Origin of the sequence: Nocardia yamanashiensis NBRC 100130, assembly GCF_001613325.1 — a bacterium.
Lineage (GTDB): Bacteria > Actinomycetota > Actinomycetes > Mycobacteriales > Mycobacteriaceae > Nocardia > Nocardia yamanashiensis.
In genome coordinates this window covers 56557-169577 of the sequence record NZ_BDCD01000011.1, presented here as the reverse complement: position 1 = coordinate 169577, position 113021 = coordinate 56557, and the positions used below count along the sequence as shown (strand labels likewise).

Genomic DNA, 113021 nt, shown 5'->3' with positions numbered 1-113021 from the left:
AGCGACCGTGTCCGATATCGCCACGGCGCTCGGGGTCGATCAGCCGCGCGCCAGCCGGCTGGTGGCCAAGGCGGTCGCGGACGGATTGCTGGAACGGCATGCCGATCAATCGGATGCGCGGCGGGTGCTGCTGCGGCTGACGCGGCGCGCTCGCGGGGTGCTCGAGCACGCGCATGCCACCCGGCAGGCGGTGTTCGCACGCACCACCGCGCACTGGAGCGCCCGCGATCGCGACGAATTCGCCCGGCTGCTCACCAGATTCGTGGCCGACTTCGAGACGACCGTGGGGACGCCCGCCGACGACTAGTCGGGGCGCTGCGCCTCGTAGACGGCGGTGGCGCGGGCGAGCAGGTCGACCAGGGTCGCGAATTCCGCCGCGGTGAACTCGGCGGCGACGGCGCGTTCTACGCGGGTGCCCGCGCGGTCGGCTTCGCGCAGGACCTTCGCGCCCTCGTCGGTGAGCCGGGTTTCCAGCACGTTCTTGTGCCAGGCGTGCTGGGTGCGCTCGATCAGGCCGCGGTCGCGCAGATTGGCGAGCACGGTGTTCATGGTGGGCGGGGTGACGCCGCATTGACGCGCCAGGGCGGCGGCGGAAATGCCGGGGTTGTCGCTGAGCACGAGCAGGGCCGCGTACTGGGGGACCGTCACCCCGGCCGGTTTGAGCACCGCCGTCTTCGTCGCCTGCAAAGCCTGCTCGGCGCGCTTGATGTGGGAGCCCAGGCGCTCTTCGGCAGGCATCGTCATACGCGCATCCTATTCGACCCTCACGATGGTTCGTACATTGACAATCATTAGAACTCTAATCTACGTTAGCCATCGTTCGATGATGTCGCCTCACATGAGGCGCTACCGAGAGGTCCGAGATGTTCTCCGCCAACCGCCGTTTCGCCGGGCTGTTCGCCGCGGCCACCGCGCTCGCCCTCGCGGCCTGCGGCAATACCGATGCCACCGGCGGCAGCCCGTCGGCCACCGCCACCGCGCCCACGATCGGCACGGCGTTCGAACTGCCCGAGGAACGCGCCTATCCCGAGGGCATCGCGGTCGACGCCCGCACCGGGGACACCTATGTCGGTTCGTTCACCAACGGCGCGGTCTATCGCGCGGCCGCCGGGCAGCAGCGCGCGGAGGTCTTCCTGCCCGCCGGAACCGACGGGAGGCAGACCGCCAACGGCTTGCGGGTGGATGCGGCCGGGCGGCTCTGGGTCACCGACCACACCGCCGGGGTCGCGGTGTACGACACCGGGACTCGCAAGCTGATCGCGCGGTTCGACGCACCCGCCGGGGCGCAGCCGTTCATCAACGATCTCGCCGAAACCCCGGACGGCAGCATGTATCTCACCGACAGCGTGCGGCCGGTGGTGTATCGGGTGACCGCGCAGCAGGTCACCGAGGCCGCCGCGCAGGGCGGCCGGGGCGTATTGACCCAGTACGCGGATCTGAGCGCCGCGAACGGGGCCGGTGCGCCGAGTCCCAAGCTGCTCAACGGCATCGTGGCCGATCCCTCCGGCCGCTTCCTGCTGGTGGTGGATATGGGCCCGGGCGAGCTGTACCGGATCGGATTGGGCGAGCAGCCCGCGATCGGCAAGGTGAGCTTGCGCGGCGCGAACATGGTCGACGGCGACGGCCTGGAACTGCGCGGCGACACCCTCTGGGTGGTGCACAACAGGTCGAACGCGGTGAGCCGCTGGAAGATCGACGCCGACGGGACCGCCGCCGAACAGCAGCAGCGGGTCACCGACGAAGCCCTGCGCATTCCGACCACCATGGCGCACAACGGGAATCGCCTGCTGGTGGTGGTCTCCCAGTTCGACCGCGGCGGGCCGATGGGCGAAGGCGCCCCGAGCAATCCGTTCCGCGTGGTCGAAGTCTCGGGCATCTGACCCGCGAAACAAGCCGACAGTTCAGAAAGTTGCAGACGAAATGACCGACGCAGTGATTCCCGACAGCCACACCGACCTGCTCACCCGTCCCCTGTTCGCGCATCTGGCCACGCTCAATCCCGATGGCACGCCGCAGGTTACACCGATCTGGCAGGTGTACGACGGCGAGTTCATCCGGTTCACCACGACCACGAACCGGGCCAAGCACCGCAATACGGCGGCCGATCCGAATGTCGCGGTGAGCATCAACGATCCGGACGCCCCGTACCGCTATCTGGAGGTACGCGGCGTCATCGAACGGATCGAACCGGATCCGGAGGGCGACTTCTTCGACCTACTGGCGCGGCGCTACGGCCTGCCGTACGACCGGCCGGTCCCCGACCATCCGCGCCGGGTCGTGCTCGTCATGCGCCCCACGCACGCCACCTACCAGTAGGCCGCGCGCTCGCCGCCATCAGCCGGCGGACGGCGTGGCGCAGAGGAAAACCGTTGCCGTGCGGCCGATTCGGGTGATGACCAGGGTATGCGGGGTCGCGCCCTTCGGCTTCAGTTTCGCGCGCAGTGCGTCCGGGTCGAGATCGACTCCGCGCGTGAGGATTTCCAGCGGACCGCAGTCACGGCGATGCAGTTCGGCACGCAGCGGCTTCTCCCGGAATTCCATCCGGTCGAGAATGCGGAAGCCGCGCACGCCCTCCGGGACCGTGTCGCCGGTCAGATAGGCGATCCGGGGATCCAACTGCCACAGGCCGTGTTTCGCGGCGTAGTGGCGCACCAGGCCCGCGCGCACGACCGCCCCGTCCGGGTCCACGATCCACTCCCCCGGCTCCCGTTCCGGGATGTCGTCGGGATCGGCATCGGTGAGGTGCCAAGGCTTTCCGGTGGACGACAGCACGCTCGCCCGGCGGGTGACGCCCGGCTCCGCCAATCCCGGTGACCACAGGCAGGCTTCGCGGACCGCGCCGTCCAGGGAGACGATCTCGACTTCTCCCGCCCAGGCGAGTTTGTCGAAATCCAGTCCGGGAGCGCATTTCACGGCCAGATCCCGGCCCGCGTACGCGTCCAGGAGGTCCGGCAGCGGGGGTTGCAGCTTCGCCGGGTCATGCGTGCGGCGGCCGTCGGCGCGGCGGGCCGGATCGGCGATCACCACCTCGGCGGTGCTGCACGGCACGAGCGCATCCGCCTTCGCCAGCATGACCGCACCCCTCGCCATCCCGGCCTGCTGCCAGCCGGGATCCACTGCCGCCGTGTGGATTCCGGATCCCGCGCCGAAAGGCGGTACGCCGAGGTTGTGAGCAGCCATGGCCAGGCGGATTTCATCGAGGTCACTGCCGATCACGGCGGGGCAGGTGCGGGACAACTCCGCCAGTTCCGCGCCGATCGAGCAGGTGACGTCGTGGACGGTGCGGCCGGCCAGTCGTTCGGCGCGATGCCGGGCGACGGCGCTCGGCGTCGCCTGCTGGAGCGCGTCGTCGGTGAACAACCACTCCCCGGCCCCGGCGAGTTTGGCGGCGGCACGGCGGCGCAGGCGGACGGTTTCCACCAGGGCGGCCGCGTGCTCGGCGTGGGTGCGGCGGATCTGCTCGAGATCGCGCAGCAGCGACGCCGGGGTGAGCGCGAATCCGTCGAGCTCGGTCAGCGCGGCCGAACCGGCCGCGCTGCCGAGGAAGGCGACGTCGTCGCGAGAGAAGGCGTAGCCCAAGGGAATTCGCCGGTGCTCGGACTACTTCGCGGAAGCGCCGGGCTTCACGCCGGTGATCATGGCGTTGTAGAAGAACTGGCGCGGCACCACGTGGCGCAGCACCTTCTCGTCCAGCTTCGACAGCGCCAGCCAAGCCTTGTACTGCGCCATGCGGTAACCGATGGTCAGCTTCTCCTCCGGCACGGCGGCCTCGAAGGTGCGCACCGGCCAGCCCCACAGCGCGGCGGCGAACTCTTCGGTCTCGGCGTGCACGTCGACCGCGCCCGCGCTGGTCGCCATGCGCTCCAGGTCGGCCGGATCGAAGGTGTGCAGGTCGACCACGGCCTCCAGGGCGGCGGCGCGGGAGGACTCGTCCAATTCCTCCTGCGGGCGACGCCAGCCGGACAGGAACGGCAGCTTGGTGACGTTGGTGGTGATCTTCCAGGTGACCTGGCCGAGGCGACGGGCGTAGATATTGCCGATGGTGGTCGGCTCGCCCGCGAACACGAACCGGCCGCCGGGCTTGAGCACCCGCAGGCATTCCTTGAGCGCCAGCTCGACGTCCGGAATGTGGTGCAGCACAGCGTGACCCACGACGAGGTCGAAGGTGTCGTCCTCGTAGGGGATGGTCTCGGCGTCGGCGACGCGGCCGTCGACGTCCAGGCCCAGGTTCTGGGCGTTGCGGGTGGCGACCTTGACCATGCCCGGGGACAGGTCGGTGACCGATCCGGTCTTGGCCACGCCGCCCTGCATGAGGTTCAGCAGGAAGAAGCCGGTGCCGCAACCGAGTTCGAGAGCCCGCTCGTAGGGCAGGTTGGCATCGGGCGCGACGGCGTCGAAACGGCCGCGCGCGTACTCGATGCAACGCTCGTCATAGGAGATGGACCACTTGTCGTCGTAGGTCTCCGCCTCCCAGTCGTGATACAGCACCTGGGCGAGCTTGTTGTCGGAATACGCGGCCTGGACCTCCGCCTCGGTGGCGTGCGGGTTCGGCGCGGGGTCTTCAGGACGAGCTGTCATAACAGGGCAGCCTAATGAACGCCCCGGTAGGCAGTGTTATCGGGCCGGTTATCGGCCGGTGAAGCGGGCCACTCCCGGGCCATTGTCCAAATAGGAACGTGTTCCAACCTGCTGATCTTCGGTGCCGAACAGCCGCACCCACTCGGTGCGGGCCCGGTCGTGGCCGTGCGTACCGGCCTCGAAGACGCGTTTCGCGGCGGCCAGCGCGAGGGTCGGGGCGCCGGTGAATTGCCTGGCCCAGCGCAGTGCGGCCTGGAAAACGTCGTCCGGTGCGACGACCTCGTCGACCAGGCCGATGCGCTCGGCTTCCTTCGGGTCGACGAAGCGGCCGGAGTAGACCAGATCCTTGGCCTTGGACGGGCCGACGAGCAGGCTCAGGCGGCGGATGCCGGAGAGGGGGATCAGTCCGGCCTTGATCTGCGGCAGGCCCAGTTTCACGTTGTCGCCGATGATGCGATGGTCGGCGCCGAGGGCCAGCTCGAGGCCCGCGCCCAGGGCGTAGCCGGAGATGGCGGCGACGGTCGGCTGCGGGAGCTTGGCGAGGGCGCCCAGCGCCTGCTGAAAATCCTTCACGATGGCTTCGGCCTGTTCGGGGGTGAGGTCGGCCAGCTCGGCCATCTCGTCTCCCGCGGAGAACACCCGCTCGTCCCCGTACACGATCACGGCCGAGACCCCCGGATCGTTGCCGATCTCCTCCGCCGCGGCGGCGACTTCCAGCGCCACCTGCAAGTCGATGAGGTTCAACGGCGGGCGTGCGATGCGCAGGACGGCGATCCCTTGCTCGACACTCCGGTCCACGGTCACGAATTCGGCCACAGCTGAACACAGTAAGGGAAGGGAATGTGGGGGCTTCGCCCCCACACCCCCAAAGGGAGGGAGGTTACGGGGGCGCTGCCCCCGAACCCCCGATGAGTGGGCCGGGGGCGCCCCGCCTTGTCATACGCGGTCGGACCCGGCACCACTGCAACTAGGGCAAGCGGGCGGCGGCCGCGCGGCCACCCGCATGCCACGCGGCCACCCGCATGCCGCGGGGCTGACCCGCACACCGCAGGGTTGATCGCCGCGCCGGTACCCGCGTGCCGCAGGGTGCTACTCCGGGCGCTGGGAGCCGCGGAGGCGGGCTTCCTTCGGGAGGTCGGCGAAGTACTGTTCGGCGTTCGGGAAGGCGAGGGCGGGGCCGTCGGCTTCCGGGTCGTAGATGGGCATGATGGGGGAGATTTCGCGGGTGGCGGCGAGAATCTCTGTGGTGGAGGGGAATTCGGCGATGGCGACCAGCTGGGTCCAGGTGGGCGGGAGCAGGACGTCGAGGCCGTCGCGCCAGCGGGTGATGGCTTCCTCGGGGGTGGACCAGGTGACGACTTCGGCTTCCGACGTCGCGCCGTCGGCCAGCTGGCCTTCTGGGAGCACCGCGACGAAGAAGCGGGTGTCGTAGCGGCGGGGCTCGACTTCGGGGGTGATCCAGTGATCCCAGGGGCGCAGCAGGTCGGCGCGCAGGACCAGATGCTCGCGCTGGAGGAAGTCGGCGAACGAGAGCTCGCGGCGTTCCAGCTGGCCGCGGGCCGCGGCGTAGACCGAGGTATCGGAGACGACCGTTTCGGCGGTGGGGCCGGCGAGCAGGACGCCGCATTCTTCGAAGGTTTCGCGGACGGCCGCGCAGACCAGTGCCTGGGCGCGGCCCGCATCGGTACCGAAACGCGCTGCCCACCAGGCGGGTTCGGGGCCGGCCCAGTCCAGGGTGGCCGCCGCGTCGGACGGATCGACGCCGCCGCCGGGGAAGACGGTCATGCCGGCGGCGAACGCCATCGCATTGACGCGCCGCTGCAGGAAAACTTCGGGTCCGCGCGCTCCGTCGCGCACCAGCACGACCGTGGAGGCGTCCTTGATGGGCGCGACAGCGGGCTGGGAAACGGTCTCACTCACGCTTCGCACCATAACCGGTGCCACCGCGCAGGGACAGAACCTGGTTCGGTCAGCACCGACCACGGTTCGCGCGGCGGGTCAGGCGGGGACGGCGGCGAGGTCGGCGCGGCGGGCGGCGGAGCGCGCGAAGCCGGCCCACAGCGCGGCGGCCACCAGCATTGCGGCGCAACCGATTCCGCACACCAGGCCCCAGCCGCCGGCCTGGTAGGCGACGCCTGCGGTGACCGAGCCCGCGACTCCGCCCAGGAAGTAGGTGACCATGTACGCGGTGGTCAGGCGGCTGCGGGCGGCCGGATCTAGGGCGTAGATGGCGCTTTGATTGGTGAGATGCGTGGCCTGGATGCCGAAGTCGAACACCACCAGGGCCAGGATCAGCACGATCACCTGGTGCGCGCCCGCGGCGAGCAGCACCCAGCCGAGCAGCACGGTCGCCAGCGCACCGGAGGTCACCGCGCGCAGGTAACCGCGATCGGCGAGCCGGCCCACCAGCGGCGCGCCCAGGGCTCCGGCGACGCCCGCGAGCCCGAACAATCCGATGGCGAATTCCGAATAGCCGTAAGTGCTCCCGTGCTCACCGCTGAGCAGGAACGCGATGGCCGTCCACACACCCGAGAAGCTCGCCATCAGGAAGAACCCGAGCAGCATGCGCTGCCGCAGCACCGGATGCACGCGAATCAGCCCGAGGATCGAGGCCAGCACCTCGGGATACCGCTCCTCGGCGGCGGCCCGTCCCGTCGTGGGCACGAGCAGGTACACGCTCACCGACATGAGCAGCTGGATGCCCGCCGCGACCACCAGCACCGCCCGCCAGCCGCCCAGTTCCGCGACCGCCCCGGACAGCACCCGCGACAGCAGAATGCCCAGCAGCAGCCCGCTCATCACGGTGCCGACGATCTGCCCGCGATGCTCGGGCGCGGCCAGCGCCGCCGACCACGGCACCACGATCTGCGCCGCCGACGCGCTCACCCCGGTCACGAACACGGCCGCCAGCAGCAGCGGCAGATTCGGCGCGGCGGCGGAAACGGCAAGCGCCGCAACCGAAACCGCGAGCAGTGCGGGCACCAGCCGGCGGCGCTCCAGGAAATCCCCGAGCGGCACCAGCAGCGCCAGCCCGCTCAGATAGCCGATCTGCGCGGCGCTCACCAGCAGCGCGGCGGTCGCGGAGGAGACGCCCAGGTCGCTCGCGACCTGCGGCAGCAGCGGTTGCAGGTAGTAGAGGCAGGCGGCGGACGAGCCCGCGGTGACGGCGAAGACCAGCACCGTGAGCCGGGACAGGTGGACGCTGGGGGCGGCGGAAACACTCACGTCATCCATGGTCCGACGGCGGCGGAATCAATGGAAGCGATGAGTTTCGATACACCCATCTACAGCTCAGATAGTGCCAGCTAGGCTCGATGCCATGGAGATTCGCCAGATCGAATGCTTCCTGGCCTGCGAGGACAACCGCTCCTTCACCGCCGCCGCCCGCGCCCTGAACCTGGTGCAGTCGGCGGTCTCGACGAGCGTGGCGAAACTCGAGCACGAACTCGGCGCGCGCCTGTTCGACCGCACCCCCGGCGGCCTGGAGCTGACCGAGGCGGGGCAGGCCGCGCTGGGTCCGGCGCGCGATATGCTGCGCGCCCGCCACGACATCGTCGACGGAATCGAGTTGTCGCGGGGCCGGATTCGCGGCGAGGTGGTCGTCGGCAATCTGCTCCATGCCCACACCGTCGACCTGGCGGCCGCCATCGCGGAGTTGCGGCGGCGGTATCCGGAGGTGACCTTGCGGATGCGGCAGAGCATGACCGGCATGGCGGGCAATATCGCCGGATTGCGGGACGGCAGCCTGGAAATCGCGCTGCTGGCCGGTATGACCACGGAGCTGGCTGGGCTCACCCAGCACGCGATCAGCGCGGAATCGCTGGTGCTGTGCACCGCCCCGGAGCATCCGCTGGCCGGGCGGGCGTTCACGTCCGCGGACCTCGCGGGCATGCGCTTCATCGACTATGCGCCGGGCTGGGGCATTCGCGCGATCGCCGACGAGCTGTTCCCCGACCGGAATCCGGTGATCGAAGTGGCGGACCAGGTATTCGCACTGGAATTGGCGGCCAAGGACTTCGGCGTCACCCTGGCCCAGCGTTCGGTCGCGGAGCGCGCCGCGGGCATCGCGTTCGCCGAGCGCGCCGATGCGCCGATCCCCTGGCTGGTGACCGTCGGCCACGATGCCCGGCGCACCCCCTCCAATGCCGCCCGCACCGTCATCGCGATCCTGCGCGCATACGGCGCCCGGGTCAGTCGGTGAGCCGCACCGACCCCAGCCGCGAGTCGATCACGAAGGGCGCGTTGGCATCCGAGCGCCGCGTCCAGGTGCTCCGCACCTTCCCGGTCCGATAGTCCTGCACCTGACTCACCACCGTCCCAGTGTCGTCGTCCGCCCAGGTAACCAGGAAAATGCCGGCTTCGATGGGTTCGATCACCACCGCGGCCGTGGTCTTGCGCCCGGTATCGGCGGCCACGTACGTGAGATGGCGGCCGTCCTCGGCGAAAACGGCGGTGCCCCCCGGACCACTGTCATAGGTGAGCTGCACCGTCCTGCCGCGTAGATCCGGCGGAATCGCGGCCGGACTCATGCCCTCCGCGGACTCGGAAGCCGAAACCCGGTGCGGCGGTGCCGGATCCGCGGAGCAGGCCGTCGTGACGAGTGCGACGGCCATGAGTAGCACCGCGCCGACCATGCGTCCCAACCCCTGCTCCCTCCACCCATCGCCCATTTGCCGACAGTTTGCCCGCCGCGCGCCACAGATGCAATGGCGCACGCCGCAACAAACCCGCGAACCGATGCGAGCAAGCGGAATCCCAACCTGTCCGGGGTTTCAGGGGCTTGCCCCTGAGGACCCCAGGAGTGGGACCTACTCAGCGGGTGCGGTGCCGTCCGAAACGCTGTGAGCGGCGGGCGAAATAGCGGCCGTCGATGCGGTCGAGGGTGATCGACTGGTGGAATGCCTCGCTCAGGTTCTCGGCGGTGAGGACGTCCTCGAGCAGGCCCTGCGCAACCACGTTGCCCTCTTTGAGGAGCATGCCGTGGGTGAAGCCGGGCGGAATCTCCTCGACGTGATGGGTGACCAGGACGGTGGCGGGCGCGTCCGGGTCGGCCGCCAGATCACCGAGGCGTTCGACCAGTTCCTCCCGGCCGCCGAGGTCGAGCCCCGCGGCGGGTTCGTCGAGCAGGAGCAGTTCCGGATCGGTCATCAGCGCCCGGGCGATGAGCACCCGCTTGCGCTCCCCCTCCGACAGCGTCCCGTAGGCGCGATCGGAAAGATGTTCCGCCCCCAGGCTTTCCAGAATATCCACGGCCCGGTCGTTGTCGATCTCGTCGTAGCGTTCCCGCCAGCGCCCCATCACGCCGTATCCGGCCGACACCACCAGATCGCCGACCTTCTCGTCCACCGGCACCCGGCTGGCGATGGCGGCGGAGGACAGTCCGATGCGCGGGCGTAGCTCGTTCATATCCACTTTGCCGAGCGTCTCGCCGAGCAGGTTGGCGTTCCCCGAGGTCGGGAACATCTCGGCCGCGGCCATGCGCAGCAGTGACGTCTTCCCGGCGCCGTTGGGGCCGAGCACAACCCAGCGTTCGTCGAGCTCCACCTGCCAGGTGACCGGCCCGACCAGGGTATGGCCGGAGCGTCGGACGGTGACGTCACTGAAATCGATGAGCAGATCTGGATCCGGTTGCGGCACGGGGTCCATCTTGGCTCACCGTCCCCGGCGATCGTCAACGTGGTGGGAAAACTTGCGATAGATCGTCGCTGCGGTCTTGTTTGCCGCGAGCATCCGAGCTCGTGGACCGGAACATTCGAGCCAAGAGCAAGGCCGCCGGGATGGAGAGCAGCACCCACACGATGAGTATCACGATCAATGTAGTCATTTCCGTGTTTCCTCCGTCGGAAACTCGTGGCTCCGATCCTGGACCTGTCACTGCTACAAGTCGATACCCACAGCGCACATAAGCCAACCGCCCAACCGAACGGTCTGTCTCATGGACACCGGCTCAGCTCACCGCGGGCACCGCTATCACCGTCATGGATCCCGGAGCCACCTCGGTGAATCCGGCATCGCGCACCGCCACCGCCGTCCCGTCCTGCACCCGGCGGACCAGACCGGCCCAGTGCTCGGGACCGGATTCGGCGACGGTGCACCGGAAGCCCTGCGCGGCCCAGGAATACGCCTGCCCCACCGGCATGGCGCCGGCCAGCAGCATGCTCGCGTGCCCGACCTGCGCAGCGGCCTTACCCACAGTCATACCCAATTCGGCCTGTACCCACAGGACCGGATACCGCGTGTCGATCGAATCGAGTTCATCCGGCGGCAATTCGGTGCCGCCGATCTGCAACCGCCGAATGCGCGGATCGATGGCGCCCACCGGTCCCGGCACGAACGCACGGGCTTGCGCGCCTTCGTGTTCCACCGTGATGCCGTCCACCTCCTGGGCGGTCAGCCAGTGCGCGCCGCGCGCCCGCCGGGCCACCTTGCGAATCCGGGAGCGTTTCCAGGCCAGGTAGCGCTGCTCCCATTCGCCGTCCGGTCCCACCCGCGGATCCAGGCAGACCGCGACCGCGGCGGACGCGGCGGCGGCCAGCAGCGCGCTGCGGCGCGGCGGATCCTGTTTGGGTATGTGCAGCACCATCTGCATGGCCTGCACCAGGTCCGGATCGTCCGGATCGCCGCTGCCGCCGTAGCCGCGTGCCAATTCCGCGTGCCGGGCCGCGAATCCGGGATCGACGAGGGATTCGATGCTCGACACGCGTTGCTCCTTACTACTTCACGTTCACCGTCACCTGGAAGCGCTGGGCCGGTTCGACGCCTTGCTCCCAGGCCCGACGGTACTCGAGGGTGAGCCGGGTGGCACCCGGCCCGGCGGCCACGAAGTTCCAGATGGCCTTGCCGCCGACGCCGACCATGCCGTCCGGGCTTGGGTCCTGCTGATATTCGGGGCTGCCGTTGCGTTTGAGGATGTTCTGGTCGAGTTCGGTGAGTTCCCAGGCGAATCCGGTGGAGGGGTTGGCGTCCAGGGTGACGATCAGGCCTTGGCCGGGGACCAGGTCCACGTCCTTGCCGTTCGCGTCCTTGCCGATCTTCACCGCCTCGTGCTCGGCGGAGGTGGTGGTCAGCGGCGGGTTCGAAGTGGTCGGAATCGGTCCGGCGGTGCTGGAGCCGGCGGTGACCGTGACGGTCTCCGGGGTCGAGTTGTCCGAATCTTTGCCGCAGGCGGTCAGCGCCAAGCCGACCATGAGTACCGCCACTGGCGTCCGCACCCGCACGAACCGTCTCCTCTCGTCGGCAATCGCTGTCCGGACCACGGTACCGACCGGCTGGTTACGGTCGGTGCAGGTGAATCGGACGCGTCGCGCGGAGGGCTCAGTGCGGCAACGGCACTCGGCGCACACCACCGTCGCGGGCGTCGGCCGCCTCGACCTCGTCGCGGGTGACGCCGAGGATGAACAGGATGGCGTCCAGGTAGGGGTGCGAGAGGGCGGCGTCGGCGACCTCGCGCAGCGCGGGCTTGGCATTGAAGGCGATGCCCAGGCCGGCCGCGTTCAGCATGTCGATATCGTTCGCGCCGTCACCGACCGCCACGGTCTGCTCCATCGGCACACCGGTCTCGGCGGCGAAGCGGCGCAGCATGACGGCCTTGGCCTCGCGATCCACGATCTCGCCGACCACCTTGCCGGTGAGCTTGCCGTTGACGATCTCGAGCGTATTGGCCTGCACGAAGTCCAGTTCCAGCTCTTCGGCGAGCGGTTCGATGACCTGCCGGAAGCCGCCGGAGACCACGCCGCAGCGGAAACCGAGGCGGCGCAGGGTGCGGATGGTGGTGCGCGCGCCCGGGGTCAGCTCGATCTGATCGGCGACCTCGTCGATGACGGAGGCGTCCAGCCCGGCCAGGGTGGCGACGCGCTGCCGCAGCGATTCGGCGAAGTCGAGCTCGCCGCGCATGGCGGCCTCGGTGACCTGCCGGACTTCCTCTTCCACGCCCGCGTGCGCGGCCAGCATCTCGATGACCTCGCCCTGGATCAGGGTGGAGTCCACGTCGAACACGATGAGCCGCTTGGACCGCCGGGCCAGGCCCGCGCGCTCGACGGCCACATCGACGCTCTCCTTGGCGGCGACGGCGGACAGCGCGGTGCGCAGCTGGGTCTCGGTCTCGGCGTCGAGCGACGGAATCGTCACCGTCAGCTCCAGACCGGTGACCGGGTAGTCGGCGATGCCGCGAATGGCATCGATGTTCACGCCCTGCTCGGCGAGCTTGCGCGAGATGGCGGAGAAGGCGCGGGCGGTGACGGGGGAACCGAGCACCACGACCGCATGGGTCGAAAGCTTCGCCCCGGAGACCGAATTCGCGCCGATCTCGACATCGACATCCATGCCGACGGTGGCCATCGCGTCTTCCAGCTGATCCTGGAGGGCTTCCGGATCGGTCGGACAGGAAACCAGCACACCCAGGGTCAACCGCCCCCGAATGACCACCTGCTCCACATCCAGCAGACTCACCGCGTTATTGCTGAGTGCCGCCAGTAGCACCGACGTCACGCCCGGCTTGTCGGGTCCGGTGACCGTAACCAGAACCGTCGTCTCAGACGTGCTCAATCGATAACTCCGTTCTCGGGACTGGCGGCCCGGATGTCGGCGGGCAGCCCGCTCATTCTGTCAGGTCGGGCCCTGGGAGCCCGCGCCGACCACCGACGTGGTGGTCGGTATCACCCGGCACAAACGACCGCGGCGGCCGTCGTCAGACGGCCGCCGCGAATCCTTGCCTGCGTCAGGCTACTTCGAGAGCTTCTCGAGTTCCTTGACGGTGTGGGACTTGGAGCCCCAGCCCACGTGGGCCTCGGCGCGCATGCGCTCGACCATGTGCGGGTAGTGCAGCTCGAACGCGGGACGCTCGGAGCGGATGCGCGGCAGTTCGTAGAAGTTGTGCCGCGGCGGCGGGCAGGAGGTCGCCCATTCCAGGGAGTTGCCGTAGCCCCACGGATCGTCCACGGTCACGACCTCGCCGTAGCGGTAGCTCTTGAAGACGTTCCAGATGAACGGCAGCATCGACGAACCCAGGATGAAGGCACCGATCGTGGAGATGGTGTTCAGGGTGGTGAAGCCGTCCGAGGGCAGGTAGTCGGCGTAGCGACGCGGCATGCCTTCGTTGCCCAGCCAGTGCTGGACCAGGAAGGTGGTGTGGAAGCCCACGAAGGTGGCCCAGAAGTGCCACTTGCCGAGGCGCTCGTCCATCATGCGGCCGGTCATCTTCGGGAACCAGAAGTAGATGCCCGCGAAGGTCGCGAACACGATGGTGCCGAAGAGCACGTAGTGGAAGTGCGCCACCACGAAGTAGGTGTCCGACACGTGGAAGTCGATCGGCGGCGCGGCCAGGATGACGCCCGAGAGACCACCGAAGAGGAAGGTCACCAGGAAGCCGATGGACCACAGCATCGGGGTTTCGAAGGTCAGCTGACCCCGCCACATGGTGCCGATCCAGTTGAAGAACTTCACACCGGTCGGAACCGCGATGAGGAAGGTCATGAACGAGAAGTACGGCAGCAGCACGGCGCCGGTGGCGTACATGTGGTGCGCCCACACCGCGATGGACAGCGCCGCGATACCCAGCGTCGCGTACACCAGCGTGGTGTAACCGAAGATCGGCTTGCGCGAGAAGACCGGGAAGATCTCCGACACGATGCCGAAGAACGGCAGCGCGATGATGTACACCTCGGGGTGACCGAAGAACCAGAACAGGTGCTGGAACAGCATCACGCCGCCCGAAGCCGGGTCGTAGATGTGCCCGCCGAGATGCCGGTCGTAGGCCAGCGCCATCAGCGCCGCGGTGAGCAGCGGGAAGGCCAGCAGCACCAGCACCGAGGTGACGGCGATGTTCCAGGTGAAGATCGGCATCCGGAACATGGTCATACCGGGGCAGCGCAGGCAGACCACGGTGGTGAGCATGTTGACGCCACCGAGGATGGTGCCCAGACCGGACACGGCCAGACCCAGGATCCACAGGTCCGCGCCGACGCCGGGCGAGTGCACGATGTCGGTCAGCGGGGTGTAGGCGGTCCAGCCGAAGTCGGCCGCGCCACCCGGGGTGATGAAGCCGGCGGTCGCCATGGTGCCGCCGAACAGGTACAGCCAGTAGCTGAACGCGTTCAGACGGGGGAACGCCACGTCGGGGGCGCCGATCTGCAGCGGCAGGATGATGTTGGCGAAGCCGAACACGATCGCGGTCGCATAGAACAGCAGCATGATCGTGCCGTGCATGGTGAACAGCTGGTTGAACTGCTCGGGCGACAGGAACTGCATGCCCGGGCGCGCCAGCTCGGCGCGCATGAGCAGCGCCATCAGGCCACCGACGAGGAAGAAGGACATGGCCGTCACGAGGTACATGACGCCGAGCACCTTCGGGTCAGTCGTGGTGACCATCTTGTAGATGAAAGAACCCTTCGGACCCGTCCGTTGCGGGTAGGGCCGAGCCGCCTCCACTTGGCGGACTGGCCTCGGTTCTACGGCAGTCACGAAACCTCCACAGGTATGCCATCGTTCGTACGCTGCTTACCGCGTCCGGTTCGGCACTTTGACGAACGACGGTGGCTTGCGCTTCAGGCATCGTAAACGTTGTCCCGACGGGCGACGCGCCTAGGTCCTACTCTGTGTCGTAATTGGGCGCGGGGGTGCCCGAAGGTACGCTGCCAGCCATGCCGGTGCGCGAGTCCGCTTCCACCCGAATCCAGTTCGCTTCCAGCCCGTCCCGTTTGCGACGTTTGCGCACCTGGGGAGTGGTGCCGGGGGTCGCCGCGGCCCTCGCGGCAAGTCTGCTGTCGGGTTGCGGAGCCCCCAGTGATGACGCGCTCTCCTCGATTGTGCGCACCACCACGAATATCGCCGGGGCGGGCGTGGTGGGTATCGAACGCGATACCCGATCCGCTTGCGCGCTCCCGGGTTCGGCCGATCCGGCCTCCGGTGCCACCCGCACCGTCTCCGGCGTCGCCGGGACCGCGGAGGTGCCCAGCGATCCCAAGCGCATCGTGGTGCTGTCCACCGCGGCCCTGGACGCGGCCTGCGGGGTCGGGGTGTGGGAGCGGGTGGTCGGCGCGGCAACGGTTTCCGGGCTCACCGACGATGCGGGCAAGGCCACGCCGCAGCCCTCCTACCTGGGCACCGGCATCGCCGCCATCCCGTCGGTGGGTCTGGTCGGCGCGCCGGATCCGGCGAAAATCGCTGAGCTGAAACCGGATCTGATCATCGGCGGCGCGGGCGAGGGCGCGGCCTACGAATCCTTGAAGGCGATCGCGCCGACCGTGCTGTTCGGCACGGACGGCGGCTGGCAGGCCCAGTTCACCGGTATCGCGGAGGCCATGGGCCGCAAGACCCTGGCCGCCAAGGCCCTCGACGACTACCGCACCGCCGCGAAAGACGCCGGGATCGCCGCCAATTCGAGCCTGACCCAGGCATCGGTGGTGCGCTTCGGCGCCGACGACATCCAGGTGCAGGGCGGCAACAGCTTCGCCGGCCAGGTGCTCGGCGACGCCGGCGTGCAGCGCCCGGCGGCGCAGCGGGTCGATTCCTACGACGTCGGTTCGAATCTCGGCGCCCAGGCCACCCGCAACAAGCTCGAGGGCGACATTCTCTACGTCATGTTCGACGGCCCGGACGGCCTGAAGTTCGGCAAGTCCACCCTGAAGAGCGACGACTGGAAGGAACTCGGCGCGGTCGGCGACCATCGCATGTTCGCGGTGGACGACAGCATCTGGCACGGATCGGGTGTGATCGCCGCCCGTGCCCTGCTGGTCGATATGAGCAAATCGCTCAATGCCTACGTGGGCGACTGACGCTCAGTCCTTCAGGTACAGATTCCAGGTGTCGTCGATGCCCTGGCGGCAGTCGAAGGCGGTCCAGCCGGGATGCGCCTGGGTGTTCTTGCCGTCCGCCTCGCAGGCGGCGCGGGTGCGGTAGTTGCCGTAGAAGATCTCGTCGGCGTGCGCGATCGGCGCGACGGCGGCGGTGATGCCCGCGGCGAGAGCGGAACCGATGAGCAGAGACTTGAACTTCACGATGGAACTCCTTCGTACCCAGCACTTTTCATCCGAACAATCACCAGTACCACGCTGGGCATAAGGTTTTCGTCAATGAAACGGCCCCCGGCGCGAATGCGCCGGGGGCCGGATCTTTTCGGGCCGGGAAGCCGGGAAATTCCCTAGAACTCCCAGTCCTCGTCTTCGGTGTTCACGGCCTTGCCGATGACGTAGCTGGAGCCGGAGCCGGAGAAGAAGTCGTGGTTCTCGTCGGCGTTGGGCGAGAGGGCCGACAGGATCGCCGGGTTCACCTCGCACTCGTCCTTCGGGAACAGGCCCTCGTAGCCGAGGTTCATCAGCGCCTTGTTGGCGTTGTAGCGCAGGAACTTCTTGACGTCCTCGGTCAGGCCGACCTCGTCGTAGAGATCCTGGGTGTACTCGACCTCGTTCTCGTACAGCTCGAACAGCAGCTCGAAGGTGTAGCTCTTGAGCTCTTCGCGCTCGGCCTCGGAGACCAGCTCCAGGCCCTTCTGGTACTTGTAGCCGATGTAGTACCCGTGCACGGCCTCGTCGCGAATGATCAGGCGGATCATGTCGGCGGTATTGGTGAGCTTGGCCCGCGAGGACCAGTGCATGGGCAGGTAGAAGCCGGAGTAGAACAGGAACGACTCCAGCAGGGTGGAGGCCACCTTGCGCTTGAGCGGGTCCTCGCCGTTGTAGTACTCGAGCACGATCTCGGCCTTGCGCTGCAGGTTCCGGTTCTCCTCGGACCAGCGGAAGGCCTCGTCGATCTCGCGCGAGGAGCACAGCGTGGAGAAGATCTGGCTGTAGCTCTTGGCGTGCACCGACTCCATGAAGGCGATATTGGTGAGCACCGCCTCCTCGTGCGGGGTGAGCGCGTCCGGGATCAGGCTGACCGCGCCGACGGTGCCCTGGATGGTGTCCAGCAGCGTCAAGCCGGTGAAAACCCGCATGGTGAGCTGCTTTTCGCTGGGGGTCAGCGTGGCCCACGACGGGATGTCATTGGAGACCGGCACCTTTTCGGGCAACCAGAAGTTGCCGGTGAGCCGATCCCAGACCTCGGCATCCTTGTCGTCCAGCACTCGGTTCCAGTTGATCGCCGATACCCGACTGATCAGTTTCACGCCCGCTCACTCACCCTTCCCAACTCACCGGCCCGTTGCGGATTTCCCTATCAAGAACACTACTACTTGGGGCCTGAAACGCACTCATGCACAAGATGTCGTGTCTCCGCGTCGTGCTCGCGCTGTGCTGCGCGAATTCCGGCGCGGGGTGCCCCGGACCGAAAAATTACAGCCGTGCAATCTGTCACAACGAGGCGGGGCGGCCACTCGGACCGCCCCGCCAGATGTTTGCCGATCAGAAGCTGAATCAGATGCCGAGCACCAGTTTCGCGGTCATGAAGTAGATGATCAGACCCGTGGCGTCCACCAGCGTGGTCACCATGGGCGCGGAGATCACCGCCGGATCGATGCGCAGCTTCTTGGCCAGCAGCGGCATGGTGCCGCCGATGGTGGCCGCCCAGCCGCAGATGACCACCAGCGTAATCGCCACCACCACCGCGATTTTGGCCTCCACGAACACCGCGCCGATGACCAGGCCGACCACCGCCAGCATGGCGCCGAGCAGCAACCCCACCCGGCATTCGCGCCAGATCACCTTGAACAGATCGGAGACTCGCACCTCCCCCACCGCCAGCGCGCGCACGCACGAGGTGGCCGCCTGCGCGCCGGCATTGCCGCCCGCGCCGATCAGCAGCGGAATGAACAGCGCCAGATGCGCCGCCTGTTCCAGGGTGGGTTCGAAGTAGTCGGTGACGGTGACCGTGAGGGTGGCCGCGACCAGCAGCAGCATCAGCCACAGCGCCCGGTAACGGGCCAGCTGGAATACGCCCGCGGCCATGTAGTGACCGGCCCACGGGGTGGTGCCGGCCTGCCGCGCCACGTCCTCGGAGTCGGCCGCCTCGATGACCTCGACGGCGTCGTCGATGGTGAGCAGCCCGACCAGTCGGTCCTCGCTGTCCACCACCGGCAGGTTGATCAGGTTGGCGCCCTGCATGAGCCGGGCCGCCTTCTCCGCGGAATCGGTGGCGCGGGCGCGCATCGGTTCCGCCTCGACCAGATCCGCGATCATGGCGTCGGGCGAGCTGAGCACCAGATCCCGCAGTTCCACCACGCCGATCAGCCGCCGGCCCGCGTCCACCACCGGCAGGGTGTAGACGGTTTCGGCCTTGCCGCCCTCGGTGCGCACCATCTGCAGGGCCTGCGCGATGGGCAGATTCCGCGGCAGCGCAATCACTTCCGGCGTCATGTAGAAACCGACCGAGCCCTCCGGGTAGCCGAGCAGGATGGCCGTCATGCGGCGCTCCTCGGCGCTCAGCCCGGCGAGCACCTTCTTGGCGACCTTGGCCGGGGCCTCGCGCAGCATGCGGGCGCGATCGTCGGGATCCATCTCCTCGACCAGATCGCGGAAGCTCTGATCGCGCAGCCCGGTCAGGATCTGCTGCTGGTCGATGGGCTCCAGCTCCTCGAACACGTCGAGGGCGCGGTCCTTGTCCAGCAACCGGAAGGCCATCCCCGCCGAGACGGCGTCCATGCGCGCGAGTTCGTCGGCGATGACGTGCGGCGGATGGTTGTCCAGCCATTCGGTGGTAGCGGCCAGGTGATGACAGTCGACGATATCGCGCAGCGAATCACCTTGCGGGCGAGCGGAATCGCCCGCGGCGTCACGCGGGTCGAAGTCGTCGGGCAACACGGCCGCCTCGGTCAGGGGTGCGACGGGCAGCGGCCGGAGCGCGGGCAGCGTCGAGACAACGGTCAGATCGGTCTGCGTCATGGCGGAACCTCAGCCGGAATTCCTCAGCCGGAACGGCGAGTGTGGGGGTGAACGGATGGAAACACCAGGTCACACCGCGGGGCACCGCCCCTACCGCGACAGCGGAGACTATCGGCAGGAGGAGGGGGCGGCGCCGCGCGGCCTTCGACTGGGGGGTTCGCTACGCATGCAACCCACCTCCTCGAAGCCGTCGCGCACCGTATAGGACACCCGTCGGTCGACGGGCGGAGGTCGTGCCCGGGATCATCCCGTGGAACGACGCAAAGCATCCTCGTGCAGGATACCCTTATCTGCGAAACCACGCTCGCACCGGGGGTTATTCCGGGAAGGTTCCCGGCGGAATCATTTTCCGATCATTTCCGGGTAACGGCCGGTCCGTACCAGTTGGGCGGCGGTCCAGCGGCGTCTAATCTCTGCCTCTGTGCGTGTTTTGGTGATAGAGGACGATCCACAGCTCAATCGCGAGGTAGCCGACGGGTTGCGCGCGGCGGGCTTCGCGGTCGACCTCGCCTTCGATATCGCCGACGGCGATTTCAAGATCGCTATCAATCGGTACGACTGCCTGGTGGTCGATCGCGGCCTGCCCGACGGCGACGGCCTGCACCTGGTCGCGAAGGTCCGCCAGAACGGCCACACCGTGCCCGCGCTCATGCTCACCGGGCGCGACGGGCTCGACGACCGGCTCGCCGGATTCGAGCACGGGGCCGACGACTATCTCACCAAGCCCTTCGCGCTACCGGAGCTGGTCATGCGGGTGCGGGCGCTGTGCCGCCGCCGGCAGCAGCCGACCGCCTCGCGAATGAGCCTGGGCGACATCGATATCGACCTGATGCGGCGGCGGGTGACGCGCGGCGGGGTGATGCTCATGCTCACCCCGAAGGAGTTCGCGGTGCTGGAACTGATGGCCGCCCGGCGCGGCAGCGTGGTGACCCGCACCGAGCTCATCGAATGCTGCTGGGACGAAATGGCCGAGCCCGCTTCGAATGTGGTGGACGCGGTGGTCGCGAAGCTGCGCCGCAAGCTCGGGGAACCGTGCGTGATCGAGACGGTGCGCGGCACCGGATTCGTGGTGCCGGCTTGAGTTCGCACAGGTCCCCCGCCGTGGCGCGGCTGCGCCGGGCGCGCTGGATGATGACCGGGCTGGTCGCGCTGATCACCCTGTCGGCGGTGCTGGTACTGGGGTGGGTGGCGGCGACCATCGACGCGCGGGCGCGCACGACCGACGCGGACCGGCGAGTGGAATTGGTGGCCGGGTCGCTGGCGCGGGCCATTCAGCACGACGGGACGCAGCTCGATTTGTCCACGGTCACCGAGGATCCGGCGTCGTCCGGTGATATCGCGGTGGTGGTGGCGGTGCGCAAACCGGGTGAGCAGTGGCGGCAGGCGCATATCTATCAGCGCTCGTACATGCCCAGCGATACCGATATCTCGACCCTGGCCACCCAGACCGAGGACCATGCCGATCAGCAGATGTACACCACGCTGCTGACCACCACCACCGACATCACCGGACGCTCGGTCCGGGTCGCCGGGACGCCGATCTTCTGGACCGATTGGGACGCGGTGGTGGTGATCCTCGCCAGCACCGACACCATGACCGGGGCGGGCGATCACCGGAATCTGGTGTGGGCGTTGACGATCGGCGGGGCGGCGCTGGTCGCGCTGGCCACCGCGGCCGCCTATCTGCTGTCCGGGCGCAGTGTGCGCGCGGCGCTGCGCATGCTCGACGAGCACGAACAGTTCCTGGGTGACGCCGCGCACGAATTGCGTACGCCGCTCACCACTTTGAAGCTGCTCACCGAATCGCGGCCGAAGAATCCGCAGGAGGTGGCGCAGACCCTGGGCGAGGCCCGGCGGCTGGCGGACCGGATGGCCCGCCTGGTCACCGGCCTGCTGGCGCGGGCGCGGGCGCAATCGGGCATCGCCGCCCCGGAGCGGACCATGCTGCGGCTGGATCAGCTGGCGGAGGCGGTGGCCGAGGAGGCCGGGGATCCGCGCATCACCGTCGCCGCGCATCCGACCGTGGTGGTCGGCGATCCGGAACTGCTGACGCTGGCCATCAAGAACATGCTGGAGAACGGGCTGACGCACGGTGCGGTGAATCGCGCCGCGCCGGTGGAAGTGCATGTGGCCGAAGGGCGGGTCAGCGTGCGCGACCACGGGCCGGGCGTGGATCCGGTGATGTCGGCGAATCCGTTCGATCGCGGGGCGGCCGGGCGGTCCGGGCGCAATGGGATCGGGCTGGCGCTGGTGGCGTGGGTGGCGCAGGTGCACGGCGGCAATGCGTCCATCGAACCGGCCGTCGGGGGCGGGACCATCGCCACCTTGTGGCTGCCGCCCGCCGATATCACCGCCGGCGCGCCGTCGGGGGCTCGCCGGTAGCGGTCACCGGCGCGCCGCACCCGGCACACATGCCCGGCTGCGCATATTTACATCCGGATATTCAGGTCGAGATGCGCTTGATATCGCTGATCAGCCAACGGCCGTCGGGCTGCTCCTCCGCTGTCACCGCCGCGGCCGTCAGGGAGATCTCCGCGCCCGCGGTGAGGTCGCTGGCGGTGGACTGTTTGACGTAGCCGATGCCGAGCGCGGTCCCGCCGGTGATCGCCCGCAGGCCGCAATTGAATTCGAGCACCTCGCTGCGGCTGTTGGTGGCGAGAAAGTACTGACGGGTCGCGTTCTGGGTGTCGATCAATTGCTGGCGATATGTCCCGGTTGTCGAATCTATAGCGCCCGCGAAATACGCGTCCAGCGAATTCGGGTCGTAACTCGACATATGGTTCAGGAAATTGTGAATGGCGTGCAGAGCCGCGATGTGCCGACTACCGATCTTGGAAATCTCGGGGGCGAGACCCGGCGCCGGTTCGCTCTGCGTCGGGAGCCCGCCGGTGCCGGTCTGGCTCGCCGCCTTGGTGGCCGGCACGCCGGCTTGCTGGGCGTCTCCGCCGTTCTGGGTGGCGTAGACGGCGCCGGCCGCGGCGGCGCCGAGCAGCGGCAGGCCCGCGAGCGCCGCGAGTTTCCGCCGGGAAATGCCCTTGCCCTCGGACTGCGAGCCGGGAAAAGCCGGCGGTTCCGCCGGCGGGAAGGACAGCGCTACTTTTTCTGTATCGGTCACATTCTTCCTCCCTGTCGTGCGGCCCTGCGAGACGTTACCCGCTGTCACAGTTCCGGGCGGGGGATTGCCGCGAATTCGAGGCCCCGAACCGAATAGTTGCCGGAATTAGGCGAATTGCGAATTCACGCGGGCGGTGGCGCGGCCCGCCGATGCGTGCTGGGCTGATTCCATGGGACTGGAATCGCTGATCATGGTGCGGCACGGGGAAAGTACGGGCAATGCGGCGAAAGCGGCCGACGATGCCGCCGGACGGGAGCGCTTCGACGAGCACGGACGCGACGCCGACGTACCGCTGTCCGACCTGGGACGCAGTCAGGCGCGAGCACTCGGGGCTCGACTGGCCGCCGATGGCCACACCTTCGACACGGTGCTGTCCTCCCCCTTCGTCCGCGCCCGCACCACCGCCGAGATCGCACTGAGTTCTCTTCCAGCCCAGCGCATCCGGCAGGACGAACGCCTGCGTGACCGCGACGTCGGCATCCTGTGGGGCCACACCGAACTGGGCATCCGCCGCCTGCACCCGGAGCAGTACCGGGAACGAGAACGCCAGGGCCGCTTCTACTATCGCCCGCCCGGCGGCGAATCCTGGACCGACGTCGCCCTGCGCCTGCGCACCCTGCTCCGCGAACTCGACGGCCACGTCCTGATCTTCACCCACGACGTGGTGATCGTCATGGCCCGCTACATCCTCGGCGACCTCGACGAAGCCACCATCCTCGACATCGAGAGCACCCAGATCGGCAACGCCTCGCTCTCACACTGGCAGCGCACCGAATCCGGCTTCCAGCTGCTCACCTACGGCGACACCACCCACCTGACCTGAGCCCGCGGGCGGCTCCGTCCGACGCCTCGCACCAGCCGATTCGAACGTCTTAGACATTTGTCTTGCACATTTGTCTTACTTCGGGTTAGAGTCGTGTCACACACTCGGAAGGGATGAAAAATGGTTACTCGCAAGAACTTCGACATCGACGGCCGCACCCTGTCCTACCTGGACTTCGGGGGTGACGGGCAGCCGGTGCTGGCGCTGCACGGGCACATGTCGGAGGCGGCGAGCTTCACCGGGTTCGCCGCGAGCCTCTCCCCTGAATGGCGGCTCATCGCGCTCGATCAGCGCGGGCACGGCCACTCCGATCGGGCCGCGGACTACAGCCGGCGCGGGTACGTCGACGATATCGTCGCATTGCTCGACCACCTGGGCCTGGAAAGCGCTGTGGTGGTGGGGCATTCGCTGGGCGGCATCAATGCCTACCAACTGGCGGCCTGGTTCCCGGAGCGGGTGCGGGCGTTCGTCGACGCCGATGGCGCGGCCGCGCTCGGCCTCGACGGCAGCAATCCACTGGAGTTCGTGCTCGGCCTGCCGCACGAGGGGCCGAGCCGCGAGCAGTTGGTCACCGAAATGGGGCCGTTCGCAGGGCATTTCGGCGCGCTGGTGCGGGAGCGGGCGGACGGGAGCTGGGGTCTGCCGTTCCATCCGGCCGATATGGTCGAGTCGGAGCATCACGTGCACGGGGACCACTGGGCCGAATGGCTGGGCAGCTCCTGCCCGGCGCTGCTCATCCGGGCGACCGACGGGGTGATTCCGGCCGAGCAAGCGGCGGACATGGTGGCGCGGCGACCGCATACCCGCATGGTGGAGCTGAACACCGATCACTTCGTCTATGTCGCCGACCCCGACGGTTTCGCCAAGGCGGTGGCGGAATTCCTGGACGAGCTGGTGTAAATCAGGGTTGCAGGCACTGTGGGGAATCACGATCGGCGGGGTCGTGGCCGGTGGCGTGGGATTCCGGGCCGCTGGCTATCGGCGAGCGCCTTGTGACGCCTCACAATCGGGCCGCCGCAAGGCTGCGCGCGATCACAGCAGCTGATCAACCGGGCACCCGCCTCCGGCGCATGGGTTAGCGTTCTTCAGTCCCCGGGGCGGTCCTGCCCGGGGCGGAAGGAGTCGCCGATGTCCGTCGATATGCCGGGGCGCGGAGGGCTCACCGTATCGGGCTCGCCGATGTCCTCACCGCTCAAGGATGTGCGCGGCATCGCCCAGCACATGGTCGGGCATTTCGTGGAGACCGTCGCGCCGTGCGGGACGCTGCCGGGGGACGCCATCCACGGGGATGTCACCACCATCACCCGCATGTGCCTGGAGCTGGCGGTGGGCATGCTGGACGGACGCGATATCCCCGAGAAGACCAAGCGGCTGGAACAGGCGGCGGCGCAGTGGGCGCGCGAGGGGATCCCCATCGACACCATTCACCACGCCATCCACGAAGGGTTCAAGATCGGGTCGAATCTGGTGATCACCGGTGCGCTGTCCCGGCATCGCAGCCCGGACGGGCCCGAGGGCACGCTCGTGATCGCCGCCGCCGATATGGAGAACATCCTGGACGGCTCGAAACTGGTGGTGGAACTGCTGGACCGGATGACCTCCGCGGTGTCGCTGGCCTACGTGCGCGAGATGCGGGCCGTGGTCGCCGAACACCACACCGCCGTGCACACCCTCACCTCGGCGCTACTGGGCGGGCACAGCACCTCCACCATGGCGCGCGAATGCGGGATCGAGATCGCCGAGTCGTATCACGTGCTCGCGGTGTCGATTCCGGAACATCCGGAGGAGCACTCCCCCACCGTGGACGGCGCGGTGGTGGCGCGGCGCAAACTGCGACGCGTACAGGCCGAGCTGGCCACCCACTACACCGACAAGGCGCTGTCGCTGCTGAGCGTGGACGGCGGCACCATTCTGCTTCCGGCGCAGGAGATTCCGGACGAGCAGCTGGACGAACTGGTCGAGGAGCTGTCCCGGGCGGCGCGGGTGCCGATCACCGCCACCTTGATTTCGGCCACGCCGCAACAGATTCCGGACGCCGCCGACCAGGCGCACGAACTCCTCGACATCGTGCACCGGCTGCGGCTGGTGCGCGGGCTGTTCCGATTCGACGAACTCGCCCTGGAATACCAGCTGACCCGGCCGGGACCGGGCCGCGACCATCTCGGATCGGTGCTGGATCCGCTCGACGAACATCCGGAACTGCTCGAGACCCTGCAGACCCACATCAGCAACAATCTCAATCGCCAGCGCACCGCCCGGCTGCTGCACGTGCACACCAATACCGTGGACTACCGGCTCAAACGCATCGGGCAACTGACCGGATTCGATCCCGCGCAGGCCTCCGGATTGTGGTACCTGCGTTCGGCATTGGTGGCGCGCACCTATCGCGCCGGCTGACAGTTGCTCGGCGCGGGCTCACCGCGCAACCGGGCATCGAGCCAGGCCAGGGCGGCGGGCAGCCCGAGCACCGCGGCGGTGAGATGGTCGGGCACCGGTATCTGCTCCGACCACACATTGGTGCCCGCCGCGCAATAGCGGGCCACGGTGTGCACCACGGCGTCGATCGGAATCAGGCCGTCGATCGGCGAATGCCATTCGAAGACCGGGATATTCGGCACGCCCGGATACAGCTCCAGGCTGTTCTCCTCCACCACCGCGCGCGCCACCGGATCACCCGTCATCACCGTCGTCTTGGCCACATCCATCACGCCCTGCCCCGCGGCGGCGGTGAGAATGTCGTTGGTGCAGCTGTTGGCCAGCTTGGCGCGCACCGCCAGCCCGCGATCGTTGAGCTGATCGCTGAGCGGGAAACGGTCCCGGTACTCGCGTTCCAGGCCCAGCCCGGCCGCCAGCGCCAGGCCGAACACCGGATGCCGGCCGTAGCCCAGGCCCTCCAGCATGCTCACCAGATTCATCGGCACCCCGCCCATGGCGGCGCCCGCCAGCCGCAGTTCGGGGGCATAGCTGGAAGCGAGCGCGGCGGCCCAGGCGGTGGCCATCCCGCCGCCGGAGTAGCCGACCATGGCGACCTGGCTGTGCTCGACCTTCAGCGCGGGCAGCCGCTGGGCGGCGCGGATACCGTCCAGGGTGATCTGGCCGCCGAGTTTGGCCGCGCCGTAGGCGAATCGGGGTCCGAGATGGTCCGGCAGCGCCAGGCTCCAGCCGTGCTGCAACAGCGCGTTCCAGGCCGGGGCCTCGCGGACCATGAGATTGGGGTCGCTGGTGTAGAGGACGTGCGAGACGGCGCACTGCGCACCCAGGCCGTTGATGATCTGCTGCAACGACAGCAGCGGGGCGTCGGCGCTGCGATTGCGGGGCGAGAGCACGGTGGTGGTGGCCGCGATCGGGTCGCCGGTGGATCCGGTGGAGCGGAACTTGATGAGGGTGATGTCGGTATCGGGGAAGGTCGCCAGTGCGGGCAGGGCGCGTACGTCGAGCACATCCCCCGGGGCGTGGTCGGCGATATCGGCCGGTGCCGCGTAGAACGGATCCGGGTCCGGGGTCGGGTCCAGGGGTTGCGCGCTGACCACCCCCGGCGCGCTCGCGATCAGCAACGCTCCGAACAGTGCCGTCAACCGCGCATGTCGTAATCGAATCCGCATGGGGCCGTATTCCTTCCGCCGCCTGCCGCCGACTCCGCTGCGGGCAGGTACTCTCGGGCAGCGTAGAAATTCGGCCGGGGTGCGGGTAAGGCGCGGGGAAAAGCTTGCGATAGTTCACAACGGCGGGGACGAGATCTTGTGAATACGAGGTTTTTCCGTTCCCTCGGGTAACAATAATCGCGATACATCCCTTGTGACTTGTCCAGTCAGGCCGTTGGAACACGTTCCTGCACAACCGGTTCCGCTTAGCGTCCGAGGTGAGATCAGCCCGGACGAGGAGCGCGAAATGACCGGCACCATCGACAGCGAAGCTCTGACCCACCGGATCACCGTGTACGCGGGCGGTCCCCACGACAATGCCGAACTGGTGATGGAGTACGCGGCCACCTGGTCGGAGGCGTCGGCGTTCACGGTCGCGGCGGTGCAGGCCGGACTGGTGGTGACCGTGGACAATCGCATCCGCCCCGGCCTGCGGCGGCTGCCCCGATACGGCTTGCGGCACTGAGCTTTTCGGTCACCCCGATTTCCGGGCGAACGCGCCCGCGATGGTCTGCCACGCGGCGTCCAGCTGCGTCCCGAAGTCCTCCCAGGTGTGCAGGCCCGCGGCTTCGTAGTGCACGGTGGCGGGAATTCCCAGCTCGCTCAATCGTTTCGCGAACCGTTCGGTGCAGGCGCGGGCGCCCGCTTCCAGGGCCGCCCCGCCGCCGGCCAGTTGCAGCGCCGCCGCCACGTCCGGGGCGCGCGCCACGTTCAGCAGATCCGCCACGGTCGGGATCCCGGTCGCCGCGGACAGGTGAATCACGGTGCCCCGCAAGGCTTCCGCCGCCACCGTGCTGTCATGCGCGGCCCACTCGCCGGTGCCCGGCGGGCCCCACAGGTTCAGGACGTTCCCGCCCCGAGAGGCCACCGTGATGGTGGTGACCGCGCTGCCGGTGCCGTCGACCGTCGAATAGCATCCGCTGATGCCGGCCACCGCGCGATAGAACCCCGGATGCCGGTGCGCGAGCATCATCGCCCCTTGCGCACCCATCGACACCCCCGCCACGGCGCGCTCGCCTGTGCCTCCCAGCCGGTTCTCGATGACGCCGGGCAGTTCCCGGGTCAGGAACGTCTCCCAGCGATTCCAGCCGAGCGCCGCGTCCGGCCGCTCCCAATCGCTGTACATGCTGCCCGTACCGCCCGAGGGCAGCACCACGTCCACCGCTTTCCCGGCGAAGAACTCGGCGGCTCCCCCTTTCGTCAGCCAGTCCGAAACCCCTTCGGCGTCAACGCCGTCCAGGAGATACAGGGTCGGCCGGGGCCCGGTGCCGCGGCCGCGCAGCACGTCCACGCCGACCGCCCGGCCCATCGACTCGGACGTCACGTACATCCGCTCCCACCCGGCAGTCTCCGCCCGCGCCCCCGCCGGCATACCCACCACTCCCACCACCAACGCCACCACGGCCACCATCCAGCGCACGGCCACGGCCTGCCTCCCATCGATCCGAGATTCGCGACCGAAGCTAGGTCCGCACCCCCGCGCGCCCACCCCGTTTCCCCGACCACTGGACCGTTCACCGCCGCACCGCCGTTCCCACTGTTCCCCGTCACAACCGCCGTCACCTGCCCGAACGCCGAAAGGCCCACCGGGCGGACACGATTCGTCCATCCGGTGGGCCGGTCTTTCGTCGCAGGAAAACGAAGGCTGAACATCACCTCCAAAACCACTGTGGGCTATCGGTTCTCGTCCCGGCGACCGTGCCGCGCATCTCGGTTCCACCGCCGGGACTCCCCGACCCTAACCATGCCCGCGCGCCGAATCCCCGGTCCGCGGCGGCTTCTGGAGACTTCACAACCTCCGCCCCGGCCGTCCTTGGATCGGTCACACCGCCCCCGGATACGCCGAAGGCGCCCCCGGGGATCGGGAGCGCCTTCGCGTCGGTGCGGGTGCGCCGCGTCAGAGCATGCAGCTCACGCAGCCCTCGACCTCGGTGCCTTCCAGGGCCATCTGGCGGATGCGGATGTAGTACAGCGTCTTGATGCCCTTGCGCCAGGCGTAGATCTGGGCGCGGTTGACATCGCGGGTGGTGGCGCTGTCCTTGAAGAACAGGGTCAGCGACAGGCCCTGATCGACGTGCTGGGTGGCCGCCGCATAGGTGTCGATGATCTTCTCGAAGCCGATGTCGTAGGCGTCCTCGAAGTATTCGAGGTTGTCGTTGGTCAGGTAGGGGGCCGGGTAGTAGACGCGGCCGATCTTGCCTTCCTTGCGGATCTCGATCTTCGACGCGACCGGGTGGATGGAGCTGGTCGAGTGGTTGATGTAGGAGATCGAACCGGTCGGCGGGACCGCCTGCAGGTTCTGGTTGTAGATGCCGTGCTCCATGACCGAGGCCTTGAGCTCGCGCCAGTCGTCCTGGGTCGGGATGTGCACGTTCGCATCGGCGAAGATCTGGCGCACGCGCTCGGTCGCCGGCTCCCACACCTGCTCGGTGTACTTGTCGAAGAACTCGCCCGAGGCGTACTTGGACTCGGGGAAGCCGCCGAAGTAGCTGCCGCGCTCCTGGGCGATCAGGTTCGAGGCCCGGATGGCGTGGTAGGCCACGGTGTAGAAGTAGATGTTGGTGAAGTCCACGCCCTCTTCGGAGCCGTAGTGGACCCGCTCGCGCGCCAGGTAACCGTGCAGGTTCATCTGCCCCAGGCCGATGGCGTGGGATTCGTTGTTGCCCTGCTCGATCGACGGCACCGAGTAGATGTGGGTCTGGTCCGACACCGCGGTGAGCGCGCGGATGGCGGTCTCCACGGTCTTTCCGAAGTCCGGCGAATCCATCGACTTGGCGATGTTCAGCGAACCCAGGTTGCAGGAGATGTCCTTGCCGACCTTGGAGTAGGACAGATCGTCGTTGAACTCCGACGGGGTGGAGACCTGCAGGATCTCCGAGCACAGGTTGGAGTGGGTGATCTTGCCCTTGATCGGGTTCGCCCGGTTCACGGTGTCCTCGTACATGATGTACGGGTAACCGGACTCGAACTGCAGCTCGGCGATGGTCTGGAAGAACTCGCGCGCCTTGATCTTCGACTTGCGGATGCGCTTGTCGTCGACCATCTCGTAGTACTTCTCGGTCACGTTGATGTCCGCGAACGGCACGCCGTAGATGCGCTCCACGTCGTACGGCGAGAAGAGGTACATGTCCTCGTTCTTCTTCGCCAGCTCGAACGTGATGTCCGGGATCACGACGCCGAGGGACAGCGTCTTGATGCGGATCTTCTCGTCCGCGTTCTCGCGCTTGGTGTCGAGGAAGCGGTAGATGTCGGGGTGGTGGGCGTGCAGGTAGACCGCGCCCGCGCCCTGGCGCGCACCCAGCTGGTTGGCGTAGGAGAAGGAGTCCTCCAGCAGCTTCATGATCGGGATGACGCCCGAGGACTGGTTCTCGATCTTCTTGATCGGGGCGCCGGTCTCACGAATATTGCTGAGCAGCAAGGCCACGCCGCCGCCGCGCTTGGACAGCTGCAGGGCGGAGTTGATGGAGCGGCCGATCGACTCCATATTGTCTTCGATGCGCAGCAGGAAGCAGGACACCGGCTCGCCGCGCTGCTTCTTGCCGGAGTTCAGGAAGGTCGGGGTGGCGGGCTGGAAGCGGCCGTCCATGATCTCTTCGACCAGTTCGGAGGCCAGCTGCTCGTCACCCGCGGCGAGGGTCAGCGCGACCATGCAGACGCGGTCCTCGAACCGCTCCAGGTAGCGCTTGCCGTCGAAGGTCTTCAGCGTGTACGAGGTGTAGTACTTGAACGCGCCGAGGAAGGTGGGGAACCGGAACTTCTTGCCGTAAGCCTGCTTGAACAGCTTCTTGGTGAAGTCGAAGCTGTACTTGTCGAGCACCTCGGTCTCGTAATAGTTCTCTTTGACGAGGTAGTCGAGCTTCTCCCGCAGATTGTGGAAGAAGACGGTGTTCTGGTTGACGTGCTGCAGGAAGTACTGGTGCGCGGCCTCGCGATCCTTGTCGAACTGGATCTCGCCGTTGGGACCGTACAGGTTCAGCATCGCGTTGAGGGCGTGGTAGTCCATGCCCGAGGTGTCGGTGCTGCTGACGGTCCGCTCTACGCGGGCAGCCTTTCCGGCCGGTGCTGTTGTCGTTGCCAAAACAAGTCCAATCCCTCTCGGACGCGCTCGACGTCCTCGGCAGTTCCCATGAGTTCGAAGCGATACAGGTACGGCACCCCTGCCTTGCGCGAGATGACCTCTCCCGCAAAGCAGTACGTATCACCGAAGTTGGTGTTGCCGGCCGCGATCACGCCGCGCAACAGGGCGCGGTTGTGGGGATCGTTGAGGAATTTGGCCACCTGACGGGGGACGAATTCCTTTTCGGATCGGGTCCCTCCCAAAACATGCCGACCACCCCCGTAGGTGGGGACGATCAGCACGTAGGGTTCGTCGACGCGAAGCGAGTCGGCAGTATGAAGCGGTATGCGAACGGCGGGGACGCCCAGCCGTTCGACGAAGCGGTGCGTGTTCTCCGAAGCACTGGAGAAGTAGACGAGATTGCTTGTCGTTTCGGACATCTCGGCCATCTCCCTCCTTCCGGGTTCGGACAACCTGCTGGAGCGGGGAGCCGCTCCGGGGCCGCTAAGCGACGGCGACGGCGTCGGCCAGGGCCTTGATGCGGTCCGGGCGGAAGCCGGACCAGTGGTCCTCACCGGCGACGACGACGGGGGCCTGCAGGTAGCCCAGGGCCATGACGTAGTCGCGGGCTTCGGGGTTCTCCGAGATGTCGATGACGTCGTAGGCGACACCGGCCTTGTCGAGCGCGCGGTAGGTGGCATTGCACTGAACACAAGCGGGCTTGGTGTAAACGGTGATGGTCATTGGTATCCCCTTCTCCTGGCCTTCGATCCGTATGCAGTGCACGGCTGAAAACAAGATCCACATAGTTCCTGCGCAAACCCCTGGAAGTGGGACCGAAGCCCCTGGTCGCGGAGACCGGAACCGTGATTTCTCCGGTTCATCTCTCGCGGCGTTCCAGCTCCCAAGACACTACACCTAGTGGCCGACAGAATCTTCCAACACGACATGTTGCGACTCACAAAGGTGAAATTCTGGTGCCGTAAGTACCTGGACAGTCGATTCGCAACTCGACACGACTGAGGCACAGATCACAATTTGGACCTTCAGCACATTTTCAGCAAACCCACCGTTCCCCCTGATCAACTGGCATCACAGCAGTCACAGGAGTCTCGGGCGAACAGGGGGTTCGGCGCGGGCGCGGGCGGTGCCCCGAATTCCTGGGGCACCGGATCGCTTCGGCGTGTCGCGCTCAGGAGAGCGTGAAGCTCGAACCGTCCACCGGGCCCGGGTACAGCACCCGGTTGGTGGCGGCGATGCCGTAGACCTGAGCGTCATAGGCGGACAGCGGTTTTCCGTCGATCTCGATCTCGGTGAAGGTCACCGGAGTGAAACCGGGCAGGGCGGCGTCGAGATGGCCCTCGATCACGATCTCCGCGGTGCGGGCGGGGGCATCGGAGACCTGGGAGGCGACCTTGCGCCAGTTCCGGGTGCGGTTCTCCAGGGTCATCGTGTAGACGTGGCCGTCCCAATCCACCGCGGCGTGCATGACATCGCCGGCGTTCACGTTCACGTCCTCGTAGATGACGGGCGGGTCCGGATAGCCCTCCCACCATCCGTCGCTACCCTGCTCCGGCACGCAGGCCGCGCCGAGCGCCCCGGTCGCGCAGAGGCCGTCGGCGATGCCGCCGAGCGTGTTCGACAGATCGTCCCCGGCCGCCATGACCTGATTGGCCAGCCACGGACTGGTGTAGACGAGCCCGGCCGCCACATTCTCCAATTGCAGGCCGGGCATGGTGGCGTAGACGGCGGCATCGCTGATGCATCCGGTTTCGGCGCCGGTCTGCATGAGCGGCAGCGTCACCCTGTTGTCCGGGCCGTTCGCGCCGTTCAGGCCGACCCAGGGCACCACGCGCTGGAACACACCGGGATTGGTGCAGGTCACGGCCGGCTGCACCCAGGTGGCGCTGACCGAGCGGAAGTCGCCCTTGATCACGTACCCGGCCCAGTTGCCCAGGTGCACAAGGACGTTCGATTCCGCGGCGGCCTCGGCGGCGCTCACCGTCGCGGTCGACAGGGCCAGCAGGCCCGCCGCGCAATACCGGCTCCAGGCGCGTTTGCCTGCTAGTAGCTTCATGAGCTGAAGTTAGCCGATGAAGGGCCCGAAAAGCGCGAGGCCACGGCTGGAAAGCCTTGGCCTCGTACTGGATTCAGCGAGTAATCAAATTGTTTGCCGGTTGCTCGCTCCCCTGGCTAGGCGGTGCGTCCGCGCGCGTTCAGGCGTTCGCCTTGACGGCCACGGCCGCGTCGGCGAGCAGGCGCACGGTGGCGGCCAGCTGGGTCAGCGCCTCGGCGTCGTCGGCCGGGTGCGCGTCGCCGAACCGCTGGCCGATGGTGCCGAAGTTCAGCGAGGCTTCCTTCAGCACATCGGCGCCGGCCACGCCCAGCGCCTTCACGGCGTCGTCATGCGACCACTTGGCGGCGTTCGGCGAGATGGAGGCGCTGACCACCGCGACCGGCTTGGTCTTCAGCGCGCCGACACCGTACGGGCGCGAGGCCCAGTCGATGGCGTTCTTGAGCACGGCGGGCAGGGTGCCGTTGTATTCGGGGGTGACCAGCAGCAGACCGTCACTGGCGGTCACGGCTTCCCGCAGGGCGAGGGCGGCAGCGGGTACCTTGCCTTCGACATCCAGGTCTTCGTTGTAGAAAGGAATATCGGCGAGGCCCTCGTAGATGGCGACCTCGACACCCTCCGGAGAGGTCTGCGCGGCGGCCTCGGCCAGCCGGCGGTTGATCGAGGCGGCACGGAGGCTGCCGACCAGAGCGAGAAGGCGGGTCTGCGACATGGTGATCACTCCTGGGAATTTCTGATCCAGTGGCTAACTTGCATGAGACACTAACCGGACTACGGTCCGCTTCCATTCCCGGCTTGGGAGAACCTGCACTGTGAACCCCGACACACCGCCCGCCAGCCACTCCGACCGGCCCGCACCGGCGGATCTGGCGCTGAACCTGTCCATCGAAGCCGTCGGGCTGCCGGTCGAACCGGTGCCCGGCCAGATCTCGCCGGCGCACGCGGTCCAGCTGCTCAATCCCGGCGGCACCCACGAGCGCAGCGATGCCGCCCGCAATCGGCAGCTGCTGCTCGACGCCGCCGAGACGCTGGTGCGCGAACAGGGGGTGGGCGCGGTGACCATGGACGCGGTCGCCAAACGGGCGGGCGTCGGCAAGGGCACCGTGTTCCGGCGGTTCGGCAATCGCGCGGGGTTGATGCTGGCGCTGCTCGATCAATCCGATCAGAAGTTGCAGGCCGCCTACATGTTCGGGCCGCCGCCGCTGGGTCCGGGCGCACCGCCCGCCGAACGCCTGATCGCCTTCGGCCGCGCCCGCCTGGCCGCCGTCGAGGTGGAGGGCGACGTGCGCAAGGCCGCCGATCTGCAACGGCATTCCAGCGCGCCCTACAACATCTCCAAAACCCATGTGGCGCTGCTGCTCCGGCAGGCCGGCACGCCCTGCGATCCGCGTCTGCTCGCCGACACCCTGCTGGCGACTCTGGACGCGGCGCTGGTGCTGCATCAGATCCGGGCGCTCGGCTACACCCTGGAACAGATCGGCGACCACTGGGAGACGCTCGTCCGCACGGTCACCGCCACACCCGCCCCGTTAGAGTGACGGGCATGGGGAACCTGCGCGCACAGATCATCGCCGAATTGGGCGTCTCGCCGACCATCGAACCGAAACTCGAAGTGCGACGGCGCATCGATTTCCTCAAGGACTACCTGCGCTCCACTCCCGCACAGGGTTTCGTGCTCGGCATCAGCGGCGGCCAGGACTCCACCCTCACCGGCCGCCTCTGCCAGCTGGCCGCCGAGGAACTGCGCGCCGAAGGCCGCGACGCCACCTTCGTGGCCGTCCGCCTCCCCTACGGCGTGCAAGCCGACGAGGAGGACGCCCAGATCGCGCTGCGTTTCATCCAGCCCGATCGCTCGGTCACCGTCAACGTCAAGCCCAGCGCCGACGCCGGCGCGGACGAAGCGGCCCAGGCCATCAGCGAGATCATCGGCGCCGCCCCCCTGCGAGACTTCGTGCGCGGCAACATCAAAGCCCGCGAACGCATGGTCCTCCAATACGCCATCGCCGGCCAGCTCAACCTGCTCGTCGTCGGCACCGACCACGCCGCCGAAGCCATCACCGGCTTCTTCACCAAATACGGCGACGGCGGCGTGGACCTCACCCCCCTCACCGGCCTCAGCAAACGCCAAGGCGCCGCCCTCCTCCAAGAACTCGGCGCCCCGCCGAGCGTCTGGCAGAAGGTCCCCACCGCCGACCTCGAAGACGACCGCCCCGCCCTCCCCGACGAGGAAGCCCTGGGCCTGAAGTACTCTCAAATCGACGACTACCTCGAAGGCCACGAAGTAGCCCCAGAGGTAGCCGAAAAACTCGAAACCATCTACCGCAACACCCGCCACAAGCGCACCGTCCCGGTCACCCCGCTCGACGACTGGTGGAAGTAGCTCCACCCGAACGGTTTTCGCGACGGCGCGCCGCTATCTCGGTGCGCCGTCGCTCTTCATCACGCTGGTGCCGCAGGTCAGCTTGGGAATCGCCGAGCCCTCGGCGAGGGAATGCAGGGCGGTGAAGACTATCGCCGTACCGAAGAGCAAGGCGAGCAGGGGCCGCGTCATGCGCTACCTCCGGGGGGAGGGATGTACCGGACACCTGGGGTATCCGTGCGCTCGGCTATAGCGTTACCGAATATTTGCGGAGGGGGTTGCTAGCCGCCGGCGAAGGGTGGGAGGACGTCTACGCGTGAGGGGAGGGGGACGGTGGCGTCTCGGGTGAGTTCGTCGCCGATGAGGTAGGCGCAGACCTTGAGCATGGGGTCGAGGTCGGGGCCGTAGGTGGCGGCGAGGGTGGTGCGGAGGTCGCCGATGGTGGCGTCGGCGGGGAGGTCCAGGTGTTCGCTGGACTTGCCTACCGCGTCGGCAATGGCGGCGAAATAGCGGACCTCAACCACCGATGGCTCCCATCGTTCGTTCGGGCGGGACGAAGCCGGCGGCGTCGATGCCGTGGCCGGCCCATTTCTGCCACATGGCGCCACGCCACAGGGTGGCGATATCGGCGTCGGAGGCGTTGGCGCGCAAGGCCGCTCGCACGTCGTACTCCTGATCGCTGAACAGGCAGGAGCGGATGCGGCCGTCGGCGGTGAGCCGGGTGCGGTCGCAGTCGCCGCAGAACTTGCGGGTGACCGAGGCGATGATGCCGACCGTGGCGGGGCCGCCGTTCACCAGCCAGCGTTCGGCGGGCGCGGAAGGGTCCTCGCGGCCGGTTTCGGTGAGGGTGAAGCGGGCGCCGAGGACGTTCAGGAGCTCGGCGGCGGTGATCATGTTGGCGCGCGCCCACTCGTGGTCGGCGTCCAAAGGCATCTCTTCGATGAAGCGCAGTTCGCAGCCTTCGTCGAGACACCATTGCAGCAGGTCGGCGGCGCCGCCGAGGGTTTCGCGCATGAGCACGGCATTGACCTTGATGGGGGCCAGGCCGGCCTGCCGGGCGGCGCGGATACCGGCGAGCACCGAATCCAGGCGATCGCGGCGGGTCAGTTTGGCGAAGCCGTCGCGGTCGACGGTGTCGAGGGAGATATTGATGCGGCTGAGCCCGGCCTCGACCAGTTTGCGGGCGCGATGCTCGAGACCGACGCCATTGCTGGTCATGGACAGCGGGATATCGGGTAGCTCGGCGCGGCACCCGGCGATGATCTGTTCCAGATCGCGGCGCATGAGCGGCTCGCCGCCGGTGAATCGCACTTCCTGCACACCCAGTTCGCGAACCGCCAGCACCACCAGGCGCACCAGTTCGGAAGTGCTGAGCAGCTCGTCCGCGGGGATAGCGGGCAGGCCCTCCTCGGGCATGCAGTAGGTGCAGCGCAGCGAACACTTCTCGGTGATGGACACGCGCAGATCCCGGGCCACACGGCCGAAACGGTCCACCAGGAACGGGGTATCGGGGCGGCCGTCCATCGAGGGCTGCCCGGTTCGAACTGCGGGCATGCCCATCGCGACCACGGTCATCCGACCATTATTGCCCCATGCGCAACCCCTCGCGCCAGTGCGCGGCCGGGGTTTCTTCACCGGAACCCGCGTATAGGCTCACCGGCATGAGCTCCCGGCACGCCGTGGCCCCGGCCCGTTCCGTCGACGACCACCGGCGCGAGATCGAGGATCTGCTGCGGCCGACCGCCGCACGCGACCCCGAACTCGTGCCCATGGCGGCGGCACTCGGCCGGCGCCTGGCCGCGGATGTGTACTCCCCCCTGGATCTGCCGGTGTTCCGGAACTCGGCCATGGACGGCTATGCGGTACGGGCGGATTCGGTGGCGATCGTGCCGGTGCGGTTGCGGCTGGCCGGCGTGGTGGCGGCCGGGAACCCGGGCGAGACCCAGCTGCCGGAAGGCGCGGCGCTCAAGGTGATGACCGGCGCGCCCATGCCGCCCGGCGCGGATTGCGTGGTGCCGGTCGAGCACACCAGCTTCGACGGCGAGTCGGTCACCATCGAGAAGAGCCGATCCGCAGGCGATTTCGTGCGCGAACCGGGCACCGATGCGCGCACCGGGCAATTGCTGGTCGCGGCGGGCACGCTGCTGCGGCCCCGGCACATCGCGGCGCTGGCGGCGGTCGGCCTGCCGGAGTTGCCGGTCGCGCCCCGGATCCGGGCGGCCGTGCTGACCACCGGCGACGAATTGATGCCCGCCGGAACGCAACTGCTGCCGGGTCAGATCTACAACTCCAACGGTCTGGCGCTCGCGGCCGCGCTCGCCGACAACGGCGTGGAGGTGGTGTCGGTCGCGCACGCCACCGACGATCCCGCCGAATTCCGGCAGCGGCTGGACGAGGCCACCGCCGGCGCGGACGTGGTGTTCACCTCCGGCGGCGTCTCGCAGGGCGACTTCGAAGTGGTCAAGGACGTGCTCGGCCCGCTCGGCGGCCGCTTCGGCGCGGTCGCCATGCAGCCCGGCGGCCCGCAGGGATTGAGCGTGGTCGACGGCGTCCCGGTGCTGAGCTTCCCGGGCAATCCGGTGAGCACCATGGTGTCGTTCGAGGTGTTCGCCCGGCCGATCCTGCGCGAACTGGCGGGACTGCCCGAAGTCGCGACCGCCGAACTGCCGCTGCTGGATTCGGTGCGCTCCCCCGCCGGAAAGCGCCAGTTCCTGCGCGGCCGGGTGACCGACGCGGGCGTCGAGATCACCTCGGGTCAAGGCTCGCACCTGATCGCGTCGATGGCGCAGGCCGAGGTGCTGATCGAGATTCCGGCCGAGGCGACCGACGTGGCGACCGGAACCGTGGTGCGGATCAGCCGGCTCTGAACCGCGGCGCGCGGCCGAGACGGCCCGCGGGATCGGGTGACGCGCGTGGACCGGCCCGGTGCTTCGCTCACCGCGGAGCGTCGCTCACGGTGAGCGGCGGCGAGCTCGGCGGTGAGAGACACGGCGCCAGTGCCCTGGCCTGGGCGGCAGCGCTGCCGCGGGTCGGCGCGGCGCCGGAAACCAAGGCGGACGCGGGTGCTTGCCGGACGTTGGGGTGATCCTCCAATAACGGTGCCCGCACCCGGCGTGGCAGGCTTGGGCGCATGAGTGAGTTGTCGCATGTCGATGCCGAGGGTCGCGCCCGCATGGTCGATGTGAGCGCCAAGGCCGATACCGCGCGGATCGCGGTGGCGGCCGGGGAATTGCGCACCACTCCCGAAGTCGTGCGATTGGTGCGCGCGGACGATATGCCGAAGGCGGATGTACTGAGCACGGCGCGGCTGGCGGGGATCAACGGGGCGAAGAAGACCTCGGAGCTGATTCCGCTGTGCCATCAGCTGGCGTTGTCGTCGGTGAGCGTGACGTTCGGGTTCACCGAGGACAGCATCACGATCGAGGCGTCTGCGAAGACCAAGGGGCCGACCGGGGTCGAGATGGAGGCGCTCACCGCGGTCGCGGTCGCGGGGCTCACGCTGCACGACATGGTGAAGGCGGTGGACCCGGCGGCGACCTTGAACGGGGTGCGGCTGCTCACCAAGGACGGCGGCAAGCGCGGGCACTGGGAACGACCGGAAGGCGTTGCGCGGCAGCCGCATTCGGACTCCGCTGCGCACGGGTCGCCTTCCGGGCAGCCGCACGCGGACCACGCGCGGCCCGTCGAGGCCGAGGTGAAAGCGCCGATCGGGACCGGGCGCGAGGCCGTGGTGCTGGTCGCCTCCACCGGCACCGCCGCGGGCACCCGCGAGGACACCACCGGCCCGGTACTGGCGAAATGGCTGGACGCACTGGGCTTCTCGGTGCGCGGGCCGCTGGTCTACGCGGATTCCGATATCTCGTACGGGCTTTCGGAATCGCTGTCGAGCGAACCCGCCCTGGTGATCAGCACGGGCGGTACCGGCGCCTCCCCGACCGACGCCACCCCGGAAGCCACCCTCGCCGTCCTGGACCGGGAATTGCCCGGCATCGCCGACGCCATCCGCCAGCGCGGCACCGCGAAATTCCCGCTCGCGGCGCTCAGCCGCGGGATCGCGGGACTGGCGGGGCGTACCGTGATCGTGAATCTGCCCGGATCGCCGGGCGGTGTGAAGGACGGAATCAGCGTGCTGGAGCCGATGCTCGGGCATCTGCTGGACCAGGTGGCCGGAGGAGGCAGCCATGAGTGACGGCGGCGAACTGCTGGCGCGGATCAGCGATCAGCCACTGCATCCGGACGAGGTCGAGAAGGCGGTGAGCGGTCCGGAGCACGGGGCGGTCGTGGTGTTCACCGGCAAGGTGCGCAATCACGATGGCGGGCAGGCGGTTTCGACGCTGGAGTACTCGGCGCATCCGCAGGCGGAGGTGTTCCTGCGCAAGGTGTGCGCCGAAGTGGCGAGCGAATCCGGGCTGCCGGTGGCGGCGATCCACCGGGTCGGGCCGCTCACCATCGGCGACCTCGCCATTGTGGTGGCGGTCGCCGCGCCCCACCGCGCCGAAGCCTTCACCGTCTGCGCGAACCTCGTCGACCGCATCAAACACGAAGTGCCCATCTGGAAGAGGCAACTCTTCGCAGATGGGCTTTCCGAATGGGTCAACGCCTGCGGGTGACCAGCCGGTGGTCAGGCGGTGACGGGATCCTGGGGTTCCGGTTCGGCTGGGGATTTGGTTGCGGCACGGGCGATTTCGCCGAGTTTGGTGTGGTTGAACAGCAGGTTCAGGGTGAATGCGGTAGCTGCTGCGAGTGAGATGCCGCTGTTCAGGAGGATCTGGGCGGAGGAGGGGAACTTGTCGAACATGCCCTTGGTGAGGACCGGCACCAGGCCTACGCCGATGGACACCGCGATGATGCTGAGGTTCACGCGATCGGACAGATCGGCTTTGCGCAGCGTGTCCACGCCGATCACGGCGATGGTCGCGAACAGCACCAGGCCGACGCCGCCGACCACCGGTTTCGGCACCGCCGCCACGATCGCGCCGAAGCGCGGCACCACGCCCAGCACCACCAGGATCGCGCCGCTGACCGCGGTCACGTAGCGGCTGAAGACCCGGGTCTGGGCGACCGCGCCGACATTCTGGTTGAACACGGTGTCGATGAACGAGTTGAAGACGCCGGCCAGGACCGCCGACAGGCCGTCGCCCACCAGGCCGCGCGCGATGTCGGCGCGCTCCAGCTTCTTTCCGGTGATCTCACCGATGGCCAGCATGCTCGCGGTGGATTCGGCGAACACCACCGCCATCACGATGCTCATGGCCACCACGGCCGCGATCGGGAACTGCGGCGCACCGAAATAGAAGGGGTGCGGCGCGCCCAGCCAGCTCGCCTTGGACACGCCGTCGAATTTCAGCAGGCCCATGGGAATCGAGATCAGCACGCCCGCGATGAGCGCGATGAGAATGCCCAGCTGCGACCACACGCCGCGCCCGAGCACGGTGAACACCAGCGCGATCACCAGGACCGCCGCCGCCAGCGCGATATGCGAGGGCGAACCGAAGCCCGGCGCTTTCGGATCACTGCCGACGATGAGCCCGCCCGCCACGCCGATCAGCGAAATGCCGACCACGGTCAGCACGGTGCCGGACACCAAGGGCGGGAAGAAGCGCACGATGCTGGCGAACGGCCAGGCCAGCGCGATGCCGATGAGACCGCCCACCAGCATCGACCCGTAGACGGCCTGCAGCCCGTACTCCTTGGCGATCAAGATCATCGGGCTCATGGCCACGAAGGTCGCGCCGGTGATCAAGGGCAGTCGCGCACCCGCGAACCGCCCCAGCCCGAGGCTCTGCACCACCGTGATGATGCCCGCGACCAGCAGGTCCGCGCTGATCAACAGCCCGACGGTGGCTTTGTCCAGGCCGGCGGCGGCGCCGAACACCAGTGGGACGGTGACACATCCGGTGTACATGATCAGGACGTGCTGAATGCCGAACACCAGCAGCCGATGCCAGGGCAGCCGGGTGTCGACGGGATGGGGCGTGGTCATGGTGGCTCCTTGCGGCGCGTGAATACATGGTCAGGCTAGGCAGGCGCGCACGTCCGGAGGTTTGTCGAAAGTGCCGAACGCGTGTCGCGATCCGTCCGGCGTTTTGGCATCCGAACCAACGGCTCCGGCGGGCGGCATGCGCGAGAGTGGGGCGAGATGTTCCGTGACCACGGGAGGCGAAACGTGACCGAATTGTCCGGCAAGATCGTGCTCGGGCCCAACCAGTACGGCAAGGCCGAGAACCGGGTGGTGCGGGTGTACCGCGACACCGATCGGCACGAGATCCGTGATCTGAACGTATCGTCCTGTCTGCGTGGCTCTTTCGAGGCGGCGCACACGGTGGGCGATCAGGGGTCGGTGCTGCCGACGGATTCGCAGAAGCAGACCATCTTCACCTATGCCAAGTCGCACGGGGACGGCAGTATCGAGGATTACGGGCTGGCGTTGGCGCGGCATTTCGTCGATGACGTGGAGCCGGTGGATTCGGCGCGCATCGAGGTGGAGGAGTTCGCCTGGCAGCGGGTGCCGGTCGGCGCGGAGGGGCACGCGCACACGTGGACGCGGGTCGGGCCGGAGGTGCGGATCGCGGCGATCACGGTGCAGGGCAAGGGGTCCGCGCAGCGCGAGTGGGTGATCGGCGGCATCAAGGATCTGGTGATCCTGAAGTCCACCGGTTCCGAGTTCGCGGGCTTCCTGACCGATCCGTTCACGGTCCTGCAGCCCGCCTACGACCGTGTCCTGGCCACCAGCCTCACCGCGCACTGGCGGTTCGCCGCGCCGCCCGCGGACTGGGATGCCGCCTACGCCGGCATCCGCGCGCTCATGATCGAGAAGTTCGCCACGCTGCATTCGAAAGCCTTGCAGCAGACCCTCTTCGAGATGGGCCGTGCGGCGCTGGAGGCCTACCCCTGTCTGGCCGAGATCCGCATGTCCGCCCCCAACAAGCACCACTGGCTGTTCGATCTCTCCCGCTTCGACGCCGAGAACAACGGCGAGGTCTTCTACGCCGACGACCGCCCCTACGGGTTGATCCAAGCCACCGTCCAACGCGAGGACGCCCCTGACCCCGGTATCGCGTGGGAGCCCTACACCGGCGCGGTCTGACCACCCAGCGTCCGCATGGCCAGATACAGATCGAGCCGGTCGTCGAGCCGCCCGAGGTCGCGGCCGGTGAGCTCCTCGACCCGCCCGATCCGGTATCGAACCGTATTGAGATGCACGTGCATCCGCTCCGCCGCCACCCGCCAGGACCCCTCGCACCCGAGAAACACCTCCAACGTCTCCAGCAATCCGCCCCCGTTCCGCCTGTCGTACTCCACCACCGGCCCGAGCACCCGCTCCGCGAACCGCCGCTGCAACCCTCCCGGCACGGCGGTGAACAACCCGACCGCCGAATCGATATCGGCCACCCGCACGCTCACCTGCGCCGCGTCGTCCCGTGCGGCGGTACACGCGGCCTCGGCCGCCGCCACGGCCGCACTCCACGTCTCCTCCGCCTGCCGCACGCTGACCCCGACGGCGAGCCGAATACCGTACGCCGCGAACGCCATCCGGCCGAGCCGCTCCCGCAGCACCGCCGCCACCCGCGACGCATTCGCCTCCGGCTTGGACCCATCCCGTTGCTCCGGGCGCATCGCCTGCAGTGAGGCATCGCCTTCATGCCCGGGCGCCGTCCGCCCTCCGTCCCGGACGGCCATGATGATCCGGCCCTCCGTGTCCACGCTGGTCTCGACCTCCGGCAAAAAGTCGTGCAGAACCGCCCGCACGACCGCGACTTCGCTTGCCGCCGCGCCGTTTTCGACGTTCGGCGCGACCGCCGGGCGAATCCGCGCCGGTGCGCCGGGTTCGCCTCCGGATCGTGGGGCCGCGGTGACGCCGGCGAGGTCGGTCGAGTTCGGTGCGGATTCCGCGCCTACAGCGTGCACCGCGCAGACCACCGCGACCAGCTGTTCCCCGGCCCGCTCGGACGGCGGTGCCGGGAAGCGGTCGGCAAGTTCCCAATTCAGGTGCAGGCGGTCGGCGGCACGCTGGCGGTAGAGCTCGGCGACGGCGGCCAGGTCGGGGCCGAAGGGTTCCGGATCGGGAGCGGCGGGGCGCAGGACGAGATACCAGGCGGTGCGGCGGTCGCCGGCGCCGACTTGCAGGACGCGCATCGCGCCGGTGGTCACGGCGGGCAGGCGAGGGGCGGTAGCGGCGGTGATGACCGCGTGGTTCAGATCGGCGTCGGACAGGGGCGCGGTGCCGGCGATCACGCTGCCGGTGGCGGTGATCAGCCAGGCGGAAATGTCTTGTTCGGCGGCGATTTCGGCGAGGATGTCGTCGATGGTCTTGCCGGCCGCGACGGCTGCGAGCATGCGGCGCTGGCGGTCGGCGCGGCTCTGCACGCGCTGCCAGCGTTGTTCGGCGGCCTGGTCGGCGAGATGTTCGATGATGCGACTGAAGGGCATGCTCTGCGGGGCGGACAGCAGCGGCAGGCCGTGCTTCTCGCAAGCGGTCACCACATCCTCGGGCACATGCCCGTGCAGCGCTTGACCAGCCACAACCCCAGCGACACCGGCCCCAGCCAATTGGCCGATATAACGATCGGAATCACCGGAATCCTTGCGCCACACCAAGCCCGTGCAGACCAGCGCACCCGGGGTCACAAAAGGCCGGGGATCAGGCATATCGGTCGCACAGACTCGAACGACCGGTCGGTCCAATGCTTCAGCATCGCCGTGCAGCAACCGCATACGCAATTGCGGCGCGCCGAGTATGTCCCGCACCCGCACGGCGCACCTCCGTCAACTCGTCCGCTAAGAGCCGTCGCGACTCGCACTGCCACCCGCCACGACTCGCACTGCTACCCGCCACGGCCGCTACCACCACGACCTCGAACCGCGAGCCCCGGCGACGATTGCGGCAGTCCGCCACGACGCCTACCGTCGTCCGCCGTGAATCGCGCAGTCGCCGTCGCGGCTCACCGCCGTCGGACGGCAGGCAGCCGCCGTCCTACTGCCGGTCACAGTAGGACGCGGGTATTTCCGCCGAGTTTCGTTCATGCTGCAGGCGACGCATTTCCGCTACACCAGGAAACAGTGCGGGTAGCGGTGCCGGCGCGGGCGGTCGGTGGGGGTCGGTACCCTGGTGCGCGTGAGTCGGCGCATTCCTGTCCTGGTCGTGGCCGGTTTCCTCGGAGCCGGGAAGACGACGATGCTCAATCGGCTGCTGCGTGATCGCAATGCGCGGATCGGGGTGGTGGTCAATGACTTCGGGGCGGTGAATATCGACGCCATGCTGGTGGCGGGGCAGGTCGATGCCATGGTGTCGCTGGGCAACGGGTGTGTGTGCTGTGCGGTGGACGTCAGTGAGCTGGACGAATTGTTCGACAAGCTGGCGCATCCGAAGCAGCGGATCGATGTGATCGTGGTGGAGGCCAGTGGGCTGGCGGAGCCGCGGAATCTGATTCGGATGATCGCGCAGAGCGACAATCCGCGGATCCGGTACGGCGGGCTGGTCGAAGTGGTGGACGCGGAGCATTTCCCGCAGAGCCGGGTGCAGCATCCCGAGCTCGCGAGTCATTTGCGGATGGCCGATCTGGTGGTGCTGAACAAGGCGGACCGGGTGGAAGCCGCAGCCCTCGAAGCCTTGCGGGCGGAGATCAGCGAACTGGTCGGGCAGGTGCCGGTGTATCCGACCAGCCACGGGCGCGTCGATCCCGGTCTGCTGTTCGATATCCCGGAGGTCGAGAAACCCGACGACGGCGACCAGCTCAGCTTCGACGATCTGCTCTTCGGCGAGCCGGAGACCGAGGACGAGCATCACCATCACGACGACTGCGACTGCGGCGAACACCGGCATCTGCACGACGGCTACGACACGGTGTCCTTCACCAGCGCCGTCGATCTGAACCCGCGCTCGCTCATCGCCTACCTGGAGGATCCGCCGGCGGGCCTGTTCCGCGCGAAGGGCGTACTGGCGTTCGCGGTGCCGACCGATCCGCGAAAGTTCGTGCTGCACATGGTCGGCCGCCACCTCACCATCGAACCCACGGCCTGGTCACGCAACGAACCGCGAGAGAGCAACCTGGTGCTGATCGGCGCGGGCCTGGACACCGAGCAGGTGCGCGCGCGGCTCCAGGCCACCGTGCACGACGCGCCCACGCCGCTGGACGATCACGCCCTACTGCCCATCTGGCGCTACACCGTCGTCTTCGCCGACCGCGACCCGGCGGAAAGCGCGGCGATATCCGGCGGGGCCGAGGCCGACGGCGCGCTTGAAACGGTCCCGGAAAACAGCTGGTGACCCGAAACCCGTTGCGGCGGCAATGCGTTCCACCGTGTCGTCGGTGGTCTCCAGCAGCAGTTGCGCCCGCCGGATATCCGGCGGCATCTCCGCCGCCGCGTACTGCGCCTGTCCGCCTTCACGTTCCAGCGGCATGACCGCCGCCCGCGCGGCCTCCAGCGCGACCTCCGAACCGTAATCGCGCGCCACCAGTTTCAGGCACAGATCCAGCCCTGCCGCCGATCCTGCGCAGGTGAACAGCCGGTCCTCTTCGATATGCAGCGCCGACGCGTCCACCTGCACCCGCGGATAAGTGGCGGCCAGCAGTTCGGCCAGCGACCAGTGCGTGGTCGCCCGCCGGCCGTCCAGCAGCCCCGTCGCGGCCAGCTGGAACACCCCGGAACCGATGGCGGCCAACCGGATTCCGTCCTCGGCCGCCGCCAGCAGCGCCTCGCCCACCTTGGGCGGCAGCGGGCTGAGCGGATCGGCGGTGCCCGGCACGACCACGGTGTGGGCCGCGTCCAGCCCGTTCAACCCCCACGGCACCCGCAGCGTGAGCAGCCCCGCCTCGACGAGCGGGCGCTCCCCGCACAGCCGGACCCGGTATCCGGCGTGGCCGTCGGGCAACCGGATCCGGCTGAACACCTCGATCGGCGTGGACAAATCGAACGGATTCACGCGGTCCAGGGCGAGGACTGCGACGGTGTGCATGACCGCACCTTAGCCAGCCGGGCGGTCTCCCCGTGGCCGATCCGCCACGCCGAGCGACCCGCTACGCCTTGCGCACCGCCGCCAGGATCAGCTCGGCCACCGCGTCCGGCCGGGACACCGAAACCGCATGCGAAGCCGCGATTTCGGTGCTGTCCGCATTGGCGCGGGCGGCCATGAAACGCTGGGCCTCGATCGGAATGTTCTTGTCGTCGGTGGTGAGCAGCGCGTATGCCGGAATGCTCGTCCAGGCCGCGGCGGCAGCCGGTTCCTGCAGGGCGGCCAGCGCCACCGGACGCTGCGTCACCGCCATCGCCGTGACAGCCGGAGCCGGCACATCGGCGGCGAACTGCCCCGGGAATTCGTCCTGCCGGATGTACAGCTCGGTGCCTTCGCTCCCATCGGCCAGCGGATAGGTCGCGGGCCGGGTGGTCGGACCGAGGGTGGACCCCGGGAACTTGTCGGTCAACGCCAGCGCGCTCTCCCCGATCTCGGGAATGAACGCCGCGATGTAAACCAGCGCCGAGACATTCGTCTTACCCTGCGCCGCAACGCTGATCACGCTGCCGCCGTACGAATGCCCGGCCAGCACCACCGGCCCCTCGACACTATCGAGCACCGAGGCGATGTAGGCGGCGTCGCCGCTGAGGCTCCGCAACGGATTGGCGGCGGCGAGCACGGGCACGCCCGCCGCGGTGAGCTTTTCGACAACACCGTTCCAGCTGGACGAATCGGCGAAAGCGCCGTGCACCAGAACGACAGTGGGAGTGGTCATGCGGATAGCTCCTAAGAAGATGTGGGCGAGATGGACTGCTACCGACCGCACGGCTGCGGGCCGGAAGCTGTCAGGCCGGGTGCAACGCCGCCCGCAGCGTCGCGACCGCCTGGGCGACAGCGGCTTTCGCGGCATGGGTGTCGTGCAGGGCGTTGACCATTACGAAGTCGTGCACGATGCCGCCGTAGCGGACGGCCGTCACCGGCACGCCGGCGGTGCGGAGCTTGGCGGCGAAGGCTTCGCCCTCGTCGCGCAGGACGTCGGCTTCGGCGGTGATGACCAGGGCGGGCGGCAAGCCGGTGAGCTGGTCGGTGCTGGCGCGCAGGGGCGAGACGGTGATGCGGGCGCGGTCCTCGGGGCTGGTGGTGTACTGGTCCCAGAACCAGCGCATGCCGTCGCGGGTGAGGAAGTAGCCTTCGGCGAACCGCTCATAGGAGCCGGTGTCGAAGTTGGCGTCGGTGACCGGGTAGAACAGCACCTGCTGGGCGAAGGACACGTCGCCGCGTTCCTTGGCCATCAACGTCAGCGCGATCGCCATATTGCCTCCGACCGAGTCACCCGCGACGGCCAGGCGAGCGGCGTCGAGGCCCCTGCTCGCGCCCTCGGTGGTGACCCACTGGGCGACCCGGTACGACTGCTCGTTCGCGACCGGGTACCGCACGTCCGGCGAGCGATCGTATTCGGGGAACACAGCGGCCGCGTGCGCGCCGATCGCGAGATCCCGCACCAGCCGATCGTGGGTGTGCGCGTCGCCGAACACCCAGCCCGCGCCGTGCGTGTACACGATCACCGGCAGCGGCTCGGTGACGCCCAGCGGCTTGACGATGCGCGCCCGCACCGACCCGGTCGGCCCGCCCTCGACGGTGATCCACTCCTCGTCGATCTCCGGCTTGAAGATGGGCGAATCCTGCACCGAGTCAACGGCTTTGCGGCCCTCCTCGGGCGGCAGCTGGTACAGGAACGGCGGCTGCGAGGTGGCGTCGACGAACTCCTGCGCCGCCGGTTCGAGCGAGATGCCGTGCGGGTTTCCGGACATGGTGGTGCCTTTCTCTCAGGGGTGATGGATGGCGAACGACGGCGCGGCTCAGGCGATTTCGGCCGCGGCCGCGGTGATCACGGCGGCGACCTCGGCCGGATGGGTCTGCATGACCAGGTGCGGGGCGTCGATCTCGGTGACGGAGCGCAATTCCGCGCGCCGGTAGCCGAACCGCTGCACCTCCGGGTTCAGGGTGTGGTCCGCGCTCGACACGATGCCCCAGCCCGGCTTGACCCGCCAGGCGGCCGCCGAGGCCGGTTCACCGAACGCGGCCGCCGCCAGCGGACGCTGCGAGACCGCCAGCACCCGGGCCCGCGCCGGATCCAGCCCGCCCGCGAAAACCGCCGGGAAGGCCTCGATCTCGACCGAGACCTCGATCCCGGGTTCCCCGCCCGCGACCGGGTAGGGCGCACGAACCAGATGCGCGGCCAGCTCCGAATCCGGGAAGCCGCCCTGCAACTCGCCCAGGCTCTCGCCCTGCTCCAGCGCGCAACCGGCCACGTACACCAGCCCGGCCACGTTCTCGGCCATCCCGGCCACGGTGATGACCGCGCCGCCGTAGGAATGCCCGGCCAGCAGCACCGGCCCGTCGACGCGCTCGACGAGTGCCCGCACGTAGGCGGCGTCCGCGGCGAGACCGCGATTGGACACCGGCGGCGCCAGCACCCGGTGGCCCTGTGCCAGCAAGGTTTCGGTGACCGGAGCCCAGCTAGCGGCATCGGCGAAGGCGCCGTGCACGAGCACGATGGTCGGGGTTGTCACGGGGAATCCTTTCCGCGACGCGGGGAGGGGCAATGCCGTCGCCCCCTTATTTTCAGCCGGAAGCATTGCCCGCCGCCCCGCTCGACGGGCCGTGAAAACCCCGATTCAGGACACGGCGGCGATGGCGGGTTCGGCCAGCTCGGCCCAGCCCGCCGACCCGGTGGTACGGAAGCGCTGCTGGTATTTGCGCGGCGAAACGCCCAGGCGGGCAATGAAAGCGCGGCGCAGCGCCTCGCTGCTGCCGAATCCGGCGGTCATGGCGGCCTCGGTGACCGAGCAGCCGGCGTGCAGCAGATCGCGGGCCACGCCGAACCGGATGAAGGCCACGTATTCGGCCGGGGAGCGCTCGAGTTCGGTCCGGAACAATCGCGTCAGATGCCGGACGCTCACCCGAGCGTGCGCGGCGAGGGTCTGCACCGTGTGCGGGAAGGCGGGATCGGCGCAGATCAGGTCGACGACCGTGCGCACCAGGGGACTGCGCGGCGTGGGTCCGGTGAGGGAGGCGGAGAACTGCGATTGCCCGCCCGCCCGCTGCATGTAGACCACCAGCAGTTGCGCCGCCCGCCGCGCCACGTCCGCGCCGTGATCCTCCTCGACCAGGGCGAGCGCCAGATCCACGCCCGCCGCGACTCCGGCTGAGCTGTACAGGTTTCCGTCGCGCACGAAGATGGCGTCCGGATCGACCGTGACCTTCGGGAAGCGCCGCGCCAGTTCCGGCGCGTACTTCCAGTGCGTGGTCACCCGCCGCCCGTCGAGCAGCCCGAGTTCGGCCAGTACCGCCGTCCCGCTGCAGATCGACACCAGCCGCCGCGTGTGCGCGGACAGATGCCGCGCCGCCTCCAGCACCGCCGGCGTCACGAACACCGCGGCGGGCAGTTCGCTGCCCGGGATCACCACGGTGTCGAACCGCCCGGCGTCGGCCGCCGCGCCCGCCACCGCCACCCGCGCCCCGATCGAGGTCTGCACCTCCCGCCCGTCGGCCGACAGCAGCACCACCTCGTAGTCGTGCACCGCCTGATTGGCCTCCATGAAGACCTCGGCGGGACCGACGAAGTCGAGCATCTTCACACCATCGAAAACCAGGATCCCCACCCTGCGCCGAACACCGGAAGATTTGGATGACATGACCACCAGTATTCTGGAGGCACGGCTCCATAACAAGTGGAGTGCGCCAGATCGCAGATTGATACGGTGAGACCATGGGTAGACCGCGCCAGTTCGACGAGCGGGCACTGCTCGACGCCGCGGTCGAGCTGTTCTGGACCAAGGGGTTCGACACCACCTCGGTCGAGGACGTCTCGCGGGCGAGCGGTATCGGCAACGGCAGCATCTACGCCGCCTACGGCAATAAGCGCGGCCTGTTCCTGGCGGCGTTCGAGCGCTATTGCGATCAGCGCGCGCGGTTCGTCCGCACGGTGATCGAATCCGCGCCGGGTTCGGCGCGGGCGGCGGTGCGGGCGCTGTGCCGGGCGGTCATCGACGATTGCGCCGCGTATCCGGATCGCCGCGGCTGTCTCATGATCAACAGCATTGCCCACCTGGGCACCCGCATTCCGGAGGTGGCGACCATCGGCGCGGCCACCACCGCCGGTATGGAAAACGCGGTGGCGCAACGCCTGCGCCGCGCCATGACCGCGACCGGCCCGGCCGACGAGGAATTGCTCTCGGCCCTGAGCGCCAATGTGGTCATGACCACCCAGGGGCTGATCCAATTGAGCCGCATGGGCGTGAGCTCGGACCGGCTGCGCGAAATCGCCGATGTCGCAACGGAAGTCCTGCCGCCCGCGTGGGCGGCCGATACTCCGGCCGGTGCGCGCTCCTAACTGTTGCCGGTGGGTTCGGCGGCCTGCTCGTCGAGCCGCGCGTGCAATCGATCCCGCACCTGATCCGGCGTGTAGGCCCGCCGCTTCCGCTCGGACCGCACGATGACCACCCCGGTAGCCGCCACACCCGCGGCCCCGGCCAAGCCGAGCACCTTCCACCATCGCATGCGCCTAGGCTAGTCGCCGTGCGCGAAGAACCGCTCTCGAGTATCGATCTGGATCGAGCGATAGACCTCACCCGAACCGGCGACCTATGGCTGTTCCGTGGGCATTCCGGCGCCGACCGCGCCATCCGCGGCCTCACCAACAGCCCCGTCAACCACGTCGGCATGGCCATCGTGATCGACGATCTGCCCGCCCTCATCTGGCACGCCGAACTCGGCAAGGCCCTCCCCGACATCTGGTCCGGCAATCACCACCGCGGCGCGCAACTGCACGACTTGCGCGCCGCCGTGCTGCGCTGGACCCACGAATACGAACAGCAGGCCTGGATCCGGCAATTGGATCGCCCCGTCACCCGCGACATGGAGGACGCCGCCCTTCGTACCGTGGCGCGCTTGGACGGCATGCCCTTCCCGTCCACCAGCGCCCTGGCCGGCCGCTGGCTCCGTGGCCGGGTCCCGCTCCCGAAACGCCCGAAAACCGATGCGGCGGACCCGAATCTGGAGAACGCCTACTGCGCGGAGATCGTCGCCCTGACCTACCAGGCCATGGGCCTGCTGCCGCAGAAGCGCCCGAATTGGTATGACCCGGGCCGCTTCTGGAGCGGCGACAACCTCCGCCTCAACGACGGTTACGCACTCGGCGGCGAGATCGCGGTCAAGGTTCCCGCGAACTGAGCCGCCGTCGCGCTCAGGAAACGGGCAGCTCGGGGATGCGGGTGGCGCGGGCGTAGACGGTCTCGCCTTCGGCCAGGTGCAGAGCCTCCGCGTCGCCGCGGGTGACCTGTGCGGTGAACAGGTCACCGGTGGCGGCGTTGCGGAGCTCGACGCGAACCTCGAAGCCCAGGTGGACGACTCGCTCCACGGTGGCGCGGGTGACGCCCGCCGACTGCGCGGTGCCTTCGTGGGCGGCGAGCGCCATGCTGGGATCGCGGCCGACGCGGATGTCGTGCGGGCGGACGAGATGGCCGTTGAGCTTGGCCACCGCGCCGAGGAACGACATGACGAAATCGTTGGCGGGGCGGTCGTAGACGTCCTCGGGGGTGCCGACCTGTTCGATGCGGCCCTTGTTCATGACGGCGATGCGGTCGGCCACGTCGAGCGCCTCCTCCTGGTCGTGGGTGACCAGGACGGTGGTGACGTGGACTTCCTCGTGCAGGCGGCGCAGCCAAGTGCGCAGATCCGCACGGACTTTCGCGTCCAGCGCGCCGAAGGGCTCGTCGAGCAGCAGCACCTGCGGGTCCACCGCCAGGGCGCGGGCCAGGGCCATGCGCTGGCGCTGACCGCCGGAGAGCTGAGCCGGGTAGCGGTGCTGGAAGCCGTCGAGGCCGACGATCTCCAGCAGCTCGTCCACCTTCTTCTTGATCTCGGCCTTGGGGCGCTTGCGGATCTTGAGACCGAAGGCGACATTGTCGCGCACGGTCATGTGCTTGAACGCGGCGTAATGCTGGAAGACGAAACCGATATCTCGCTTCTGCGGCGGCACCCGGGTGACGTCGTTGCCCGCGATGGTGACGATGCCGTTGTCCAGGGACTCCAGGCCGGCGATGGAACGCAGCAGGGTCGACTTGCCGGAACCGGACGGGCCCAGCAAGGCGGTCAGTTCGCCGGAGGGGATCTCCAGGCTGACATTGTCGAGGGCGGCGAAGGAACCGTAGTTCTTGTTCGCATTGGTCACGGTGATCATTTGGCGGTCTCCCGTTTGCGTTCGAGGAGGGTCATCAACAGGAGGACGACGAGGGCGATACCCATGAGCAGGGTGGCCGCGCAGTATGCGCCGAAAGTGTTGTGGTCGTTCATGTACCGGCCGTGCACCAGCAGCGTCAGCGTCTGCGACTTGCCGGGCAGCGCGGTGGAAACCATGATGACCGCGCCGAATTCGCCCAGGGCGCGCGCCACGGTGAGCACGATGCCGTAGGTGAGGCCCCAGCGGATGGCCGGCAGCGTGATGCGCCAGAAGGTCTGCCAGCGCGACGCGCCGAGGGTGGCGGCGGCCTGCTCCTGATCGTCGCCGATCTCGTGCAGCACCGGCTCCACCTCGCGCACCACGAACGGCATGGTGACGAAGATGGTGGCCAGCACCATGCCGGGCAGCGCGAAGATGACCTTGAACCCGGAGTCGTCGAGCCCGCCGAACCAGCCACCCGCGCCCCACAGCAGGATCAGCGACACGCCGACCACCACCGGGGACACCGCGAACGGCAGATCCACCAGGCCCTGAATCAGATTGCGGCCGGGGAACTTTCCGCGCACCAGGGCGATGGCGGTGATGACGCCGAACACCACGTTCACCGGCACCACGATCGCCACGATGAGCAGCGACAGCTGGAACGCCGACTGCGCCGCGGGCGTGGTGATGGAATCGAAGAACGGGCCGATGCCCTTCTCGAAGGTGCGCCAGAGAATGATGACCAGCGGCAGCACCAGCAGCACGGCCAGATACAGCAGCGCCACCGAGCGCAGTGAGATCCTGGTCCAGGGCGAGAGTTTCATCGGGCCTCCTGCTCCTTGCGCGACAGGCGATCCGACGCCGTGCGCAGCACCAGCAGGGTCACGAACGAGATGGCCAGCAGCGCAACCGAAACCGCCGCCGCGTTGACCGGCCGGTCGATCTCGATCTGCTGCTGGATGTACTGCGAGGCCATCTGCGTCTCGCGCGGGATATTGCCGCCGATCAGCACCACCGACCCGTACTCACCGATGGCGCGGGCGAAAGCCAGGCCGCCGCCGGAGATGATGGCCGGGGTCAGCGTCGGCAGGATGATGCGCCGGAAGGTGGTCCAGTTGTCCGCGCCCAGCGACGCGGCGGCCTGCTCCACTTCCTTGTCCACCTCGATGAGCACCGGCTGCACCGACCGCACCACGAACGGCAGGGTCACGAACGCCAGCGCCACGACCAGACCCGGCTGGGTGGCATTGAGATGGATGTCCAAGGGACTCTGCGGCCCGTACAGCGACAGCAGCACGATCGAGGCCACGATGGTGGGCAGCGCGAACGGCAGGTCGATGAGCGCGTTCACGATCCCCTTGCCCGGGAATTCGTCACGCACCAGCACCCACGCGATGAGCGTGCCCATCAGCACGTTGATGACCGCGACGATGATCGAGACGAACACCGTCACCCGCAGCGCGTCCAGGGCGGCGGGCGCGGTGATCGCGTCCCAGAAGCCGGACCAGCCTTCCTCGAAGGAATTGACCGTCAGCGCCGCCAGCGGCAGCAGCACGATGATGCTGAGCCACAGCACCGACGTTCCGATGCCGACCGGTCCCACCGACCCGGTCACCCGCAGCCAGGACCAGCGGTCCCGGACGGGTTTCTTGTCTACCGAAACGCCGGGACCCGAATCGGTCCCGGCGCTCGTGCTGCTGTCACTCACGGTATCGAGTATCGCTTGTGTCCCAGGTCACCCGGCTACTTGGTCGCCTTGTCGTAGATGACCGCGACCGAGCCGGTGTCCTTGGTGAACAGGTCCTTGTCCACGGTCTTCCAGCCGCCCAGGTCGGCGATGGTCCACAGCTTCTGCGGGGTCGGGAAGGACTTGGCGTAGTCGGCGGCCACCTTCGGGTCGACCGGGCGGAAACCGGCCTCGGCCCAGGCCTTCTGGCCGGCGGTGGTGAACAGGAAGTCCTTGAACGCGACGGCCTTGGCCTGGTTCTTGGCGTTCTTCAGCACCGCGACCGGGTTCTCGATCTTGAAGGTGGTGGGCGGGACGATGTGCTCGATCGGGTCGCCGTTGCGCTCGGAGAAGATGGCCTCGTTCTCGTAGCTCAGCAGCACGTCACCGGTGCCCTGCAGGAAGGTCTCGGTGGCTTCGCGGCCGGACTTCGGCTGCACCTTGACGTGTTCCTTGGAGATCAGCTGCGACAGGTAGTCCAGACCGGCCTGGGGGTTCTTGCCGCCCTCGGACTTGGCGGCGTACGGGGCCAGCAGGTTCCACTTGGCCGAACCCGAGGAGAACGGGTTGGGGGTGACGACCTCGATGCCCGGCTTGAGCAGGTCGTCCCAGTCCTTGATGCCCTTCGGGTTGCCCTTGCGGACCACGATGGCGACCACGGAACCGAACGGAATGCCCTTGTTGGCGTCGGCATTCCAGCTGGCGTCGACCAGGCCGGCATCGACCAGGCGGGTGACGTCGGGCTCCACGGAGAAGTTGACGATGTCGGCCTCGGCGCCGTCCTTCACCTTGCGCGACTGGTCACCGGAGGCGCCGTAGGACTGCTCGACCGAGACGCCCTTACCGGCCTCGGTCTTGTTGAACTCCGGGATCACCTTGTCGAAGCCCGGCTTCGGGACCGCGTAGGCGAAGAGCTTGATGGTGCCGCCGCTGCCGTCGGCGACCGCGCCGCCGGTGGTGGAGTCGGACGCGCCACCGCCGCAAGCGGTCAGCACGGTGGCGGCGACGGCCGTCAGCGCGACGGCGAGAGTGCTACGGCGAGCCAGGCGGGGGTTGCGAGACATCGGAGTGGACCTTTCCGGTAACCCGGCGGCGGACTGTCGACCGACGGGAGATTGTGCGTAGTGCCGTAGACCCGTCGCGGGGAGAGAACGCGACGGTGGCGCAAGGCCCATTACGGACCGCCGGGGATCGAACACAGACTGCGAAAAGGTGCGCGCGCCAGTCTACTCAGACGTGCAGCAGTGCCCGGTCGGCAATCAACGACAGTGAATGTCCGCGACCGCGAGGCAGCCCACAGCGATCAACGCCAATTCATGGCGGACCTGGGGCACAACACTCGATGACACGCGGCAGACTGTAGCAGAGCGGCCGCAGCGGCCGCGAATCAAAGTGAATATCCACACGGGGGAAAGATTCATGACCACACCAGCTCGTCTGCGCCGGGAATTCCCGGGTATCTCCACGCGCGCCTGGGAGCATCCCGCCGATCGCACCGCCCTGGTGGCGCTGCGCTCGCTGAGCGGCTTCGACATGGTGCTGCGGACGCTGTCCGGACTGCTGGCCGAGCGGCAGCATCGGCTCATGTACCTGGCCACGGCCGTGCGCGTGGACGAGCGGCAGTTCAAGAACGTGCATCAGCTGCGCGCGGACGCGGTGCGGATTCTGGACGCGCGCACCACGCCGGAGATGTTCGTGCTGCAGGATCCGGCGGTGAACGCCTTCACCATCGGGATGGATCGGCCGTTCGTGGTCATCACCACGGGGCTGCTGGATCTGCTCGATCACGAGGAGCTGCGGTTCGTGGTGGGCCACGAGCTCGGGCACGCGCTGTCCGGGCACGCGGTGTATCGGACCATGCTCATGCATCTCATGCGATTGGCGGCCAATATCGGGTGGATGCCGGTGGGCGGCTGGGCCTTACGGGCGATCGTCGCGGCCCTGATGGAGTGGAGCCGCAAGTCCGAACTGTCCGGGGATCGCGCCGGGCTGCTGGTCGGGCAGGACGTGGAAGCGTCGGTACGGGTGCATATGAAGCTGGCGGGCGGCTCGCGCGTGGAGCAGATGAGCCATGCCGCCTTCCTCGCGCAGGCCGATGACTACGACCGTTCCGGGGATCTGCGCGACGGGGTGCTGAAGCTGCTGAACCTGGAGCTGCAGACCCATCCGTTCTCCGTGCTGCGCGCCGCCGAGCTGCGCCGGTGGATCGCCTCGGGGGAATACGACCGCATTCTGGACGGCCGCTATCCGCTGCGTGAGCACGACAAGACCGCGCGCGTCACCGACCAGGTCCGCGAGGCCGCGCGCGCCTATCGCGAAACCTTCGACCAGTCCGAGGATCCGCTGATCAAGACCGTGCGCAATCTGGGGCGGGATTTCGGGGCGGCCGTGGGGACGGTGGGTCAGGAAGTGGGAGAGACTGTTTCGAAGATCGGTAAGCGATTCGACGACTGGCGCAAGGGAGAAGACGCGTAGTGCGCCTGGAAGTGAACGACACCTTCGCCGGGTACCGCCTCGCGCGGCTGCTCGGCGAAGGCGGTATGGGCACGGTGTATCTGGCCGAGCATCCGCGGCTGCCGCGGCAGATCGCATTGAAGCTGCTCAATCTCGATATCGCGGTGCAGCGGGAATGGCGGGACCGGTTCGAGCGGGAAGCGAATCTGGTTGCGCGGCTGGACCATCCGAACATCGTGGCGGTGCAGGACCGCGGCGTGCAGGACGGACGGCTGTGGATCGCCATGCAATACGTGCACGGCACCGACGCCGCCCGCCTGGACCCGCGCACCGTGTCGGTCGAACGCGCGGTGCGGATCATCGCCGAAACCGGTGCGGCCCTGGACTACGCGCACGGCCAGGGCATCCTGCACCGCGACGTCAAACCTGCCAATATCCTGCTCTCGGCCCCCGAATCCGGCCGCGCCGAACGCGCCGTGCTCACCGACTTCGGCATCGCCCGCCTGGCCGAATCCAACACCCAGCTCACCACCACGGGCACCTTCTCCGCCACCCTCGCCTACGCCTCCCCCGAACAACTCTCCGCCGAACCCCTCGACCATCGCAGCGACCAATACTCCCTGGCCTGCACGCTTTTCACCATGCTGGCAGGCCAGCCACCGTTCGCCGCCACCAATCCGGGCCAGGTGGTGGCAGGCCACCTGAACAAGCCGGTGCCGTCACTGCGCCCGATGCGCGCGGACGTCCCCGAGGCCCTGGACGCCGTGATCGCCCGCGCCATGGCCAAGAACCGCGAACACCGCTTCACCTCGTGCACCGAATTCGCGCACGCGGCCTGGGCGGCCGTGCACGGATCGCAGTCCGCTCCGGCGCCCGCGCACGATCCGCGCCGATCGCCGACCCAAGTCGCCCCGCCGGCAGGCCAGGGTTGGCCGAATGCGGCCGCACCCGCCGATCCGCGATCAGTGCTGCCGTCGGCGAGCCCGCCGCCACCCGCGGTGAATCAGGGGCCGCATGCCTCCGCTCCCCGGGCCGCCATCGCGTCCTTGGCTGCCGTCGCGGCGGGCGATCCGATCGCCAAGGCTCGTCCGCGCGGTCGGCGCGGAGCGATCGCGGCCTCCGTTCTGGCCCTACTGTGCGCGGCCATCGTCGCCAGGGGTGTGCAACGGCTGCATGCCCGTTTCGAGCAATTCGTCTCGGGCAGGTACCCGCCGACCATCGTCGACTCGGCCCGCGTCAGCCTGACGGCGGCGACCGCCTATGCGGCCGTGATCGGCATATTGCTCATCGCCGGCGCGCTGCTGCTGTGGCTCCATCCGCGCACCGGCCGGGTACTCGCGGCACTGGGCAGTCTCGGATTCATCGTGGGCATCGTGGGCGGGCAGCTGTATGTCCACGGGTTCGCGTCGTTCACGGCCTCGCTCACCCTCGGCCCGCTCCGCGAGCCGCTGGCGATAGGACTGTGCGCGATCGGCATCGCCCTCGGTATCGCCACCCTGGTCTGCGCGATCTCGGTCCGGCGGCGCTAGTGCGGGTGGGGCCTGGCTGTGCGATCGGCACAGCCAGGCGGGGTCTGGCCGCTTTCCGAATTACGGGGGTTCGGGGGCTTGCCCCCGAACAATCTTCCGTGGCAAGCCCGCCGGGCTTACTCGTCTTCGACGACCGGCGGGGTCTCGAGGATGTCGAGGATCCATTCCTCGGTGGCCGACTCGGCATCTTCCTCGTCGGGGCGGATGCGGTTGCTGAGGCGCACGCCCAGGCCCAGCAGCTGGGCGGCCTTCACCATTTCGAGGGCTTCCTCGGGCCCGGCGAGGTGGGTGGCGATCAGACGGGGTTCGTCCTCGAAGTCCTCTTCGGACAGCAAGGTTTCCAGTTCCAGACCTTCATCGGTTGACATGGTGCAGCACAGTACGCGGCGAATTCGCTCAGCGGGTGAACAACCAGGCCACGACAACGAGAACAAGCAGTGCGATCAGCGCGAGCTGGACGCGGGAGCGGGGCATCAGGCGGCTTCCTTCCGGATGCGGCGGGGCGAGGTGACGGCGGCGGCGGACTCCTGGGCGGCCACGCGATCGCGGCCGAGCACCCGCAGCGCGAGGCGCAGGGTGCGGTCCAGCAGGTACGCCAGCGCGAAACAAACCGGCACCATGGCGGCCAGCACCACGGCGAACTGGGGAACGAAGGGCAGGCCGGCCACCCACAGTTCGACGCCGTCCCACCATCCTGCAATCCGATGCACGGCACCAGCCTAGGCCGAACCCGCGATGGTGGACGATTCGGGCCGATCGGACCGATCATGGTTGGCATGGAGTCCTACGACGAACCGGAATCCTACGATCGCCCGCTCGGCAGCGATACCGGCGATCCAGGCTCCGATACGACGCTCGAAGCGCCACGTGAGGCCCTAGACCGGCCGGACGCGCAACTCTCCGACGGCTACATGCTGTCGGCCACGGGCGGGATGCGCCATTCCATCTACCCGCCCATCGACGACTACGCCTTCCTGTCCGACTGCGAGACCAACGCGCTCATCGCCCGCAACGGCTCGGTCGAATGGATGTGCGTGCCGCGCCCGGACTCCCCCAGCATCTTCGGCGCCATGCTGGACCGCAGCGCCGGACACTTCCGGATCGGCCCGTACGGGCGCAATGTGCCCGCCGCACGGCGCTATCTGCCGGGCGGGCTGATCGTGGAGACCACCTGGCAGACCGAGACCGGCTGGATCATCGTGCGCGACGCGCTGGTGCTGGGCCCCTGGCACAACAACAAGCAGCGCAGCCGCACCCACCGCCGCACCCCGATGGACTGGGACGCCGAGCACATCCTGCTGCGCACCGTGAAATGCGTGAACGGCGTGGTGGAACTGGAGATGAGCTGCGAACCGGCCTTCGACTATCACCGCGGCCCCGCGCTCTGGGAGTACAGCGGCGACGTCTACGAAAGAGCCTCCGCCACTTGCGATATCGAAGGCTGCCCGACGCTCACCCTGACCACCAATCTGCGGCTGGGCATCGAAGGGCGGGAGGCGCGGGCGCGCACCCGGATGAAGGAGGGCGACGAGGTGTTCGTGGCCCTGTCCTGGTCGGACCTGCCGCCGCCGCGCACTTTCGCCGAAGCGGCCGAGAAGATGTGGACCACGACCGAATCCTGGCGGCAGTGGATCACGCTGGGGCGGTTCCCGGACCACCCGTGGCGGGGTTATCTGCAGCGCAGCGCGCTCACCTTGAAGGGGCTCACCTACGCCCCCACGGGCGCGCTCCTGGCCGCCGCCACCACCTCGCTGCCGGAAACACCGGGCGGGGAACGCAATTGGGACTACCGATACACCTGGGTGCGTGACTCCACGTTCGCGCTCTGGGGCCTGTACACCCTCGGCCTGGACCGGGAAGCCGACGACTTCTTCGCCTTCCTGCACGATGTGGCGACGGACGGGAACGGCAAACCCGTTCCGCTGCAAGTGCTCTACGGCATCGGCGGCGAACGCGAGATCACCGAATCCGAGCTCACCCACCTGTCCGGCTACGACGGCGCGCGACCGGTGCGCATCGGCAACGGGGCGTACAACCAGGAACAGCACGATATCTGGGGCACCCTGCTGGATTCGGTTTACCTGCACGTGAAGTCGCGCCAGCAGGTGCCGGAAACCCTGTGGCCCATGCTGGAACGGCAGGTGCAGGCGGCCATCGAGAACTGGCGCAACCCCGATCGCGGGATCTGGGAGGTGCGCGGGGAGCCGCAGCACTTCACCTCCTCCAAGGTGATGTGCTGGGTGGCCCTGGACCGCGGCGCGAAACTGGCCGAACTGCACGGGGAATACGACTACGCCAAGAAGTGGCACGACATCGCCGACGAGATCCGCGCCGACATCCTCGACAACGGAGTGGACGAGCGGGGCGTGTTCACCCAGTCCTACGGCAGCGAGACCCTGGACGCCTCACTGCTGCTGGTGGTGCTGCTGCGGTTCCTGCCGCCGACCGATCACCGGGTGCGGGCGACCGTGCTCGCCATCGCCGACGAGCTGACCGAGAACGGACTGGTGCTGCGGTATCGCACCGAGACCACCGACGACGGGCTCTACGGCGAGGAGGGGTCGTTCACCATCTGCTCGTTCTGGCTGGTGTCGGCGCTGGTGGAGATCGGGGAATTGCAGCGGGCGCGGCAGTTGTGCGAGCGGCTGCTGGGGTATGCCAGCCCGCTCAAGCTGTATGCCGAGGAGATCGACTCGCATACCGGACGGCATCTCGGCAATTTCCCGCAGGCGTTCACGCATCTGGCGTTGATCAATGCCGTCATGCACGTCATCCGGGCCGAGGAACAGACGCACGCCGGAACGTTCAACCCCGCGCACGCGGGACGCTGAAACCCGCCGCCGCCCACGCGAAACAGCGTGGGCGGCGGCGGTTTTCTCAGTAGGAGGGCTCTTCGCCCATCGCGTCCGCGCGCTCGCGCACCTCACGCAACCGCACCAGCGCGGTCTCGATCTCGGTGAGCCGCACCTCCCGCCGCTGCGGCGAATGCACCGCCGCGGCCTCCTCGGCGGCCCGCAACGAGGCGTCCACCGAACGCAGCGTGGAATTGGCGATATCGGTGAAATGGTCACGCAGACTGCGCTGTACGCCGCGCAGCCGGTACCGCGACTCCTTGGACACCTGGAAGATCACATCGTCCATCAGCCGCGCCACCGCCACCTTGGCCTCGGACTGCCGGCGCTGGGTGCGGGTCTTGCGGTCGTCCCACAGCGCGTTCACGCCCAGCAGCACGCCCGCGCCCGCGGAATACCAGTTCACCAGCGACATGCCGAGCAGGCTGGTGGCCAGGCCGACCATCAGGATGCCGCCGTAGGAGCCGCGCAGCGCGGACAGCACCTGTTGCGTCACACCGGCTTTCGCGCTGTCCAGGGTGTCCAGCGCGGCCACCGGTTCCAGTACCGCGCCCACTTCGCCGGGATCGTCGAGCTTGAGATCGGCTGTCGGCACGCCGCTTTCGGGGAATTTCGCCGCCACCTGCTCGGCCAGTTCCACCGACCGGTAGTGCGCGATGACGAAGTTCTCCTCCACCGCCTCGCAGATCTTGGCGTCCAGGTCGACGCCGAAATCGTTCCAGCGCTTCACCGGATCGCGCTTCATGATGTCGGCTTCGGCATCGCGGATCAGGCTGCGCAGGCGATGGCGCAGATCGTGTTCGGTGTCGGCCATCAGTTCGGCCGCGCCGTCGGCCAGGGTGACCTGCCAGTTGGCGGAGCGCTGGCGCAGCTGTTCGGCTTCCTCGCGGGTGCGGCGCAGCTGCTCGGTGATGACGCCGAAGCGGCGCGGATCGCGCAGCGTCTCGGCTTCGGTGCGCAGGGCCAGCGCGAGATGATCGGTGATCAGCTGGATATCGCGGACGGCGGCCTCGGCGGCGACGGTGTCGGCGCGGCCCAGCACATAGGCGCGCAGATGGTCGAGCAGTTGCGGCACACCGGATTCCAGATCCAGCTGCTGATCGCCGGTGGCCTGCGCGCGGGTGTGCAGCAGCGCCGAGGCGGGAGCGACGGCGAACGCCAGCCCGGCCTGATCCAGCAGCCCGCGATCCTGCTGCTGCACCTGCGGCCACTGCGGATATTCATCGATCTTGTTGAGGACGCAGACCACGGTCGGGCAGACCTGCTGGATGCGCTGCAGCTGCTCGATCTGGCCGGGCGTGAACGGGGCGTCCGCGGCGGCCACGTAGAGCACCGCGTCGGCGGCGGCCAGCAGCGACCAGGTGGCGGGCGTATCACCGGGCGAACCCGGCGCGTCCAGCACCACGAAACCCTCCGCCAGCAACGGGCTCGGGGCGGTGACCTCGGCACGCACCACACCGTCGGAGGGCAGGGCGGCCAGCGCCGCGGCCGGATCCACCGCCTCGCGTTCGGCCCGGCCGCCGACCGCCTTCACCAGGATGGCGGCGGGCTGCGGGCCGTACTCGGCGATCACCGGCACGCTGTGCTGGGAATCGGTGGCGCTCACCGGCATGCCCACCAGGCCGTTGACCAGGGTGCTCATTCCGCTCTTGGAATCGCCGACCACCACCAGGCGCACCCGGGGATCGGCGATGCGGGCACGGGCGATGCCGAGGCGACCGGCCAGGTCGGTACGGCCCAGCGCATGGGTCTGCTCGAGCAGCTCGTCGAGCAGCTCGAGCAGGGGGCCCATCACATCCGGATTCTTCACGGCGGTCAGGCTCTCCGAGCCGCTCACAGGAGCATGGTGTGATCGAGTACGCCGTGCGACGGGAACTGGTCGTCAGTGAGCGCGGAGCCGGGCAGCAACTGACTGTTCAGCGCACTCGCGCCGTACAGCGACGCGGTGGCGTGCCAACCGGCGTCACCACTCAGCGAATGCACCGAACCGTCATCGCCCGCATACCCGTTCACTCCGCTCACGAACGACGCGGACGAATCGCTCGCCGCGTAGATGTTCGAGTCGCTCACGAACGCGGACGAATCGCTGCCCACGTACGTGTCCGAGTCGCTCGCGAACAATGCGGACGAATCGCCGTGGGCGTAGACGTTCGAATGATCCGCGAGCCGCGCCGCGCCGAAACCGTCGGTATCGCTCGCGTACAGGAGTGCGTCGTCGACCGGCAGCACGGACGAGCCGCTGACCGCGGCGAGAACGTGCGGGGCCGAATCAGTCGTGTCGGCAATCGGTTTCGCCGGGGCGGGCTTCGGCACGGTGGGCTGGGTGGCCACGGTCGGCTGCGGGGCCACCGACGGGACCGTGATCTCCTGGCTGGGCAGATGCGGCTGGGTCACCTGCGGCTGGGTGGTCGGGGCCACGGTCGGCACCGTGACGTCGGGGGTCGGCACGCTCGGCTGGGTCGTCGGGACGTGCGCGGTGGTGCCGCCGTCGGGGTCGCTGGGCACGGTGACGCCGCCACCGTGCGTACCCGTCGGGTCGCTACCGCCCGGGCGGGTGCCGCCGGGAGCCGTGGTGGCTCCGCCGGTCGGGCCGTCGGTATCGACGCCGCCGGCCGCGCCGCCACCGGTCGACGCGCCGCCGCCCGTGGTCGCACCACCCGTGGCTCCGCCGTGGGTACCCCCACCGGCGCCGGGAGTGATTGTCGCCCCGCCGGTTTCGACCGCGGGCAGCTTGGTGGGAACCGGCAGCGAAGGCACGGTGGTCACCGCGACCTCCGGCTTGGCCGGCACGCTCACCTGCGGCACGGCGGTGCCGGGCGTAGCGGCGGCCGGGGCCGGCTTGGCGACCATGGTGGCCGAATGTCCCGCGTTGCCCGACCCGTCCGCCGCCAGCACCGGAGCGCGATGATCGGCGAAGAGTGAGGGCGCGTTCACCGCGGGCACCGTCAACGGCGAGGGGCCGCCGGACGCACCCAGCAGATTAGCGATCGGATGCTGCGCGGCATCCGGCTGAATCGTGGTCTGCAACGGCGTGGCCACCACCGGCTGCGCCACCGCGACCGGCGCGACGGACACCGGAGCGACCGCGGCCGGAACCACCGGAGCGACCGCGATGGGCGCGACCGGCGCCGTGAACGCGGGAGCCGCCGGAGCCGTGACCGCCGGAGCGGGCGAACCCGCCGGAGCACCAATAGATCCGGGCATGGCGGTGCCGGGAGCCGAAGCGCCGGAACCGAATCCGCCCTGGGGAGAAACACCACCGGAACCGATGCCGCCGGGAGCCGAAGCACCACCCGCACCGATACCACCGGGAGCGGAAGCGCCGCCCGCACCGATACCACCGGGAGCCGAAGCACCACCCGCACCGACACCGCCCGGTGCCGAAGCACCACCGGATCCGGGCGCGTGGCCGCCAGCGGGCTGGCCGGTGCCGGCGGATCCGTGCGCGTCGTCCGCAGACTTGCCGAAGGTCTGGCCGCCCAGGCCGTTCACCCCGGCGAGCGCCGGATTGGCATCGGCGGCAGCGGGATTGGCGGCGCCCGCGGTCGCGGGGTTGGTGGTGCCACCGGCGGCGGGGTTGCTCGCCCCGGCGGTGGCCGGATTCGCGGTCGCGGCGGCCGGGTTGGCAGCTCCGCCAGCGGAATCACCGTTGGCGGCAAACGGATTCGTGCCGGCTTGGGCGCCGGACGCCGAGCCGACCGGCCCGCCGTCCTTCATGTACTGCCCGATTTGCTGCTGGTATTCGGTGTACTGGTGGCCGACGTCGCCGACGTTGAACTCCACCTTCATATCCGACTTGAACCAGACGCCGTCCAGGCCGACATGGGCGTCGACATTCCATTGCGTCTTGACGAACAGCCCGATGCCGGAATCGCCGACGCCGTCGAAATCCGTTCCGGGCGCAGGGTTCGCGGGTGCGGGGCCGACGCCGGACGGGAGCCCGGCATCACCGAGACCGCTGGGCAGGAAAGCGCCCGGCAGGCCGGGTAGGTGGCCGTCGACGCCGGGGATCTTCAGTCCGGGCAGGAAGTCGGAGGGTTCACCGTCGAAGGACGGCAGGGTGGGCACGGGCAGCGACAGCTGACCGTCGCCCCACGGGATCGTCACGCCGGTATTGCCGTGATGCCCGTCCAGCACACCGCTCTGCGGGTTGTACCCGTAGGCGGCCGAGTAGTCGGGCTGCGGGATCGAGTACCCGCCGGACTCGCCGAAACCGCCGCCGTAGTAACCGGACATGGCGGCGTCGGAGGGCAGGCTGCCGAAGGTCCCGGGGAAGAATCCGGCGTCGGTGCCGTAGTGGTGGTTGTCGTGCTGGTCGTCGGACACCGCGACCACGGCCGGGCCCATCTTGACCGGGGGCGTGACGTCGGCGGCGGTCAGGTCCGGGAAGGTGACGGTCGGGCTGGGCTCGTCCGCCTTGGGATCCTCGGCTTCGGACCAGCCGACGATGCGGCTGTCGTGATTGGCGTTGTCGGAGGCGCCGCGTGTGCCGCCGGCCGCGAGGAGCGCGCCGCCGGTAACGTACGCGCCTGCCCTCGCCACGCGCGCGACTCCGGTGGCAATGCGGTACGCGGTGTCTTCCACGTAGTTGTCGCCGGCTGCGGAATCGTCGTCGTAGGGCAGATCACGTGTCATACAGGCTCCGCTCTCACTGATCGGCGGCCCGCCGAATGGCAGACCGCCGCTCTCAAACTCGTTTCACACCCTATTTCCGGATAACCGGTCTGTCACATCCACCAGGTCGGAGGCAGTGTGCGCAGAGGTGCGCCCATTAGCTTGTCACCCTGCATATCAGTACGGAAGCCCCATTTTTTGGTGCGTAACGGACCAAAGTTACAAAACATGACAACCGGTCTGACGGCAGAGCCGGAGCATACTCCCGCGGACCCGCCCCGCACCCGAAAAGAAGCAACGGGCCCGCCGCCAGCAGGCGGCGGGCCCGAGACCCGGCTGGAAGAGGAAGCGGCGCGCCCCGCTTCGAGACAGCGCACCTGCGAGGTCGGTGGCAGCGCTTGGCGGCCGAGCTCTGTGGAGTCGTCCGCGGCCCCGAGATATCGAGTAAGGCGACTGCGGCGCGCCCGATTTGAGACAGCGCACGGCGGCAGCGCAGAGCGGCGAGTCAGCCGCGGCTTTGGGGTCTCGAGGTAAGGCGAGTGGCAGCGCCCTCGGGCGGAGCAGCGGGCCCGTCAACTACCACCGTGCCCCGCTGCCATCAGGCAGCGGGGCACGTTCAAACCAGCGGTGGTACCGCCTACTTCTTCTTGTCCGAGGCGGACTCGGTGGACAGCGCCGCCACGAAGGCTTCCTGGGGGACGTCGACGCGGCCGATCGTCTTCATCCGCTTCTTGCCTTCCTTCTGCTTCTCGAGCAGCTTGCGCTTACGCGAGATGTCACCGCCGTAGCACTTGGCAAGCACGTCCTTGCGGATGGCGCGGATGTTCTCGCGGGCGATGACGCGGGAGCCGATGGCCGCCTGGATCGGCACCTCGAACTGCTGGCGCGGGATGAGTTCGCGCAGCTTGGTGGTCATCTTGTTGCCGTACGCCTGGGCGGCGTCCTTGTGCACGATGGCCGAGAACGCGTCCACCGCCTCACCCTGCAACAGGATGTCCACCTTCACCAGCTCGGCTTCCTGCTCGCCGGCCTCCTCGTAATCGAGGGACGCGTAACCGCGGGTGCGCGACTTCAGCGAGTCGAAGAAGTCGAAGATGATCTCCGCCATGGGCAGCGTGTAGCGCATCTCGACGCGGGTCTCGGACAGGTAGTCCATGCCGAGCAGCTCACCGCGCCGCGACTGGCACAGCTCCATGATGGTGCCGATGAATTCGCTGGGCGCGATCACGGTGCACTTGGTGATCGGCTCGAAGATCTGCTTGAGCTTGCCCGCCGGCCAGAACGACGGGTTGGTGACGATCTGCTCGGTGTTGTCCTCCTGGATCACCCGGTACACCACGTTGGGCGCGGTCGAGATGAGATCCAGACCGAACTCGCGCTGCAGGCGCTCGCGCGTGATCTCCATGTGCAGCAGTCCGAGGAAGCCGCAGCGGAAACCGAAGCCCAGCGCCACCGAGGTCTCCGGCACATAGGTCAGCGCGGCGTCGTTGAGCTGCAACTTGTCGAGCGCGTCGCGCAGGTCCGGGTAGTCGGAGCCGTCGACCGGGTAGAGGCCGGAGTACACCATCGGCCGCGGATCCTGGTATCCGGCAAGCGCTTCGGTGGCCCCGTCGCGCGCGGAGGTGACGGTATCGCCGACCTTCGACTGCCGGACGTCCTTCACACCGGTGATCAGGTAACCGACCTCGCCGACGCCGAGGCCCGCGGTGGGCTTGGGCTCGGGCGACACGATGCCGATCTCGAGCAGTTCGTGGGTCGCGCCGGTGGACATCATCTTGATCTTCTGGCGCGGGGTGAGCTTGCCGTCCACCACACGCACGTAGGTGACGACGCCGCGGTAGGTGTCGTACACCGAGTCGAAGATCATGGCGCGCGCCGGGGCATCGGCCTCGCCGACGGGCGCGGGCACCTGCTTGACGGCCTCGTCCAGCAGCTCGGCCACGCCGACACCGGTCTTGCCGGACACCCGCAGCACGTCCTCGGGCTCACAGCCCACGATGTGCGCGAGCTCGGCGGCGTACCGATCGGGGTCCGCGGCCGGCAGGTCGATCTTGTTCAGGACCGGAATGATGGTCAGGTCCTTGTCCAGCGCCAGGTAGAGGTTGGCGAGCGTCTGCGCCTCGATGCCCTGCGCGGCGTCGACCAGCAGGATCGCGCCCTCACACGCCTCGAGCGCCCGCGACACCTCGTAGGTGAAGTCGACGTGACCCGGGGTGTCGATCAGGTGCAGGACGTAGTCCTCCCCGTCGACCTTCCACGGCAGTCGCACGTTCTGCGCCTTGATGGTGATACCGCGCTCGCGCTCGATATCCATCCGGTCGAGGTACTGCGCCCGCATGGCGCGCTCCTCCACCACTCCGGTGAGTTGCAGCATGCGATCGGCCAGGGTCGATTTCCCGTGGTCGATGTGCGCGATGATGCAGAAGTTCCTGATCCGGGACGGATCGGTGAACGTCGTATCGGCGAAGCTGCTAATCGGAGTCACTCCTCGGCATGGCGAAAAGGCGGCATGTCAACCCAGAAGTCTACGGTGTGCTCCCGGATGAACTTCCGGCCCACCGCCGTTAGGCTGCCGTTCATGGCGGGCAGGTGGAACGCGCTGGGGAAGACATTGGGGAACATGGCTAAGGAACAGGGTTCGCAACTGGTCAGGCAGCAGGGACCGAAACTGGTCGACCGGGTGCAGAAGTCCTCGGTGTGGGATCGCGCGTTGCGCACGGTGAGCACGCCCAAGAAGGCGGCGGGGGTTTCGGTGCGGCCGACCTCGTCGGCGGGCGTGCCGTCGCGGGAACGCGCCCGGCAGATCGTGTACTCACCGCAATTGGACGGCCGTGCCGATCCGGGTGAAATCGTGTGGACCTGGGTGCCCTACGAGGAGGACCCGTCCAACGGCAAGGACCGACCGGTCTTGGTCGTCGGCCGCGAAGGCAAAACCCTGCTCGGGCTCATGCTGTCCTCGAATGCCGACCACGCCCACCACGACAATTGGGTGGGCATCGGCGACGGACCGTGGGACAACGCCGGACGCGACAGCTGGGTCCGGCTCGATCGCGTCCTGGACGTGCCCGAAGCCGGGATCCGCCGCGAGGGCGCGATCCTGGCCCGGAAAACCTTCGATCTGGTGGCGCACCGTTTGTGCGCCGAATATCACTGGTACTGAAGCTAACTGACCATGTTGCGGGAGCGTCCGAACAGCAGGCTGTAGACGAGCGCTCCCAATACACCGCCGACCAGCGGGAACACGATGAACACCCAGAGCTGGGCGAGTGCGCCGTCCTGGTAGAAGGCGACGGCCAGGCTGCGGGCCGGGTTGACGGAGGTGTTGTCCACCGGAATCGAGATCAGGTGGATGACGGCCAGGGTGATGCCGATGGACAGCCCGGCCAGCGGCACATCCGAGAGCTGATCGGTGGAGGCCAGCACCACGAAGACCAGCAGCGCGGTCAGGATCACTTCGACGGTGATGGTGGCGGCCAGGCCGTAACCATTGATGACGATGCCGCCCAGCTCCAGCTTCGAGGGGCTGTGCGCACCCCAGCCGTTGGCGCCCAGACCGTCCCGGGCCCGGTCGTAGGACGGCAGATTGTGCGCGATGGCGTAGATGGTCGCGCCCGCGAGCAGACCGCCCACGATCTGCGCCACCCAGTACAACCCCGCGACCGCGGCCGAGATCCGGCCCAGCAGGAACTGCCCGACCGTGACCGCCGGATTCACATGGCAGCCCGAGATCGGCCCGATGGCGTACACCAGGAACAACAGCGTGAACCCGAAGGCCAGCGCCACGCCGAGCGCACCCACCCGGCTCCCGGCCAGCACCGCGGTGCCGACGCCGCCGAGCACCAGCACGAAAGTGCCCAGGGCTTCGGCGAAGAGCTTGCGTCCGAGGGACGGCACTTGCAGTTCCGCTAGATCCTCGGCGACTTCCTGTGCTGTGGGAGACATCGGTTACCTTCCGCTCAACTGGATACCGCACCGACCAGACGCGGCCCGGAAACCTCAGGCGAGGCGGGTGATTTCCACTACCACTTCGAGATCGGTCGAGCCGCTACCGGAGAAGATACCTTTGAGCGGCGGCACATCCGCGTAATCACGGCCCACCCCGACTGAAACGTGTTGCTCCGTGACGGGGATGTTGTTGGTCGGGTCGTAGCCCCACCATTGCCCCGTCCACGCTTCCACCCAGGCGTGCATCTGGCCCGCCACGGTGTGGCCGACCTCACCGGACGGGTCCGGATGCAGGTAGCCGGAGACGTAGCGCCCGGGAATCCCCATGGTGCGCAGCAACAGCAGGGTCAGGTGCGCGAAATCCTGGCAGACGCCCTGTCTTTCGGCGAACGCCTCCACCGCCGAGGTGTGCACGGAGGTGGTGCCGGGCAGGTAGCTCATCTCGCGGTGCACCCATTCGGCCGCGCGGACAACGGCTTTGGCGGGCGGCACCCCGCGCGCCAGCTGCCGGGCCACCGGGGCCAACCGGCGTTCGCGCGGCACATAGCCGGTGGGGCTGAGCAATTCGTCGAAGCGGTCGGCGACGGCATCGCCGCGCAATTCCTCCCAGGCGAGCTCTTCGGCGGGCCCGGCGAAAGGTTCGGTCTCCACCACCGAGGAGCTGGTCACCTCCAATTCGGTGTGCGGCGCGTGCAGATCGAACGCGGTGACGATGGTGCCCCAGTAGTCCATGTACCGGTAGGACCGCGTGGACGGCACCGTCTCGACCCGGTTCAGGATGACGTTCTGCCTGCTGTCGGCGCGCGGGGTCAGCCGGGCCTCGTTGAACGACCGGGTGACCGGGCCGTCGTACACGTATCCGGTGGTGTGCACCACCCGCATCCGCCAGCTCATGCCGTCACCTCCACGTGATCGCCATTGCGGCCGTGCAGCCCGGTCCAGGCCACCCAGGATTCGGCGTGGAAATACTGCAGCGCCACCGCCTCCCCCACCTCGCGGCAGGTCTGCTGCAACCACAGCAGCCGGCTGGGCAGATCCTCCAGCAGTACCGCGGACGGCAGGAACTCGAGTTCGCTGCGCGCCCGGCCGAGTAGTCGATGCGCTTCGTGGCGGGCGGCGAAACGGCTGTTGGGGCGCTGATCCAGTTCCTGCAGGCAGGTTTCGGCGACTTTGAGCGAATGGAAGACCGAGCGCGGGAAAAGCCGGTCCAGCAGAATGAAATCCGCGATCTGATTGGCGTCCAGCACGCCGCGATGGGTGCGCAGATACGGGTCGTGCGCACCGGCCGAACGCAATACCGTCACCCAGGCCGGCGACGAGGTGCGATCGCCGGCGCGCGAAAGCAGCAGGCGCACCGTCATATCCACGCGTTCGATGGATTTGCCCAGCAACAGGAAGCGATACCCGTCGTCGCGGCTGAGCGTGGAATCGGAGAGTCCGGCGAACATGGCGGCGCGGTCGGTGATGTAGTGACAGAATTCGTGCGGCCCCAGCGCGCGGGCGGCGCGTTCGGCGGCGGCCAGGCCGTTGTAGGTGGCGTTCAGGCACTCCCACATTTCGGTGGAGGTGACTTCTCTTGCGCCCCGGGCGTTTTCCCGGCCGCGAATGATCGAGTCGACGATCGACCCGCCATTGTCCCGGCCGAAGGCCACCAGTTCGGTCACCGACCACACATCGAGTTCCCGTTCGGGCGGTTCGATGCCGAGCACCGTCAGCAATACCCGGGAAGTCCGATCGGGATCGACCGTGGCGTCCTCGAGCAATTGATGGACCGCGACGTCCAGGATGCGCGCCGTGTACTCGGCGCGTTCGATGTACCGGCCGATCCAGAAGAGGGATTCGGCATTGCGCGCCAACATGATTGGACCTGCCTAACGCTGTATTCACCTACCGAGTCAGAGCGTCGTTGCTACCGCTTGTCGAAAGTGTTCCGGTTATTGCTGTTGCTGATTGGATCGAGTGACGGAGGGTTCCCGGGCCTGGTCGTGTTCCCGGGTGATGTGCATTTCGCTGACCAGTTGAGCGCCCGCGAGTTCGCGCTCGGCGCCCGAGGTGCGCGGGGCCAGCACCCAGGTGTCCTTGCTGCCGCCGCCCTGACTGGAATTGACCACCAGTGAGCCTTCCGGCAGTGCCACCCTGGTCAAACCGCCGGGGAGCACGAAGATATCGTCACCCTCATTGACGGCGAACGGCCGCAGATCCACATGACGGGGCGCCAGTACCCCGCCGATTTTCGCTGGGACCGTCGACAATTGGACGACCGGCTGGGCGATCCAGCCGCGCGGATCGGCACGCACCTTGCGGCGCACCGCATCCCGTTCCTTCTGCGAGGCGTCCGGGCCGATCACGATGCCGTACCCGCCCGAACCCTCCACCGGCTTGACCACCAGTTCCGCGATCCGGTCGAGCACCTCGTCGCGTTCGGCGGGCTCCCAGCAACGGTACGAATCCACATTGGGCAGAATGGGTTTCTCGCCCAGGTAGTACTCGATGAAAGCGGGCACATAGGTGTAGACGAGTTTGTCGTCGCCGACGCCGTTGCCCACCGCATTGGCCAGCACCACGGTGCCCGCGCGGGCCGCGTTCAGAATGCCCGCCACACCCAGCATGGAATCCGGGCGGAACTGCATGGGATCGAGGAAAGTGTCGTCGATACGGCGATAGATGACGTCCACCTGCCGCTCCCCCGCCGTGGTGCGCATATAGACGACATTGTCGCGGCAGAACAGGTCCCGGCCCTCGACCAGTTCCACACCCATCTGCCGGGCCAGCAGCGAATGCTCGAAATAGGCGGAGTTGTAGACGCCGGGGGTGAGCACCACCACGGTCGGATCGGCTTCGTTCGGGGCGGCGGCCGCGCGCAGCGCCTTCAGCAGATGACTCGGATAGTCGCCGACCGCGCGCACCCGATGCGAGGCGAACAGGTCCGGGAAGACGCGCGCCATGGTGCGGCGGTTCTCCATCACATACGAAACCCCGGACGGGGAACGCAGATTGTCCTCCAGCACCCGGAAATCGCCGTGCTCGTCGCGGATCAGGTCGATGCCCGCCACATGAATACGGACGCCGTTCGGCGGGATCAGCCCGGCGGCCTCGCGATGGAAATGCGCGCACGAGGTGACCAAGCGCTTCGGAATCACCTGATCGCGCAGGATGGTCTGCTCGCCGTACACGTCGGCCAGGAAGGCCTCCAGGGCGCGCACCCGTTGTTTGATGCCGCGCTCGAGTTTGGTCCACTCGGTGGCGGCTATCACTCTCGGCACCAGATCGAGCGGGAACGGCCGCTCCTGGCCCGAGAGGGAGAAGGTGATGCCCTGATCCGCGAAGGCCCGGGCCAGCGCCTCGGCCCGCGCCGCCAGATCGGCGGCGTCGATGGTGGCGAGCGCGGCGAAAATGCCCCGGTAGGCGGGGCGAGCCCGGCCGGCGGCATCGAACATCTCGTCGAAAGCCCGGTCGTAACGGCCTGGTCCATATCCCGCGAACACCCCGGCCGCCCCATCATCGATGGCGGCGTGGCCGATCGGTGCTGAGACGGCCACGGCCGAACGCGCGGCAGCGGCGGGAGTCATGGGAAAATGGTCCATCACGCGGCCGCAACACGTGCTTCGACCGGGATAAATTTCTGGTTTCAGCCAGATGGCGGATGGGGTCGATTTCATACCGGGACCCGTGGCCTGGTAGCCTCGATCGTCGGTGCTCCGCTACCCCTCTCGTAGTGTGCACGAACAGACTTTGCATCCCGCATACACCACTAAACGAAGGAACACGAGGAAACCGGCGTGGCCAACATCAAGTCCCAGATGAAGCGGATTCGCACCAACGAGCTGGCGCGTCAGCGTAACCAGTCGGTGAAGTCCGCGCTGCGCACCTCGATCCGCAAGTTCCGCGAGGCCGCTGCGGCGGGCGAGAAGGACAAGGCGCTCGAGCTGATGCAGTCCGCTTCCAAGAGCCTGGACAAGGCCGCCTCGAAGGGCGTCATCCACGCCAACCAGGCTGCCAACAAGAAGTCGGCGCTGTCGCTGGCTTTCAACAAGCTCGGCTGATTCACCCCGGAAGTCATTCCGGACAATATGCTTCGCACAACCGCCGTGGCCACGATGACCACGGCGGTTTTTGTGGTTTTCGCGGATGCTGACTTGCCTCCGCAACCGGTTCGCAGCAGGATGGCTGGCGAACAGTCGGGGGCTGTCGGATATCACCTGCGTTGGGAGTTGTAGTGGCGTCGCTGCGTATGAACCGTTTTTCTTGGGCTCGGGGCGGGGTGGCTGCGGGGGCTGTCGCGCTCGCGCTGACCGCCGGGCTGGGAGTCGCTTCGGCGCGGCCGGTCGGGCCGTTCGAAGTGGGCGGGGCGATCGAGGTCGAGTTCGATCGGGCGGGCGGGCCGGAGTTCTTCGGGGATCCGACCGGGCCGGAGCTGGATGCCGCGGGCGGGGGCAAGAAGCAGGAGTTCGCCAACAACCTGTCGATCTACTGGACGCCGGCCACCGATGCGCATGCCGTGGGCGGGTTCATTCGCGAGAAGTGGCGCAACCTCGGGGCCGAGTCGGGGACGTTGAAGTACCCGCTGGCCGATGAAGGGGCGACGGCCAAGCCCGGGCGGTATCAGCTGTTCCAGGGCGGGTCGATGTACTGGTCCGTGGGAACCGCCGCGCACGCGCTGACCGGGGTGATTCTGGACAAGTACGGCAAGGTGGGCTGGGAGAACAGCCCGCTCGGGTTCCCGCTCACCGATGTCGCCAAGACCACCAAGGGCGAGGGCTACTACACGCTGTTCGAAGGCGGGGCCATCTTCTCGACCACCAAGACGGGCACCCATGTGACGTGGGGTTCGATCCGGGACGAGTGGGTGCGCGCGGGCGCGGAGAACGGGTCCTACGGGTTCCCGACCAGCGACGAGTACGACTACAAGGACGGTAAGGCGCAGGACTTCCAGGGTGGGAAGATCACCTGGTCGCCGAACTCCTGAGTTTCGCGGGGAACCGCGCACCGGTCGGCCGGTGCGCGGTTTTCTTTTGCCTCAGGCGGCTTCGCGCAGGTCCAGAATGCGGGAAAGGGCATGCTCCAGTGCGTAATTGGTGTCGGCGGCCTGGCCTTTCACCTCGCCGTTGAGCGCGGCCACGATCTGCAGGGCCTGCCCGATGGTGGCGCCGGTCCAGCCGCGCACCTGCTGTTGCGCCTTCTTGACTTTCCACGGCGGCATGCCCAGATCGCCCGCCATCTTGAACGGGTCGCCGCGTCCCGCCGACCCGACCCGGGCGATGGTGTGCACCGAGTCGGCCAGGGCGTCGGCGAGCAGTACCGCGGGCACTCCGCGATCGATGGCCCAGCGCAACGCCTCCATCGCGGCGGCGCGATCCCCGGCCACCGCCAGGTCCGCCACCTCGAATCCGGTGACCTCGGCCTTGCCGGAGTAGTACTGCCGTACCGCCGCCACATCGACCTTGCCGCCGGTATCGGCCGCCAACTGCGAACTGGCCGCGGCCAATTCCCGCAGATCCGACCCCACCGCTTCGATCAGCGCCTGCACCACATCGGCGGACACCTTCACGTTCGCGGCCCGGAACTCGTTGCGCACGAACTCCACCCGCTCGCCGCCCTTGCTGAGCTTGGCGCAGTTGTGCACGACCGCCCCCAGCTTCTGCAAGGCCGGTGCCAGCGCCTTCGCCCGCCCGCCCCCGGTGTGCAGCACGATCAACACCACCCCGTCCGGAGGCGCCGCGGCGGCATCCTGAATAACGGACACCGCGTCCTTCCCCGCCTCCGCGGCGGACTCCAGCACGATCACCCGGTCCTCCGCGAACAGCGAAGGACTCAGCAACTCCGCCAACTCCGAAGTACTCGCATCCCCCGCCCGCAACCGATCTACCGGCAAAGCCTCCGGCGCCGCACTGGCAGCCCGAGCCTGCGCCGTCACCGCCGCCACCGCCCGCTCGATCAGCAATTCCTCTTCACCGAGCACAAGATGCAGGGGCGCAGGTCGCTGGTTCACGCCCTGAATCCTACGAGGCCCCGCCGACACTCCCGCCACCCGTCTCCCGCCACGCCCGGCCCGACCGCAGCGCCGGAGTTATCCGGCTGTAGGTCCCGGGTGATCGGGCGACCGCCCGGATCGAGGGTGTAGTCCGATGACAACGAGCGTGCACACCACCGTGGCGAGGATCCCGGACCACAAACCGGTCGGCAGCGTCACCGATGCGCCGAGGGCGGCGGCGCGGCCGGAGACGGTGAGCAGCCACCACAGTGGTGGTGCGACGCAGTGCAATACGAGTTCGGCCGCCGGCGACCACAGGCACGACAGCAGCGCGCCCACCGCACCCAGCACCGTGATGGGCGCGATGACCGGCTCGACCAGGACGTTCACCGCGATACCGACCAAACTCAAGTGGCCGGTGACCGCGACGATGACGGGTGTGGTGACAACGAACGCCGCCGCCGATACCGCGAGCGCGTCGGCGGGCGCCCGCCACCAGCCGTGTGCCCGAAGCCAATCCGACCAGCCGGGGGCGAGCACTATCAATCCGGTAGTCGCGAGTACCGACAGCGCGAACCCGACATCCACCGCAAGTTCTGGCGACCAGCCCAGTAATCCGATCACCGCGGTACACAACGCGGGAACCGCCTGCTTGCGACGGCCGACGCACAGCGCGAGCAACGCGACCGCTCCCATGACCGCCGCCCGCAACACGCTCGGCGACGGCCGCGCCAGCACCACGAACATCACCAGCGCGACCCCCGCCACCACCGCCCCGATTCGCGGGTCGACGGTGAGCGCCCGCATAGAAAGCAACACCGCGCCCAACAAGATCGTTATGTTCGCCCCGCTAACAGCGGTCAAATGCGACAAATCGACCTCTCGGAAGTTCTCCCGCACCTGCTCTGGCAATCGTGACGTATCCCCAATCACCAAGCCGGGCAACAGCCCCGCCGCATCCGCCGACAATGCCGCATCAGCAGCCCTGGCGAAGTCCGCCCGCATGCGCCCCGCGATGCGCTGCCACCAAGGCGGCTCACCCACCGCGCCCGGCGGCCCTTCCGCCCGCAACACCGCAACGGTCAGATCCGCCCGCCAAGGCCGATCCACCTTCCCCCGAAACGTAACCCGCTGCCCCGGCAAAAGTTCCCGCCACCCCACCGCCGGCGCCAGCACCAGCACCGCTCCCCCACCCTCGACAACCCGCCCACCCTGCTCAAACTCCACCAACTCCCCCCGCACCAACACCTTCCGCCCACCAAACCCCTTCCCACCCACCGCCTTCGCGTCATCGGTCGTCACCAACGTGACCAACACCCGCCCCTCCCGCACATGCTCTCGCAACGGATGCCGCTCCACCCGATACGAATCCCAAGCAGCCGCCACCGCATACCCACCCCCGACAACCACAGCCGCCAACAACACGAACGCCATCCCCCGCCGCCGCTTCGAAGCGTCATCCCCAGCCCCAAACTCCGCATCCAGACGGCGCCCCGTGCGACGAACGAACCAAAGCAACCCTCCCGCCACCACCGCACACACCGCCGCCAGCCCCAGCCCAGCCCGCCACCCGAGCACAATGCCGACAATCGTTGCGCCCCAGCAACACAACGCCGCCGGAACCAGCCGAACATCCAGCGGCTCCGACATATCCAGCGCGCCGCGTTCCTTCGCCTGCCCGTCACTACCGTTTCGGCCGGCCGAGGCGTCGACCTTCGAATCGCTCATCGCTCGCTCACCACGATCCCGGCCACAGCGGTCGACGCACTCAGCACTGCCGGGATGCCCAGCGGCTCCAACGAACCCGATATTGTCTGTGCGCCAGGTTCTTCCACTACACGGCCGCGATCACCCGCGGCGGTGCGCACTTTCGTCGCTGGGCATTGCCGTCGCAGATGGAACAGGTCCGTCGAACTCGACTCAGGGGCAACGCTCCGCGAACCGGTCTCATAGCGCAGCTGGTCCCACGCGCAGCTGGCGACAACTTCGATCCAGTAGTTCCTTTGTGCTGTCTCGCCACCATGCGTCACCGGGACCGCGCAGAGATCGGCGATCGGGCTCAGTGACGGCAATGCGAGTTGCAGAGAATGTGGTTCGAGGCGGCGGGCGGTCATATCGTCACCACTGATTTCAGGCGGGCGAGGCGGGTGGGGCCTATGCCGTCTATTTCGGAGAGTTGGTCTATGGAGGTGAAGCGGCCGTGTTTGGTTCGCCAGGCGAGGATGGCTTTGGCGGTGATGGGGCCTACGCCGGGGAGGGCGTCGAGGTCGGATTCGGTTGCGGTGTTGAGGTTTACCTTTGCGGTGGGGGTGGAGGGGCGGGGTTGGGCGGGTTGGGATGCCCGAGTGGAGGGCGGTGTGGGGGCTGGGCCGTTCACGATGGTGCTGCCTACCTGTTGGACGGTGGGGCGGGAACCGGTGCGGCCGATCACTATTTGGTCGCCGTCGCAGAGGGGTTGGGCGAGGTTGAGGCCGGAGAGGTCGGCTTCGGGTTTGGGGGTGGCGGCTTTGAGGGCGTCGGCTATGCGGGCGCCGGGAGGGAAGCGCAGCAGACCGCCGTGTTCCACTACGCCGACGACGCTGATCACTATTTCGGGCATGGGTGTGCGGGCGGACGGTGCGCCGCCGGGGGCCGCTGGTCCTGCTGCGGCGGAGGCTGCGGGCGGGGTAGCTGCTGCCGGTCCGGATTGCCTGGAGCCGGGTGATCTCGGTGTGCCGGCGGCGGCGTCCGCCGGTGCGGGGAATGAGGCATCACCGGGCACGGAGGTCGAGGGATCGCCGGGACGCGGGACCGGATTGTCCGCTCCGGCAGGGCCTTCCGTGCCTGAGACGGTGCTCATGGCGGGGGTGATCGGCGGGACGGCGTGGACGGTCGGGCGGTCGCGCATCGTCATGGTGGCGGTCAGAGCTATGACGATGGCGGCCACCGCGGCGAGGACCAACACGCCGCGCGGGCCGGGGTCCCAGCGGGTGCCGCGGAAGCGTTCGGGGACCAGACGTTCGTGCCAGAGGGACAGGGGGCCGGTAGGTTCGGAGAGCCAGGCGGGTGGGGATGGGTCGGGGTTGCGGTCGGCGGCTGCGCCGAAGTCGGCGGTGTGGTCGAGGGACTCGTCATCCCAGCGTGCCCGGTGTGGCGAGGTGGGGGTGAAAGCCGTCGCGGTCGAACGGGGTTCGAGGGTGGACGGCACAGGTTCGGGGACGGGTGGTGTGGGTTCGGGGGCGGGTGGCATGGGTCGACGGTAGGGGTGAAAGGAGTCGTTACCGCGGGGGCGACCTGGGGTTTCGAGAAGTCTGTGGATGGCGTTTCGGTTGTGGAGAAACGCCATCCACGCAGGTCAGTAGACGGTGCCCATGGCGGTGCGGACTTCGGTGAGGGTTTGGTCGGCGATGGCGTTGGCGCGCTGGTTTCCGGTGCGGAGGATGTCGGTGACCAGGTGGGGATCGCGGGCCAGTTCCGTGCGGCGGGCGCGGTGGGCGGCGAGGTAGGTGTTGACGGCTTCGGTGGTGAGTTTCTTGAGGGCGCCGGAGCCTTGATCGCCGATCTCGGCCGCCAGGACCTCGGGTTCGGTTCCGGTGCAGAGGGATGCGGTGGTGAGGAGGGCGGAGACGCCGGGGCGGAGGGCCGGGTCGAAGGTGATGCGGCGTTCGGAATCGGTGGGGGTGCGGCGGATCAGGGCCGCGGTTTCGTCGGCGGTCATGGCCAGGGAGATGGCGTTGCCGTAACTCTTGGACATTTTGCGGCCGTCCAGTCCGGGGACTTCCGGGGTGGAGGTGAGCAGGGCCTGCGGTTCGGGGAAGACCGGTCCGTAGCGTTCGTTGAATCGGCGGGCGATGACGCGGGTCTGTTCCACGTGCGGGAGATTGTCCTTGCCGACGGGAACCAGGTTGCTCTTGCAGAAGAGGATGTCGGCGGCCTGATGCACCGGGTAGGTGAGCAGCAGGGCGCTCAAAGCCCTTCCCGCCGCGGCGTGTTCGGCCTTCACCGTCGGATTGCGGTGCAGCTCCGCCTCGGTGACCAGACTCAGGAACGGCAGCATGAGCTGGTTGAGCGCGGGCACGGCGGAATGCGTGAAGATGGTCGCGCGCGCCGGGTCGATCCCGGCGGCCAGGTAGTCGAGCACGGCATTGTGCACGTTCTCGCGGACCGCTCCGAGCCCGTCCCGATCGGTGATGACCTGGTAATCGGCGAGGATGATGAAGGTTTCGACGCCGAGGTCGTGCAACCGGACACGTTCGGCGACAGTGCCGAAGTAGTGCCCGAGATGCAGTGCCCCGGTGGGCCTTTCACCGGTCAGGATGCGGTACCGGCCGGGGTGCGCGGCGACGTCGGCGGCCAGCGCGCTGCTACGGGCGGCAGTGGCGGCGAAGGAATCGGAGATGGTGGTCATGGTGGGCTCCTGGGAAAAGGGGCTGCACCGGGACCGGTTCCGCGGAAAGCGAATTCACGGGCTGCGTACAGCCCGCGGACATGAGTGATCGGGCTACCGGAGCAGCCGCCACCATGCCTGTCGAATGCGGATCACCCATTCACCGTAGCAGCGCCCCCACCGGGCGCGCCCATGACTTATGTCCCACCCCGGTCAGCCGCAACCACCGGGCACGACCAGCGCACCGACCGCGCCCATGCCCAGATGCACGCCCAGCGTCGGCCCGAACTCGGCCACGATCAGCTCACGAATCCCGGGAATCAGATCACGCAATTGCCCCGCGATGGTGTTGGCCGCGTCCTCCGCCCCCAGATGCTGCACCGCCACCGCGGCCCCGTCCTCCCCGGCCGCGTCCACCGCCGCCGCAACGAGTTTGATGAACGCCTTGGACCGCGTCCGCGCCTTCTCCCGCAGTTCCAGCCGCCCGTCCACCATCTGCAGAATCGGTTTGGTCACCAGTTCGGTCCCGAAAAACGCCGCGGCAGTGCTCAACCGCCCACCCCGCCGCAACTGCTCGGTCCGGTTGACCACGATGAACGCCCGCCCACGCCCGGCCGCCGCCACGGCCGCGTCGTACACCACATCCAGCTCAGCCCCGGTCCGCGCCCGCCGCGCCGCCGCCAGCACCGGCAACCCGGTGCCGAGCCCGGCGCTCAGCGAATCGACCAGCCGCACCCGATCGGAGGCGTCCATATCGCGCACGGCCTGCCGCCCGGCTTCCCAGGTCCCGGACAGCTGCCGCGAAATGTGCACGGCGACAACGCCGTCCCCGCCGCTGAGTTCGAGCGCCCGCTCGTACGCCTCGCGCAGGTCACCCGGCGAGGCCGCCGACGTGGTGACCTGTGAGGACCCGTAGTCGATCTCCCCGGTGTCGATGCCTTCCCGCAGTTCCCGGTCGTCGACCAGGACGTGCAGCGGCACCGCGATCACCCCGAGTTCGGCGGTGAGTCCGGCGGGCAGACTGGCCGACGAGTCGGTGACAACCACCACGGCCATGGGCTAGCGGACCTTTCCGGGCCCGCGGACCGGCGCAGCCCTCATGCAGTCCGGACCTGGCGGGCCGGGAGTTCGGCGAGCACCTTCACCATGGCGCGCGCGACGGCGGTGTGCCCGTCCCAGCCCCAATGGATGCCGTCCGGATTGGCGGGCCCGTTGAACACGTTGTCGTGCACGGCTTCCCCGATGTCCACCAGCGGCACGGAGTGTTCGTCGGCCCACTTCCGCACGGCTTTCACCATGGGATCGCGCCCGGTGTGCACGCGCGCGTACGCATCGCACTGGTGCACGGCGGGCAGCGTGCCGACGAACGGCAGCTCGGGCCGCAACTGCGCCAACGCGTTTCGCGCCTGCTCCAGGTAGTCGACGCTCACCGACGGCGGCAGCGCCACCGGCCAGCCGAGCGGGGACAGCTTGGGCTGCAACCAGTTGTACGCGGTCCGCACCTGCCGGCGCAGCCCGGACGGCCGCACGTAGCGGATCATCTCGCGCAGCGCGGTCGGCAGCGGGGAGGGCAGCGAATCCATTCCGCCGGTGGCGAATACGACCGCCCCGGCCCGCGGCACCGTGGCCCAGATGCGCGGATCGTTGATCAGCGCCCAGTACCCGTCCCGATTGGTCCACCCGATCCGCGCGACCAGCTCCACATCCCAATCCAGTTCGGCCGCAACCAGGTTGGGCCAGATCCGGGGATGGTCGGCGGGCAGCCCGCCCTTGGGGCCGAAGTAGGCCAGCGAATCGGCGATGACGAGCAGCACCGGCCGCTCGCCGGGAGCGTTCTCAGAGGACATCAGGGGCAACCTTCGCCAACGCGTTCCACACATCCAGGCGCCAGCCGGGTTGTTCGAAGCTCGGACCGTGGCTGGTGAGCTGCACCCACGAGGTATTGGCGAGTCCACCCAGGGCCGGCCAGTTCGAAGGCGGCAGTTCGAGCAGTGCCGCGGTCAGCGCCGCGATCAACCCGCCGTGCGCAACCAGGAGAATGGTACGGCCGGGCCAATCCTCGCGCTCGGCGAAGAGTTCCCGCACCACCGGCAGCGCCCGCGCGCCGACCTCGAGCTTGGATTCGCCGCCGGGCGGGGTCCAGGTGGGGTCGAGCCGCCAGGCTTTGCGCGCGCCCGGGTACAGCTTGTCGACCTCGTGGTGGTCCATGCCTTCCCACTGCCCGAGGTCGGTTTCGCGCAGCCGGGCATCGGTGGTCACCGGGAGCGCGGCGTGCTCGGCGACCGCGCGGGCGGTGTCGTGGGCGCGCTTGAGATCCGAGGACACGATGTGGATCAGGTCGGCGCACGCCATATCGGGGGCGCAGTCCTTGGCCTGCCGCCGCCCGATTTCACTGAGTTCGGTATCGATCTGGCCTTGCATGCGGTCGGAGGCGTTCCATTCGGTCTGCCCGTGCCGCAGCAGGATCAACCGGCGGACGCCGGCCATCTTGCTCACTCGTCGTCCCCGGCCTCATCGTCTCCGGCCTCCGCAGAGGCAGTCTTGCGCGGATCCCCCAGCCCTTCGACGGGCACCTGCGGGCAGTCCTTCCACAGCCGTTCCAGGCCGTAGAAGTCCCGTTCGTCATTGTGCTGAATATGGATCACGATCTCGACGTAATCCAGCAGCGCCCAACGGCCTTCGCGAGTGCCTTCGCGACGCACCGGCTTGTGCCCGGCCTCGCGCAGCTTCTCCTCGACATTGTCGACGATCGCGTTGACCTGACGTTCGTTCGGCGCCGACGCGATCACGAAGCAGTCGGTGATCACCAGCTGCTCGGAGACGTCGAGCACGACCACGTCGGAGGCCAGCTTCTCGTCGGCCGCGAGTGCGGCCACCTTCGCCATCTCCAGAGCTTCGACCGATGCGCTCACCCTGCTACACCTTCCCGTTGCTTCCCGGCACGTAGAGGTGCCGCTTCGATATGTATTGCACGACCCCGTCGGGGACGAGATACCAGACCGGTCGGCCTTCGCCCGCGCGGCGCCGGCATTCGCTCGAGGAGATGGCCAGGGCCGGTATCTCGATCATGGTGACGGCGTCGGCGGGGTAATCACGGAGATGGTCGGCCAGGTGGTCGATGTTCAATTCGTACCCGGGCCGGCTCACTCCGACGAATTTCGCCAGCTGGAACAGTTCCGACCAATCCTGCCAGGTGAGGATGCTGGCCAGTGCGTCGGCACCGGTGATGAAGTACAGATCCGCGTCCGGATGCAGTTCGGCCAGGTCACGCAGGGTGTCGACGGTGTAGGTCTCCTTGCCGCGGTCCACGTCGGCGCGGCTGACCGAGAAGCGCGGATTGGAGGCGGTGGCGATGACCGTCATGAGATAGCGGTCCTCGGCGGGCGAGACGGCGCGATCCGCCTTCTGCCAAGGCTGACCGGTCGGTACGAAGATCACTTCGTCCAGGTCGAAGCGATGCGCGACCTCGCTGGCCGCGACCAGATGCCCATGGTGGATGGGATCGAAGGTACCGCCCATCACCCCCAGCTTGCGGCGCCCGTTCGTATGCACGAAACGCGAGCTTACCGGGGGCGATGGGCGGCGTGTCGGACCGGCGGGCGGCGGCCGGTCCGCATTCGGGGGAAATTCGCTGATTTTTCCGGATTCCGTTCACCGTGACCGCAAACAGCGACTTTGCCCCGGACTCGAGTTGCCATGTGTGTGCTGTCCGAAAAGTTGGAGTTCATCAGCACCGATTCGATCGAGGTAAATCGTCATGGGACGCAATTCGTACCGGTTCGCCGCCGTCGCGGCCGCTTTCGGCCTGACCGTGCTGGCCGCGCCCGCCGCACACGCGGAACCCACTCCGCTCAACGGTCTGTTCGCGCTCGCCCCGGGCGTGTGTGCCAATGGCGCGGTCACCGGGAGCTTCTTCCGGATGATCCTGCCGACCGGTGACGCGAGCGGCCCCTACCTGCAGAACAGCGATTCCGGGTGCAGCGATCAGTCGGTGACACCGCTGTCGGCGGGCAGTGACGGCGGCCTGCTCAGCGGTAGCTATCAGCCGCAGCCCGGGGCGGCGTTCGACGGGGCCGGCAATGCGCAGTCGGGGCGGGTGACGACGCCGGTGCGGTTCTACGGGGTGGATTTCGCGACGGCCACCAATCCCACCGATCCGCAGACCGGGTCCGCGACCGCGCTGCCGCAATTGTTCTCCGACGGTGGACGGTTGAGCGGTGATCTGAGCAGCCTCGGGGTCACCTGGAACAACCAGGTGTTCAATCAGGGCGCGCCGAAGCCGGGCGGCGGCTTTCCGGGCAAGACCACCGCGGTGAACGGAACCATCGACGCGGCGGGCAATTTCGTCATCGAGTGGACCAGTCAGATCGTGGGCGGGCCGTTCAACAACTTCACCGGGCTGTGGCATCTGTCCGGGCAATACCGGCGATGACGACCGTGTCGCCGCGTTCGGAGTTGCCCGCCTACTCCGATTTCGTATCGCAGATCGAACGGCCGCGCACCGTGCCGCGGGTGGCGGCGCGCTGGCCGTTCGTGGTGTTCATCGTGCTGGGCGCGGTGCTGGTGATCGCGCCGATCGTGAGCGGGATGTTTCCGCGAGCGGTCAAGGGCGAGGCCATGATCGAGGCTTTCCGGCCGTATGTGACGGAGCAGAGTGTCGCGGAGTTCCGGGATGATCTGGGAGTGCTCGACGGGGCGCGGGCGAATGTGCTCGCGCTGCGCGAGAGTGGGCAGCAGCCGGGCAGTTTCGAACGGGTCGATACCTTCGTCCGCGACTATCCGGGGATTCGCGCCGATATCTCCGGCATGGTCGATGCCATCGACGCGAACCGGGACAACTACCGGAAGCTCTCCAGTACAACGTCTTTCGGCGAACTGCCGTGGCTGCTCGCCCTGCCGGGCCTGTTGCTGATCGCGATAGGCTGGTTCGGGCTGCGCTCGGTCCGGCACGGGCGGCGCGCGCTGGGCTGGCACGCGACCGCCGCGATCATCGGGCTGGGTCTGGTGCTGCTGCCGTTCACCGGCGGACTGTTCCGGGCCGCGCCGACCGCGCAACCGCTGCTCGACGGCTTCCGGCCGATCCTCACCCAGGAGCAGGTGCGCCGCGTGCAGGGCTATTTCGTGACGCTGGTGGCGGCGGACGGGGAACTGAACAGCCGGTACGTGGGTGCGGTGCGCGGCGCGCATCCCGGGGCCGACCTGACCGGGGTGACCGCGCTGGAGCAACGCTGGCAGCCCATGACCGCGCGCTTCGCCGGGCTGGTCGGTGTCATGAACGACAATGTCGAGAATTTCGATGCGGTGGTGGCGTTGAACGATGCCACCCGGCCGCTCGGGTTCACCGCCTTCCGGGGCCTGGGCTGGGGGTTCCTGATTCCCGGCGTGCTGGTGCTCGGAACCGCAGCGGCCGGGGTCCGGCCGCGCCGTACGGCCACGGCCGAATCCTCCGTGGGAGAAGAAGAATGAGCATGTTCCGATCGAAGACGCGGCCCGCGCTGGCCGTGCTGCTGGCCGCGACCACCGTGCTGGCCGCCGGTTGCAGCGGCGGTGAGTCCGGTGAAACCGCCTCCGCCCCCGAACAATTGACCGGACTGCTGCGGTTCACGCCGGGCGCCGTGAACGGGGATGCCTTGTCCGGCACCTGGTTCCGTATGGTGCAGCCGGGCGGTACGCCCGAGCACGGGCCGTATATGCCCAATGGGGATTCGCCCGCCCAGGGCGGCTCCACCACGCTCCTGAAGCCGGGAACGGCCGGTGGACTGCGGGTCGGCGGCTACCAGAGTGAACCGAACCCCGGCTTCGCCCAGGGCAATTCGCTGTCGGCGTCCATCACCGAACCGACGAAGTTCTTCGCCGTCGAATTCGGCATCTCCACCAATCCGGTGGATCCGCAGACGCAGCGGGCGGTGCCGCCTCCGACCGTGGTCAACGATCACGGCAAGCTCACCGCCGATCTGTCGTCGTGGGCGGCGTCCTGGAACGATCAGGAGTTCAACCAGGGCGCGCCCAAACCGCCGGAGAAGCAGGGCGCGCAGGTGGCGGGCGCGGAACAGGTGCAGCGCGTGTGGGATTGGGTCTCGCAGCGCTGGTTCGACCGCCCCGCCGCCGATGCCGCGCGCGGGCCCGCCGCCACCGGCACCTACGACGCGAAGACCCGTGCCTTCACGCTCCAGTGGACCAGTGCGATCGCGGGCGGTCCGTTCAACGGCTTCACCGGCGTGTGGCATCTGGAGGGCGTGTACGAACCGGCCGACGCCGCACCGGCCGCAGCGGCTCAACCCAACGGCGCGGCCCCGGGTGGATCCGGGACCACCGGCGGCTCCACGCCCGCCGCATCCGCTCCCTCGGGCTCCGGTGGATCGGTCCCCGGCGCGTCGGTGCCGCTGAACACCGGCGGATCGGCTCCCGCCGCGTCCGTGCCGCTGAACACCGGCGGGTCCGTCCCGTCCGCCTCCGTGCCGTTGAACACGGGCGGATCGGCTCCGAGCGCGGCCGTTCCGGTGGGCACCGGTGGCGCGCCGAGCGCTTCGGTGCCGCTGTCGCCGGGTGCGGCCTCGCCCGCGGCCGGGGATTCGACGCCGTTGACCGCCAACCCCTTCGCCGCCCAGACCGTGAACACGCAGCCCGCGTGCCCGCTCGGCTGGCCCGCGCCGAAGCAGCAGGGCGGTTTGGCCTCGCTGATCGGGTTGGCGCCGCTGGCGGGGCCGTTCTCGTCGGAGGCGTTCGCGCTGGGCTCGGTGTATCAGCCGATCCTGCAATTGGCGGGGCCGGTGCTGGCGGAGATCTCGCCGGTCATCGCGCGCTATCAGCCGGTGCTCGATCCCGTCATCGCACAGGTGCAGGGCATCGAAGCGATTGTGCTGGAGGCGATTCTGCCCTACTACGGCCCGTATCGCGCCCAGCTCATCGCCGCCGAGGGTGAGCTGGCGCGCACCCTGGCCCCGATCCTGAACAATGCCTACAACTCCGAGGCCGCCTCCTGCCTGGTGGCCTGGCAGGGGCAGCTGATCGATCAGGCCAAGGGCGGGCGGATCACGGTGGCCTCACTCGCGCATCCGGGCACCGTGGTCACCCTGGGTCCCGAAAGCTGAAGAAGCAGGCGGATATCCGCGCCGTCGGCGACAGTACTTCCATGAACAACAGCACGGCACAGGAAGTTTCGGCGGACGCGGATATTCCGCACGGCTTGCCCATGGATCGCGACGCGGGTCCGTTCGACCCGCCGCTCGCGATCACCCGGCTGCGGGAGCGGCGGCCGGTCAGCCCCATGGTGTTTCCCGACGGCCATCGGGGCTGGCTGGTTACCGGCTATGACGCGGTGCGAAAGGTGCTGTCGGACAGCAGGTTCAGCTCGCGGCGCGACCTGGACATCGTGCATGTGCCGTACGCGACCCCCGGGATGCCCGTAGCAACCGCTCCGGCCCCGCAGTTCCCGGGCCTGTTCCTGTCCATGGATCCGCCGCACCACAATCGGTTGCGGGGCAAGCTCACCGGCGCGTTCACCATCCAGCGCATGAAACAGCTCCAGGACCACATCGCCGAGATCACCGAACGGCAGCTGGACGCGATGGCCGCCCTCACCCCGCCGGTCGATCTGGTCCAGGAGTTCGCGCTCCCGGTCCCGTCCCTGGTGATCTGCGAGCTGCTCGGCGTCCCCTACGCCGATCGCGAGAATTTCCAGGCGAATTCGGCGCAATTGCTGGTGCGGGATCAGCGCCTCGAGGACAAGACGGCCGCGTTCGGCGCGATGACCGCCTATCTGGCCGGACTGGTCGCGCGCAAGCGAGCCGAGCCCGGCGAGGACATCCTGTCCGATCTGGCGCGGGACGAGGATCTGGGCCTGGACGAACTGACCGGCATCGCCTTCCTGCTGCTCCTGGCCGGCCACGAGACCACCGCGAACATGCTGTCGCTGGGCACTTTCGCGCTGCTGGAGCATCCGGATCAGCTGGCGGCGCTGCGGGCCGATCCGGAGCTGATCCCCGACGCGATCGAGGAGTTGCTGCGCTATCTGACCGTGGCGGACATCTTCTCCCGCTACGCCACCGAGGATCTGGAGCTGGACGGCGAACTGATCCCCAAGGGCTCGACGGTGGTGATCTCGCTGCTGGCCGCCAATCGCGATCCCCGGCGCTTCGACGACCCCGACACCCTGGACGTGCACCGCAAGGCCCGCGGCCTGGTCGCCTTCGGCCACGGCGTCCACGTCTGCCTGGGTCAGCAACTCGCCCGGGTGGAGATGCGCGCCGGTTTCGCCGGACTGCTGCACCGCTTCCCGACGCTGCGGCTGGCCGTCCCCGCGGCGGACGTGCGGTTGCGGACCGATATGAACGTCTACGGCGTGCACGCCCTGCCGGTCACCTGGACCGCGCCCGCCGAGTGAATCTCAGCTCGGCCGTTTGGATTTCGGCAGTTTGCTGACGATCGCCTCGTAGGACAGATCGATGAGCTCGCGCACCTCGTCCTCGGGCACCGCACCGCCGCGCCGGACGCTGTTCCACCCGTAGCGTCCGATGTAGGCGGAGGCGGTGACGTCCCCGGGGTAGACGCGCACGAGCTCATCGGCTTCCTCGCGATCACGCCCGCATTTGAGCCCGATGGACTCCCCCGTGCTCCCGAGGAACGCGAAGATCTTGTCGCCGACCTTGGCGACGACATCCCCCTCCCACGGTTCGTCCTGCCATGCGCCGGGTTTGGCCAAGCAGTAGGCCAGCAGATCGTCCATCGTTCCTTCCTACCTCGAGCGGCGTGATCAGGCCGGATACGGCTCGGATGCCCGTGTCAGGGCCGTGTCAGGCCGATATCAGCGCCGCCCGCGACGGTATTCCCATGAACCGCACCGCAATCGCAGTGGACCGGGAGCGATGCATCGGCGCCGGCATGTGCGCCTGGACCGCTCCCGGCATTTTCGATCAGGACGACGAGGACGGCCGCGTGCTGTTGCTGCGTCCCGAGGTCGAGCCCGAGCACGAAGCGGCGGTCCGCGAGGCCGTGGCGGCGTGCCCGTCCGGCGCGATCCGCCTGCTCCCCACCGTCTGACCCGTCCAATCCCGCAGCCCCGAAAGGCCATCCGATGAGCACCACCGTCCCCGTCCCGCACGGCCTCCCCATGGATCGCAATGCCGGCCCGTTCGACCCGCCCCGTGAGATCACCGCCCTGCGCGCCGCCCGCCCGGTCAGCCCGCTGATCTTCCCCGACGGCCACGAGGGCTGGCTGGTGACCGGCTACGACGCGGTCCGCCAGGTCATGTCCGACACCCGGTTCAGTTCCCGCCAGGATCTCGGCATCGTGCACGTGCCGTACGAGACCCCCGGCATGCCGGTCGCGACCGAACCGTCCCCGCAGATCCCCGGCCTGTTCGTGGCCATGGACCCGCCGGACCACACCCGCCTGCGCCGCAAGCTGACCGGCGCGTTCACCGTCAAGCGCATGAAGGAGCTGCAGCAGCACATCGCCGACATCACCGAACGGCAGCTGGATGCGATGGCCGCCATGACCCCGCCGGTCGATCTGGTCAAGGAGTTCGCGCTCCCGGTCCCGTCCCTGGTGATCTGCGAATTGCTCGGCGTGCCTTACGAAGACCGCGAGACCTTCCAGGTCAATTCCGCCAAGTTCCTGGTCAAGGACCAGGAACTGGAGGAGAAGATGGCCGCTTTCGGCGCGATGACCACGTTCCTGGCCGGCCTGGTGATCGGCAAGCGCGCCGAGCCCACCCAGGACATCCTCTCCGACCTGGCCCAGGACGAGGATCTGAGCATCGAGGAATTGACCGGCATCGCCTTCCTGCTGCTCCTAGCCGGTCACGAAACCACCGCGAATATGCTGTCGCTGGGCACTTTCGCGCTGCTGGAGCATCCGGATCAGCTGGCCCTGCTGCACGCCGACCCCGACCTGATCCCCGACGCCGTCGAAGAACTCCTGCGCTACCTCTCGGTCGCCGACATCTTCTACCGCTACGCCACCGAGGACATCGAAGTAGCCGGCGAACTCATCACCGAGGGCTCCACCGTCGTCATCTCCCTACTGGCCGCCAACCGCGACCCGCACCGCTTCGCCGACCCCGACGCCCTCGACGTCCAGCGCGGCGCCCGCGGCCTGGTCGCCTTCGGCCACGGCGTCCACCAATGCCTCGGCCAGCAGCTGGCCCGCATCGAAATGCGCGCCGGCTTCACCGCCCTCCTGAACCGCTTCCCCACCCTCGAACTCGCCATCCCCGCAACGGAAGTCAAGCTCAAGTCCGATATGAACATCTACGGCGTGCACGAACTCCCGGTCACCTGGTAGCGCGCTACACCGGCAGCAGGCGGCCGACCACGGCCGTCAGCTGTTTGGCCGAACGGCATTCGTGCATTTCGATGATGTCGGCGTAGCGGTTGGCGGCGGAATCGCCGGTACCCCACATTTTCTCGGCTTCGGGATTGAGCCAGTGGGCGTGTTTGGCGGTGGCCACCAGGCGCTGGAGGGTGGCCAGGGCCGGATCGCGATAGTTGGTGCGGGCGTCGCCGAGGATTAGGAGGGAGGTGCGGCTGGTGACGGCGTCGGGGAAGTTCTCGGCGAAGCCTTCGAGGGCGGAGCCGTAGTCGGAATGGCCTTCTATGCCTACGACTTTGGTTTCGGTGAAGATGCGGCGGGTGATCTGGTCGAGCGGTGTGATGGAGTCGAAGATCTGGGTCACTTCGTCGGCCTGGTCGACGAAGGCGAAGATGCGGACGCGGGAGAACTGTTCGCGTAGGGCGTTGACCAGGAGCATGGTGAAGCTGGAGAAACCGGCCACCGAGCCCGAGATATCGCACAGCAGAACGAGATCGGGGCGGCCGGGGCGGGGTTTGCGGGTGACCAGGTGGACCGGGACGCCGCCGGTGGACATGGATTTGCGCATGGTCTTGCGCAGGTCGATCTCGCCGCGGCGGGAGCGGCGGCGGCGAGCGGCCAAGCGGGAGGCCAGGATTCGGGCCAGGCGCTGGCTGCTGCGGCGCAATTCGTCCAGTTCGTTCTGGGAGATGCGCAGGAAGTCGGCGTCCTCGGCTTGGCGGGCGACGCCGTAGTTGGCGACGCGTTCGCGGCCGATGCGTTCGGCGACCCGGCGGCGGGTCTCGGCCTCGACGGCGCCGCGGAAGGCTTGAATGCGCTGGCGGGCGGCGCGTCTGGCGACCTCGGTGTCGAAGTCGGAGTTGTCCATGCCCTGGGCCAGGCCGGCCAGCAGTTTGCTGACCAGCAGTTCGGGTTGCAGGTCCTTGAGGGCCTGATAGGCGGAGAACGAAGGGCCGCTGCCGGATTGGTACTGCCCCAGCTGCTCCACGATCTGGGCGGCCAGATCCTGCAACTGCTGGGACTGTTCGCCGGTGGGGTCCTGAGCGAGCAGATCGGCCAGCATCTTGCGCAGTTCGAGAATGTCGACCGTCCCGTCCGCGCGACGCGGCAGCTCGACTTCCTCGGCGCTCACCCGTTCCCCGAGCGCCGCCGGGAACCACAGGTCGAACAGTCCGTCGAAGGTTTTGCGCTGGGTGGTGCGGCGCACGAGCGCACACGCCAGACCCTCGCGCACGGCTTCGCGATCCATCAGGTCGAGGACGGTGAGCACCTGGGCGGCGTCCACGGTTTCGGACGGGCCGACCGAAATGCCGCGCGCGCGAAGCGCTTCCACGAACCCGACGAGATGCCCGGAGATACCGTGCTCGGCCGTCGGATCCTGCGGCTTGGGCAGACCCGGCCGGGCGGGCGTACCGCTGCCGGTGACCGCGCGCACGGCGGCCGAGACCAGCCCACGCGAACTGCCGCCCCGCCCGCCGGATCCGCCGCGCGGAATATTCGGTCCGCCGCTCATGGCGTCAGGCCAGCTTCAGCTCGGACAGCGCCCGCACGTGGTCGGCCTGATGCTTGAGCACCACGCCGAGCGTCGCCTGCACCGTCTTGTCGTCGAGATCCTTGGCGCCCAGCGCCAGCAGCGTGCGCGCCCAGTCGATGGTCTCCGCCACCGACGGCAGCTTCTTGAGCTGCATCCCGCGCAGCACGTGCACGATCCGCACCAGCTGCGCCGACACCGCGGGCTTGAGCTCGGGCACCCGGCTGGCCAGGATGCGCCGCTCCAGTTCCTCGTCCGGGAAGTCGATGTGCAGGTACAGGCAGCGCCGCTTGAGCGCCTCGGACAGCTCGCGGGTGGCATTGGAGGTGAGCACCACGAACGGCTTGCGGGTGGCGGCGATGGTCCCCAGTTCCGGCACGGTGACCGAGAAATCGCTGAGCACCTCCAACAGCAGGCCCTCGATCTCGACGTCGGCCTTGTCGGTCTCGTCGATGAGCAGGACGGTCGGCTCACTGCGCCGGATGGCGGTCAGCAGCGGGCGTTCCAGCAGGAATTCCTCGGTGAAGACGTCGGCTTTGGTTTCGGCCCAATCGTTCTCCGAGGACGCCTGGATGCGCAGGATCTGCTTGGCGTGATTCCACTCGTAGAGCGCCCGCGCCTCGTCCACGCCCTCGTAGCACTGCAGGCGCACCAGTTCCGCGCCCGCCACCTGCGCGACGGCTTTGGACAGCTCGGTCTTGCCGACGCCGGCCGGGCCCTCGATGAGCAGCGGCTTGCCGAGCCGGTCGGCCAGGAATACCGAAGTGGCGGTGGCCTTGTCGGCCAGGTAGCCGGTGCCGGCGAGACGTTCGATCACATCGTCGACCGACGAGAAGATCGGCTCCTGGATAGGTGCGGAGCTAGGAGCCACGACCTGCTTCCCTTCTTCCGGGGCCGGGGGCACGGCCCCCGGTTCCCATGCTGCTGGTACCGGTTCTACACCGGACGAATCTGGCCGTCGCCCCACACGATCCACTTGGTGGAGGTCAGTTCCGGCAGGCCCATGGGCCCGCGGGCGTGCAGCTTCTGGGTGGAGATGCCGATCTCCGCGCCGAAGCCGAACTGTTCACCGTCGGTGAACGCGGTGGAGGCGTTGACCATGACCGCGGCGGCGTCCACCCGATCGGTGAATTCGCGTGCGGCCTTCAGCTCACCCGTCACGATGGCCTCGGTGTGCCCGGTGCCCCAGTGATTGATGTGCTCGACGGCCGCATCCAGATCTTCGACGACCTTGAGCGCGATGTCGAGAGACAGATATTCGTCCGCCCAGTCGGTCTCGGTGGCGGGCACCAGCCCCGGCAGGTCGCCGTGGATGGTGACCGACGCGCCCTCCAGGGCCTTGATCAGGCGCGGCACCGCGACGTCGGCGATGGCGGCGTCGATGAGCACGGTCTCGGCGGTGTTGCACACGCTCGGGCGCCGCGTCTTGGCGTTCAGCAGAATCGATTCCGCCATATCCAGGTCGGCGGCGCTGTGCACGTACACGTGGCAGTTGCCGGTCCCGGTCTCGATGGTCGGCACCGTGGCGTCGCGCACCACGGCATTGATCAGCCCGGCCCCGCCGCGCGGAATCACCACGTCGACGAGCCCGCGCGCCTGGATCAGGTGCGTCACGCTGGACCGGTCCTCGGCGGGCAGCAGCTGCACCGCGTCGGCCGGGATCCCCTGCGCGGCAAGCGCTTCCCGCAACACCTCGACCAGTGCGGCATTGGAGGCCGCCGCCGAGGACGACCCGCGCAGCAGCGCCGCGTTGCCCGACTTGAGCGCCAGCCCGAAGGCGTCGACGGTGACGTTCGGCCGCGCCTCGTACACCATGCCGACCACGCCCAGCGGCACCCGCACCTGGCGGATCTCCAGGCCGTTCGGCAGCGTCGAACCGCGCACCACATCGCCGACCGGATCCGGTAGCCCGGCGACCTGCCGCAGCCCGGAGGCGATCCCGTCGATCCGCGATTCGGTCAGCCGCAGCCGGTCCAGCTGGGCGTCGGCGGTCCCGGCGGAACTGGCGCGCAGAATGTCCTCGGCATTGGCCGCGAGCAGCGCGTCCTTGGCCGCGAGCAGCGCGTCGGCGGCGGCGTGCAGCGCCTGATCCTTCTGCGCGGTGGTGAGCCGGGCCAGCGCGCGCGACGCCACCCGGGCCCGGCGCGCCGCCTCGTGCACCGTCTCGCGGACGTTGTCCTGGTCGGCGGCAGGTGAAGCAGTCATGGGTACAGCCTACTGACCGGTCATAAGCCACCGGCGGCGTGGATGCCCTGTCGAATTGTCCCGGTCGGTCTACCGTGGGGCGCATGAGTGTCCGGGTGTCGTCCGGTTCCGGGCGTTGGGTGCTGCTGGCGACCGTGCTCGGTTCGGGTATGGCCATGCTGGACGCCACCGTGGTGAACGTGGCCCTGCCGCGGATCGCCGAGGATTTCGGGGCGTCCATGGCCGGTCTGCAATGGACCGTCAACGCCTACACGCTGACGCTGGCCGGGTTCATCCTGCTGGGCGGTTCGCTCGGGGATCGCTACGGGCGGCGGCGCATCTTCATGATCGGCGTGGTGTGGTTCGCCATCGCGTCCGCGTTGTGCGGTGTGGCGCAGGATATTTCGATGCTGATCGCGGCGCGCGCGTTGCAGGGCATCGGCGGCGCGCTGCTGACGCCCGGCTCGCTGGCCATCATCCAGGCCTCGTTCGCGCCGGAGGATCGGGCCAAGGCGGTCGGCGCCTGGTCCGGATTGGGCGGCGTGGCGGGCGCCATCGGCCCGTTCCTGGGCGGCTGGCTGGTCGACGCCGCGGGCTGGCGCTGGGTGTTCCTGCTGAATCTGCCGCTGGCCGCGGTGGTACTGGCGGTGACCGCGCGGCACGTGCCGGAGACCTTCGACGAGGAATCGCACGGCCGGTTCGATGTGCTCGGCGCGGTGCTGGCCGCGCTGAGCCTGGCCGGAATCACCTACGCGCTCACCGAGGCTCCGGAGAAGGGCGCGAATCTTCCCTTGGTGATCGCCGCGGCCGCGCTCGGCGTCGCGTGCGCGGTGGCCTTCGTGGTGCTGGAACGCCGCCGCACCGCCCCGTACGCCGATCCGCCCGCCATGCTGCCCGTGGATGTGTTCGCCTCCAAGCAGTTCAGCTCCATCAACGCGGTCACCTTCGTCATGTACGGCGCGATGAGCGTGGTGTTCTTCCTGCTGGTGCTGACCCTGCAATTGGTGTCCGGCTTCAGCCCCATCGCCGCCGGCACCGCGCTGCTGCCGGTCACGGTGCTCATGCTCTTGTTCTCCGCGCGGGCCGGTGCGCTCGCCCAGCGCATCGGTCCCCGCTGGCCCATCACCATCGGCGTGCTGCTGGCGGCGGGCGGCATGCTGCTCATGACGCGGGTCGGCGCGCACACCTCCTATCTGCGCGATGTGCTGCCCGCCGCACTGGTTTTCGGCGCGGGCCTGGCCCTGGCCGTGGCCCCGCTGACCGCGACCGTGCTGGCCTCCGCGCCGGAACGGCACGCGGGCGTGGCCAGCGGCGTCAACAATGCGGTGGCCCGCGCGGCCGGTCTGCTCGCGGTGGCCGCGGTGCCGCCACTGGCCGGTTTGACCGGTGACGCCTACAACGACCCGGCGCGCTTCGGGGACGGCTTCCGCACCGCGCTGCTTTTTTGTGTAGTACTGATGGTGGCCGCCGCGGCGCTGGCCTTCCTCACCGTCCGCGACGATGCCCTGCGCACCGCCCCGGCGGCGGCAGCACCGCAGTGCAAGATCAACTGTGCGGTCGGGGCGCCTCCGCTGGAACCCGCCGCGAGCCAATCCAATCGACCGAGCACCGGAAGTGAGCAGTCATGACCGATCCGATCGTCACCCAGGTCACCACCGGCCTCCCCACCCGCTACGAAATCGGCGTGGACGGCGTCCGCGCGGGGCAGACCGACTATGTGGACACAGAGAAGCAGCGCATCTTCTTCCACACCGAGATCGGCGAGGAGTTCGGCGGGCGCGGCCTGGCGAGCACGCTCATCCGCGCCGCCCTCGAGAGCACCCGCGAGCAGGGCCTGCGCATCGTGCCGGTCTGCCCGTTCGTGAAGGCGTTCGTGGAGAAGCATCACGACTTCGACGACATTCTCGACAAGGTCACCCCGGAGTCCATCGCCACGGTCGAGGCCGCGCTGAACTGACCGGGGAGCGAACAGCCATGGCGCGAATCGTGGTGGTGGGCAGCATCAATATGGATCTGGTGACGACCGTGGCGGTGCGCCCGGAGCCCGGCGAGACGGTGGCCGGGGAGGGCTTCGCGCTGGTGCCCGGCGGCAAGGGATCCAATCAGGCGATAGCGGCGCGGCGGGCCGGGGCCGAGGTGGATTTCGTCGGCGCGGTCGGCGCGGACGTATTCGCGAATGCCCTGCGCGGGGTGCTGTCCGAGGCGGGCGTGGGTGTTTCGCGGCTGCGCACGGTCGAGGGCCCGAGCGGCGTGGCGACCATCGTGGTGGACGGGTCCGGTGAGAACACCATCGTGGTGGTGGGCGGGGCCAATGCCCGCATGACCGAACTCGACGCCGCCGATCTCGACACCATCGCCGCGGCCGATGTGCTCATGTGCCAGTTGGAGATTCCGTTGCGCACCGTCCGCGCCGCCGCCGCGCACGCCCGCGCCCACGGCACCGTGGTCATGCTGAATCCCTCACCGGTGCGCGAACTTCCGGCCGCGGTCTGGGCCGATGTGGACGTGGCCGTGGTCAACGAGGGCGAGGCGGCCCGCTTCGGCGCGGCGCTGGCGCCCGTCCCGCACGTGATCACCACGCTCGGCGCGGCCGGGGCCGCCTACCGGGATCCGGACGGCCGCGTCCTGACCCAGCTCGGCGTGCCGGTGGAGGTGGTCGACACTACCGGCGCGGGCGACACCTTCACCGGCGCGCTCGCCGCGCACTGGCACGAGGGCGCCGATACCGCGCTGGCCTGGGCCTGCACGGCGGGTGCGCTGGCCACCACCAAACTCGGGGCCAGCGCGGCCATTCCGACCCGGGCGGAGATCCTGGCGGCACTCGCCGGCATCGCCTGACGGGCGGGTGTGATGATGGGTCCGGGGTTCGAGGAAAGGTTCCGACATGTCGCTGCGGCACGGTCTGCTCGGGTTGCTCGCCGAAGGCCCGGCCAGCGGATACGACCTGGCGCAACGGTTCCAGGAGGCCCTGGGCCCGGTGTGGCCCGCCCGGCACCCCAAGATCTACTCCGAACTGGCGCGCCTGCTGGACGCGGAATTGATCGAGCTGGAGAGCGAGGGCGCGCGCGGGCGTAAGTCGTACCGGATCACCCCGGCCGGGCTGGCCGAGGTGCGGCGCTGGCTCGGCGAGGACGAGGTGGATCACACGCTGCGGCTGGAACCGCTGCTGCGCTCGTTCTTCTTCTGGCTGATGGAGCCCCGGGCGCTGGACGCGCATCTGGAACGCGAGGCCAAGTTCTTCAGCGATACCGCGGCCATGTACCGCGAGCTGGCCGATGCCAAGGATCGCGGGGACTTCGGTGTGGAACCGCACAACAAGTCCAAGCGGATCGCGATCGAGGCCGGGATTCGGCTGTACGAGGCCCTCGCGGAGTGGGCGGAATGGGCGCGCGACGAGATCGACGAACAACCGTAAACGGCTGATTTCCATGGGAATTCGCGATCGTGACGGGTATTCGCACGCCTTGACATGTACCAAGGGACATGTACGCTGATTCATGTACCCGGGTATGCGTAATGGCACCTACTCGATCCGAGGCTTCTCATGACCACAGCCACTCCCCCTCCCGCGATCCTGCTCACCGGCGCCTCCGGCGGCATCGGCTCGGCCTGCGCGAAAACGCTGGCCCACAAGGGCTTTCACGTCTACGCCGGAGTCCGCGCGAGCACCCCCGCGCTCGACGCCACCGGCATCACCCAGATCCCCCTCGACGTCACCGACCCCGACAGCGTCACCGCGGCGGCCGAGGAGGTCGGCAAGCGGCAGGACGGCGCGGGCCTGTACGCGCTGATCAACAATGCCGGCGTGCTGGTCCAGGGCCCGGCCGAACTGGTCCCCGACCGGGAATGGCAGCGCCAGTTCGAGGTCAACGTGCACGGCGCGGTGCGCGTGACCCAGGCCTTCCTGCCCGCATTGCGCGCGGGCGGCGGGCGGATCGTGAACATCAGCGCCGCCAGCGCCCGCGTCGCACTGCCGTTCCTCGGCCCGATCGCGGCGAGCAAGGCTGCGCTGGAATCGATTTCGGACGCGCTGCGGGTCGAGCTGGCCCCGTGGGGGATTCCGGTTTCGGTCGTCCAGCCGGGCGCGATGCGGACCGCCATCTTCGACAAGGCGAGCGCGGCCGCCGAAGACGCACTGGCGCACGGTGATCCGCGCGCGGTCGCGCGCTACGAGCAGCAGCGCATCGCCTTCGAGAAAGCGGTTGCCGGGCAGCGGTTCTCGCCCGTCGAGACAGTGGTGGAGGTCATCCGCAAAGCGGTCGAAGCACGGCGACCCAAGGCGTATTACACCGCCGGACCCGATGCGCGGCAAGCGGTTTGGCTCGCTCGCATCCCGCCGCGCCTGCGCGACGGACTGCTCATCCGCGCCCTCGGCCTGTCCGGTATCGAACCGGCCCGCGCGCACTGACTCCCCGGAGGACAATCTCATCATGGATCTCGGACTCACCGGCCGGACCGCGCTCATCACGGGCGCGTCGGCGGGCATCGGCGCCGCCATCGCCGAAGTATTCGCGGCCGAAGGCTGCCATCTGCACCTGGCCGCCCGCGACAAGGACCGGCTCGACGAACTCGCCGGCCGCTTACGCGCGAAACACGGCGTCGACATTCACACGCACCCAACGGATCTGCGGCGATCCGAGGAACTGCACCGGCTGGCCGAAGTGGTCGGCGCACCCGACATCCTGGTCAACAATGCCGGTGACATTCCCGGCGGATCGCTGGACGTCATCGACGAACAGACCTGGCGGCATGCCTGGGATCTCAAGGTCTTCGGCTATATCGACCTCACCCGGCTGATCTACGCGGCCATGAAGGAACGCGGGCGCGGGGTCATCGTCAACGATATCGGGGCGGCCGGTGAACGCCCCGACCCGAATTACCTTGCGGGCAGCGCGGGCAATGCCGCGCTCATGGCGTTCACCAAGGCGCTGGGCAGCCAGAGCTGGCGCGACGGCATTCGCGTGGTGGGCATCAATCCGGGACCGGTGGCGACGGCGCGCATCGCCCAGCTCATCGATTCCAACGAGCGATTCCGGGCCATGGCGGCCGAATTCCCGTTCGGCCGCCCGGCCAGTCCCCGTGAAATCGCCGATGCCACCGCGTTTCTGGCCTCGGACCGCTCGGCCTACACCTCCGGCACCATCCTGACCATCGACGGCGGTCTCAGCGCCTCGTGAATCAGACGGCGGCGGTCGGCTTCGTGCCCGTGTAGAGGGCGACGAGGTCGGCCAGCTGCCGGCCGGTGCGTTCCAGCGGCGCGATGGACCGGGAGGCCAGCGACATGACCACCGCGCCCTCGACCGCCGCCACGATGGTGGTGGCCAGCGAACGCGCGGTCTCGGGCGCGACGTTCTCGGCTTCGAGGCGTTCGCTCAGGATGTCCTCCCACTCCCCGAAGGTCTCCCCCGCCACATCGGCGGCCTCGGGCGATTCGGAGCGGCCCAGCGCGGCGGCGACGATCGGGCAGCCCGCGGTGAAGTCGCTCGACACCAGCACTTCCCGCCACATCCCCGGGAAGGCCGCGATCGCGCTGGCGATATCGGTGGTCCCGGTGACCGCGCGCATGAGCGCGCTGGAGGCCTGCCCGGCGGTGCGGGTGGCCTCGGCGACCAGTTCGGATTTGCCTCCGGGGAAGTTCAGGTACACCGAGCGCCGCGAGATGCCGCTGTGCTCGAGTAACTGCGCGATCCCCGTCCCCGCGATGCCCTGGCAGCGCATGAGTGCGATGGCGCTGTCGATGAGGCGGTCCCGGGCTCCCATGGCGTGTCTCCTCCTTGTCGTATACCGATCGGTGCTCTACCGTTCTCGATATACCGATTGGTCTACCTATGAATGATAGACCGCCGCCCATCCCACCGACGAGGAATCGGGGCCCAGCGATGCCGACCCTGCACGATCCCCTGCCCCTGGCCAGCGGTCAGGTCCTGCCCAACCGACTGATGAAGTCCGCGCTCAGCGAGGGCCTCGGCAATGCCGATATGGCTCCGGACGAGCGTCTGCAGCGACTGTACGCGCGCTGGAGCAGCGGCGGGTACGGACTGATCGTCACCGGCAATGTGATGGTCGATCGCCGGCACTGCGGGGAACCGGGCAATGTGGCCATCGAGGACGAACGGCACCTGGACGCGCTGACCCGCTGGGCGAAGGTGGCCAAGGAGGGCGGCAGCAAGGTCTGGGTGCAGCTGAACCATCCCGGGCGGCAGTCCAATCCGATGGTGACCCGGAACCGGGCGGTCGGGCCGTCGGCCATCGGGGTGAGCATTCCGGGCTGGCCCGCGCCGCGCGCGCTCACCGAGGAGGAGATCCTCGATATCGTGCGCCGGTTCGGGACGGCGGCCCGGGTGGCGGAGGCGGCCGGTTTCGACGGCGTGCAGATCCACGGCGCGCACGGCTATCTGGTGTCGCAGTTCCTCTCGCCGCTGTCCAATCAGCGCACCGATGCCTGGGGCGGCGATCCGCAGCGGCGGCGGCGCTTCGTGATCGAGGTGGCGCGCAGCATTCGCGCGGCGGTGAGCCCCGGGTTCGGGGTGGGCATCAAGCTGAATTCGGCGGACTTCCAGCGCGGCGGCTTCACCGAGGACGAATCGCGGGTGGTGATCGAGAAGCTGTCCGCCGAGCAGGTGGATCTCATCGAAATCAGCGGCGGCAGTTACGAATCGCCCGCGATGCTGAATCGCCCGCAGGTGTCCGAGCGGACCCGGGCCCGCGAGGCGTACTTCCTCGACTACGCCGAAACCGCGCGGCAGGCGGCGGGCGCGGTGCCAATCGCGGTCACCGGCGGCTTCCGTTCCCGCAGCGGTATGACCGAGGCGGTCACCGGCGGCACCTGCGATGTGGTCGGCCTGGGCCGCCCCACCGCCGTATTCCCCACGGCCGCAGCCGATCTGCTCGCCGAGCGCACCGACGAACTCCGCCCGCCGCTGGTCACCCTGGGCCTGCCGCCGCGCCTGGCCGCCAACAAGAACCTCAAGTCGGTCGAGGGCGCGCTCGACCTGCAATGGCACACCGACCAACTCGCACTGCTGGGCGCGGGCAGCGACCCGGATCCGGCCCGCTCGCCGTGGCTGACCGCCGCGAACATGCTGCGCCACCACGGCATCGACGCCTTCCGCAGCAAGCGCGGGCAGTCCGACGCGAAGAAGGACAAGACCGTGCGCAAGTTCCAGCGGGAGCGGGCGATCGGCCGCTATGTGATGAACCCGTTGGTGCGCGGCCTGGACAAGGTCGGCGTACGCACCGCCTTCGCCACCGAGATAGAAACCGTGGGCCGCAAATCCGGCCTGCCGCGCCGGGTTCCGGTGAGCGTGCTCTTCGACGAGGGCGGCGCCTGGGCCATCTGCCAGCACGGCACCCGCTCGGGCTGGGGCCTGAACCTCACCGCGAACCCCAGCATCCGGGTCCGCCAGGGCGATACCTGGCGCACCGGCACCGCCGAATTCCTGCCCGACGACGATGTGGTGGCCCGCGCCCGCACCTTCGCCCCGCACCCACTGCTCGCCCCACTGGCGCGCGGCATGTTCGCGGCGCTCGAGACCACCCCCGTCACCGTGCGCATCACCTTCGACAACTGACCGGGGCGTGATGTCGCCCCGGGGCGTCCCGGCGCGATGGTGGCCGGGATCCATTGCGCGCGGGACACCGCTTTCGCTGGATTCGGCCCGCGAGCATCCCGAAGTGACGGCGCGGGGGCGACATCACGCCGTGGCGGAGCGGCGGATACCGCCCCGAGATGCGCGGGCGGGTATCTCGTTCGAGCGAATTCCTTGCACCTGACATTAATGTGAGGGTTGACCATGCCCGCATGGTGAATCGAACACAGGTCGCCGCACCGACGGCCACCACGAAAAACGCTCCGGGACTGCCGATTCCGTCGCTGCTGGCCTTGACCACGGCAGCCTTCATCACGGTGCTCACCGAGGCGCTGCCCGCCGGAGTGCTGCCCGGTATGAGCGCCGGCCTGCGGGTCGGCGAATCCGCGACCGGGCAGCTGGTCACCGTTTACGCCATCGGCACGGCGGTATCGGCGATTCCGCTGTCGGCCGCCACGGCCGGGTGGCGGCGCAAGCGGCTGTTGCTGGCCGGGGTGGCCGGGTTCGCGGTGGCGAATACCGTGACGGCGGTGTCGCTGTCGTATCCGCTGACGCTGGTGGCGCGGTTCGTCGCCGGTATCGCGGCGGGCGTGGTGTGGGCGCTGCTGGCGGGGTATGCCGGGCGTTTGGCTCCGGAAGCGTTGCGGGGCAAGGCGATCGCGATCGTGATGGCGGGCATTCCGCTGGCTTTGTCACTGGGTATCCCGCTGGGTACCTTCCTCGGCGACGCGGTCGGCTGGCAGGTGACCTTCGCGGCCATGTCGGTGTTCGCGGTGGCGCTGCTGGCCTGGATCTCGCTGGCGGTACCGGACTTTCCCGGACAGGCGGGCGGTGGCCGCATCCGGATGCTGGCGACCGCGCGCATCCCCGGGGTCGGTGCCGTGCTGTTCGTGACGTTGGTCTTCGTGCTCGCGCAGACCATCCTCTACACCTACATCGCGGCCTTCCTCGATGCGGCCGGACTGCCCGGGATCACCGGCGTGGTGCTGCTGGTCTACGGCATCGCGTCGATGGCGAGCATCTGGTTCACGGGTGTGCACATCGACCGCCGGCTGCGCGGATTGACCATCGCCGCAACGATTCTGGTGGCCGTGGCGACCACCGTGCTGGCCGTCCAGTCGCACAATACGGCGGTCATCTATGCGGCGGCCGTGCTGTGGGGGCTGGGCTGGGGCGGCGTGCCGACGCTGTTGCAGACCGCGGCGGCGATCGCCGGTGGCGACGCCGCCGACGCGGCCCAGGCCATGCTGGTCACGCTGTGGAATCTCGCCATGGCGGGCGGTGGCGTGCTCGGTGGCGTGCTGTTGACGATGTTCGGCGCGACGGCATTGCCATGGACCGTCCCGATCCTGCTGGCGCCCACCCTGCTGGTGGTGCTCGGCGCGCGCCAGCACGCCTTTCCGGCCCGGCCGAAGGGCGGCGCGTGAATCACGCCGCCCGGGGGCCGATCGGGTGTCGTTAGAGGTTGGGTCGCACCAGGATCTGGATGTGGTCGTCGGGATTGCGCAGCGATTCGATCGCCCCGGCGACCCCGTCCAGGCCCACCTCGTCGGTGATGAGCGAGGCGGCGTCCACCGTGCCGTCGGCGATGCGGTGCAGGGTCTTCGCGTATTCCTCGTGCGGGTAGACCATGCACATCTGCAAGGAGATGTCCTTGTAGATGCCGACGATCGGCCGGATGACGTCATCGGTCATGACCGCGCCGATCTGCAGGATCGCCGTCTCGCGGGGCACCTTGTACATGAGGTCGTTGAGCAGGCCGGGCACCGAGGCGCACACCCACACGTGCAGTTTCTGGCCCGGCGAGGCCAGTTCCTGCCAAACCTCCACCGGGTCTTCGGCATTCGGGTCCACCACCCGGTGCGCGCCCAGCCGCAGCGCGGCCTCGCGGCGCAGCTTGGACGGATCCGAGGCGACGATGGGCGCGACGCCGCGTTCGACCAACGCCGCCACCGCGCCCAGACCGACGGGGCCGCAACCGATCACGATGCCGGTCCCCTCCGGACCGATGCCCGTGCGCGCCACATTGCCGAAGCCGACGGCCAGGGGTTCGGTCATGGCGGCCACGTGCGGCGGCACATGCTCCGGGATCGGTTCGAGCGCCATGGCCTGCAACACCATGCGCTCTCCGTAACCACCGGGGAAATCATTGGAATACCCGACGCCGTGGATGCCGCCGGCCGCGTCCAGCGCCCACGGCAGGGCGACCACGTTCTGGCCCTCGGTGAACGGCGTGTCCGGTCCCGCGCCGATGACCCTGGCGGCCAGTTCGTGTCCCATCACCAGATCGCGGTGCGGGTCGAACAGGAAGGTCGGCACGCCGCTGTCCCGGGACGCCTGCAAGAACTCGTCGGTGTAGTCCAGGGCCTGCTTGTCGGATCCACACACCCCGCAGGCGATGGTCTCGACCAGCACCTGACCGGGACCCGGTACCGGTTCGGGCACCTCGTCCACGACGAGCTTGCGATCGCGCATGACTACCGCGCGCATGTCACTTCCCTTCCTCGGGGGCGAAAGCGGCCTGGAGAGCGGCGGCGTGGCGCTCGAAAGCGGCCTCCACGCCGGCGCGCATACCCGACATGAGCCGTTCGCTATTGGCATTGGCCCAGTCCAGCGAGGCCGTGCGATTGCGGTTGGCGCCGGTGAAATGCGGAATCACGTGCTCGGCGAACAGTTCCACGGACCGCCGGGTGGCCGCCGGATCAGCGATGTTCAGCGCCAGCACCAGGAAGGTGCCGAAGCCGCCGGACTGCTGGGCCAGCGCCTCGATGGTGGCGATGGCGTCCTCGGGGGTGCCGATGGTGGCGCGGCCGAAGGCCGGGAAGCCCGGGCCGGTCCATTGTTCGACGGCCTCGGCGGCGGTGTCGCCCCACGGGACGTCCATGCCGGACAGCCGCTTGATGTAGTCGACCAGATGCCCCACGCCCCATTCGGCTTCGCGGCGCGCCTGCTCGCGGGTCTCGGCGATGTGCATGGGCGCGACCAGCCGCCATTTGGCGCGATCGACGGTGAACCCGTTGTCGCCCATGGTCTTCTCGTAGATCTTCCAGTTCGGCAGCAGCGCGTCGTAACCGCTGGGATCGGAAGCCGCGAGCGAGAGCAGGCCCGCGCCGTGCCGTCCGGCCAGCACCGCGCCGGAGGGCGAAATGGTCGAGGCGACAGCCATTTCCAGGCCGCCCTGCTGATACGGCAGCAGTTGCAGCCGGGCCTCGTTCAGCTCGAACCAGTCGGTCTTGGCGCTCACCACCTCACCGCGCAGCAGCTGGGCGAGCACATCCATGGATTCGTGCATCATGTCGCGCTGACGCGGTTGCGGGACGCCCATCATGGAGGCGTCGGAGGCCAGCTGGCCCGGCCCGATGCCCATCATGACGCGGCCCTTGGTGAGATGGTCGAGCAGGCACAGCCGGTCGGCCAGCATCATGGGCTGGTGGTAGGGCAGGGAATTCACGCCGGTGCCCAGGCGGATCTGCCTGGTGCGTTCGGCCGCGGCGGCCAGGAACACCTCGGGCGCGGCGATGATCTCCATGCCGGCCGAATGGTGTTCGCCGACCCAGGCTTCGGCGTAGCCGAGTTCGTCGGCGAGCTGCACCAGCTGCAGATCGCGCTGGATCTGCAGGGTGGGGTTGCCGGTGAGCGGGTGGTACGGGGCGATGAAGAAACCGAACCGGGTGGGTCCGGCGGCCACGTTCGAAACGGGGTTGGGCTGATTCAACTTTCGACGCTCCTTTGCGGGGATATTCAGTTGTGCTCCGAACTGCCCCGTCTCCCCATCGGCTCTGAGTGGAGACGCGACGACTGGCCCGCCGCCTCGCGTGTGACGGCGGACCGGTTCTGTCAGCCTCTAGCCCACTCGTGGCCCCAGTAGCTGTCGGCTGTCATTTCCTCCGCCACGTAATCCGCGCCGACCAGCATGCCCTCGCAACCGAATTCGAGGTCCCAGCCGCCGGGAGTCCGGACGTAGAAGGAGATCATCTTGTCGTTGGTGTGCCGGCCCAGCGTGGAGGACAGGTGGTAGCCCGCCTTGTTCACGCGATCCAGGGCCCGGCCGACATCGTCGAGCGCGTCCACTTCGACCATGATGTGGACGATGCCGGGGCCGTCCGGGCGGCTGCCCGGGATCAGCGCCAGGCTGTGATGGCGCGGGTTCACGCCCATGAAGCGAATCCAGATGGGATGTTCCGGCGGGCCCACGCGGAACGAGCCGCGCGAGGCGAACCCGAGCACCTCGGTGTAGAACTTGCGGGCTTCCTCGATATCGCGCACCGGCAGCACCACGTGCCCGAGGCCGAGATCGCCGGTGACGAAACGGTTTCCGAACTTTCCGACCACCGGCGAATGGTCGAGCAGCGGGCCGTGGAAGACCTCGATGGTGAAGCCGGACGGGTCGACGAAGCTGATGGCCTCCTCGACGTGCCGGTTCACGGCCTCGGCGACCGAGAGCGTGGCGACGGCGATGCCCGCTTTCTCCAGGGTCTCGCGCACCAGTTCCAGGGAGCGGCGGTCGGCGACCTGCCAGCCCACCGCGATGACCTCGTCGCGTTCGCCGGGCACCAGTTCCAGGCGGTAGGTGTGCTCGTCCACGCGCAGGTAGATCGAATCCTGGTTGGGGCCCGAGCCTTCGGCGAAACCGATGACGTCGAAGGCGAACTTGCGCCAGGCGTCCACATCGGCGATGCGGGCGCGGACGTAGCCGAGCGAAGCGAACGCGGCCATGGGGTTGCTCCTTAGCTGAATCAGGAATAGGTGACGGAGACGTCGTCGGTGACCGGAACGGCCTGGCAGGCGAGCACATAGCCCTCGGCGATGTCCTCTTCCTCCAGGATCTCGTTGCGGCGCATGGAAACTTCGCCGGACACCACCCGGCAGACGCAGGCGCTGCACGCGCCTTCCTTGCAGGAGTAGGGGGCGTCCAGGCCCTTGGCCAGCAGCACATCGAGCAGGGTCTGCTGCTTGGGCCAGGTGACCTCGTGGTTCTCGCCGTCGAGTTCGACCTGGACCGTGGCGTTATCGCCCTCGGCCGCCGCCGCTTCGATATCGGCCGCACTGGTGTCGGTCTCGAACGGATTGCCCGACAGCGACACGAACTTCTCCATGTGCACGCGCTTGCGGTCCGCGCCGAGGGCGGTCATGGCATTGCCGACGGCGTCCATGAACGGGCCGGGACCGCAGACGAATACCTCCCGGCCCGCCCACGGGCGCGCCAGCGCGGCGAGCTGTTCCACGCTGGGCAGACCCTGCACCGACTGCAGCCAGTGCACGACCAGCAGCCGATCAGGGTGTGCGGCAGCCAATTCCGCCAGTTCGGTCGCGAAGATGACCGAGTTCTCGTGCTGATTGGCATAGATCAAGGTGCAATGCCCGGTGCCGCGCGCCAGGGTCTCCTTGAGAATCGACAGCACCGGCGTAATGCCGCTGCCGCCCGCGAACAGCAACAGGTCGGTGTCCAGCGACCCCGGCACGAAAATCCCCGAAGGCGGCAGCACCTGCATGCTCATGCCCTCGGCGGCGTTGTCGCACAACCAGTTCGAGCCGTAGCCCTCCACGGTGCGCTTCACCGTCACCTTCAGCGGACCGCCCTCGTGGGGTGCGCTCGACAGCGAGTAGCAGCGACTGACGGACCCGGTGCGGTCACTCGGAATCCGCAGCGTCAGGAACTGACCGGGCTTGTACCCGAACCGATCCGCGTGTGCCTCGTCCGGAGTCAGCTCGATGGACACCGCGTCATCGGTCTCGCGAACCACCCGCACGATCTGCATGGTCGCGATGCCCGCAGCGGCGAGCTCCGCCGTATCCGGCTCGATATCTATGACCGTCATCCGTTCCACCAGTCCTGTTGCTCAAAGTCTTTCGGCCCTGCGGGCCGGGTAGAGGGGGTGGGGGCTAAGCCCCCAAACCCCCTTAGCCCTGCGGGCGGCTAGGCGAGAGTCCGGCCACGCGTTTTCACGTCCACGTCGCGGGTGCTGACGCTGACTTCGCCCGCTGCTACTGCGGCGTCGATGCTGGCTCGTAGCGCGTTGCAGGTGTGCGAGACGAGTCCGGTGCCGGACAGTTCGGTGCATGCCGCTCGTGCGGCGGCGTTCCACTGCACGCTGGTGTGCTGGTCGCTGAATTTCTCGACGAGCACGCACGTTCCGCAGGAGCGGCATGAGACCTTGTCCATCGCGGTGCCTTTCAGGCGTTCGCCGCGGCGCGCTTGGCGAGGTTCTCGGCGACCTCGGCTTCCCAGGCGGTGACGGCGCGGGTGGTGTCGACCTCGTATTCGAAGCGGTCGGTCATCTCGTCCTTGACGTCGGCGGCGTCGGTGTAGAACTGCTCGTACCAGCGGCGGAGCTGGTAGACGGGGCCGTCTTCCTCGCACAGCAGCGGATTGTTGATGCGGGACTTGCGCTTCCAGATGTTCGCGTCCTGTTCGAAGCCCTTGCCGAGGCCGCCGACGAACTTCTGGGCGATCTCCTCGGCCTGCTCCGGCGAGACGCCTTCGGGCTTCTTGGCGATCGCGCCGTACATCAGCACGAACTGGTTCTCGTTGATCGGAAAGTGGCAGTTGATCAGGTAACCCTCGACGACGAGACCGTTCGCGCTCTCGCTCTTCAGGTAATCGATCATGTAGGAGGGGCCGTAGTAGGACGCCTCGGACTGCAGCACGTTCTTGCCGCCCAGCGCTTTCGCGGTCTCGCCCATCATGTCCTCGCGCGAGACCGAGGTCATGTACTGGCTGGCGGTATGGCCCTCGAAGACGTTCTTGAAGAAGGTCGGGAAGCCGTAGTGCACGTAGAAGAAGTGCGCCATGTCCACCACGTTGTCCACCACCTCGCGGCAGTTGGCGTCCACGATCATCGAGTTCCAGGTCCAATCGGTCCACTGGTCGTCGAAGGCGGCGTCGATGCGCGGAATGGCGAGCTCGGCCGGCGGCTGCTTGTTCTCCGGATCGTGCCAGACGAACAGCTGCTTGTTCTCCTCCATGGTCGGCCACGCCTTGGTGCGCGCCAGCGGGGGAACGCGCCGGGCGTAGGGAATGCCGGTGCACTTGCCCTTGCCGTTCCAGCGCCAGTCGTGGAACGGGCAGGCCAGCGAATCGCCCTTGACGGTGCCGTCGGCCAGATTGCCGCCCATGTGCGGGCAGTAGGCGTTGAGCACATTGAGGGCGCCGTCCTCGGCCGCGAACACCACGATCTCGGTCCCGAAGGCCTTGATGGCGTGCGGCTTTCCGTCACGGAAGGAGTCGGCCAGGCCCAGGCAGTGCCAGCCCCGCGCGAAGCGGGCCGGCGGCGCGCCCGCGTCGATGACACGCACTTCGCTGTCCGTGGTGGTCATGTGAATTCCTCTCCCTTGCCTTGCTTCGATGGTTGCGGCCGATGTGACGCCGACGACAATGGCTGTCCCACTGGCCGGGAGGTAGCTACTGGTGTGCGAGACGCCCGAAGGCGGCCCGGTAGAAGAGCAGCGGGGTGGCCTCGGAGTGCTCGTTCAAACCGCTCACCCGGGCGATGACAATGGTGTGGTCGCCGCCGTCGACCTCGTCGTAGAGGTAGCAGTCGATGGAGGCCATGGCCCCGGTGAGCAGCGGCGACCCGTTCTCCGACGGTGTCCACTCGACGCCCGCGAACTTGTCCGCGCCGGGCCGGCCGAGCTGCCGGCAGATGTCGTTCTGATGGTCGGCCAGAATGTTCACACAGAACTTGCCGACCTCCCGCATCCGCGGCCAGGTGCTCGAGGTGCGCGCCGGGAAGAAGCTCACCAGCGGCGGGTCGATGGACAGCGACGCGAAGGACTGGCAGGCGAACCCGATGGGCTCGCCCTCGTCGATCGCGGTGATCACGGTGACGCCCGAGGCGAAGCGACTCAGCACGGTCTTGAAAGCGGTCTCGTCGATCGCCGGGGCTGACTGGAGCACCGGTTCCACGGGGCCTCCTTATTTCGATCCGAAATATAGCTGTCAGTCATGACAGCAGGTCGCGGCCAGGAGGCGTCAACAACAGGGTTCGGTCACCGAGACATGGATCCGTAGAACCTACGTAGTTCTCCCGATTTCTCCGGGTGTGGGCCAGGGCACTGTGATGGGTAGCACAAGGTCCGGCTTCGTCACATGCCTAGTCGGAATACTCCTAGACTGGATATGAACCAACGGAGGTACATATGTCCGTCGCCCTGCTGCCTTCGGCGGAGACACGTAAGACCCACACCCCCATGCGCGCCAAGGACTCTCGCGCCAGCGCCGAGGTTCCCGTCTCGATGATCGAGCGAATGACCTTGATCCTGGACGCTTTCGACGCTTCCACCCCCACCCTCACGCTGCTCGGCCTGGTCGAGCGCACCGGGCTGCCGCGGTCCACCGTGCACCGGATCCTCGATCAGATGATCAAGCTGCGCTGGCTGGCCCACACCTCGGGCGGCTACCGCCTGGGCATGCGCGCGCTCGAGCTCGGCGGACTCACCGCCGACCACAACGAGATCCGCGACGCCGTGAGCCCGCTGCTGCACGAGCTGAGCCAGCGCACCGGCATGGTCGGCCACCTGGCGGTGCTCGACGGCCGCGACGTGGTCTACCTGGACAAGGCCGGCGGCCGTTTCGCCGCCAGCCTGCCCACCCGCCTGGGTGGCCGGATGCCCGCGCACGCAACGGGTGTCGGCAAGGCCATGCTCGCCTGTCTGGAGCCGAATATCGCCGAGGCCGCGCTGCGCACCCGGCTGCCGCGGCTGACCCCGCGCACCATTTGCGAGCCGGAAGCCCTGGCCCGCGAACTGCAGCAGATCCGCATGCGCCAGGGCGTCGCCATCGACCGCGAAGAGGCCGTCGTCGGAATCGCCTGCGTGGCAGCGCCGTTGCGGGGCCGCGGCACCGCGCCGGCCGCGCTGTCGCTGTCGGGTCGCGCGGACGGCATGAGCTACGACCGGCTGGCCCGCGTCGTGCTCGAGGTCGCGCACGAGGCCGGTCGCACGCTGTTCCCGCGTCGTGCGCACTGGCGTTGAGCGGAGCGGGAATTTGCGGGGGCGATACAGTTCGATGATGACCGATGGTGTCGCTGAATCCGACGCGATTCCGGAGCTGCCCACCACGGCCTGGGCCGTGCTCGGAATGCTCTCGCACGCAGAGGAACTCTCCGGTTACGACCTGAAGAAGTGGGCCGACTGGAGTTTGCAGTTCTTCTACTGGAGCCCGTCGTTCAGCCAGATCTACGCCGAGCTGAAACGGCTCGAGAAGCACGGCTTCGCGGTATCGCGAACCGTGGTGTCCGAGGACGGAATGCGCGGCAAACGCATGTACGCCATTACCGAGAGCGGCCGGGAAGCCGCCTCGCACTGGGTGAATCATTCACCGGTGGAGGCGCCGGTGCTGAAACACAGTGTGATGCTGCGGGCCTGGCTGGGCCATCTGGCCGAACCGGAGCGCATGCGCGAGATCCTCACCCAGCACATCGAATACACCGAGAAGATGCGCCGCCGGGCGCAGGCCGACGCCGACGGCGCGGAAGCGAATCCGGACTGGGCGTATCCGAGCGCGGTATTGAAGTGGTGCGTAAGGCATTACGAGGCGGAGAAGGAATTCGCCGAGGACTTGCTCGCCGATATGGAGAAACTGGCCAGGAAGCGTAGCCGCCGAAAAGCCGCCGGCAAGCAGTTTTCGGAAGATTCCCACTGAATGGGCACAGCGATAGTCGGCTAAACCAGGGTGTGACACGGTTCACGAATCGTGTTACCTACCCATTGGAGGACGCAATATGTCCACCTCCGTCGACACCGCGGTGCCTTCGGGCCCCGTTGACGACACCGGCCGTCTCGACGGTGCGTCGAAGCTGCGGATCTTCTCTGTTCTCGCGGTGATCGTGCTGTTCACCGAGGTCGCGCCCATGCAGTACGTCATGGTCTCCGCGGCGCTGCGCCAGATCGCGCCGACCTTCCCCGGTCACGGCGCGAACATCAACTGGGCCATCATCATCTTCGGCGTCATCGGCGCCGCCGCGTCCCCGTTGATCGGCAAGCTCAGCGACATCGTGGGCAAGAAGCGGATGTTCCTGGTCTGCGGCGTGCTGTTCATGATCGGCTGCGCCATCTGCGCGGTCACCAGCAACTGGATGCTGTTCCTGGTGGGCCGCGGTCTGCAGGCGACGGCCATCGCGACGGCGGTCATCTCCTACGGCCTGATCCGCGATCTGATGCCGCGGCATCTGGTGCCGGTCGGCCTGGGCGTCGCCTCCACCGGCCTCGGCGTCTCGGCGCTGGCGGGTCCGCTGATCGGCGGCTGGATCGTGGAGCACTACAGCTGGCGGGCCATCTTCTGGTTCCTGTTCGTCTTCACCGTCGTGATGATTCCGCTGGTGATCGCGATCGTCCCGGAGTCGAAACTGCGGGTGCCGCAGAAGCTGGACTTCATCGGCGCGGCCGTGCTCGGCGCGGGCCTGGTGCTGACGCTGGTGTACCTGGACAACGGTCAGGCGTGGGGCTGGACCAAGCCGTCCTCGCTGGCGTACCTCATCGGCGGCCTGGCGCTGCTGGCGCTGTTCCCGGTCATCGAGCTGCGGGTCAAGCAGCCGATCATGGATATGAAGCTGCTGTTCACCCCGCGCGTGAGCGTGGTGCTGTTCATCGCGCTGCTGGCGTCCTTCACCATCGGCTACCAGTCCTACGCGGTCGGTTACATGACCCAGTCGCCGCCGGCCTCCGAGGTGGTCGAGCAGGTCAAGGCCGCCACCTGGGAACAGGTGAAGACCGGTGCGCTGCAACAGGCTCAGGCACAGGCCGAGGCCGCCGCCAAGGCACAGCTGCCCCCGGGCGTGGAACTGCCGCCGGGCGCGGTGAAGGTGCCGGAGGAAATGGTGCTCTCGCAGCTGCCGCCGGACATGGTGAAGGTGGATCTGAATCCGGGCTACACCTACGGTGACGGTTTCTCGCTGCTGAAGTTCGCCACCCATATCGCCCTGTTGCAGTCGATCATCTCCATGGTCTTCGGTTTCCTCGGCGGTCTGTGGATCCGCAAACTCGGTGCGCGCCAACCGCTCATCCTGGCGCTGGTCATCTTCGTCGGCTCCTCCATCGCCTACGCGCTGCTCGCCCACACCTGGGGCGTGCTGGCCATCGTGAGCGCCGTGTTCGGCATCGCCTTCGGCCTCTATTACGCGGCCACGCCCAACCTCATAGTCGAGGGTGTGCCCGCCGAACAGCAGGGCATCAGCGCGGGCATGCTGGGCGTCATGCAGGCCATGGGCGCGGCGATCGGTCTCGCGGTGGCGACGGCCTTCCTCAATGCCAATCCGGTCAAGGTGGATGTGGCGGTGATGGGCGCGCCCACGGTCACCAAGGACGTGGATCT

General features: G+C 68.3%; 109 protein-coding genes and 3 pseudogenes (2 of these 112 only partly in view). 43 read left to right on the top strand and 69 right to left on the bottom strand.

Features of this window, described 5'->3' with window-relative positions; genetic code table 11:
* On the top strand, nt 1-307 hold the 3' portion of the coding sequence (locus tag NY1_RS11405) for a MarR family winged helix-turn-helix transcriptional regulator (RefSeq protein ID WP_233434285.1). It extends 161 nt beyond the left edge of the window; 307 of the gene's 468 nt are visible here — the last part of the coding sequence; the start codon falls outside the window, past its left edge; it ends in the stop codon at nt 305-307.
* Here NY1_RS11405 and NY1_RS11400 read toward each other — a convergent pair.
* Complete coding sequence (locus NY1_RS11400; protein WP_233434284.1) at nt 304-744, bottom strand: MarR family winged helix-turn-helix transcriptional regulator; 441 nt, start codon at nt 742-744, stop codon at nt 304-306. The genes NY1_RS11405 and NY1_RS11400 overlap by 4 nt on opposite strands.
* A 119-nt stretch (nt 745-863) precedes the next feature.
* On the opposite strand from NY1_RS11400, the gene NY1_RS11395 reads away from it, so the two are divergent.
* The gene (locus NY1_RS11395) at nt 864-1880 is read left to right on the top strand and encodes an SMP-30/gluconolactonase/LRE family protein (protein ID WP_067710986.1); all 1017 of its coding nucleotides are present in this window, start codon (nt 864-866) and stop codon (nt 1878-1880) included.
* Between the two features lie 40 nt (nt 1881-1920).
* A complete protein-coding gene (locus NY1_RS11390) occupies nt 1921-2316 on the top strand; it encodes a PPOX class F420-dependent oxidoreductase (protein ID WP_067710985.1) in 396 nt (131 codons plus the stop codon).
* Between the two features lie 18 nt (nt 2317-2334).
* Here the strand turns inward: NY1_RS11390 and NY1_RS11385 are convergent, their stop codons facing one another.
* From NY1_RS11385 to NY1_RS11365, 5 genes are all read right to left on the bottom strand, one after another.
* A complete protein-coding gene (locus tag NY1_RS11385) occupies nt 2335-3579 on the bottom strand; it encodes a class I SAM-dependent methyltransferase (protein ID WP_067710984.1) in 1245 nt (414 codons plus the stop codon).
* 21 nt (nt 3580-3600) lie between these two features.
* On the bottom strand, nt 3601-4578 hold the full coding sequence (locus tag NY1_RS11380; protein ID WP_067710983.1) for a class I SAM-dependent methyltransferase: 978 nt from the start codon (nt 4576-4578) through the stop codon (nt 3601-3603).
* 48 nt (nt 4579-4626) lie between these two features.
* A complete protein-coding gene (locus tag NY1_RS11375; protein ID WP_067710982.1) occupies nt 4627-5394 on the bottom strand; it encodes an enoyl-CoA hydratase-related protein in 768 nt (255 codons plus the stop codon).
* A 273-nt stretch (nt 5395-5667) separates the two neighbouring features.
* Nucleotides 5668-6510 (bottom strand): NUDIX hydrolase, encoded by an 843-nt coding sequence (locus tag NY1_RS11370; protein ID WP_067710980.1) that lies wholly within the window; start codon nt 6508-6510, stop codon nt 5668-5670.
* A gap of 66 nt (nt 6511-6576) precedes the next feature.
* Complete coding sequence (locus NY1_RS11365; protein WP_084534864.1) at nt 6577-7812, bottom strand: MFS transporter; 1236 nt, start codon at nt 7810-7812, stop codon at nt 6577-6579.
* 85 nt (nt 7813-7897) lie between these two features.
* On the opposite strand from NY1_RS11365, the gene NY1_RS11360 reads away from it, so the two are divergent.
* Complete coding sequence (locus NY1_RS11360) at nt 7898-8779, top strand: LysR family transcriptional regulator (protein ID WP_067710974.1); 882 nt, start codon at nt 7898-7900, stop codon at nt 8777-8779.
* Here NY1_RS11360 and NY1_RS11355 read toward each other — a convergent pair.
* The 6 genes from NY1_RS11355 to ctaD form a co-directional block, all read right to left on the bottom strand.
* A complete protein-coding gene (locus tag NY1_RS11355; RefSeq protein WP_067710972.1) occupies nt 8769-9212 on the bottom strand; it encodes a MoaF-related domain-containing protein in 444 nt (147 codons plus the stop codon). The genes NY1_RS11360 and NY1_RS11355 overlap by 11 nt on opposite strands.
* Nucleotides 9213-9390: 178 nt before the next feature.
* Nucleotides 9391-10224 (bottom strand): ABC transporter ATP-binding protein, encoded by an 834-nt coding sequence (locus NY1_RS11350; RefSeq protein ID WP_067710970.1) that lies wholly within the window; start codon nt 10222-10224, stop codon nt 9391-9393.
* Nucleotides 10225-10525: 301 nt separating this feature from the next.
* Nucleotides 10526-11278 carry a peptidyl-tRNA hydrolase gene (locus NY1_RS11345; protein ID WP_067710968.1) on the bottom strand — a complete coding sequence of 251 codons (753 nt, stop codon included), beginning with the start codon at nt 11276-11278 and terminating at the stop codon, nt 10526-10528.
* Nucleotides 11279-11291: 13 nt separating this feature from the next.
* The gene (locus NY1_RS11340; protein WP_157762157.1) at nt 11292-11795 is read right to left on the bottom strand and encodes a protease inhibitor I42 family protein; all 504 of its coding nucleotides are present in this window, start codon (nt 11793-11795) and stop codon (nt 11292-11294) included.
* A gap of 97 nt (nt 11796-11892) precedes the next feature.
* Nucleotides 11893-13122 (bottom strand): phosphoserine phosphatase SerB, encoded by a 1230-nt coding sequence (gene serB, locus NY1_RS11335; protein WP_067710964.1) that lies wholly within the window; start codon nt 13120-13122, stop codon nt 11893-11895.
* Between the two features lie 177 nt (nt 13123-13299).
* Complete coding sequence (gene ctaD / locus NY1_RS11330; protein WP_067710962.1) at nt 13300-15036, bottom strand: aa3-type cytochrome oxidase subunit I; 1737 nt, start codon at nt 15034-15036, stop codon at nt 13300-13302.
* A 179-nt stretch (nt 15037-15215) separates the two neighbouring features.
* Here ctaD and NY1_RS11325 point away from each other — a divergent pair, with 179 nt between their 5' ends.
* Nucleotides 15216-16349 carry an ABC transporter substrate-binding protein gene (locus tag NY1_RS11325; RefSeq protein WP_084534863.1) on the top strand — a complete coding sequence of 378 codons (1134 nt, stop codon included), beginning with the start codon at nt 15216-15218 and terminating at the stop codon, nt 16347-16349.
* Nucleotides 16350-16352: 3 nt separating this feature from the next.
* Here the strand turns inward: NY1_RS11325 and NY1_RS11320 are convergent, their stop codons facing one another.
* The 3 genes from NY1_RS11320 to mgtE all read right to left on the bottom strand — a co-directional run bounded on the left by NY1_RS11320 (nt 16353) and on the right by mgtE (nt 19388).
* Nucleotides 16353-16571: a hypothetical protein gene (locus tag NY1_RS11320; protein WP_067710960.1), complete on the bottom strand. Its 219-nt coding sequence runs from the start codon at nt 16569-16571 to the stop codon at nt 16353-16355.
* Between the two features lie 143 nt (nt 16572-16714).
* A complete protein-coding gene (nrdF, locus tag NY1_RS11315) occupies nt 16715-17677 on the bottom strand; it encodes a class 1b ribonucleoside-diphosphate reductase subunit beta (protein ID WP_067710958.1) in 963 nt (320 codons plus the stop codon).
* Between the two features lie 247 nt (nt 17678-17924).
* On the bottom strand, nt 17925-19388 hold the full coding sequence (gene mgtE / locus NY1_RS11310) for a magnesium transporter (RefSeq protein WP_084534862.1): 1464 nt from the start codon (nt 19386-19388) through the stop codon (nt 17925-17927).
* A gap of 421 nt (nt 19389-19809) precedes the next feature.
* On the opposite strand from mgtE, the gene NY1_RS11305 reads away from it, so the two are divergent.
* Nucleotides 19810-20469 carry a response regulator transcription factor gene (locus NY1_RS11305; protein ID WP_067710956.1) on the top strand — a complete coding sequence of 220 codons (660 nt, stop codon included), beginning with the start codon at nt 19810-19812 and terminating at the stop codon, nt 20467-20469.
* A complete protein-coding gene (locus NY1_RS11300; protein ID WP_157762156.1) occupies nt 20466-21770 on the top strand; it encodes a sensor histidine kinase in 1305 nt (434 codons plus the stop codon). The genes NY1_RS11305 and NY1_RS11300 overlap by 4 nt, the downstream gene beginning before the upstream one ends.
* A gap of 61 nt (nt 21771-21831) precedes the next feature.
* Here the strand turns inward: NY1_RS11300 and NY1_RS11295 are convergent, their stop codons facing one another.
* Entirely contained in the window at nt 21832-22503 is a 672-nt protein-coding gene (locus NY1_RS11295) for a hypothetical protein (protein WP_067710952.1), read from the bottom strand.
* Nucleotides 22504-22672: 169 nt separating this feature from the next.
* On the opposite strand from NY1_RS11295, the gene NY1_RS11290 reads away from it, so the two are divergent.
* The 3 genes from NY1_RS11290 (at nt 22673) to NY1_RS11280 (ending at nt 25723) form a co-directional block, all read left to right on the top strand.
* Nucleotides 22673-23326: a histidine phosphatase family protein gene (locus tag NY1_RS11290; protein WP_067711482.1), complete on the top strand. Its 654-nt coding sequence runs from the start codon at nt 22673-22675 to the stop codon at nt 23324-23326.
* 120 nt (nt 23327-23446) lie between these two features.
* Nucleotides 23447-24226, top strand: a complete 780-nt coding sequence (locus tag NY1_RS11285) for an alpha/beta fold hydrolase (protein WP_067710950.1) — start codon at nt 23447-23449, stop codon at nt 24224-24226.
* Nucleotides 24227-24454: 228 nt separating this feature from the next.
* Complete coding sequence (locus NY1_RS11280) at nt 24455-25723, top strand: PucR family transcriptional regulator (protein WP_067710948.1); 1269 nt, start codon at nt 24455-24457, stop codon at nt 25721-25723.
* Here NY1_RS11280 and NY1_RS11275 read toward each other — a convergent pair.
* Nucleotides 25708-26928 (bottom strand): lipase family protein, encoded by a 1221-nt coding sequence (locus tag NY1_RS11275; protein ID WP_067710946.1) that lies wholly within the window; start codon nt 26926-26928, stop codon nt 25708-25710. The genes NY1_RS11280 and NY1_RS11275 overlap by 16 nt on opposite strands.
* Before the next feature lie 286 nt (nt 26929-27214).
* Between NY1_RS11275 and NY1_RS11270 the strand changes: the two genes are divergently transcribed.
* Nucleotides 27215-27433, top strand: coding sequence for a hypothetical protein (locus NY1_RS11270; protein ID WP_067710944.1), 219 nt, complete (start codon nt 27215-27217; stop codon nt 27431-27433).
* A 9-nt stretch (nt 27434-27442) separates the two neighbouring features.
* Here the strand turns inward: NY1_RS11270 and NY1_RS11265 are convergent, their stop codons facing one another.
* From NY1_RS11265 to NY1_RS11240, 6 genes are all read right to left on the bottom strand, one after another.
* Complete coding sequence (locus NY1_RS11265; RefSeq protein ID WP_233434283.1) at nt 27443-28393, bottom strand: alpha/beta hydrolase; 951 nt, start codon at nt 28391-28393, stop codon at nt 27443-27445.
* 471 nt (nt 28394-28864) lie between these two features.
* Nucleotides 28865-30970, bottom strand: a complete 2106-nt coding sequence (gene nrdE, locus NY1_RS11260; protein WP_067710942.1) for a class 1b ribonucleoside-diphosphate reductase subunit alpha — start codon at nt 30968-30970, stop codon at nt 28865-28867.
* A gap of 32 nt (nt 30971-31002) precedes the next feature.
* A complete protein-coding gene (gene nrdI / locus NY1_RS11255; protein WP_067710940.1) occupies nt 31003-31473 on the bottom strand; it encodes a class Ib ribonucleoside-diphosphate reductase assembly flavoprotein NrdI in 471 nt (156 codons plus the stop codon).
* Between the two features lie 55 nt (nt 31474-31528).
* Entirely contained in the window at nt 31529-31768 is a 240-nt protein-coding gene (locus tag NY1_RS11250) for a redoxin NrdH (protein WP_067710938.1), read from the bottom strand.
* A 448-nt stretch (nt 31769-32216) separates the two neighbouring features.
* A complete protein-coding gene (locus NY1_RS11245; protein WP_067710936.1) occupies nt 32217-33101 on the bottom strand; it encodes a G1 family glutamic endopeptidase in 885 nt (294 codons plus the stop codon).
* Between the two features lie 139 nt (nt 33102-33240).
* Complete coding sequence (locus NY1_RS11240; RefSeq protein ID WP_067711480.1) at nt 33241-33810, bottom strand: NAD(P)H-dependent oxidoreductase; 570 nt, start codon at nt 33808-33810, stop codon at nt 33241-33243.
* 238 nt (nt 33811-34048) lie between these two features.
* Between NY1_RS11240 and NY1_RS11235 the strand changes: the two genes are divergently transcribed.
* Both NY1_RS11235 and nadE read left to right on the top strand, forming a co-directional pair.
* The gene (locus NY1_RS11235; RefSeq protein ID WP_157762178.1) at nt 34049-34636 is read left to right on the top strand and encodes a TetR/AcrR family transcriptional regulator; all 588 of its coding nucleotides are present in this window, start codon (nt 34049-34051) and stop codon (nt 34634-34636) included.
* A 5-nt stretch (nt 34637-34641) separates the two neighbouring features.
* Entirely contained in the window at nt 34642-35478 is an 837-nt protein-coding gene (gene nadE, locus NY1_RS11230; RefSeq protein WP_067710933.1) for an NAD(+) synthase, read from the top strand.
* 33 nt (nt 35479-35511) lie between these two features.
* Here the strand turns inward: nadE and NY1_RS42770 are convergent, their stop codons facing one another.
* From NY1_RS42770 to moaA, 3 genes are all read right to left on the bottom strand, one after another.
* A complete protein-coding gene (locus NY1_RS42770) occupies nt 35512-35649 on the bottom strand; it encodes a hypothetical protein (protein WP_157762155.1) in 138 nt (45 codons plus the stop codon).
* A gap of 89 nt (nt 35650-35738) precedes the next feature.
* On the bottom strand, nt 35739-35981 hold the full coding sequence (locus NY1_RS11225) for a MoaD/ThiS family protein (RefSeq protein WP_067710931.1): 243 nt from the start codon (nt 35979-35981) through the stop codon (nt 35739-35741).
* A complete protein-coding gene (moaA, locus tag NY1_RS11220) occupies nt 35974-37032 on the bottom strand; it encodes a GTP 3',8-cyclase MoaA (protein WP_067710929.1) in 1059 nt (352 codons plus the stop codon). The genes NY1_RS11225 and moaA overlap by 8 nt, the downstream gene beginning before the upstream one ends.
* An 86-nt stretch (nt 37033-37118) precedes the next feature.
* Between moaA and NY1_RS11215 the strand changes: the two genes are divergently transcribed.
* From NY1_RS11215 to NY1_RS11205, 3 genes are all read left to right on the top strand, one after another.
* The gene (locus NY1_RS11215) at nt 37119-38324 is read left to right on the top strand and encodes a molybdopterin molybdotransferase MoeA (RefSeq protein WP_067710927.1); all 1206 of its coding nucleotides are present in this window, start codon (nt 37119-37121) and stop codon (nt 38322-38324) included.
* A gap of 263 nt (nt 38325-38587) precedes the next feature.
* Entirely contained in the window at nt 38588-39646 is a 1059-nt protein-coding gene (gene moaCB, locus NY1_RS11210; RefSeq protein ID WP_067710925.1) for a bifunctional molybdenum cofactor biosynthesis protein MoaC/MoaB, read from the top strand.
* Entirely contained in the window at nt 39639-40067 is a 429-nt protein-coding gene (locus NY1_RS11205; RefSeq protein WP_067710922.1) for a molybdenum cofactor biosynthesis protein MoaE, read from the top strand. The genes moaCB and NY1_RS11205 overlap by 8 nt, the downstream gene beginning before the upstream one ends.
* Nucleotides 40068-40078: 11 nt before the next feature.
* On the opposite strand, the gene NY1_RS11200 is transcribed toward NY1_RS11205, so the two are convergent.
* Nucleotides 40079-41440 (bottom strand): uracil-xanthine permease family protein, encoded by a 1362-nt coding sequence (locus NY1_RS11200; RefSeq protein ID WP_067710920.1) that lies wholly within the window; start codon nt 41438-41440, stop codon nt 40079-40081.
* Nucleotides 41441-41596: 156 nt separating this feature from the next.
* On the opposite strand from NY1_RS11200, the gene pucL reads away from it, so the two are divergent.
* Nucleotides 41597-42544, top strand: coding sequence for a factor-independent urate hydroxylase (pucL, locus tag NY1_RS11195; protein WP_157762154.1), 948 nt, complete (start codon nt 41597-41599; stop codon nt 42542-42544).
* On the opposite strand, the gene NY1_RS11190 is transcribed toward pucL, so the two are convergent.
* A complete protein-coding gene (locus NY1_RS11190; protein ID WP_267888409.1) occupies nt 42526-44205 on the bottom strand; it encodes a PucR family transcriptional regulator in 1680 nt (559 codons plus the stop codon). The two genes, pucL and NY1_RS11190, sit on opposite strands and share 19 nt — an antisense overlap.
* A 367-nt stretch (nt 44206-44572) precedes the next feature.
* On the opposite strand from NY1_RS11190, the gene NY1_RS41900 reads away from it, so the two are divergent.
* A complete protein-coding gene (locus tag NY1_RS41900) occupies nt 44573-45724 on the top strand; it encodes a CobW family GTP-binding protein (protein ID WP_218028346.1) in 1152 nt (383 codons plus the stop codon).
* Here NY1_RS41900 and NY1_RS44480 read toward each other — a convergent pair.
* The 5 genes and pseudogenes from NY1_RS44480 to NY1_RS11165 all read right to left on the bottom strand — a co-directional run.
* Nucleotides 45716-46414, bottom strand: a pseudogene (locus NY1_RS44480) (GlxA family transcriptional regulator); the annotation flags it as partial. The gene NY1_RS41900 and the pseudogene NY1_RS44480 overlap by 9 nt on opposite strands.
* 61 nt (nt 46415-46475) lie before the next feature.
* Nucleotides 46476-47186 carry an alpha/beta fold hydrolase gene (locus NY1_RS11180; protein ID WP_067710912.1) on the bottom strand — a complete coding sequence of 237 codons (711 nt, stop codon included), beginning with the start codon at nt 47184-47186 and terminating at the stop codon, nt 46476-46478.
* Nucleotides 47187-47256: 70 nt separating this feature from the next.
* A complete protein-coding gene (locus NY1_RS11175; protein WP_067710910.1) occupies nt 47257-48222 on the bottom strand; it encodes an alpha/beta hydrolase in 966 nt (321 codons plus the stop codon).
* A gap of 48 nt (nt 48223-48270) precedes the next feature.
* Nucleotides 48271-48984: an alpha/beta hydrolase gene (locus NY1_RS11170; RefSeq protein ID WP_067710908.1), complete on the bottom strand. Its 714-nt coding sequence runs from the start codon at nt 48982-48984 to the stop codon at nt 48271-48273.
* Between the two features lie 105 nt (nt 48985-49089).
* Entirely contained in the window at nt 49090-50109 is a 1020-nt protein-coding gene (locus NY1_RS11165; RefSeq protein ID WP_067710906.1) for a GlxA family transcriptional regulator, read from the bottom strand.
* A gap of 74 nt (nt 50110-50183) precedes the next feature.
* On the opposite strand from NY1_RS11165, the gene NY1_RS11160 reads away from it, so the two are divergent.
* Nucleotides 50184-50807, top strand: a complete 624-nt coding sequence (locus tag NY1_RS11160) for a TetR/AcrR family transcriptional regulator (protein WP_084534859.1) — start codon at nt 50184-50186, stop codon at nt 50805-50807.
* Here the strand turns inward: NY1_RS11160 and NY1_RS43640 are convergent.
* A complete protein-coding gene (locus tag NY1_RS43640) occupies nt 50804-50974 on the bottom strand; it encodes a hypothetical protein (protein ID WP_169815334.1) in 171 nt (56 codons plus the stop codon). The two genes, NY1_RS11160 and NY1_RS43640, sit on opposite strands and share 4 nt — an antisense overlap.
* 18 nt (nt 50975-50992) lie before the next feature.
* On the opposite strand from NY1_RS43640, the gene NY1_RS11155 reads away from it, so the two are divergent.
* Entirely contained in the window at nt 50993-51646 is a 654-nt protein-coding gene (locus NY1_RS11155) for a hypothetical protein (RefSeq protein ID WP_174567174.1), read from the top strand.
* Between the two features lie 13 nt (nt 51647-51659).
* Here the strand turns inward: NY1_RS11155 and NY1_RS11150 are convergent, their stop codons facing one another.
* From NY1_RS11150 to NY1_RS45380, 5 genes are all read right to left on the bottom strand, one after another.
* A complete protein-coding gene (locus tag NY1_RS11150) occupies nt 51660-52655 on the bottom strand; it encodes a sulfate/molybdate ABC transporter ATP-binding protein (protein WP_067710904.1) in 996 nt (331 codons plus the stop codon).
* Nucleotides 52652-53461 (bottom strand): sulfate ABC transporter permease subunit CysW, encoded by an 810-nt coding sequence (gene cysW / locus NY1_RS11145; RefSeq protein ID WP_067710902.1) that lies wholly within the window; start codon nt 53459-53461, stop codon nt 52652-52654. The genes NY1_RS11150 and cysW overlap by 4 nt, the downstream gene beginning before the upstream one ends.
* A complete protein-coding gene (gene cysT, locus NY1_RS11140; protein ID WP_067710900.1) occupies nt 53458-54345 on the bottom strand; it encodes a sulfate ABC transporter permease subunit CysT in 888 nt (295 codons plus the stop codon). The genes cysW and cysT overlap by 4 nt, the downstream gene beginning before the upstream one ends.
* A 35-nt stretch (nt 54346-54380) precedes the next feature.
* Nucleotides 54381-55409 (bottom strand): sulfate ABC transporter substrate-binding protein, encoded by a 1029-nt coding sequence (locus NY1_RS11135; RefSeq protein ID WP_067711468.1) that lies wholly within the window; start codon nt 55407-55409, stop codon nt 54381-54383.
* A gap of 213 nt (nt 55410-55622) precedes the next feature.
* Nucleotides 55623-55712, bottom strand: coding sequence for an Ms4533A family Cys-rich leader peptide (locus NY1_RS45380; protein ID WP_328601465.1), 90 nt, complete (start codon nt 55710-55712; stop codon nt 55623-55625).
* A 70-nt stretch (nt 55713-55782) separates the two neighbouring features.
* Here NY1_RS45380 and NY1_RS11130 point away from each other — a divergent pair, with 70 nt between their 5' ends.
* Nucleotides 55783-56838 (top strand): M48 family metallopeptidase, encoded by a 1056-nt coding sequence (locus NY1_RS11130; RefSeq protein WP_067710897.1) that lies wholly within the window; start codon nt 55783-55785, stop codon nt 56836-56838.
* Nucleotides 56838-58346 (top strand): serine/threonine-protein kinase, encoded by a 1509-nt coding sequence (locus NY1_RS11125; RefSeq protein ID WP_067710895.1) that lies wholly within the window; start codon nt 56838-56840, stop codon nt 58344-58346. The genes NY1_RS11130 and NY1_RS11125 overlap by 1 nt, the downstream gene beginning before the upstream one ends.
* 116 nt (nt 58347-58462) lie before the next feature.
* On the opposite strand, the gene NY1_RS11120 is transcribed toward NY1_RS11125, so the two are convergent.
* Nucleotides 58463-58714 (bottom strand): hypothetical protein, encoded by a 252-nt coding sequence (locus tag NY1_RS11120; protein WP_067710893.1) that lies wholly within the window; start codon nt 58712-58714, stop codon nt 58463-58465.
* Nucleotides 58715-58819: 105 nt separating this feature from the next.
* Nucleotides 58820-59056 carry a hypothetical protein gene (locus NY1_RS11115; RefSeq protein WP_067710891.1) on the bottom strand — a complete coding sequence of 79 codons (237 nt, stop codon included), beginning with the start codon at nt 59054-59056 and terminating at the stop codon, nt 58820-58822.
* Between the two features lie 201 nt (nt 59057-59257).
* Here NY1_RS11115 and NY1_RS11110 point away from each other — a divergent pair, with 201 nt between their 5' ends.
* Nucleotides 59258-61177 (top strand): glycoside hydrolase family 15 protein, encoded by a 1920-nt coding sequence (locus NY1_RS11110; protein WP_233434309.1) that lies wholly within the window; start codon nt 59258-59260, stop codon nt 61175-61177.
* Between the two features lie 46 nt (nt 61178-61223).
* On the opposite strand, the gene NY1_RS11105 is transcribed toward NY1_RS11110, so the two are convergent.
* From NY1_RS11105 to lepA, 3 genes are all read right to left on the bottom strand, one after another.
* Nucleotides 61224-63035, bottom strand: a complete 1812-nt coding sequence (locus NY1_RS11105) for a P-loop NTPase family protein (RefSeq protein ID WP_084534858.1) — start codon at nt 63033-63035, stop codon at nt 61224-61226.
* Nucleotides 63032-65833 carry a hypothetical protein gene (locus NY1_RS11100; protein ID WP_067710883.1) on the bottom strand — a complete coding sequence of 934 codons (2802 nt, stop codon included), beginning with the start codon at nt 65831-65833 and terminating at the stop codon, nt 63032-63034. Before NY1_RS11100 ends, NY1_RS11105 begins: the two co-directional genes overlap by 4 nt.
* A gap of 616 nt (nt 65834-66449) precedes the next feature.
* On the bottom strand, nt 66450-68297 hold the full coding sequence (gene lepA, locus NY1_RS11095) for a translation elongation factor 4 (RefSeq protein WP_067710881.1): 1848 nt from the start codon (nt 68295-68297) through the stop codon (nt 66450-66452).
* Between the two features lie 93 nt (nt 68298-68390).
* Here lepA and NY1_RS11090 point away from each other — a divergent pair, with 93 nt between their 5' ends.
* On the top strand, nt 68391-68972 hold the full coding sequence (locus NY1_RS11090; protein ID WP_067710879.1) for a type II toxin-antitoxin system PemK/MazF family toxin: 582 nt from the start codon (nt 68391-68393) through the stop codon (nt 68970-68972).
* 2 nt (nt 68973-68974) lie between these two features.
* Here NY1_RS11090 and NY1_RS11085 read toward each other — a convergent pair whose 3' ends face one another.
* From NY1_RS11085 to NY1_RS11070, 4 genes are all read right to left on the bottom strand, one after another.
* Nucleotides 68975-69754 (bottom strand): aquaporin, encoded by a 780-nt coding sequence (locus NY1_RS11085; protein ID WP_067710877.1) that lies wholly within the window; start codon nt 69752-69754, stop codon nt 68975-68977.
* 54 nt (nt 69755-69808) lie between these two features.
* Complete coding sequence (locus NY1_RS11080) at nt 69809-70651, bottom strand: transglutaminase family protein (protein ID WP_084534857.1); 843 nt, start codon at nt 70649-70651, stop codon at nt 69809-69811.
* Nucleotides 70648-71616, bottom strand: coding sequence for an alpha-E domain-containing protein (locus NY1_RS11075; RefSeq protein WP_067710872.1), 969 nt, complete (start codon nt 71614-71616; stop codon nt 70648-70650). Before NY1_RS11075 ends, NY1_RS11080 begins: the two co-directional genes overlap by 4 nt.
* Before the next feature lie 75 nt (nt 71617-71691).
* Nucleotides 71692-73326: a circularly permuted type 2 ATP-grasp protein gene (locus NY1_RS11070; protein ID WP_084534856.1), complete on the bottom strand. Its 1635-nt coding sequence runs from the start codon at nt 73324-73326 to the stop codon at nt 71692-71694.
* A 210-nt stretch (nt 73327-73536) separates the two neighbouring features.
* Here NY1_RS11070 and rpsT point away from each other — a divergent pair, with 210 nt between their 5' ends.
* Both rpsT and NY1_RS11060 read left to right on the top strand, forming a co-directional pair.
* The gene (gene rpsT, locus NY1_RS11065) at nt 73537-73800 is read left to right on the top strand and encodes a 30S ribosomal protein S20 (RefSeq protein ID WP_033086444.1); all 264 of its coding nucleotides are present in this window, start codon (nt 73537-73539) and stop codon (nt 73798-73800) included.
* Nucleotides 73801-74018: 218 nt separating this feature from the next.
* On the top strand, nt 74019-74723 hold the full coding sequence (locus NY1_RS11060; protein WP_233434281.1) for an LGFP repeat-containing protein: 705 nt from the start codon (nt 74019-74021) through the stop codon (nt 74721-74723).
* Nucleotides 74724-74774: 51 nt separating this feature from the next.
* Here the strand turns inward: NY1_RS11060 and holA are convergent, their stop codons facing one another.
* The 9 genes from holA to nadD form a co-directional block, all read right to left on the bottom strand.
* Nucleotides 74775-75746, bottom strand: a complete 972-nt coding sequence (gene holA / locus NY1_RS11055; RefSeq protein WP_067710870.1) for a DNA polymerase III subunit delta — start codon at nt 75744-75746, stop codon at nt 74775-74777.
* A gap of 78 nt (nt 75747-75824) precedes the next feature.
* Complete coding sequence (locus NY1_RS11050; protein WP_169815333.1) at nt 75825-76955, bottom strand: ComEC/Rec2 family competence protein; 1131 nt, start codon at nt 76953-76955, stop codon at nt 75825-75827.
* Between the two features lie 883 nt (nt 76956-77838).
* A complete protein-coding gene (locus tag NY1_RS11045; RefSeq protein WP_233434280.1) occupies nt 77839-78957 on the bottom strand; it encodes a ComEA family DNA-binding protein in 1119 nt (372 codons plus the stop codon).
* Between the two features lie 105 nt (nt 78958-79062).
* Nucleotides 79063-80115, bottom strand: a complete 1053-nt coding sequence (trpS, locus tag NY1_RS11040; RefSeq protein WP_067710866.1) for a tryptophan--tRNA ligase — start codon at nt 80113-80115, stop codon at nt 79063-79065.
* 192 nt (nt 80116-80307) lie between these two features.
* Nucleotides 80308-81150: a DegV family protein gene (locus tag NY1_RS11035; RefSeq protein WP_067710864.1), complete on the bottom strand. Its 843-nt coding sequence runs from the start codon at nt 81148-81150 to the stop codon at nt 80308-80310.
* 41 nt (nt 81151-81191) lie between these two features.
* Nucleotides 81192-81941 carry a diglucosylglycerate octanoyltransferase gene (octT, locus tag NY1_RS11030; RefSeq protein ID WP_157762153.1) on the bottom strand — a complete coding sequence of 250 codons (750 nt, stop codon included), beginning with the start codon at nt 81939-81941 and terminating at the stop codon, nt 81192-81194.
* On the bottom strand, nt 81931-82581 hold the full coding sequence (locus tag NY1_RS11025; protein WP_067711450.1) for a histidine phosphatase family protein: 651 nt from the start codon (nt 82579-82581) through the stop codon (nt 81931-81933). Before NY1_RS11025 ends, octT begins: the two co-directional genes overlap by 11 nt.
* A 5-nt stretch (nt 82582-82586) precedes the next feature.
* On the bottom strand, nt 82587-83006 hold the full coding sequence (gene rsfS, locus NY1_RS11020; protein WP_067710862.1) for a ribosome silencing factor: 420 nt from the start codon (nt 83004-83006) through the stop codon (nt 82587-82589).
* A gap of 4 nt (nt 83007-83010) precedes the next feature.
* Nucleotides 83011-83646 (bottom strand): nicotinate-nucleotide adenylyltransferase, encoded by a 636-nt coding sequence (gene nadD, locus NY1_RS11015; protein WP_157762152.1) that lies wholly within the window; start codon nt 83644-83646, stop codon nt 83011-83013.
* A 205-nt stretch (nt 83647-83851) separates the two neighbouring features.
* Between nadD and NY1_RS11010 the strand changes: the two are divergent.
* The 4 genes and pseudogenes from NY1_RS11010 to NY1_RS10995 form a co-directional block, all read left to right on the top strand.
* Nucleotides 83852-84514: pseudogene (locus NY1_RS11010) on the top strand (hypothetical protein); the annotation flags it as partial.
* Between the two features lie 8 nt (nt 84515-84522).
* Nucleotides 84523-85560, top strand: a complete 1038-nt coding sequence (locus NY1_RS11005; protein WP_157762151.1) for a hypothetical protein — start codon at nt 84523-84525, stop codon at nt 85558-85560.
* A 2-nt stretch (nt 85561-85562) separates the two neighbouring features.
* Nucleotides 85563-86333 (top strand): annotated as a pseudogene (locus NY1_RS44020) (hypothetical protein); the annotation flags it as partial.
* 893 nt (nt 86334-87226) lie between these two features.
* On the top strand, nt 87227-88477 hold the full coding sequence (locus NY1_RS10995) for a cytochrome P450 (RefSeq protein ID WP_067710855.1): 1251 nt from the start codon (nt 87227-87229) through the stop codon (nt 88475-88477).
* A gap of 3 nt (nt 88478-88480) precedes the next feature.
* On the opposite strand, the gene NY1_RS10990 is transcribed toward NY1_RS10995, so the two are convergent.
* On the bottom strand, nt 88481-88819 hold the full coding sequence (locus tag NY1_RS10990; RefSeq protein ID WP_067710853.1) for an MmcQ/YjbR family DNA-binding protein: 339 nt from the start codon (nt 88817-88819) through the stop codon (nt 88481-88483).
* Between the two features lie 104 nt (nt 88820-88923).
* Here NY1_RS10990 and NY1_RS10985 point away from each other — a divergent pair, with 104 nt between their 5' ends.
* Both NY1_RS10985 and NY1_RS10980 read left to right on the top strand, forming a co-directional pair.
* The gene (locus tag NY1_RS10985; RefSeq protein ID WP_067710851.1) at nt 88924-89133 is read left to right on the top strand and encodes a ferredoxin; all 210 of its coding nucleotides are present in this window, start codon (nt 88924-88926) and stop codon (nt 89131-89133) included.
* A 34-nt stretch (nt 89134-89167) separates the two neighbouring features.
* Complete coding sequence (locus tag NY1_RS10980; RefSeq protein WP_067710849.1) at nt 89168-90379, top strand: cytochrome P450; 1212 nt, start codon at nt 89168-89170, stop codon at nt 90377-90379.
* 4 nt (nt 90380-90383) lie between these two features.
* Here the strand turns inward: NY1_RS10980 and NY1_RS10975 are convergent, their stop codons facing one another.
* From NY1_RS10975 to NY1_RS10965, 3 genes are all read right to left on the bottom strand, one after another.
* Nucleotides 90384-91919, bottom strand: a complete 1536-nt coding sequence (locus NY1_RS10975; RefSeq protein ID WP_084534853.1) for a vWA domain-containing protein — start codon at nt 91917-91919, stop codon at nt 90384-90386.
* 4 nt (nt 91920-91923) lie between these two features.
* Nucleotides 91924-92808, bottom strand: a complete 885-nt coding sequence (locus NY1_RS10970) for an AAA family ATPase (protein WP_233036433.1) — start codon at nt 92806-92808, stop codon at nt 91924-91926.
* Between the two features lie 65 nt (nt 92809-92873).
* Nucleotides 92874-94142 carry a glutamate-5-semialdehyde dehydrogenase gene (locus NY1_RS10965; RefSeq protein WP_067710847.1) on the bottom strand — a complete coding sequence of 423 codons (1269 nt, stop codon included), beginning with the start codon at nt 94140-94142 and terminating at the stop codon, nt 92874-92876.
* Nucleotides 94143-94225: 83 nt separating this feature from the next.
* Between NY1_RS10965 and NY1_RS10960 the strand changes: the two genes are divergently transcribed.
* The 6 genes from NY1_RS10960 to NY1_RS10935 all read left to right on the top strand — a co-directional run bounded on the left by NY1_RS10960 (nt 94226) and on the right by NY1_RS10935 (nt 99298).
* Entirely contained in the window at nt 94226-95749 is a 1524-nt protein-coding gene (locus NY1_RS10960; RefSeq protein ID WP_067710845.1) for an MFS transporter, read from the top strand.
* Nucleotides 95746-96078: a GNAT family N-acetyltransferase gene (locus NY1_RS10955; protein WP_067710843.1), complete on the top strand. Its 333-nt coding sequence runs from the start codon at nt 95746-95748 to the stop codon at nt 96076-96078. Before NY1_RS10960 ends, NY1_RS10955 begins: the two co-directional genes overlap by 4 nt.
* Before the next feature lie 17 nt (nt 96079-96095).
* Nucleotides 96096-96959: a ribokinase gene (locus NY1_RS10950; protein ID WP_067710841.1), complete on the top strand. Its 864-nt coding sequence runs from the start codon at nt 96096-96098 to the stop codon at nt 96957-96959.
* Nucleotides 96960-97005: 46 nt separating this feature from the next.
* Nucleotides 97006-97536: a PadR family transcriptional regulator gene (locus tag NY1_RS10945; RefSeq protein ID WP_067710839.1), complete on the top strand. Its 531-nt coding sequence runs from the start codon at nt 97006-97008 to the stop codon at nt 97534-97536.
* Between the two features lie 129 nt (nt 97537-97665).
* Entirely contained in the window at nt 97666-98529 is an 864-nt protein-coding gene (locus NY1_RS10940; RefSeq protein WP_067710837.1) for an SDR family oxidoreductase, read from the top strand.
* Nucleotides 98530-98551: 22 nt separating this feature from the next.
* On the top strand, nt 98552-99298 hold the full coding sequence (locus NY1_RS10935) for a short-chain dehydrogenase/reductase (RefSeq protein ID WP_067710835.1): 747 nt from the start codon (nt 98552-98554) through the stop codon (nt 99296-99298).
* 1 nt (nt 99299) lies between these two features.
* Here the strand turns inward: NY1_RS10935 and NY1_RS10930 are convergent, their stop codons facing one another.
* Nucleotides 99300-99881, bottom strand: a complete 582-nt coding sequence (locus NY1_RS10930) for a TetR/AcrR family transcriptional regulator (RefSeq protein WP_067710833.1) — start codon at nt 99879-99881, stop codon at nt 99300-99302.
* 119 nt (nt 99882-100000) lie between these two features.
* On the opposite strand from NY1_RS10930, the gene NY1_RS10925 reads away from it, so the two are divergent.
* The gene (locus NY1_RS10925) at nt 100001-101692 is read left to right on the top strand and encodes a nitroreductase family deazaflavin-dependent oxidoreductase (RefSeq protein WP_067710831.1); all 1692 of its coding nucleotides are present in this window, start codon (nt 100001-100003) and stop codon (nt 101690-101692) included.
* Nucleotides 101693-101922: 230 nt separating this feature from the next.
* A complete protein-coding gene (locus NY1_RS10920; RefSeq protein ID WP_067710829.1) occupies nt 101923-103137 on the top strand; it encodes an MFS transporter in 1215 nt (404 codons plus the stop codon).
* 31 nt (nt 103138-103168) lie between these two features.
* On the opposite strand, the gene NY1_RS10915 is transcribed toward NY1_RS10920, so the two are convergent.
* From NY1_RS10915 to NY1_RS10885, 7 genes are all read right to left on the bottom strand, one after another.
* A complete protein-coding gene (locus NY1_RS10915; protein ID WP_067710827.1) occupies nt 103169-104200 on the bottom strand; it encodes a zinc-binding dehydrogenase in 1032 nt (343 codons plus the stop codon).
* A 1-nt stretch (nt 104201) separates the two neighbouring features.
* Complete coding sequence (locus NY1_RS10910; protein ID WP_067710825.1) at nt 104202-105425, bottom strand: LLM class flavin-dependent oxidoreductase; 1224 nt, start codon at nt 105423-105425, stop codon at nt 104202-104204.
* 122 nt (nt 105426-105547) lie between these two features.
* Nucleotides 105548-106426 carry a VOC family protein gene (locus NY1_RS10905; RefSeq protein WP_067710823.1) on the bottom strand — a complete coding sequence of 293 codons (879 nt, stop codon included), beginning with the start codon at nt 106424-106426 and terminating at the stop codon, nt 105548-105550.
* 20 nt (nt 106427-106446) lie between these two features.
* The gene (locus NY1_RS10900; RefSeq protein ID WP_067710822.1) at nt 106447-107529 is read right to left on the bottom strand and encodes a ferredoxin--NADP reductase; all 1083 of its coding nucleotides are present in this window, start codon (nt 107527-107529) and stop codon (nt 106447-106449) included.
* 98 nt (nt 107530-107627) lie between these two features.
* Complete coding sequence (locus NY1_RS10895) at nt 107628-107837, bottom strand: hypothetical protein (RefSeq protein ID WP_233434279.1); 210 nt, start codon at nt 107835-107837, stop codon at nt 107628-107630.
* 47 nt (nt 107838-107884) lie between these two features.
* Nucleotides 107885-109027, bottom strand: coding sequence for a 3-ketosteroid-9-alpha-monooxygenase, oxygenase component (locus NY1_RS10890; protein ID WP_067710819.1), 1143 nt, complete (start codon nt 109025-109027; stop codon nt 107885-107887).
* An 85-nt stretch (nt 109028-109112) separates the two neighbouring features.
* Nucleotides 109113-109616: a flavin reductase family protein gene (locus NY1_RS10885; RefSeq protein ID WP_233036415.1), complete on the bottom strand. Its 504-nt coding sequence runs from the start codon at nt 109614-109616 to the stop codon at nt 109113-109115.
* Nucleotides 109617-109849: 233 nt separating this feature from the next.
* Here NY1_RS10885 and NY1_RS10880 point away from each other — a divergent pair, with 233 nt between their 5' ends.
* The 3 genes from NY1_RS10880 to NY1_RS10870 all read left to right on the top strand — a co-directional run.
* The gene (locus NY1_RS10880) at nt 109850-110683 is read left to right on the top strand and encodes an IclR family transcriptional regulator (protein ID WP_332909552.1); all 834 of its coding nucleotides are present in this window, start codon (nt 109850-109852) and stop codon (nt 110681-110683) included.
* A gap of 37 nt (nt 110684-110720) precedes the next feature.
* Nucleotides 110721-111353, top strand: coding sequence for a PadR family transcriptional regulator (locus NY1_RS10875; RefSeq protein ID WP_067711433.1), 633 nt, complete (start codon nt 110721-110723; stop codon nt 111351-111353).
* A 79-nt stretch (nt 111354-111432) separates the two neighbouring features.
* Nucleotides 111433-113021, top strand: partial view of an MFS transporter gene (locus NY1_RS10870; RefSeq protein ID WP_067710818.1) — the 5' portion only. Its footprint extends 127 nt past the window's final position; 1589 of the gene's 1716 nt are visible here — the first part of the coding sequence; its start codon is at nt 111433-111435; its stop codon lies off the right edge, out of view.

Coding starts and splice junctions, on each gene's coding strand:
- NY1_RS11400 (WP_233434284.1), bottom strand. CDS start 744: ATGACGATGCCTGCCGAAGAGCGCCTGGGCTCCCACATCAAGCGCGCC.
- NY1_RS11395 (WP_067710986.1), top strand. CDS start 864: ATGTTCTCCGCCAACCGCCGTTTCGCCGGGCTGTTCGCCGCGGCCACC.
- NY1_RS11390 (WP_067710985.1), top strand. CDS start 1,921: ATGACCGACGCAGTGATTCCCGACAGCCACACCGACCTGCTCACCCGT.
- NY1_RS11380 (WP_067710983.1), bottom strand. CDS start 4,578: ATGACAGCTCGTCCTGAAGACCCCGCGCCGAACCCGCACGCCACCGAG.
- NY1_RS11370 (WP_067710980.1), bottom strand. CDS start 6,510: ATGGTGCGAAGCGTGAGTGAGACCGTTTCCCAGCCCGCTGTCGCGCCC.
- NY1_RS11365 (WP_084534864.1), bottom strand. CDS start 7,812: ATGGATGACGTGAGTGTTTCCGCCGCCCCCAGCGTCCACCTGTCCCGG.
- NY1_RS11360 (WP_067710974.1), top strand. CDS start 7,898: ATGGAGATTCGCCAGATCGAATGCTTCCTGGCCTGCGAGGACAACCGC.
- NY1_RS11355 (WP_067710972.1), bottom strand. CDS start 9,212: ATGGTCGGCGCGGTGCTACTCATGGCCGTCGCACTCGTCACGACGGCC.
- NY1_RS11350 (WP_067710970.1), bottom strand. CDS start 10,224: ATGGACCCCGTGCCGCAACCGGATCCAGATCTGCTCATCGATTTCAGT.
- NY1_RS11325 (WP_084534863.1), top strand. CDS start 15,216: ATGCCGGTGCGCGAGTCCGCTTCCACCCGAATCCAGTTCGCTTCCAGC.
- mgtE (WP_084534862.1), bottom strand. CDS start 19,388: ATGACGCAGACCGATCTGACCGTTGTCTCGACGCTGCCCGCGCTCCGG.
- NY1_RS11290 (WP_067711482.1), top strand. CDS start 22,673: ATGGGACTGGAATCGCTGATCATGGTGCGGCACGGGGAAAGTACGGGC.
- NY1_RS11285 (WP_067710950.1), top strand. CDS start 23,447: ATGGTTACTCGCAAGAACTTCGACATCGACGGCCGCACCCTGTCCTAC.
- NY1_RS11280 (WP_067710948.1), top strand. CDS start 24,455: ATGTCCGTCGATATGCCGGGGCGCGGAGGGCTCACCGTATCGGGCTCG.
- NY1_RS11275 (WP_067710946.1), bottom strand. CDS start 26,928: ATGCGGATTCGATTACGACATGCGCGGTTGACGGCACTGTTCGGAGCG.
- NY1_RS11270 (WP_067710944.1), top strand. CDS start 27,215: ATGACCGGCACCATCGACAGCGAAGCTCTGACCCACCGGATCACCGTG.
- nrdE (WP_067710942.1), bottom strand. CDS start 30,970: ATGGACTACCACGCCCTCAACGCGATGCTGAACCTGTACGGTCCCAAC.
- nrdI (WP_067710940.1), bottom strand. CDS start 31,473: ATGGCCGAGATGTCCGAAACGACAAGCAATCTCGTCTACTTCTCCAGT.
- NY1_RS11250 (WP_067710938.1), bottom strand. CDS start 31,768: ATGACCATCACCGTTTACACCAAGCCCGCTTGTGTTCAGTGCAATGCC.
- NY1_RS11245 (WP_067710936.1), bottom strand. CDS start 33,101: ATGAAGCTACTAGCAGGCAAACGCGCCTGGAGCCGGTATTGCGCGGCG.
- NY1_RS11240 (WP_067711480.1), bottom strand. CDS start 33,810: ATGTCGCAGACCCGCCTTCTCGCTCTGGTCGGCAGCCTCCGTGCCGCC.
- nadE (WP_067710933.1), top strand. CDS start 34,642: ATGGGGAACCTGCGCGCACAGATCATCGCCGAATTGGGCGTCTCGCCG.
- NY1_RS42770 (WP_157762155.1), bottom strand. CDS start 35,649: ATGACGCGGCCCCTGCTCGCCTTGCTCTTCGGTACGGCGATAGTCTTC.
- moaA (WP_067710929.1), bottom strand. CDS start 37,032: ATGACCGTGGTCGCGATGGGCATGCCCGCAGTTCGAACCGGGCAGCCC.
- NY1_RS11215 (WP_067710927.1), top strand. CDS start 37,119: ATGAGCTCCCGGCACGCCGTGGCCCCGGCCCGTTCCGTCGACGACCAC.
- moaCB (WP_067710925.1), top strand. CDS start 38,588: ATGAGTGAGTTGTCGCATGTCGATGCCGAGGGTCGCGCCCGCATGGTC.
- NY1_RS11205 (WP_067710922.1), top strand. CDS start 39,639: ATGAGTGACGGCGGCGAACTGCTGGCGCGGATCAGCGATCAGCCACTG.
- NY1_RS11200 (WP_067710920.1), bottom strand. CDS start 41,440: ATGACCACGCCCCATCCCGTCGACACCCGGCTGCCCTGGCATCGGCTG.
- pucL (WP_157762154.1), top strand. CDS start 41,597: ATGTTCCGTGACCACGGGAGGCGAAACGTGACCGAATTGTCCGGCAAG.
- NY1_RS11180 (WP_067710912.1), bottom strand. CDS start 47,186: ATGACCACTCCCACTGTCGTTCTGGTGCACGGCGCTTTCGCCGATTCG.
- NY1_RS11175 (WP_067710910.1), bottom strand. CDS start 48,222: ATGTCCGGAAACCCGCACGGCATCTCGCTCGAACCGGCGGCGCAGGAG.
- NY1_RS11165 (WP_067710906.1), bottom strand. CDS start 50,109: ATGTCATCCAAATCTTCCGGTGTTCGGCGCAGGGTGGGGATCCTGGTT.
- NY1_RS11160 (WP_084534859.1), top strand. CDS start 50,184: ATGGGTAGACCGCGCCAGTTCGACGAGCGGGCACTGCTCGACGCCGCG.
- NY1_RS43640 (WP_169815334.1), bottom strand. CDS start 50,974: ATGCGATGGTGGAAGGTGCTCGGCTTGGCCGGGGCCGCGGGTGTGGCG.
- NY1_RS11150 (WP_067710904.1), bottom strand. CDS start 52,655: ATGATCACCGTGACCAATGCGAACAAGAACTACGGTTCCTTCGCCGCC.
- cysW (WP_067710902.1), bottom strand. CDS start 53,461: ATGAAACTCTCGCCCTGGACCAGGATCTCACTGCGCTCGGTGGCGCTG.
- NY1_RS11130 (WP_067710897.1), top strand. CDS start 55,783: ATGACCACACCAGCTCGTCTGCGCCGGGAATTCCCGGGTATCTCCACG.
- NY1_RS11120 (WP_067710893.1), bottom strand. CDS start 58,714: ATGTCAACCGATGAAGGTCTGGAACTGGAAACCTTGCTGTCCGAAGAG.
- NY1_RS11110 (WP_233434309.1), top strand. CDS start 59,258: ATGCTGTCGGCCACGGGCGGGATGCGCCATTCCATCTACCCGCCCATC.
- NY1_RS11100 (WP_067710883.1), bottom strand. CDS start 65,833: ATGACACGTGATCTGCCCTACGACGACGATTCCGCAGCCGGCGACAAC.
- NY1_RS11090 (WP_067710879.1), top strand. CDS start 68,391: ATGGCGGGCAGGTGGAACGCGCTGGGGAAGACATTGGGGAACATGGCT.
- NY1_RS11085 (WP_067710877.1), bottom strand. CDS start 69,754: ATGTCTCCCACAGCACAGGAAGTCGCCGAGGATCTAGCGGAACTGCAA.
- NY1_RS11080 (WP_084534857.1), bottom strand. CDS start 70,651: ATGAGCTGGCGGATGCGGGTGGTGCACACCACCGGATACGTGTACGAC.
- NY1_RS11075 (WP_067710872.1), bottom strand. CDS start 71,616: ATGTTGGCGCGCAATGCCGAATCCCTCTTCTGGATCGGCCGGTACATC.
- NY1_RS11070 (WP_084534856.1), bottom strand. CDS start 73,326: ATGACTCCCGCCGCTGCCGCGCGTTCGGCCGTGGCCGTCTCAGCACCG.
- NY1_RS11045 (WP_233434280.1), bottom strand. CDS start 78,957: ATGCCACCCGCCCCCGAACCCACACCACCCGTCCCCGAACCTGTGCCG.
- trpS (WP_067710866.1), bottom strand. CDS start 80,115: ATGACCACCATCTCCGATTCCTTCGCCGCCACTGCCGCCCGTAGCAGC.
- NY1_RS11035 (WP_067710864.1), bottom strand. CDS start 81,150: ATGGCCGTGGTGGTTGTCACCGACTCGTCGGCCAGTCTGCCCGCCGGA.
- octT (WP_157762153.1), bottom strand. CDS start 81,941: ATGTCCTCTGAGAACGCTCCCGGCGAGCGGCCGGTGCTGCTCGTCATC.
- NY1_RS11025 (WP_067711450.1), bottom strand. CDS start 82,581: ATGGCCGGCGTCCGCCGGTTGATCCTGCTGCGGCACGGGCAGACCGAA.
- NY1_RS11005 (WP_157762151.1), top strand. CDS start 84,523: ATGACGACCGTGTCGCCGCGTTCGGAGTTGCCCGCCTACTCCGATTTC.
- NY1_RS10995 (WP_067710855.1), top strand. CDS start 87,227: ATGAACAACAGCACGGCACAGGAAGTTTCGGCGGACGCGGATATTCCG.
- NY1_RS10990 (WP_067710853.1), bottom strand. CDS start 88,819: ATGGACGATCTGCTGGCCTACTGCTTGGCCAAACCCGGCGCATGGCAG.
- NY1_RS10985 (WP_067710851.1), top strand. CDS start 88,924: ATGAACCGCACCGCAATCGCAGTGGACCGGGAGCGATGCATCGGCGCC.
- NY1_RS10980 (WP_067710849.1), top strand. CDS start 89,168: ATGAGCACCACCGTCCCCGTCCCGCACGGCCTCCCCATGGATCGCAAT.
- NY1_RS10975 (WP_084534853.1), bottom strand. CDS start 91,919: ATGAGCGGCGGACCGAATATTCCGCGCGGCGGATCCGGCGGGCGGGGC.
- NY1_RS10965 (WP_067710847.1), bottom strand. CDS start 94,142: ATGACTGCTTCACCTGCCGCCGACCAGGACAACGTCCGCGAGACGGTG.
- NY1_RS10960 (WP_067710845.1), top strand. CDS start 94,226: ATGAGTGTCCGGGTGTCGTCCGGTTCCGGGCGTTGGGTGCTGCTGGCG.
- NY1_RS10955 (WP_067710843.1), top strand. CDS start 95,746: ATGACCGATCCGATCGTCACCCAGGTCACCACCGGCCTCCCCACCCGC.
- NY1_RS10950 (WP_067710841.1), top strand. CDS start 96,096: ATGGCGCGAATCGTGGTGGTGGGCAGCATCAATATGGATCTGGTGACG.
- NY1_RS10945 (WP_067710839.1), top strand. CDS start 97,006: ATGTCGCTGCGGCACGGTCTGCTCGGGTTGCTCGCCGAAGGCCCGGCC.
- NY1_RS10940 (WP_067710837.1), top strand. CDS start 97,666: ATGACCACAGCCACTCCCCCTCCCGCGATCCTGCTCACCGGCGCCTCC.
- NY1_RS10935 (WP_067710835.1), top strand. CDS start 98,552: ATGGATCTCGGACTCACCGGCCGGACCGCGCTCATCACGGGCGCGTCG.
- NY1_RS10930 (WP_067710833.1), bottom strand. CDS start 99,881: ATGGGAGCCCGGGACCGCCTCATCGACAGCGCCATCGCACTCATGCGC.
- NY1_RS10925 (WP_067710831.1), top strand. CDS start 100,001: ATGCCGACCCTGCACGATCCCCTGCCCCTGGCCAGCGGTCAGGTCCTG.
- NY1_RS10920 (WP_067710829.1), top strand. CDS start 101,923: ATGGTGAATCGAACACAGGTCGCCGCACCGACGGCCACCACGAAAAAC.
- NY1_RS10915 (WP_067710827.1), bottom strand. CDS start 104,200: ATGCGCGCGGTAGTCATGCGCGATCGCAAGCTCGTCGTGGACGAGGTG.
- NY1_RS10905 (WP_067710823.1), bottom strand. CDS start 106,426: ATGGCCGCGTTCGCTTCGCTCGGCTACGTCCGCGCCCGCATCGCCGAT.
- NY1_RS10900 (WP_067710822.1), bottom strand. CDS start 107,529: ATGACGGTCATAGATATCGAGCCGGATACGGCGGAGCTCGCCGCTGCG.
- NY1_RS10890 (WP_067710819.1), bottom strand. CDS start 109,027: ATGACCACCACGGACAGCGAAGTGCGTGTCATCGACGCGGGCGCGCCG.
- NY1_RS10880 (WP_332909552.1), top strand. CDS start 109,850: ATGTCCGTCGCCCTGCTGCCTTCGGCGGAGACACGTAAGACCCACACC.
- NY1_RS10875 (WP_067711433.1), top strand. CDS start 110,721: ATGACCGATGGTGTCGCTGAATCCGACGCGATTCCGGAGCTGCCCACC.